This is a genomic window from Mesorhizobium sp. LCM 4577 (assembly GCF_001854795.2).
Lineage (GTDB): Bacteria > Pseudomonadota > Alphaproteobacteria > Rhizobiales > Rhizobiaceae > Mesorhizobium > Mesorhizobium plurifarium.
Genome location: NZ_MDDU01000055.1, coordinates 1 through 111,632, shown reverse-complemented (window position 1 = coordinate 111,632; position 111,632 = coordinate 1). Strand labels below are relative to the sequence as shown.

The 111,632-nt window shown below is 64.0% G+C and carries 119 protein-coding genes and 1 tRNA gene (1 of these 120 running past the window's edge); 76 read left to right on the top strand and 44 right to left on the bottom strand.

The features are described from left to right. Positions 1-632, top strand: partial view of a DeoR/GlpR family DNA-binding transcription regulator gene (locus tag LCM4577_RS32410; RefSeq protein ID WP_071074771.1) — the 3' portion only. The gene continues 127 nt to the left of window position 1, outside the view; only the last 632 of its 759 coding nucleotides appear in the window; its start codon lies off the left edge, out of view; its stop codon occupies positions 630-632. Positions 633-743: 111 nt separating this feature from the next. Further along, entirely contained in the window at positions 744-2,540 is a 1,797-nt protein-coding gene (aspS, locus tag LCM4577_RS32405) for an aspartate--tRNA ligase (protein ID WP_071074770.1), read from the top strand. 96 nt (positions 2,541-2,636) lie between these two features. On the opposite strand, the gene LCM4577_RS32400 is transcribed toward aspS, so the two are convergent. Further along, positions 2,637-3,827, bottom strand: coding sequence for a hypothetical protein (locus LCM4577_RS32400; protein ID WP_071033244.1), 1,191 nt, complete (start codon positions 3,825-3,827; stop codon positions 2,637-2,639). Positions 3,828-4,241: 414 nt separating this feature from the next. Here LCM4577_RS32400 and parC point away from each other — a divergent pair, with 414 nt between their 5' ends. Together parC and LCM4577_RS32390 are read left to right on the top strand one after the other, a co-directional pair. Continuing rightward, complete coding sequence (gene parC / locus LCM4577_RS32395; RefSeq protein ID WP_071074769.1) at positions 4,242-6,497, top strand: DNA topoisomerase IV subunit A; 2,256 nt, start codon at positions 4,242-4,244, stop codon at positions 6,495-6,497. Positions 6,498-6,783: 286 nt separating this feature from the next. Next, positions 6,784-7,983, top strand: a complete 1,200-nt coding sequence (locus tag LCM4577_RS32390; RefSeq protein WP_071074768.1) for an AI-2E family transporter — start codon at positions 6,784-6,786, stop codon at positions 7,981-7,983. Here LCM4577_RS32390 and LCM4577_RS32385 read toward each other — a convergent pair. From LCM4577_RS32385 to LCM4577_RS32370, 4 genes are all read right to left on the bottom strand, one after another. Further along, the gene (locus tag LCM4577_RS32385) at positions 7,971-8,867 is read right to left on the bottom strand and encodes a DMT family transporter (RefSeq protein ID WP_071074767.1); all 897 of its coding nucleotides are present in this window, start codon (positions 8,865-8,867) and stop codon (positions 7,971-7,973) included. The genes LCM4577_RS32390 and LCM4577_RS32385 overlap by 13 nt on opposite strands. 113 nt (positions 8,868-8,980) lie before the next feature. Next, entirely contained in the window at positions 8,981-9,745 is a 765-nt protein-coding gene (locus LCM4577_RS32380) for an arginyltransferase (protein WP_040983323.1), read from the bottom strand. 148 nt (positions 9,746-9,893) lie between these two features. Continuing rightward, complete coding sequence (locus LCM4577_RS32375; RefSeq protein WP_071074766.1) at positions 9,894-10,364, bottom strand: RDD family protein; 471 nt, start codon at positions 10,362-10,364, stop codon at positions 9,894-9,896. A 107-nt stretch (positions 10,365-10,471) separates the two neighbouring features. Further along, complete coding sequence (locus tag LCM4577_RS32370; RefSeq protein WP_244508491.1) at positions 10,472-11,164, bottom strand: isoprenylcysteine carboxylmethyltransferase family protein; 693 nt, start codon at positions 11,162-11,164, stop codon at positions 10,472-10,474. Positions 11,165-11,325: 161 nt separating this feature from the next. On the opposite strand from LCM4577_RS32370, the gene sthA reads away from it, so the two are divergent. Next, on the top strand, positions 11,326-12,714 hold the full coding sequence (gene sthA, locus LCM4577_RS32365) for a Si-specific NAD(P)(+) transhydrogenase (protein WP_071074764.1): 1,389 nt from the start codon (positions 11,326-11,328) through the stop codon (positions 12,712-12,714). 113 nt (positions 12,715-12,827) lie between these two features. On the opposite strand, the gene LCM4577_RS32360 is transcribed toward sthA, so the two are convergent. Next, positions 12,828-13,457: an alpha/beta hydrolase gene (locus LCM4577_RS32360; protein ID WP_371410090.1), complete on the bottom strand. Its 630-nt coding sequence runs from the start codon at positions 13,455-13,457 to the stop codon at positions 12,828-12,830. A gap of 233 nt (positions 13,458-13,690) precedes the next feature. Here LCM4577_RS32360 and LCM4577_RS32355 point away from each other — a divergent pair, with 233 nt between their 5' ends. Next, positions 13,691-14,887 carry an OpgC family protein gene (locus LCM4577_RS32355; protein WP_071074762.1) on the top strand — a complete coding sequence of 399 codons (1,197 nt, stop codon included), beginning with the start codon at positions 13,691-13,693 and terminating at the stop codon, positions 14,885-14,887. Between the two features lie 159 nt (positions 14,888-15,046). Here the strand turns inward: LCM4577_RS32355 and LCM4577_RS32350 are convergent, their stop codons facing one another. Beyond that, a complete protein-coding gene (locus LCM4577_RS32350; protein WP_071074761.1) occupies positions 15,047-16,126 on the bottom strand; it encodes a LacI family DNA-binding transcriptional regulator in 1,080 nt (359 codons plus the stop codon). Between the two features lie 171 nt (positions 16,127-16,297). On the opposite strand from LCM4577_RS32350, the gene LCM4577_RS32345 reads away from it, so the two are divergent. Next, positions 16,298-16,441 (top strand): hypothetical protein, encoded by a 144-nt coding sequence (locus LCM4577_RS32345; protein WP_198541117.1) that lies wholly within the window; start codon positions 16,298-16,300, stop codon positions 16,439-16,441. Positions 16,442-16,497: 56 nt separating this feature from the next. Further along, positions 16,498-16,629 (top strand): hypothetical protein, encoded by a 132-nt coding sequence (locus LCM4577_RS32340; protein WP_274535015.1) that lies wholly within the window; start codon positions 16,498-16,500, stop codon positions 16,627-16,629. A gap of 19 nt (positions 16,630-16,648) precedes the next feature. Here the strand turns inward: LCM4577_RS32340 and LCM4577_RS32335 are convergent, their stop codons facing one another. After that, entirely contained in the window at positions 16,649-17,023 is a 375-nt protein-coding gene (locus tag LCM4577_RS32335) for a DUF423 domain-containing protein (protein WP_071074760.1), read from the bottom strand. A gap of 38 nt (positions 17,024-17,061) precedes the next feature. Then, the gene (locus LCM4577_RS32330; RefSeq protein ID WP_071074759.1) at positions 17,062-18,309 is read right to left on the bottom strand and encodes an MFS transporter; all 1,248 of its coding nucleotides are present in this window, start codon (positions 18,307-18,309) and stop codon (positions 17,062-17,064) included. A gap of 115 nt (positions 18,310-18,424) precedes the next feature. On the opposite strand from LCM4577_RS32330, the gene LCM4577_RS32325 reads away from it, so the two are divergent. Beyond that, the gene (locus tag LCM4577_RS32325) at positions 18,425-19,090 is read left to right on the top strand and encodes a GntR family transcriptional regulator (RefSeq protein WP_071074758.1); all 666 of its coding nucleotides are present in this window, start codon (positions 18,425-18,427) and stop codon (positions 19,088-19,090) included. A gap of 115 nt (positions 19,091-19,205) precedes the next feature. Beyond that, positions 19,206-20,177 (top strand): glycosyl transferase family 90, encoded by a 972-nt coding sequence (locus LCM4577_RS32320; RefSeq protein WP_071074757.1) that lies wholly within the window; start codon positions 19,206-19,208, stop codon positions 20,175-20,177. Between the two features lie 115 nt (positions 20,178-20,292). Here the strand turns inward: LCM4577_RS32320 and LCM4577_RS32315 are convergent, their stop codons facing one another. Next, positions 20,293-21,336 carry an aldo/keto reductase gene (locus LCM4577_RS32315; protein ID WP_071074756.1) on the bottom strand — a complete coding sequence of 348 codons (1,044 nt, stop codon included), beginning with the start codon at positions 21,334-21,336 and terminating at the stop codon, positions 20,293-20,295. Between the two features lie 257 nt (positions 21,337-21,593). Here LCM4577_RS32315 and ppk2 point away from each other — a divergent pair, with 257 nt between their 5' ends. Continuing rightward, positions 21,594-22,514 carry a polyphosphate kinase 2 gene (gene ppk2, locus LCM4577_RS32310; RefSeq protein ID WP_071074755.1) on the top strand — a complete coding sequence of 307 codons (921 nt, stop codon included), beginning with the start codon at positions 21,594-21,596 and terminating at the stop codon, positions 22,512-22,514. Positions 22,515-22,696: 182 nt separating this feature from the next. On the opposite strand, the gene LCM4577_RS32305 is transcribed toward ppk2, so the two are convergent. From LCM4577_RS32305 to LCM4577_RS32295, 3 genes are all read right to left on the bottom strand, one after another. Then, positions 22,697-23,341, bottom strand: a complete 645-nt coding sequence (locus tag LCM4577_RS32305; RefSeq protein WP_041006930.1) for a dihydrofolate reductase family protein — start codon at positions 23,339-23,341, stop codon at positions 22,697-22,699. A 148-nt stretch (positions 23,342-23,489) separates the two neighbouring features. Next, on the bottom strand, positions 23,490-24,521 hold the full coding sequence (gene hemB / locus LCM4577_RS32300; protein WP_071074754.1) for a porphobilinogen synthase: 1,032 nt from the start codon (positions 24,519-24,521) through the stop codon (positions 23,490-23,492). A 256-nt stretch (positions 24,522-24,777) separates the two neighbouring features. After that, a complete protein-coding gene (locus LCM4577_RS32295) occupies positions 24,778-25,590 on the bottom strand; it encodes a DUF2066 domain-containing protein (RefSeq protein ID WP_071074846.1) in 813 nt (270 codons plus the stop codon). A 176-nt stretch (positions 25,591-25,766) separates the two neighbouring features. Between LCM4577_RS32295 and LCM4577_RS32290 the strand changes: the two genes are divergently transcribed. From LCM4577_RS32290 to ldtR, 3 genes are all read left to right on the top strand, one after another. Then, a complete protein-coding gene (locus LCM4577_RS32290) occupies positions 25,767-26,810 on the top strand; it encodes an enoyl-CoA hydratase/isomerase family protein (RefSeq protein ID WP_071074753.1) in 1,044 nt (347 codons plus the stop codon). Then, positions 26,807-27,229 carry a DUF6163 family protein gene (locus LCM4577_RS32285; protein ID WP_040983297.1) on the top strand — a complete coding sequence of 141 codons (423 nt, stop codon included), beginning with the start codon at positions 26,807-26,809 and terminating at the stop codon, positions 27,227-27,229. The genes LCM4577_RS32290 and LCM4577_RS32285 overlap by 4 nt, the downstream gene beginning before the upstream one ends. A gap of 239 nt (positions 27,230-27,468) precedes the next feature. Then, positions 27,469-27,984: a transcriptional regulator LdtR gene (gene ldtR / locus LCM4577_RS32280; RefSeq protein ID WP_040983294.1), complete on the top strand. Its 516-nt coding sequence runs from the start codon at positions 27,469-27,471 to the stop codon at positions 27,982-27,984. A 178-nt stretch (positions 27,985-28,162) separates the two neighbouring features. Here the strand turns inward: ldtR and LCM4577_RS32275 are convergent, their stop codons facing one another. Continuing rightward, positions 28,163-28,372: a hypothetical protein gene (locus tag LCM4577_RS32275; RefSeq protein WP_131803552.1), complete on the bottom strand. Its 210-nt coding sequence runs from the start codon at positions 28,370-28,372 to the stop codon at positions 28,163-28,165. A 93-nt stretch (positions 28,373-28,465) separates the two neighbouring features. Between LCM4577_RS32275 and LCM4577_RS32270 the strand changes: the two genes are divergently transcribed. The 20 genes from LCM4577_RS32270 (at position 28,466) to LCM4577_RS32175 (ending at position 47,882) form a co-directional block, all read left to right on the top strand. Beyond that, a complete protein-coding gene (locus LCM4577_RS32270; protein WP_071074752.1) occupies positions 28,466-29,719 on the top strand; it encodes a murein L,D-transpeptidase in 1,254 nt (417 codons plus the stop codon). Positions 29,720-30,027: 308 nt separating this feature from the next. After that, entirely contained in the window at positions 30,028-31,029 is a 1,002-nt protein-coding gene (locus LCM4577_RS32265; RefSeq protein WP_071074751.1) for a LacI family DNA-binding transcriptional regulator, read from the top strand. A 53-nt stretch (positions 31,030-31,082) separates the two neighbouring features. Continuing rightward, complete coding sequence (locus LCM4577_RS32260; protein ID WP_157900523.1) at positions 31,083-32,072, top strand: BMP family ABC transporter substrate-binding protein; 990 nt, start codon at positions 31,083-31,085, stop codon at positions 32,070-32,072. A 185-nt stretch (positions 32,073-32,257) separates the two neighbouring features. After that, the gene (locus tag LCM4577_RS32255; RefSeq protein WP_071074845.1) at positions 32,258-33,793 is read left to right on the top strand and encodes an ABC transporter ATP-binding protein; all 1,536 of its coding nucleotides are present in this window, start codon (positions 32,258-32,260) and stop codon (positions 33,791-33,793) included. Next, positions 33,793-34,821: an ABC transporter permease gene (locus tag LCM4577_RS32250; protein ID WP_071074750.1), complete on the top strand. Its 1,029-nt coding sequence runs from the start codon at positions 33,793-33,795 to the stop codon at positions 34,819-34,821. The genes LCM4577_RS32255 and LCM4577_RS32250 overlap by 1 nt, the downstream gene beginning before the upstream one ends. A 10-nt stretch (positions 34,822-34,831) precedes the next feature. Continuing rightward, the gene (locus LCM4577_RS32245) at positions 34,832-35,749 is read left to right on the top strand and encodes an ABC transporter permease (RefSeq protein ID WP_052467882.1); all 918 of its coding nucleotides are present in this window, start codon (positions 34,832-34,834) and stop codon (positions 35,747-35,749) included. Beyond that, the gene (locus tag LCM4577_RS32240; RefSeq protein WP_071074749.1) at positions 35,746-36,705 is read left to right on the top strand and encodes a nucleoside hydrolase; all 960 of its coding nucleotides are present in this window, start codon (positions 35,746-35,748) and stop codon (positions 36,703-36,705) included. Before LCM4577_RS32245 ends, LCM4577_RS32240 begins: the two co-directional genes overlap by 4 nt. After that, positions 36,702-37,457, top strand: coding sequence for a glutamine amidotransferase (locus tag LCM4577_RS32235; protein ID WP_041008450.1), 756 nt, complete (start codon positions 36,702-36,704; stop codon positions 37,455-37,457). The genes LCM4577_RS32240 and LCM4577_RS32235 overlap by 4 nt, the downstream gene beginning before the upstream one ends. 1 nt (position 37,458) lies before the next feature. Then, positions 37,459-38,220, top strand: coding sequence for an alpha/beta fold hydrolase (locus tag LCM4577_RS32230; protein ID WP_040983282.1), 762 nt, complete (start codon positions 37,459-37,461; stop codon positions 38,218-38,220). Continuing rightward, positions 38,205-39,143: an acetamidase/formamidase family protein gene (locus tag LCM4577_RS32225; protein ID WP_071033267.1), complete on the top strand. Its 939-nt coding sequence runs from the start codon at positions 38,205-38,207 to the stop codon at positions 39,141-39,143. Before LCM4577_RS32230 ends, LCM4577_RS32225 begins: the two co-directional genes overlap by 16 nt. Before the next feature lie 104 nt (positions 39,144-39,247). Beyond that, positions 39,248-40,888: a Na+/H+ antiporter gene (locus LCM4577_RS32220; protein WP_071074748.1), complete on the top strand. Its 1,641-nt coding sequence runs from the start codon at positions 39,248-39,250 to the stop codon at positions 40,886-40,888. A 125-nt stretch (positions 40,889-41,013) separates the two neighbouring features. Then, positions 41,014-42,327, top strand: coding sequence for a serine hydroxymethyltransferase (glyA, locus tag LCM4577_RS32215; RefSeq protein WP_071074747.1), 1,314 nt, complete (start codon positions 41,014-41,016; stop codon positions 42,325-42,327). Between the two features lie 81 nt (positions 42,328-42,408). Further along, the gene (locus LCM4577_RS32210; protein ID WP_071033309.1) at positions 42,409-42,984 is read left to right on the top strand and encodes a hypothetical protein; all 576 of its coding nucleotides are present in this window, start codon (positions 42,409-42,411) and stop codon (positions 42,982-42,984) included. Between the two features lie 214 nt (positions 42,985-43,198). Continuing rightward, entirely contained in the window at positions 43,199-43,678 is a 480-nt protein-coding gene (gene nrdR / locus LCM4577_RS32205; RefSeq protein ID WP_040983276.1) for a transcriptional regulator NrdR, read from the top strand. 2 nt (positions 43,679-43,680) lie between these two features. Beyond that, positions 43,681-44,811 carry a bifunctional diaminohydroxyphosphoribosylaminopyrimidine deaminase/5-amino-6-(5-phosphoribosylamino)uracil reductase RibD gene (gene ribD / locus LCM4577_RS32200; RefSeq protein WP_041006418.1) on the top strand — a complete coding sequence of 377 codons (1,131 nt, stop codon included), beginning with the start codon at positions 43,681-43,683 and terminating at the stop codon, positions 44,809-44,811. After that, positions 44,811-45,428, top strand: a complete 618-nt coding sequence (locus LCM4577_RS32195; protein ID WP_040983272.1) for a riboflavin synthase — start codon at positions 44,811-44,813, stop codon at positions 45,426-45,428. Before ribD ends, LCM4577_RS32195 begins: the two co-directional genes overlap by 1 nt. Next, on the top strand, positions 45,428-45,607 hold the full coding sequence (locus tag LCM4577_RS32190) for a DUF1778 domain-containing protein (protein WP_040983270.1): 180 nt from the start codon (positions 45,428-45,430) through the stop codon (positions 45,605-45,607). The genes LCM4577_RS32195 and LCM4577_RS32190 overlap by 1 nt, the downstream gene beginning before the upstream one ends. 72 nt (positions 45,608-45,679) lie before the next feature. Continuing rightward, positions 45,680-46,174 (top strand): 6,7-dimethyl-8-ribityllumazine synthase, encoded by a 495-nt coding sequence (ribH, locus tag LCM4577_RS32185; protein WP_040983268.1) that lies wholly within the window; start codon positions 45,680-45,682, stop codon positions 46,172-46,174. Beyond that, complete coding sequence (nusB, locus tag LCM4577_RS32180; RefSeq protein WP_040983266.1) at positions 46,171-46,665, top strand: transcription antitermination factor NusB; 495 nt, start codon at positions 46,171-46,173, stop codon at positions 46,663-46,665. Before ribH ends, nusB begins: the two co-directional genes overlap by 4 nt. Next, positions 46,662-47,882 carry an MFS transporter gene (locus tag LCM4577_RS32175; protein WP_071033273.1) on the top strand — a complete coding sequence of 407 codons (1,221 nt, stop codon included), beginning with the start codon at positions 46,662-46,664 and terminating at the stop codon, positions 47,880-47,882. Before nusB ends, LCM4577_RS32175 begins: the two co-directional genes overlap by 4 nt. Positions 47,883-47,951: 69 nt before the next feature. On the opposite strand, the gene LCM4577_RS32170 is transcribed toward LCM4577_RS32175, so the two are convergent. After that, positions 47,952-48,524: an NADPH-dependent FMN reductase gene (locus LCM4577_RS32170; RefSeq protein WP_040983262.1), complete on the bottom strand. Its 573-nt coding sequence runs from the start codon at positions 48,522-48,524 to the stop codon at positions 47,952-47,954. Positions 48,525-48,760: 236 nt separating this feature from the next. Here LCM4577_RS32170 and LCM4577_RS32165 point away from each other — a divergent pair, with 236 nt between their 5' ends. The 5 genes from LCM4577_RS32165 to LCM4577_RS32145 all read left to right on the top strand — a co-directional run bounded on the left by LCM4577_RS32165 (position 48,761) and on the right by LCM4577_RS32145 (position 55,036). Then, positions 48,761-49,672: an ABC transporter substrate-binding protein gene (locus LCM4577_RS32165; protein ID WP_071074746.1), complete on the top strand. Its 912-nt coding sequence runs from the start codon at positions 48,761-48,763 to the stop codon at positions 49,670-49,672. Positions 49,673-49,794: 122 nt separating this feature from the next. Further along, positions 49,795-50,958 carry an ABC transporter permease gene (locus LCM4577_RS32160; RefSeq protein ID WP_071033274.1) on the top strand — a complete coding sequence of 388 codons (1,164 nt, stop codon included), beginning with the start codon at positions 49,795-49,797 and terminating at the stop codon, positions 50,956-50,958. Next, positions 50,955-51,893, top strand: a complete 939-nt coding sequence (locus LCM4577_RS32155) for an ABC transporter ATP-binding protein (protein ID WP_071074745.1) — start codon at positions 50,955-50,957, stop codon at positions 51,891-51,893. Before LCM4577_RS32160 ends, LCM4577_RS32155 begins: the two co-directional genes overlap by 4 nt. Continuing rightward, entirely contained in the window at positions 51,890-52,639 is a 750-nt protein-coding gene (locus tag LCM4577_RS32150) for an ABC transporter permease (RefSeq protein WP_040983254.1), read from the top strand. Before LCM4577_RS32155 ends, LCM4577_RS32150 begins: the two co-directional genes overlap by 4 nt. A 255-nt stretch (positions 52,640-52,894) precedes the next feature. Continuing rightward, positions 52,895-55,036: a sodium-translocating pyrophosphatase gene (locus tag LCM4577_RS32145; RefSeq protein ID WP_071074744.1), complete on the top strand. Its 2,142-nt coding sequence runs from the start codon at positions 52,895-52,897 to the stop codon at positions 55,034-55,036. 94 nt (positions 55,037-55,130) lie between these two features. Here the strand turns inward: LCM4577_RS32145 and LCM4577_RS32140 are convergent, their stop codons facing one another. The 3 genes from LCM4577_RS32140 to LCM4577_RS32130 all read right to left on the bottom strand — a co-directional run bounded on the left by LCM4577_RS32140 (position 55,131) and on the right by LCM4577_RS32130 (position 57,337). Further along, complete coding sequence (locus LCM4577_RS32140; protein ID WP_071033277.1) at positions 55,131-56,120, bottom strand: glycosyltransferase family 2 protein; 990 nt, start codon at positions 56,118-56,120, stop codon at positions 55,131-55,133. A 1-nt stretch (position 56,121) separates the two neighbouring features. Then, complete coding sequence (locus LCM4577_RS32135) at positions 56,122-56,667, bottom strand: dTDP-4-dehydrorhamnose 3,5-epimerase family protein (RefSeq protein ID WP_083354923.1); 546 nt, start codon at positions 56,665-56,667, stop codon at positions 56,122-56,124. A 145-nt stretch (positions 56,668-56,812) separates the two neighbouring features. Further along, positions 56,813-57,337, bottom strand: a complete 525-nt coding sequence (locus LCM4577_RS32130) for an outer membrane protein assembly factor BamE (RefSeq protein WP_040983250.1) — start codon at positions 57,335-57,337, stop codon at positions 56,813-56,815. Positions 57,338-57,454: 117 nt separating this feature from the next. On the opposite strand from LCM4577_RS32130, the gene LCM4577_RS32125 reads away from it, so the two are divergent. From LCM4577_RS32125 to LCM4577_RS32095, 7 genes are all read left to right on the top strand, one after another. Beyond that, entirely contained in the window at positions 57,455-57,997 is a 543-nt protein-coding gene (locus LCM4577_RS32125; RefSeq protein WP_071074743.1) for a ubiquinol-cytochrome C chaperone family protein, read from the top strand. 11 nt (positions 57,998-58,008) lie between these two features. Beyond that, positions 58,009-58,557: a DUF177 domain-containing protein gene (locus LCM4577_RS32120; protein ID WP_071033311.1), complete on the top strand. Its 549-nt coding sequence runs from the start codon at positions 58,009-58,011 to the stop codon at positions 58,555-58,557. 130 nt (positions 58,558-58,687) lie between these two features. Further along, positions 58,688-59,758, top strand: a complete 1,071-nt coding sequence (plsX, locus tag LCM4577_RS32115) for a phosphate acyltransferase PlsX (RefSeq protein ID WP_041008472.1) — start codon at positions 58,688-58,690, stop codon at positions 59,756-59,758. Between the two features lie 9 nt (positions 59,759-59,767). Then, positions 59,768-60,739 carry a beta-ketoacyl-ACP synthase III gene (locus tag LCM4577_RS32110; protein ID WP_071074742.1) on the top strand — a complete coding sequence of 324 codons (972 nt, stop codon included), beginning with the start codon at positions 59,768-59,770 and terminating at the stop codon, positions 60,737-60,739. A gap of 104 nt (positions 60,740-60,843) precedes the next feature. Further along, positions 60,844-61,167, top strand: a complete 324-nt coding sequence (locus LCM4577_RS32105; protein WP_040983242.1) for an integration host factor subunit alpha — start codon at positions 60,844-60,846, stop codon at positions 61,165-61,167. Positions 61,168-61,299: 132 nt separating this feature from the next. Further along, complete coding sequence (locus LCM4577_RS32100; protein WP_040983239.1) at positions 61,300-61,839, top strand: MerR family transcriptional regulator; 540 nt, start codon at positions 61,300-61,302, stop codon at positions 61,837-61,839. A gap of 94 nt (positions 61,840-61,933) precedes the next feature. Then, positions 61,934-62,236 (top strand): YqjD family protein, encoded by a 303-nt coding sequence (locus LCM4577_RS32095; protein ID WP_071074741.1) that lies wholly within the window; start codon positions 61,934-61,936, stop codon positions 62,234-62,236. A gap of 66 nt (positions 62,237-62,302) precedes the next feature. Here LCM4577_RS32095 and LCM4577_RS32090 read toward each other — a convergent pair whose 3' ends face one another. From LCM4577_RS32090 to LCM4577_RS32080, 3 genes are all read right to left on the bottom strand, one after another. After that, positions 62,303-62,563, bottom strand: coding sequence for a hypothetical protein (locus LCM4577_RS32090; protein ID WP_071074740.1), 261 nt, complete (start codon positions 62,561-62,563; stop codon positions 62,303-62,305). A 638-nt stretch (positions 62,564-63,201) separates the two neighbouring features. Beyond that, entirely contained in the window at positions 63,202-63,405 is a 204-nt protein-coding gene (locus tag LCM4577_RS32085) for a hypothetical protein (protein WP_071074739.1), read from the bottom strand. Positions 63,406-63,625: 220 nt separating this feature from the next. Then, positions 63,626-64,234: a hypothetical protein gene (locus LCM4577_RS32080; protein WP_041008483.1), complete on the bottom strand. Its 609-nt coding sequence runs from the start codon at positions 64,232-64,234 to the stop codon at positions 63,626-63,628. Positions 64,235-64,527: 293 nt separating this feature from the next. Here LCM4577_RS32080 and LCM4577_RS32075 point away from each other — a divergent pair, with 293 nt between their 5' ends. The 7 genes from LCM4577_RS32075 (at position 64,528) to LCM4577_RS32045 (ending at position 71,752) form a co-directional block, all read left to right on the top strand. Continuing rightward, positions 64,528-64,794: a helix-turn-helix domain-containing protein gene (locus LCM4577_RS32075; RefSeq protein WP_041006389.1), complete on the top strand. Its 267-nt coding sequence runs from the start codon at positions 64,528-64,530 to the stop codon at positions 64,792-64,794. A 211-nt stretch (positions 64,795-65,005) separates the two neighbouring features. Further along, positions 65,006-65,464 (top strand): YbaK/EbsC family protein, encoded by a 459-nt coding sequence (locus LCM4577_RS32070; protein ID WP_041006387.1) that lies wholly within the window; start codon positions 65,006-65,008, stop codon positions 65,462-65,464. 259 nt (positions 65,465-65,723) lie between these two features. Further along, a complete protein-coding gene (locus LCM4577_RS32065) occupies positions 65,724-67,052 on the top strand; it encodes an NAD(P)H-dependent oxidoreductase (RefSeq protein ID WP_071074738.1) in 1,329 nt (442 codons plus the stop codon). Between the two features lie 2 nt (positions 67,053-67,054). Beyond that, positions 67,055-68,083 (top strand): thiamine pyrophosphate-dependent dehydrogenase E1 component subunit alpha, encoded by a 1,029-nt coding sequence (locus LCM4577_RS32060; RefSeq protein WP_052467886.1) that lies wholly within the window; start codon positions 67,055-67,057, stop codon positions 68,081-68,083. After that, positions 68,083-69,081 (top strand): alpha-ketoacid dehydrogenase subunit beta, encoded by a 999-nt coding sequence (locus LCM4577_RS32055; protein WP_071074737.1) that lies wholly within the window; start codon positions 68,083-68,085, stop codon positions 69,079-69,081. Before LCM4577_RS32060 ends, LCM4577_RS32055 begins: the two co-directional genes overlap by 1 nt. Before the next feature lie 3 nt (positions 69,082-69,084). After that, a complete protein-coding gene (locus tag LCM4577_RS32050) occupies positions 69,085-70,452 on the top strand; it encodes a pyruvate dehydrogenase complex dihydrolipoamide acetyltransferase (RefSeq protein WP_071074736.1) in 1,368 nt (455 codons plus the stop codon). Positions 70,453-70,579: 127 nt separating this feature from the next. After that, entirely contained in the window at positions 70,580-71,752 is a 1,173-nt protein-coding gene (locus tag LCM4577_RS32045) for a DUF930 domain-containing protein (protein WP_071074735.1), read from the top strand. Position 71,753: 1 nt separating this feature from the next. Here the strand turns inward: LCM4577_RS32045 and LCM4577_RS32040 are convergent, their stop codons facing one another. Both LCM4577_RS32040 and LCM4577_RS32035 read right to left on the bottom strand, forming a co-directional pair. After that, on the bottom strand, positions 71,754-72,428 hold the full coding sequence (locus tag LCM4577_RS32040) for an HAD family phosphatase (RefSeq protein ID WP_071074734.1): 675 nt from the start codon (positions 72,426-72,428) through the stop codon (positions 71,754-71,756). A 74-nt stretch (positions 72,429-72,502) separates the two neighbouring features. Beyond that, entirely contained in the window at positions 72,503-73,144 is a 642-nt protein-coding gene (locus LCM4577_RS32035; RefSeq protein ID WP_041008499.1) for a hypothetical protein, read from the bottom strand. Positions 73,145-73,332: 188 nt separating this feature from the next. Here LCM4577_RS32035 and LCM4577_RS32030 point away from each other — a divergent pair, with 188 nt between their 5' ends. From LCM4577_RS32030 to ptsP, 5 genes are read left to right on the top strand one after another with little or no spacing between them, the layout of a single operon-like run. After that, the gene (locus LCM4577_RS32030) at positions 73,333-73,770 is read left to right on the top strand and encodes a transcriptional regulator GutM (protein ID WP_071074733.1); all 438 of its coding nucleotides are present in this window, start codon (positions 73,333-73,335) and stop codon (positions 73,768-73,770) included. Between the two features lie 52 nt (positions 73,771-73,822). After that, positions 73,823-74,590, top strand: coding sequence for a PTS glucitol/sorbitol transporter subunit IIC (locus tag LCM4577_RS32025; RefSeq protein ID WP_071074732.1), 768 nt, complete (start codon positions 73,823-73,825; stop codon positions 74,588-74,590). Positions 74,591-74,605: 15 nt separating this feature from the next. Further along, on the top strand, positions 74,606-75,610 hold the full coding sequence (locus tag LCM4577_RS32020) for a PTS glucitol/sorbitol transporter subunit IIB (RefSeq protein WP_071074731.1): 1,005 nt from the start codon (positions 74,606-74,608) through the stop codon (positions 75,608-75,610). 28 nt (positions 75,611-75,638) lie between these two features. Further along, the gene (locus LCM4577_RS32015; protein WP_040983208.1) at positions 75,639-76,019 is read left to right on the top strand and encodes a PTS glucitol/sorbitol transporter subunit IIA; all 381 of its coding nucleotides are present in this window, start codon (positions 75,639-75,641) and stop codon (positions 76,017-76,019) included. A gap of 47 nt (positions 76,020-76,066) precedes the next feature. After that, positions 76,067-78,052 (top strand): phosphoenolpyruvate--protein phosphotransferase, encoded by a 1,986-nt coding sequence (gene ptsP / locus LCM4577_RS32010; RefSeq protein ID WP_071074730.1) that lies wholly within the window; start codon positions 76,067-76,069, stop codon positions 78,050-78,052. A gap of 17 nt (positions 78,053-78,069) precedes the next feature. Here ptsP and LCM4577_RS32005 read toward each other — a convergent pair whose 3' ends face one another. Continuing rightward, complete coding sequence (locus LCM4577_RS32005; protein ID WP_041008509.1) at positions 78,070-78,852, bottom strand: hypothetical protein; 783 nt, start codon at positions 78,850-78,852, stop codon at positions 78,070-78,072. A 152-nt stretch (positions 78,853-79,004) separates the two neighbouring features. On the opposite strand from LCM4577_RS32005, the gene LCM4577_RS32000 reads away from it, so the two are divergent. Then, entirely contained in the window at positions 79,005-80,018 is a 1,014-nt protein-coding gene (locus tag LCM4577_RS32000) for a sugar-binding transcriptional regulator (RefSeq protein ID WP_071074729.1), read from the top strand. Between the two features lie 34 nt (positions 80,019-80,052). Then, positions 80,053-80,415 (top strand): hypothetical protein, encoded by a 363-nt coding sequence (locus LCM4577_RS31995; protein WP_131803550.1) that lies wholly within the window; start codon positions 80,053-80,055, stop codon positions 80,413-80,415. Positions 80,416-80,485: 70 nt separating this feature from the next. On the opposite strand, the gene LCM4577_RS31990 is transcribed toward LCM4577_RS31995, so the two are convergent. The 5 genes from LCM4577_RS31990 to LCM4577_RS31970 all read right to left on the bottom strand — a co-directional run bounded on the left by LCM4577_RS31990 (position 80,486) and on the right by LCM4577_RS31970 (position 85,218). Continuing rightward, positions 80,486-80,562 (bottom strand) — tRNA-Pro (locus LCM4577_RS31990). Between the two features lie 54 nt (positions 80,563-80,616). Beyond that, positions 80,617-81,885: an O-antigen ligase gene (locus LCM4577_RS31985; protein ID WP_071074728.1), complete on the bottom strand. Its 1,269-nt coding sequence runs from the start codon at positions 81,883-81,885 to the stop codon at positions 80,617-80,619. Further along, on the bottom strand, positions 81,882-83,417 hold the full coding sequence (locus LCM4577_RS31980) for an undecaprenyl-phosphate glucose phosphotransferase (RefSeq protein WP_071074727.1): 1,536 nt from the start codon (positions 83,415-83,417) through the stop codon (positions 81,882-81,884). Before LCM4577_RS31980 ends, LCM4577_RS31985 begins: the two co-directional genes overlap by 4 nt. Positions 83,418-83,514: 97 nt before the next feature. After that, positions 83,515-84,645, bottom strand: a complete 1,131-nt coding sequence (locus tag LCM4577_RS31975; RefSeq protein ID WP_071036276.1) for a glycosyltransferase — start codon at positions 84,643-84,645, stop codon at positions 83,515-83,517. Positions 84,646-84,654: 9 nt separating this feature from the next. Beyond that, positions 84,655-85,218, bottom strand: a complete 564-nt coding sequence (locus LCM4577_RS31970) for a polysaccharide biosynthesis/export family protein (protein WP_040983193.1) — start codon at positions 85,216-85,218, stop codon at positions 84,655-84,657. On the opposite strand from LCM4577_RS31970, the gene LCM4577_RS31965 reads away from it, so the two are divergent. The 3 genes from LCM4577_RS31965 (at position 85,217) to LCM4577_RS31955 (ending at position 88,372) form a co-directional block, all read left to right on the top strand. Continuing rightward, complete coding sequence (locus LCM4577_RS31965) at positions 85,217-85,387, top strand: hypothetical protein (protein WP_157900522.1); 171 nt, start codon at positions 85,217-85,219, stop codon at positions 85,385-85,387. The two genes, LCM4577_RS31970 and LCM4577_RS31965, sit on opposite strands and share 2 nt — an antisense overlap. 93 nt (positions 85,388-85,480) lie before the next feature. After that, positions 85,481-87,718, top strand: a complete 2,238-nt coding sequence (locus LCM4577_RS31960; RefSeq protein ID WP_071074726.1) for an exopolysaccharide transport family protein — start codon at positions 85,481-85,483, stop codon at positions 87,716-87,718. Positions 87,719-87,937: 219 nt separating this feature from the next. Continuing rightward, on the top strand, positions 87,938-88,372 hold the full coding sequence (locus LCM4577_RS31955; protein WP_041008622.1) for a peptidylprolyl isomerase: 435 nt from the start codon (positions 87,938-87,940) through the stop codon (positions 88,370-88,372). A gap of 89 nt (positions 88,373-88,461) precedes the next feature. Here the strand turns inward: LCM4577_RS31955 and LCM4577_RS31950 are convergent, their stop codons facing one another. Further along, on the bottom strand, positions 88,462-89,691 hold the full coding sequence (locus LCM4577_RS31950) for a GNAT family N-acetyltransferase (RefSeq protein ID WP_071074725.1): 1,230 nt from the start codon (positions 89,689-89,691) through the stop codon (positions 88,462-88,464). A 91-nt stretch (positions 89,692-89,782) separates the two neighbouring features. Between LCM4577_RS31950 and LCM4577_RS31945 the strand changes: the two genes are divergently transcribed. Then, positions 89,783-90,841, top strand: a complete 1,059-nt coding sequence (locus LCM4577_RS31945; RefSeq protein WP_041008523.1) for a polysaccharide deacetylase family protein — start codon at positions 89,783-89,785, stop codon at positions 90,839-90,841. A 30-nt stretch (positions 90,842-90,871) separates the two neighbouring features. On the opposite strand, the gene LCM4577_RS31940 is transcribed toward LCM4577_RS31945, so the two are convergent. Next, a complete protein-coding gene (locus LCM4577_RS31940; RefSeq protein ID WP_041008525.1) occupies positions 90,872-91,084 on the bottom strand; it encodes a DUF2842 domain-containing protein in 213 nt (70 codons plus the stop codon). Between the two features lie 151 nt (positions 91,085-91,235). On the opposite strand from LCM4577_RS31940, the gene LCM4577_RS31935 reads away from it, so the two are divergent. After that, a complete protein-coding gene (locus tag LCM4577_RS31935; RefSeq protein WP_071074724.1) occupies positions 91,236-92,327 on the top strand; it encodes a COX15/CtaA family protein in 1,092 nt (363 codons plus the stop codon). Between the two features lie 10 nt (positions 92,328-92,337). Here the strand turns inward: LCM4577_RS31935 and LCM4577_RS31930 are convergent, their stop codons facing one another. The 3 genes from LCM4577_RS31930 to speB are packed head-to-tail and all read right to left on the bottom strand — an operon-like array spanning position 92,338 to position 95,141. Next, positions 92,338-93,171, bottom strand: a complete 834-nt coding sequence (locus tag LCM4577_RS31930; RefSeq protein WP_071074844.1) for an aminoglycoside phosphotransferase family protein — start codon at positions 93,169-93,171, stop codon at positions 92,338-92,340. A 6-nt stretch (positions 93,172-93,177) separates the two neighbouring features. Next, on the bottom strand, positions 93,178-94,110 hold the full coding sequence (gene argC / locus LCM4577_RS31925) for an N-acetyl-gamma-glutamyl-phosphate reductase (protein ID WP_071074723.1): 933 nt from the start codon (positions 94,108-94,110) through the stop codon (positions 93,178-93,180). Between the two features lie 29 nt (positions 94,111-94,139). Continuing rightward, positions 94,140-95,141, bottom strand: coding sequence for an agmatinase (speB, locus tag LCM4577_RS31920; protein WP_071074722.1), 1,002 nt, complete (start codon positions 95,139-95,141; stop codon positions 94,140-94,142). A gap of 125 nt (positions 95,142-95,266) precedes the next feature. On the opposite strand from speB, the gene LCM4577_RS31915 reads away from it, so the two are divergent. Continuing rightward, positions 95,267-96,481 carry an acyltransferase gene (locus tag LCM4577_RS31915; protein ID WP_071074721.1) on the top strand — a complete coding sequence of 405 codons (1,215 nt, stop codon included), beginning with the start codon at positions 95,267-95,269 and terminating at the stop codon, positions 96,479-96,481. Positions 96,482-96,577: 96 nt separating this feature from the next. Next, entirely contained in the window at positions 96,578-97,636 is a 1,059-nt protein-coding gene (locus LCM4577_RS31910; protein ID WP_071074720.1) for a glycerophosphodiester phosphodiesterase family protein, read from the top strand. A gap of 199 nt (positions 97,637-97,835) precedes the next feature. Here the strand turns inward: LCM4577_RS31910 and LCM4577_RS31905 are convergent, their stop codons facing one another. Beyond that, positions 97,836-98,708, bottom strand: a complete 873-nt coding sequence (locus tag LCM4577_RS31905) for an aldo/keto reductase family oxidoreductase (RefSeq protein WP_071074719.1) — start codon at positions 98,706-98,708, stop codon at positions 97,836-97,838. Positions 98,709-98,803: 95 nt separating this feature from the next. Between LCM4577_RS31905 and LCM4577_RS31900 the strand changes: the two genes are divergently transcribed. Next, positions 98,804-99,712, top strand: coding sequence for a LysR family transcriptional regulator (locus LCM4577_RS31900; protein WP_071036165.1), 909 nt, complete (start codon positions 98,804-98,806; stop codon positions 99,710-99,712). A 122-nt stretch (positions 99,713-99,834) separates the two neighbouring features. Here the strand turns inward: LCM4577_RS31900 and rpsI are convergent, their stop codons facing one another. The 5 genes from rpsI to LCM4577_RS31875 all read right to left on the bottom strand — a co-directional run bounded on the left by rpsI (position 99,835) and on the right by LCM4577_RS31875 (position 102,146). Then, positions 99,835-100,305 carry a 30S ribosomal protein S9 gene (rpsI, locus tag LCM4577_RS31895; protein ID WP_071036164.1) on the bottom strand — a complete coding sequence of 157 codons (471 nt, stop codon included), beginning with the start codon at positions 100,303-100,305 and terminating at the stop codon, positions 99,835-99,837. After that, positions 100,305-100,769, bottom strand: coding sequence for a 50S ribosomal protein L13 (gene rplM / locus LCM4577_RS31890; RefSeq protein ID WP_040983169.1), 465 nt, complete (start codon positions 100,767-100,769; stop codon positions 100,305-100,307). The genes rpsI and rplM overlap by 1 nt, the downstream gene beginning before the upstream one ends. Before the next feature lie 270 nt (positions 100,770-101,039). Further along, the gene (locus LCM4577_RS31885; RefSeq protein WP_071074718.1) at positions 101,040-101,438 is read right to left on the bottom strand and encodes a type II toxin-antitoxin system HicB family antitoxin; all 399 of its coding nucleotides are present in this window, start codon (positions 101,436-101,438) and stop codon (positions 101,040-101,042) included. 31 nt (positions 101,439-101,469) lie between these two features. After that, the gene (locus LCM4577_RS31880; protein ID WP_071074843.1) at positions 101,470-101,655 is read right to left on the bottom strand and encodes a type II toxin-antitoxin system HicA family toxin; all 186 of its coding nucleotides are present in this window, start codon (positions 101,653-101,655) and stop codon (positions 101,470-101,472) included. Between the two features lie 44 nt (positions 101,656-101,699). Beyond that, positions 101,700-102,146 (bottom strand): PaaI family thioesterase, encoded by a 447-nt coding sequence (locus LCM4577_RS31875; RefSeq protein ID WP_071074717.1) that lies wholly within the window; start codon positions 102,144-102,146, stop codon positions 101,700-101,702. 151 nt (positions 102,147-102,297) lie between these two features. Between LCM4577_RS31875 and LCM4577_RS31870 the strand changes: the two genes are divergently transcribed. The 6 genes from LCM4577_RS31870 to LCM4577_RS31845 all read left to right on the top strand — a co-directional run bounded on the left by LCM4577_RS31870 (position 102,298) and on the right by LCM4577_RS31845 (position 107,013). After that, positions 102,298-103,119, top strand: a complete 822-nt coding sequence (locus tag LCM4577_RS31870; protein WP_071074716.1) for an enoyl-CoA hydratase — start codon at positions 102,298-102,300, stop codon at positions 103,117-103,119. A gap of 41 nt (positions 103,120-103,160) precedes the next feature. Continuing rightward, positions 103,161-103,943 (top strand): AAA family ATPase, encoded by a 783-nt coding sequence (locus LCM4577_RS31865; protein WP_071074715.1) that lies wholly within the window; start codon positions 103,161-103,163, stop codon positions 103,941-103,943. 178 nt (positions 103,944-104,121) lie between these two features. Next, positions 104,122-104,709 (top strand): GNAT family N-acetyltransferase, encoded by a 588-nt coding sequence (locus LCM4577_RS31860; RefSeq protein ID WP_244508487.1) that lies wholly within the window; start codon positions 104,122-104,124, stop codon positions 104,707-104,709. After that, positions 104,706-105,227: a CoA-binding protein gene (locus LCM4577_RS31855; RefSeq protein WP_041008551.1), complete on the top strand. Its 522-nt coding sequence runs from the start codon at positions 104,706-104,708 to the stop codon at positions 105,225-105,227. The genes LCM4577_RS31860 and LCM4577_RS31855 overlap by 4 nt, the downstream gene beginning before the upstream one ends. A 159-nt stretch (positions 105,228-105,386) precedes the next feature. Continuing rightward, complete coding sequence (locus LCM4577_RS31850; RefSeq protein ID WP_040983156.1) at positions 105,387-106,667, top strand: O-acetylhomoserine aminocarboxypropyltransferase; 1,281 nt, start codon at positions 105,387-105,389, stop codon at positions 106,665-106,667. Between the two features lies 1 nt (position 106,668). After that, on the top strand, positions 106,669-107,013 hold the full coding sequence (locus LCM4577_RS31845; protein ID WP_071074713.1) for a cupin domain-containing protein: 345 nt from the start codon (positions 106,669-106,671) through the stop codon (positions 107,011-107,013). A gap of 269 nt (positions 107,014-107,282) precedes the next feature. Here LCM4577_RS31845 and LCM4577_RS31840 read toward each other — a convergent pair whose 3' ends face one another. Together LCM4577_RS31840 and LCM4577_RS31835 are read right to left on the bottom strand one after the other, a co-directional pair. Next, on the bottom strand, positions 107,283-108,521 hold the full coding sequence (locus LCM4577_RS31840) for a cytochrome P450 (RefSeq protein WP_071074712.1): 1,239 nt from the start codon (positions 108,519-108,521) through the stop codon (positions 107,283-107,285). Between the two features lie 133 nt (positions 108,522-108,654). Next, the gene (locus LCM4577_RS31835) at positions 108,655-109,383 is read right to left on the bottom strand and encodes a hypothetical protein (protein ID WP_071074711.1); all 729 of its coding nucleotides are present in this window, start codon (positions 109,381-109,383) and stop codon (positions 108,655-108,657) included. Between the two features lie 110 nt (positions 109,384-109,493). Here LCM4577_RS31835 and LCM4577_RS31830 point away from each other — a divergent pair, with 110 nt between their 5' ends. Continuing rightward, positions 109,494-109,838 carry a DUF6949 family protein gene (locus LCM4577_RS31830; protein ID WP_071074710.1) on the top strand — a complete coding sequence of 115 codons (345 nt, stop codon included), beginning with the start codon at positions 109,494-109,496 and terminating at the stop codon, positions 109,836-109,838. 19 nt (positions 109,839-109,857) lie between these two features. Then, a complete protein-coding gene (locus tag LCM4577_RS31825) occupies positions 109,858-110,385 on the top strand; it encodes a gamma carbonic anhydrase family protein (RefSeq protein WP_040983146.1) in 528 nt (175 codons plus the stop codon). A 20-nt stretch (positions 110,386-110,405) separates the two neighbouring features. On the opposite strand, the gene LCM4577_RS31820 is transcribed toward LCM4577_RS31825, so the two are convergent. Together LCM4577_RS31820 and LCM4577_RS31815 are read right to left on the bottom strand one after the other, a co-directional pair. Then, positions 110,406-110,957 carry an ankyrin repeat domain-containing protein gene (locus LCM4577_RS31820; protein WP_071036176.1) on the bottom strand — a complete coding sequence of 184 codons (552 nt, stop codon included), beginning with the start codon at positions 110,955-110,957 and terminating at the stop codon, positions 110,406-110,408. Between the two features lie 69 nt (positions 110,958-111,026). Continuing rightward, on the bottom strand, positions 111,027-111,632 hold a 606-nt coding region (locus LCM4577_RS31815), incomplete at its 5' end, for an IS4 family transposase (protein WP_116390236.1).

Below are 111,632 nucleotides of genomic sequence, written 5' to 3'. Positions count from 1 at the left end.
TGGCGAAAGCCGGGCAATTGCGCCGCGTCTATGGCGGCGCGATCGCTTCGGCGCCCTTTGCCGCGGCGAGCGTCGGCCAGCGCAGCGGTCATGCGGTCGAGGAGAAGGCACGCCTTGCGAAGGCGGCGGTTGGGCTTCTTGTGGCGGGGCAGTCGCTGTTCATCGACGGCGGCACGACCAACGAGGCGATCGCCAGGGCGATCCCGCGCGACATGGATTTGACCATTGCCACCAATTCGCTGGGCGTCGCCTCGGCGCTGGCCGATCGTCGTTTGGTCGAACTGATTGTGCTCGGGGGCCGCTATGTGCCCGATCTCGGCACCTGCGTGGGCGCCGACACGCTTGCCGCCGTGGCGCAGCTCGACGCGGATCTGTTCTTTCTGGGCTCCTGCGGGCTGGATGTCGCGCGCKGCGTTACCGCCTTCGATTCGGCCGAAGCCGAGGTCAAGCGCGCCATGGTCAAAAACAGCGCCGGCATAGTCATTGCCGTCACCAACGACAAGCTCGCGACAGCGGCGCCCTATCGCGTGGCGGGGACGGACGCGATCCGCCATCTCGTGGTGGAAAAGACCGCGCCTGCCGCCACGCTCGCCGATTTCCAAAGCCGGGGCGCGCAAATCCACTTTGCCTGACGACCGAAGCGCGCCTGTGTGACCGCTTGCCTTGACAAAGCCGGCCTCTCATGCGCTTTTCGCGCCAATTTTCGAGCCGGGCAGATGCCCGCAATTTTCCGGACTTTACCCATGACCACGCATCGTTACCGCAGCCACACCTGTGCCCAGTTGAGAAAGACCGACGTCGGCAATTCCGTCCGCCTGTCGGGCTGGGTGCATCGCGTGCGCGACCATGGCGGGCTGCTTTTCATCGACCTGCGCGACCATTACGGCCTGACCCAGATCGTCGCCGATCCGGATTCGCCGGCCTTCAAGGTCGCCGAGACCGTGCGCGGCGAATGGGTGATCCGCGTCGACGGCGAGGTCAAGGCGCGCCTGCCCGAGACCGTCAACACCAACTTGCCGACCGGCGAGATCGAGATTTTCGCGCGTGAGATCGAAGTGCTGTCGGCCGCCAAGGAGCTGCCGCTGCCGGTGTTCGGCGAGCCGGAGTACCCCGAAGACATCCGCCTGAAATACCGCTTCCTCGACCTGCGCCGCGAGACGCTGCACAAGAACATCGTTGCGCGCACCAAGATCATCGCCGAGATGCGCAAGCGCATGGGGGAGGTCGGCTTCACCGAGTTCTCGACGCCGATCCTGACCGCTTCGTCGCCGGAAGGCGCGCGCGACTTCCTGGTGCCGTCGCGCATCCATCCTGGCACCTTCTACGCGCTGCCGCAGGCCCCCCAGCAGTACAAGCAGCTGATCATGGTGTCCGGCTTCGACCGCTATTTCCAGATCGCGCCCTGCTTCCGCGACGAGGACCCGCGCGCCGACCGCCTGCCGGGCGAGTTCTACCAGCTCGACCTCGAGATGAGCTTCGTCGAGCAGGACGACGTGCTCTCCACCATGGAGCCGGTGCTTCGCGGCGTCTTCGAAACATTCGCCGCCGGCAAGCCGGTAACGCAGGAATTTCGCCGCATTCCCTATGACGAGGCGATGCGCACCTATGGCACCGACAAGCCGGACCTGCGCAACCCGATCGAGATGCAGGCGGTCTCGGATCATTTCCGCGATTCCGGCTTCAAGGTGTTCGCGAACATCCTCGCCAACGACGCGAAGGCGGAGGTCTGGGCGATTCCCGCCAAGACCGGCGGCAGCCGCGCCTTCTGCGACCGCATGAATTCCTGGGCGCAAGGCGAAGGGCAGCCCGGGCTGGGCTACATCTTCTGGCGCAAGGAGGGCGAGAAACTCGAAGGCGCCGGTCCGATCGCCAAGAACATCGGCGAGGAGCGCACCGAGGCGATCCGCCAGCAGCTCGGCCTTGCCGACGGCGATGCCGCTTTCTTCGTCGCTGGCGACCCGAAGAAGTTCGTCAGCTTCGCGGGCGCCGCGCGCACCCGCGCCGGCGAGGAGCTGAACCTCGTCGACCGCGAGCGGTTCGAGCTCTGCTGGATCGTCGACTTCCCGTTCTTCGAATGGAACGAGGACGAGAAGAAGATCGACTTCGCCCACAACCCGTTCTCCATGCCCCAGGGCGGCATCGATGCGCTGAATGGCCAGGAGCCGCTCGGCATCAAGGCGTTCCAGTACGACATGGTCTGCAACGGCTTCGAGATCGCGTCAGGCGGCATCCGCAACCATCTGCCGGAAACCATGGTCAAGGCCTTTGAGATGGTCGGCCTGGACCGCGCGACGGTGGAAGAGCGCTTCGGCGGCCTCTATCGCGCCTTCCAGTATGGCGCGCCGCCGCATGGCGGCATGGCGGCCGGCGTCGACCGTATCGTCATGCTGCTCGTAGGGGCGAAGAACCTGCGCGAGATCACCATGTTCCCGATGAACCAGCAGGCCTACGACCTGCTGATGAACGCGCCGTCGGAAGCCACCCCGCAGCAGCTGCGCGAGCTGTCGCTGCGCGTCGCGGTGACGAAGAAGGAAGGCTAGGAATCAGAGCCAAGCCTTTCTTTCTTCTCGATGAATCGACCCGACAAAAAGCCCGGCATCGCTGCCGGGCTTTTCGTTTGGAGCTGACGTATTCGGTTAGTCCTGGTTTGCCTTGACCTTGACGCCCAGCGTCTTCGGCAGGTCCAGCGGGTTGGACATGGCGCCGGCCATGATCAGCGCGAACGGCACCGACGACGGCGGCTCGGCCGAGATTTCCAGGCTCTTCGGATTGTCGAGGAAGGTGTTGACTGCTGTGGAAACCTCCGCCGTCAGCTCGGGATTGTTGAGCTGCGCCATGCCGAACGGCACGATCGCCTTGGCCTGGTTGGCGACGTCCTTGCCCGACATGCCCTGCTGCTTGCCGACATAGTCGAGCACCTTGCCGGTCAGCGAATCGTCTTCGAAGCGCACCGAGGCGCCGTTGAAGGAAAGCTGCTGCATCAGGCCGAGCATGGCCATGCCCTGCGCCGATTTGTCGGCGCCTTCAGGCTGCGAGGCGAGCTGCTTCTGCATGGCCTGCATCGACTTGATGAAGTCGACCGTGTAGCCGCCGAGATTGAAGGTCATGCCGAGCGTGCCGGCATTCTCGACCGAGATGTCATATTTCGTCAGCTCCATCTTGCCGTCGCTCGGCTGCCAGGTTCCGGCCATCGCAATGTTGCCGGAGATGTTCTGGTAGCCCAGCGCCTCGATGGCTTCCTTCGACTTGGGGTCGTCGACCAGCGACAGGTCGGCGGTGAATTTTTCGGTGTTGGCGGTGAAGTCCATCGCCTTGCCCTCGGCCGGCGGTGTGATCTGGACGGCAAGCCCGTCCATCGCGAACGCCGTCTTGTCGCCGACCTTGACCGTCATGTTGGAGAGCTCCGCCGACTTGTACATCATCAGCGAGCCCAGCGGATCGGTGCCGCCCTCGGCCGGGACCTTCATGCCGTGGATGACCACCGGGCTGAGATTGAGCGTCACGCCGTCCTTGCTGTGTTCGAAAGGCGAGGTCGAGACGGTGGCGATCTCATAGCCGCCATTGGCTTCGCTGACCCCTTCCAGCTTGACGTCGCCGATGGGCAGCACGTCCTTCTCGGCCGCCGGCTTGATGGAAACGCCCTGCAGCGTGGCGTTCGAATCGTCGCCGGACACGCCGGTCCAGGAAATGTCGACGCCCTGGGCGGCAAGGGCTGCCTTGATCCGTTCGGCCACCGCCGGATCGGCGGCGAAGGCCGCATTGAGCGGCAGCGTCAGCAGAAAGGTCGAAAAGGCCAGTTTCTTGAGCGTCGAGCGTTGGATTGTCATGGCGAGTTCCCTGTCCTGATTTGGCTATGAAGAAATTTGTTTGAAACCTGCTTCATCACCATTCCGTGACGAACGGGACGGGAAAAAGGCATTTCCCGGCACATTTGTCGAAAATGGCGATGAAAGGCAAACGCCGGGCGGCAGCCATTGTCCGATGCGGTGAATTTGTCATGAAGGCCGCGGCCCCTTCGCCAGAGCGTTGCATGCCAGATAGCGGCCGCATGTAACGGATTGATGTTGGCCGGCGTGATGAAGCCGCCACAGCCTGTTGCAGATCGGCGGCAAATTGCAGCTGCCGCGGCGCCGCTTCCGTGAAATCCTTCACATCGCCAGTTGCGCTTATGGGCAGCGGCGAAATGCGCCGATGTTCACGCGGCGCTTGCCGCGAATCACCCGCTCGGCTAGTCCAAATCCATGGGAAAGAGGCATTTGCCGCCCGATGACAATGGCGGCGGCGACAAAATCGAACCGGTCGATCTGAAGGAAGCGCTCGAGCGGCGCTACCTCGCTTATGCGCTGTCGACCATCATGCACCGGGCACTGCCGGATGTGCGCGACGGGCTGAAGCCGGTCCATCGCCGCATCATGCATGCCATGCGGCTCTTGCGGCTCAACCCCGATCAGGGTTTTGCCAAATGCGCCCGCATCGTCGGCGACGTGATGGGCAAGTTCCATCCGCATGGCGACCAGTCGATCTACGACGCCCTGGTGCGCCTCGCGCAGGACTTCTCGATGCGCTACCCGCTGGTCGACGGGCAGGGCAATTTCGGCAACATCGATGGCGATAACGCCGCCGCCATGCGCTACACCGAGGCGCGCATGACCGAGGTGGCGAGCGAGCTGCTTGCCGGCATTACCGAGGACGCGGTCGATTTCCGGCCGACCTACAACGAAGAGGACGAGGAGCCGTCCGTCCTGCCGGGCGCCTTCCCGAACCTGCTTGCCAACGGCTCCTCCGGCATTGCCGTCGGCATGGCGACCTCGATCCCGCCGCACAACGCCGCCGAGCTTTGCGACGCGGCGCTGCATCTGATCGAGCATCCGGAAGCGCCGGTGGCGAAGCTGATGGATTTCGTCCAGGGACCGGATTTCCCGACCGGCGGCATCATCGTCGACAGCCGCGCCTCGATCCTCGAGGCCTATGAGACGGGCCGCGGCGGTTTCCGCGTGCGCTCCAAATGGGGCCAGGAGGACCAGGGCAGGGGCACCTGGAGCATCGTCGTCACCGAGATCCCTTACGGCGTGCAGAAGGCCAGGCTGATCGAGAAGATCGCCGAGCTGCTGATGGCGCGCAAGCTGCCGCTGCTGGAAGACATCCGCGACGAGAGCGCCGAGGACATCCGCATCGTGCTGGTGCCGAAGAGCCGTACCGTCGATCCCGGCATCCTGATGGAATCGCTGTTCAAGCTCACCGAGCTCGAAAGCCGTTTCCCGCTCAACATGAATGTGCTGTCGCGCGGCAAGGTGCCGAACGTCCTGTCGCTGAAGGGCGTGCTGAAGGAGTGGCTCGACCACCGCCGCGAGGTTCTGGTCCGCCGCTCGAAATACCGGCTCGGCGAGATCGAGAAACGGCTGGAAATCCTTGCCGGCTACCTGATCGCCTATCTGAACATCGACGAGGTCATCAGGATCATCCGCGAGGAGGATGAGCCCAAGCAGGTGATGATGGCCCGCTGGTCGCTCACCGACAACCAGGCCGAAGCCATCCTCAACATGCGCCTGCGCGCTCTGCGCAAGCTCGAGGAGATCGAGATCCGCAAGGAGTTCGACGGCCTCACCGCCGAGAAGAAGCAGATCGAGGCCTTGCTGGCGTCGGACGCCAAGCAATGGGCGACGATCAAGTGGGAAGTCGCTCAGCTTCGCGACAAGTTCGGCCCGGAGACCGAGCTCGGCAGACGCCGTACCCAGTTCGCCGACGCGCCCGAGCACGACCTGACCGACATCGCGCATGCGATGATCGAGCGCGAGCCGGTGACGGTGGTGGTATCGGAAAAGGGCTGGCTGCGCGCCATGAAGGGCCACCTGACCGACCATTCGCAACTCGCCTTCAAGGAAGGCGACAGCCTGAAGCTTGCCTTCCATGCCCAGACCACGGACAAGATCCTGGTCTTCACCACCGGCGGCAAATTCTACACCATCGGCGCCGACCGGCTGCCGGGCGGGCGCGGCCATGGCGAGCCGATCCGCATCATCGTCGACATGGAGAACGATCAGGACATCGTCACCGCCTTTGTCCATGATCCGAAGCGAAAGCTGCTGCTCGTCTCCTACGACGCCAACGGTTTCGTGGTTTCGGAGGAAGAGGTCGTCGCCAATACCCGCAAGGGCAAGCAGGTGATGAACGTCAAGGCGCCGGACGAGGCCAAGCGTTGCATTCCGGTTTCGGGCGACCATCTCGCCATCGTCGGCGAGAACCGCAAAATGCTGGTCTTCCCGCTCGCCGAAATCCCGGAGATGGCGCGCGGCAAGGGCGTGCGGCTGCAGAAATACAAGGACGGCGGCGTGCTGGACCTGAAGACCTTCACTTTGGAGACGGGGTTGACCTGGCAGGATTCGGCCGACCGCACCTTCACCAAGTCGCGCGAGGAACTGGTCGAGTGGATCGGCTCGCGGGCCGCCGCCGGCCGCATGGTGCCGAAGGGTTTCCCGAGGACGGGTAAGTTCGGGTAGCGCCGCCTTCCCTTCTCCCTTGTGGGAGAAGGTGGACGAGCGAAGCTCGGCCGGATGAGGGGTGTTGGAAGGATCGCGACCTCTAGGACATAAGCGCTTAAATTCCTTGGACGTTTTTGGCGTCTCACTCCGCTGGAGCACCCCTCATCCGTCTCGGCGCTGCGCGCCGATCCACCTTCTCCCACAAGGGGAGAAGGAAAGGCTTATTTGGACTATCGTCACGATTGCTGCACTATGATGGTGCATAGATATCCAGTGAACCATCGGGCAGAGGAGAAACGCCGGGTTGAAGCGAGCCGAGATCCAGAAGCCGGGACAGCGCCTGTTCGGCCTGTCGACGCCGCTCAGGGCTGCCGTCATTCCGCCGCTGTCGGCGGCGCGCTGGCTCCTGGTCCTGATCGTCGCCGCCGGCGTCTACTTCTTCCACGGTTTCCTGTTTCCGGTGCTGGCCGCCCTCGTCATCGCCTTCGCCAGCTGGCCGCTCTATCGAAGGCTGCTCGCCGCCGTCGGCGGCAACCGCACCATCGGCGCAACTTTGGCGATCCTGTTTATCCTCACCTTCCTTGTGGTGCCGATCGCGCTTGCCGGTACCTATGCCATCAACGAGCTGCGCGAATGGGTCGTCTGGGCGATCGAGACCAATCGCCACGGTGCGGTGACGCCGCAATGGATCGCCACCATGCCGGTGATCGGCGAGTGGCTGAACGAGCAGTGGACGGCCTATCTCGGCCATCCCGGCGGCATCGGCGAATTGATTCAGCTGATCAGCGGTTCCAACATCGGCACCATCTATCGCGGCGCCCTGGCCGCCGGCGGCAGCGCCTTCGGTCTGTTGCTGACGCTTCTGTTCATGATGATCGCGCTGTTCTTCGCCTATCGCGACGGCGAGTCTTTCGCGGCCCAGATCGATCGTCTCGGCGAGCGCATCCTGCCGACGCGCTGGGAGCGGATTTCGCGTGTCGTGCCGGCAACCATCTCCTCGACCGTGACGGGCATGACCATCATCGCCATCGGCGAGGGCCTTGTGCTGGGCACCGCCTACTGGCTCGCCGGCGTGCCCTCGCCGGTCACGCTCGGCGCTCTCACCGGCATCATGGCGCTGATCCCGGGCGGCGCGCCGCTCTCTTTCACCCTGGTGTCGATCTACCTCGCCGCCAGCGGCAAGCTGGTCGCCGGCGCGGCGCTCTTCATCTGGGGCGCGGTCGAGCTCTTCATCGTCGACAAGACCTTGCGGCCAAAGCTTGTCGGCGGCCCGATCAAGCTACCGTTCCTGCCGACCTTTTTCGGCCTGATCGGCGGCGTCAAGACGATGGGTTTCCTCGGCCTGTTCATTGGCCCTGTATTGATGGCGCTGCTCGTCGCCATCTGGCGTGAATGGCTGCGCGAGGTTGAATTGATGGACGAGATCCCGCCAGTGGCCGACGAGGCCGGTGGACCGCCCCGGATCGAGGCGGCCGCCGAGCCGAGGAAGATTCAGGCCGGGTGATGCACCGCGAGGTCCGCGCGGCGCTTGCGGCCTTCATGCAATTGCCAGAGCGAATGCGCGATCAGCGTTACGATCATGATGCCGCCGCCGATCAGGCTGTTGCGTGACGGCGCCTCGGCGAAGATCATCCACACCCAGACCGGCGCCAGGATCGTTTCCAGGAGATAGAACATCGCGACTTCCGCGCCCGAGATGTATTTCGGTCCGTTGGCGAGGCAGAAGAATGCGATCGGCATGACGACGCCGCCGTTCAGGATGATCCACCAGGGGGCGTCGACTTGAAAGCCGGTCCTGGAGACCATGAACGCCGCCACCCCGAAAGGCAGGATCACGCCGATCAGCGCGGTGAAGCCCATGTCCTTGTCGCTGGCACGCGAGATGGTGATGGCGCAGGCAATCAGGAAGGCGGAGCACAAAGCCATCAGGTCGCCGAACAGATATCCGGTGCCCACGGAATCGCCGACGATGATGGCGACGCCGACGATCATCAGCGCCATCGCGGCGAGGGTCAGCGGCCGCGGCCGCTCCTTCAGGAACAGCCAGGACAACAGCGCCGCGAAGACGGTGTTGAAGGCCAGGATGAAGACCAGGTCGGCTGTCGATGTATGATAGACGGCTGTCATGAAGGCGACCGCGCCGAGCCCGTAGATCACGGCCACGACCAGCCCCGGCCAGCCAGGTATGAGCTGCGGGGCATTCTTGCTGTACGAGCGCCAGACGGCCCACATGATCAGCGCCGCCGCCAAGGTGCAGCTGGTGCGCAGCAAAAGGATGGTCCAGGCCTCGCCATTGGCAAGCCGGATCAGCGGAATATCGATGCTCAGCACCAGCCCGCCGATGGCGGTGACGAGGAGGCCTTTCTGGTGATCGGTGTGGGAAGACATGTGATCGTTCTCGAAACAAATCGGGAGCAAGGGCCGGCGCGATTGCGCATATCTCGCGCGAGGGCGCGCAAGACCGGCTTCTCCCTTGAAAGGGCGGGTTCGGGAAAACTGTTTTAGCGACTGACCGCTTCGTGGTCGTAGCGCTCCCAGCCTTTCGGGCCGAGATGCTCCTGCGGCATGAAGCGCATCTTATAATTCATCTTGCGCGAGCCGTTGACCCAGTAGCCGAGATAGACGTGGGGCAGGCCCATCGCCTTGGCGCGGGCGATGTGGTCGAGGATCATGAAAGTGCCGAGAGAGCGGTCCTCTAAGTCGGGATTGAAATAGGAATAGACCATCGAGAGCCCATCGGCCATCTTGTCGGTGAGCGCGACAGCGATCAGTTCGCCATGGCCCTTGCCGGTGATGAAAGTGTCAGGGCCGCGACGCCGGTATTCGATGATCTTGGTGTCGACATGCGTGTCTTCCACCATCATCGCATAGTCGAGCACGGTCATGTCCGACATGCCGCCGCGGCGATGGCGGGCATCCAGATAGGCGCGGAAGAGTGAGTATTGCTCGGTCGAGGGCTGCGCGTCATGCATGGCCCCGACGAGGTCGGTATTGCGCTGGACAACGCGGCGCATGCTGCGGCTGGGGTCGAATTCCTGTGCCAGGATGCGCACCGAGACGCAGGCGCGGCACGATTCGCAGGCCGGGCGGTAAGCGATGTTCTGCGAGCGCCGGAAGCCGCCTTGCGTGAGCAGGTCGTTCATCTCCGGCGCCTTGTCGCCGACAAGGTGCGTGAACACCTTGCGCTCGAACTGTCCCTCCAGATAGGGACACGGCGACGGCGCGGTCAGGAAGAACTGCGGCGACTGGGTCGGATGCTGCGTCATCTAATCTTGGAAACGCTCCTGCGAATCGCCCTACCTTTGGCCCGGCCGGCGAAAATTTCAACAGGATTGTGCTGACGCGACGGCGTGGACCTGTTCATATTTTAGCGCGGGCGGCGCGGGGGTTTGATCTGCGCGGCCCTGGACACCGTCAGATGTCGGTGCGGGTGACCACGGTGCCGAGCAAAAGATCATGCAGCGTGCGCTTGCGGTCGGAGAACAGCGTGACCAGGAGCACCAGCGGCGTCAGGATGACGTTGCCGGCCCAGAACAGAACCGAATGAACCACGGCCGTCATGCCGTCGATGCGGCTGCCGTCGAGCTTCTCCAGGCGGATGCCCATGATCTTCATGCCGGTCGTCGCCTGGTCGTGACTGCCCAGGGTGTTCCAGATGTAGAGGATGGCGACCATCGGCACCAGCACCGAAAACAGCGCCCAGCCAAGGCCGAAGGTCAACAGCCCGAGAATGGCGACCAGGATGGCGAAGGGAATGGTCAGCAGCGCGACGAAGAAATAGTCGAGCAGGAAGGCAAAGATACGCCTCGTCCGCACCCCGCGATAGGCACGGGTATCCTCGAACCTGGTCGTGATGATCTCGCCGTCAAAAACGCGTGCGTTCATGTCTGTTCCTCGATTGCCGCATCCACAACGAGATGCCTGCCGTCCTCTCAAATGGTGAGAGCGRCCCGGAATTCAAGGAACCTGCCCGTCGGCCGGTGGGCGCGATATCAAAAGATACCGGGGCAGAGCCTGTAGCGGACCCGCCCGAGATAGTCGCGATATTCCGGAGTCAGCGCCAGGATGCGTTCCTCGCGCAGGATGCGATGGATCTGGAACAGGGTGATGGTCGCGTAGACGGTGAAATTGTAGAGCGAGAAGCTCGACAGCAGGAAAAGGATGTGCCCCGCGAGATAGCCGGCATAGATGGGATGGCGAACGAACCGGTAGGCGCCGCTGGTGACGACGCCGCGATTGGCCGGCAGGATTGCGAAGGAACGGCCGAGCGACATCTTTCCCCAGATGACCAGCCACAGCGCCAGGAACTGCAGCGCCGCCGCAATATAAAGCGGGATGATGGCGGTGCCGTCCTGGAGCGAGACGAGGCCCGAGCCGAAACCGGCGGTCAGCGAGATGAATACCGTGAAAGGACTCCAGTCGCGCACCAATGGCCGCCGCGCCAAAAGCAGCCAGATGAAGGTCAGCGCATCGGAGATCATGAGCAGCAGGATATTGAGACGGCCCGGATCGATGACCACATGGCGCGCGCCGCGATAGACGAAGACCGCGGCTACGGCCAGCGCGATAAAACGAAACAGGCCCTCGCGCAGATCGATGATGGTTTCGCTGCTCCGCAGTCCGGACCAAAAACCCGTTTCCGCGCCAGGCAGCGCATCACTTTTGAGAATGCTCAACTCTGCCACCCCGTAATTCCCCTTTATAAGGACCATTGCATATAAGCCTTGCTGTCCAGTTAAGTTTTCGCATGCATTGGCGGGTCGGTCTGCCGAGGGAATGGTGTTGCCTGTTGAACATGACATTCTTCCCGGTCTAGCGTGCTGCGGCGCACAAAGGGGACGGGGACATGGACTACGACATGCTGGTCATCGGCAGCGGCCCTTCGGGACGCCGCGCCGCGGTGCAATCGGCCAAGCTCGGCAAGTCGGTGCTTGTGGTCGACAGGGGCCGGCGCCTGGGCGGCGTCTCGGTGCATACCGGCACCATCCCGTCGAAGACGCTGCGCGAGACGGTGCTCAACCTCTCGGGCTGGCGCGAACGCGGCTTCTACGGGCGCGGCTACCGGGTCAAGCAGGACATTTCGATCGGCGACCTGGTTGAACGGCTGCACAAGACCCTCGACCATGAGGTTGAGGTGCTGCAGCACCAGTTCATGCGCAACACGGTGAAGAGCGCGCGCGCCGCGGTAAAATTCCTCACGCCGAACAAGGCGAGCCTGACCGCCGACAATGGCGACTACAGCGAGGTCGGCTTCGCCAATGCGCTGATCGCCGTCGGCACCAGGCCGCACCGTCCGGCCGACGTACCCTTCGACAAGAAGCGCGTTTTCGACAGCGACGAAATGCTGGAGCTCCATCATCTGCCACGCACGCTGACGGTGATCGGCGCCGGCGTCATCGGCGTCGAATACGCCACCATCTTTTCCGCGCTCGACGTGCCGGTGACACTGGTCGAGCCGCGCAACACCATTCTCGACTTCATCGATCGCGAGATTGTCGACGACTTCATCCACCAGATGCGCGACCGCGGCATGACCATCCGGCTGGGCAGCACGGTGAAGGAGATCGCCTCGAAGCCCGACCATGCCGAGGTGACGCTGGCGGATGGCCGCACCATCCGCTCCGAGATGGTGCTCTACGCCGCCGGCCGCACCGGCAACGTCGCCAGCCTCGGTCTAGACCTGGTCGGCATCGAGGCGGATGCCCGGGGCCGCATCAAGGTCGACCCGAATACCTTCCAGACCAGCGTGCCCAACATCTACGCGTCCGGCGACGTCATCGGCTTCCCGAGCCTCGCCTCGACGTCGATGGAGCAGGGCCGGGTGGCGGCCTGCCACGCCTTCGGCGTCAACCTGCCGCCGCCGCCGGAAAGCTTTCCCTACGGCATCTACRCCGTGCCGGAGATCTCGACGGTCGGTCTGTCGGAAGAGCAGGTGCGCGAGAGCGGCGCCGCCTATGAGGTCGGCCTGGCACGTTTTCGCGAGACCTCGCGCGGCCACATCATGGGCGTCTCAAGCGGTTTCCTGAAGCTGTTGTTCTCGGTCGAGACGCGCCGCCTGCTCGGCGCCCACATCGTCGGCGAGGGTGCCACCGAGCTCATCCATATCGGCCAGGCGGTGATCAATCTCGGCGGCACGGTCGACTTCTTCGTCAACAACACCTTCAACTACCCGACGCTGGCGGAAGCCTACAAGATTGCGGGCTTGGACGCCTGGAACCGGATGGGGCATGGGTGAGGGTTCTGGCTGGGAGGCCGCTCGAATAGCTCGCCAAGGCGTGCCTGGACCATTTCCCGTGCCCGTATTGCGGCAGTCGATCGGGCGGCGGCAAGCCCGCCTGGGCGGCCCGATCAGGCAATCTGTGCAGGCGCTGCCAGCCACTGCCGCACGATCGCGGCGTCCGCGTCGCCGAATTCATGGCCGGAGGCAATGATGCGTGCGTCGACCTCGGCGTGGCGTTCGCTGAACAACGTCACCAGCGCGGGCGCGAACGGACCGTAGGTCTGGTCGGCGGCACCGGCGACGATCAGCACGCGTGTTCCGCCGAGGTCGGTCATCGGGGACGTGTCGAGCACCGGCATTGCCCGCAAGAGCGCCGCCTGCCTGACCACGCCGGGATGGAGCAGCATCAGGCTGGAGACGACGTTGGCGCCGTTCGAATAGCCAAGGAAAGTCGCACGCTTCAGGTCGAGCCCATGGATCCTCGCAGCTTCCGTCGCGAATTGGGCATAGGCAGCCGTCTCGGCATGGATGCTGGCCTGCTCGAAATTGATCGGCGTGATTCGCTCGAACCAGCGAAATCCATCCTCTTGTGGGATGCGGCCGCGCGCCGCGACAATCACCGAACGGGGCGCAATCTGCCTCGCCAGCGGCAGCATCGTCGTCTCGTCGACACCTGACCCGTGCAGCACGAACAGGCACTCGCCGCCTGCGTTTGCCGGCCTCAGCAGACGGTAGGGGAAGGCGAGATCCCGGCGCATAATACTGTTTTCGTCGCTATATTCGGACACGCTCACATCCATTTGATTCCATGAGAGATTCGTTGATTTGCCGGCTTCAAAACGGAATATTTTCGCGCTCCGCGAAAGTTGATTGAACCAGGCGCATTTCAGTCCGTTTCTGCGGCGATACACTCCCCTGGGAGGAATCGAAGCGGTGCGCCCCGGGGGTCGCATTGCTGGCTATGAACAACCAGCTTTGAGGCCTTTTGTCGATGACCACCCCTGTTTCCAACGAACGCGACAGGCGTACCGGAGAGCGTGACACGCGTATCGACGTGCTGCGCGCGCTTGCTCTGCTCACCATTTTCGTCGACCACGTGCCGGGCACGGTCTTCGAGAACTGGACCTACAAGAATTTCGGCTTTTCCGATGCGGCCGAAGCCTTCGTGCTGATTTCCGGCATCTCGGTGGCGCTGGCTTACGGCACGAAGTTCAAGCCGGGCGGCCGGTTGCTCGCGACCCTGAAGATGTGGCGGCGCGCCGGCGTGCTCTACATCTCGCACATCGTCATCACGATGGTGGTGATCGCGCTGTTTTGCGCCGCCGCGCTGTTCGCGCACCGTCCGGAAATGCTGACGATGATCAACATCGAGCCCCTGATGAAGAACACGCCGCAGGTGCTGCTCGGCGTCGTCACACTCGGCCATCAGCTCGGCTACAACAACATCCTGCCGGTCTACGCGGCGCTGCTTCTGGCGGCGCCCGCCTTCGTGCTGTTCGTCAGCTATCGGCCGGTGCCGGCGCTGATCGTTTCCGGCCTGCTCTGGCTCGTCGCAGGCATCTGGCAGATCGCGCCGCCGAACTATCCAGAGCCCGGCCTCTGGTTCCTCAACCCGCTGTCCTGGCAATTCCTGTTCAACATCGGCCTTGCCGCCATGCTGCATGTGAAGCGCGGCGGGCGGATCCCGGCCAATCCATGGCTGCTTGGTGCTGCCGGCATCTATGTGATCGGCGCGGCGATCTGGGTGCATAGTCCGCTCTGGGGGCAGATCACCTGGTTCAACCTGCCGGTGGTGATCGGCGGTTTCGACAAGACCTTCCTGTCGCTGCCGCGGCTCCTGCACATCCTGTCGGTCAGCTATCTGATCGTGGCGCTGCCGGCGGTCTCCAACCTCTTCCGCGTCCGGCCCGACAATCCCCTGGCGATCCTGGGCAAGCGCTCGCTGCCGGTGTTCATCGCGGGCACGCTGCTTGCCATGGCGGCGCAGGTGCTGAAACTGATCAATCCGGGCGGCCTGGCGTACGACACGCTGCTGATCGCGGCGGGCATCGCCATGCAGCTCGCGCTTGCGCTCTACCTCGAATGGCTTGCCGGCCTCGGCCCGTCCCGCGCCAAGCCGGTGCGCGAGGAGCCTGCGCGCGCGCCGTTCGGCGTGCACCCGCTGCCGGCGAGGGCAGGCGGCTACTGATTGCTGTGCAACGAAAGATGCCTGGCGGGCTTTCGTCTAATGCATGTCTCCCGAAAGTGGGAACCGGTTTCGGGACAAAGACATGCATAAAATCAAGAACTAAAGCGCATGGAGCGAATCCGGAGGATCGCGACGCGCTTTTAGATCGCCTGAGCTTGCTCAGGCTTTCGGAGCTGGACCGGTCGAGCCTCTGACGACGAAATCGACCCCCATCGTCTCGCGCCGGACGGCGCCGTCATGGTCGAGGATCATGCGCGCGGCGCGGCGGCCGATCTCGGTGATCGGCTGGGCGATCGTGGTCAGCGGGGGCGTGGACAACGCGCCGTCCGGCACGCCGTCGAAGCCGACGATGGAGACATCGCCGGGGACGCCCAGCCCCCTTGCTCTCAGCCAGTCGATGGCGATCAGGGCCATGCGGTCCGACATGGCCAGGATGGCGGTCGGAGGTTCGCTCCTGGCGAAGATCGCCTCGAGGCCGGCCCTGGTGCTCTTTTCCTCGTTCTCGGTCTCATAGACCGGGATTTTCGCCGTATCGATGCCGAAGCGGGAAAGCTCCTCGAAATAGCCGGCAAGGCGATCGCGCGTGCCGGTGTAGACCGCGCTGCGCACCACTTCCGGCGTCGCGAAGCCCGTGCGATTGTCGGCAAAGCCGAGCGACAGGACGGCGAAGCGGCGATGGCCGAGTTCGGCGAGATGGCGCGCGGCGAGCCTCGCGCCGGCAACATTGTCGACGCCGATCGCCGATACGGTCTCGTCCTGGAAGCCGAGCTCCAGCGCGACGAAGGGCAGCTTGCGCTCGCGCGTCAGGTCGACAAGGCGCGAGCCGCCTTCGATGCAGAACAGCACAAAACCGTCGACGAGCGCGCTCTGGATGTTCCAGGCGAGCTTTTCCTGATTGGCGGCGGACACCAGCGCGATGCCCGCGCCGGTGGCGTCGCAGGCTTCGGAAATGCCGGCCATCATCACGCGGGCGAAGGGATCGTCGAAGAAGTAGGAGAGGGGCTCTGTGGTGGCGACGCCGATGGCGTTGACCTTGCCGGCGCGCAGCAGCCGGCCTTTCGGGTCCGGGCCGGCATAGCCCATCTGCTCCGCGACCGCCTTGACCCGCTCGCGCACTTCGGCGCGCACGATCTCGGGACGGCTGAAAACATTCGAGGCCGTGCCGTGCGAGACGCCGGCGGCCTTGGCGATATCGGCCAGCCTGATCGGTCTCGCCTGGCCTTCGAGGAGTGATGCCATGTCGTGCCTCCGAATCCGGTCACGCCACGAACATGACCGCTGAATTGCCGCCGGTCATCTAACATTTTTGTTGGATCGATTCAAATTCGCTTGACGTGGCGTGACTGAGGGGTAAGATTTGAATCGATCCAAAATGCTTCATGATGGAGCGAGTTTCGATAGGAGGGTGCCATGCATCCGGTGAGCTATTTGTTCGAGGACGTCTACCGCAACGACTGGGGCATCGTCTCGGCCGCTGTCAGCGAGAAGCGGCGCGGCAGGTTGAGTCCCTGGCGCCGCGAGCCGCGCTTCCTCGTGGAGCGCAAGCGCGGCTGATCCGCAGCCATTTTTCGCGTCATAGATTGGATCGATTCAATACAGGAGAGACAGTCATGCATCCGATTGGTCACCTTTTTCAGGACATCTATCGCAACTATTGGGGCATCACGCCCGCAACCGAGCAGCCCGAACGGCGCCGCGCCAGCGAGCCGCCTGCGCGCAAGCGCAAGCGGCTCGCCGGTTGAAAAACTCGTCGGAAATAATCTATGGCCGCGGGCGCCACAGCGCCGAGACGGCGATCGCCAACCAGCCGGCGATCAGCAGGGTGCCGCCGATCGGCGCCGACATCGGAAACAGCCGTGAGCCGAGAAAGTCGCGCGCGAGCAGATCGCTGCAGAACAGGAGCAGGCCCGCGAGCAGGACGAGGCTGGCGATCCTGAGGCAGCGGTTGCCGCCGGCCAGGCCGACGGCAAGAAGCACCGGCGCATGCATCAGCAGGAAATTGGCCGCCGTTCCGGTGAAGGCGCCGCCGCGATGCGCGGCCGCCGCCGACAGCGCCACGCCGGCCGCGCCGACGAGCCCGGCTGCCAGCACGAGGACGCGGCTCCTGCCGTCTGATGCTTGCCCGGTAAGGCTCATCTTGGATGCTCCATGCTGGGGTTGGGCGAGGGCGCTTGTCAGGATTCGCCGGTCTCGAGCAGCATATGCCTTGCCCGGCGCGACTGGACAATCCAGTTGTAGGCAGCACCCAGCGCCATCAGCACCGACGTGCCCAGAAACACCGAGCGCATGCCGAAATGCCCGCCGACGAAGCCGCCGGACAGCGGTCCCGCGACCTGGCCGACATATTGCGCCGAGATCGCCAGGCCAAGCACGTTGCCGCCGATCCCGTCGGGGATGTTGTGGCGGATGACGCTGGTGATGCAGGGCAACAGTCCGCCCAGCGCCAGGCCCATCAGGAAGCGCAGGCCGATCAACTGCCAGCCATTGGTGACGAAGGCTTGCGGAATGAGCAGCAATGCCGAGACGGCAAGGGCGCCGACCACGACGTTCCAGTGGCCGACACGGTCGGCGAGCTTGCCCAGCCCCGACGAGGACAGGATGGTGCCGAGCGCCGCGGCGGACATGACGACGCCAGCGACCATGGTCACTTTGCTCTGGTCCTCGACGAGCTGCTGCACATAGACGGTGATGATCGGCTCGATCGACATGGTGGCGAAGGCGAGCAGCATGCCGGTGGTCAGCATGGCGACGATCGGCCGTTTGTCGGGGATCTGCGACCAGCCGCTTTTCGGCTTCGCCGTCGAGGCGGGCTTGGGCACCGGCGGATTCTCCTTGATCAGGAAAGTGGTCGCCAGGAAGGCCAGGAAGATGACGCCGCCGGAAAGCAGGAAGGTCGCGCGAATGCCGATCAGCGGCGGCAGCAGGCCGCCGAGCAACGGCCCGACCAGGGAGCCTGCGGTGATGCCCGCCGCCAGCACGCCGAGCGCCCAGCCTGAGCGCTCCTTCGGCGTCTGCATCGCCACCAGGATCGTCGAGCCAGAGGAATAGCCGCCGGCAAAGCCGATCAGCAGCCGCAGCAGCACCAGTTGCCAGACGGTCTGGACCATGCCGGTCAGCGACATGCAGATCGCCATGCCGAACGAAGCGCGCACCAGCATCAGCTTGCGGCCGTAGCGGTCGCCCAGCCGTCCCCACAAGGGCGCGACAAGTGCTGCCGCGAAGAAGGTCGCGCCATAGGCGACGCCCGACCACTGCACGATCGCCGCGTGGCCTTCGGCGCCGAGCTGCTCGACGTAAAGCGGCAGGAACGGCAGCAGCAGCGTCATGGCGATAAGCGTGCTGAACGAGCCGGCGAAGCAGACGGCGAGGTTGCGCCGCCAATGGATGTTGAAGCCGCTTTGTCCGGATTCGTTCGGCGTCATGTCACGCGTGCCAATGCTGGGGTTGTTACGGATACCAGTTTGGGATACCAAGATGGTATCCGTCATGGACCTGACACCTGCCGCTGTCAATGCGGCTTCGGAGAACGGAACGACAATGTCGCAGATGCAGACTGTCGAAAGGCAGCTTCGCGAGATGATCCTCGGGCTGGAGATCGGCCCGGGCGAACGTTTGACCGAGCGTTGGATCGAGAGCCGGTTCGGCGCTTCGCGCACGCCGGTGCGGGCGGCGCTGCTGCGCCTGGAAACGGAAGGGCTGATCGGCCGCGATGGCCGCGGCTGGACGGTAGCGCCGATCAACCTCGCCGAGCTGGGGCAGATCGCCGTCTACCGCGAGGCAGTCGAAGTTGCGGCGGTTCGCCTGACGGCGGCGCTCGACGACCGCAGCGGCATCGACGTGATCGCGGCGATGCTCGATTCTTGCGACACCGAGACGCCGCGCGAGGAATGGCATCGCGTCGGCCTGGATTTTCACATCGAATTGGCAAGGCTTTCCGGCAACGAGTTTCTGCTCAGGGCCGTTCGCGACGCGATGACCAGGCTATCGCGGGCGCGCTGGCTGGAGGTGCGGGATGAAAAGGCGCTCGGCCGCGCCTGGGCCGAGCACCACGCCATCCTCGCCGCCGTCAGGAGCGGCGATGCCGAGCAAGCGGCGCGGCTGCTTTCTTCCCATATCGCCGGCAGTCGCGATCGGCTTGTCGCCTCGCTGCATGACGACCGGCGCGGCTTGCGCGCCAGAGGGTTCGCCGTTGTCGCAGCGTAAAGTCTCTTGGGGCCATTCGCATTAGCAGGCTTGCAACATGGCCGGGAGAATGCTGTAGGAGACGAGGGGGATGAAGGCAGACTACCATTGACCATCTTGCTGAATTCGCGGACGCATGGCCTCAATCTCACGAACCGCCGCAAAGCTGTTCTACTACGCGCGCAATTTCGCGCGTGACCGCGCACCGCAATCCCTGTTTCGCGACCGCCTGGCCAATCGGCTCGAGCAGGCCAGGCTTTCAGGCAAGACGGTTCGCGAGCGACTGAACTACTACAACAAGCTGGAACAGCCGTTCGTGCCCAGTCTGGACGCCATGGCCGTCGGCAAGCTGCCGACCGCTTCCAGCATGTATTATTACGACCTCAAGGAATTCGCCCGTTATTTCGATCCCGGCCTGCTGATCGATTTCGAATTCGGCGACGTCGTCGGCGTTCCGGAACTCCCGAGGATCGTCAAAGACCGGCCCATCGGCGACGACAATGCGAACGGCGTGCTGATGAAGCTGAACAAGTTCCGTCACTTCTACATGCCGCCCGACAAGCTGTCTTTCGCCGACAAGCGCCCGATGGTGGTCTGGCGCGGCCATCTCAACAATCCTCTCCGCACCCGGTTCGTGGAAAAGGCCGCCGAACTGCCAATTTGCGATGCGGGTTYCCACAGAGCCGACGCGCCGGATGGATACCGCAAGCCGTTCCTGAACATCGAGCAGCAGCGGCAGTATCGCTACATCGTCTCGCTCGAAGGCAATGATGTCGCGACAAACCTGAAATGGATCATGAGCTCCAATTCGCTCTGCCTGATGCCGGAACCGACCTACGAAACCTGGTTCGCGGAAGCCAAGGTGGAGCCCAACGTCCACTACGTGCCGCTGCGGCCGGATTTCTCCGACCTTGTCGACAAGGTGGCCTATTTCGAAAAACATCCCGCCGAGGCGGGGCGGATAACCGCCGCCGCGAACGCCTACTGCCGACAATTCGGCAATGAGCAGGACGAGCAGGCGATCTCGCTGCTCGTCCTCTACAAATATTTCGTGCTGAGCGGGCAGATAAAGTCCGATCCGGAAGTCTGGCGCTTTATCGCCGGTTGAACGTCTCGCCGTAGCTCTAGAGCGTTCACCGTTTCAGGGAAACGGCGAACCGCTCTGTCTCCTTGTTTTAACGCAATTCCGGACGGGAAAGCCGCTCACTTTTCCTGGAATTGCTCTAAGCGTGAGAGCGGTCGAGCACCTTGTCGGCCGGCCCGAAACGGTCCCTGGCGGTGAACTGCTGGTGCCAGTAGGGGTAAAGCACCGGCGGCCGGCTGACGCCATCGAGGCGCTGCCGCTCCTCTTCGGTGAGCGAAAGGCTTGCCGCGGCGAGGTTGTCCTTGAGCTGCGCCTCGTTGCGCGCGCCGATCACCAGCGAGCTTACGGCGGGGCGGCCGAGCAGCCAGGCAAGTGCCACCTGCGCGCCCGAGACGCCGCGCGCCTTACCGATGTCGGAGAGCACGTCGACGATGCGCCACAGACGATCCTCGTCGCGGATCGGCGGTTCCGTCCAGCCGCCAAGCTGACGCGCGGTCGGGCTGTCGCGACGGTATTTGCCCGACAGCAGGCCGCCGGCCAGCGGGCTCCAGACCAGTACGCCCAGGCCCTGGTCGACAGAGATCGGCAGCAATTCGTATTCGGCCTCGCGCGCTTCCAGCGTGTAGTGGATCTGCTGGGTGACGAAACGGGCCTGGTGGCGGCTGTCGCTGACGGCAAGAGCCTTCATCACTTGCCAGCCCGCCCAGTTGGAGCAGCCGATGTAACGGATCTTGCCCTGGTTGACCAAGGTGTCGAGCGCCGCGATCGTTTCCTCGACCGGGGTGAGCCCGTCCCACTGGTGGACGAAATAGACGTCGATGACGTCGGTTCTCAGCCGCTTCAGGCTCTTTTCGCATTCGCGGATCAGATGGTGGCGTGACAGGCCTTCGTCATTGGGACCGGTGCCGATGCGCATGCGCGCCTTCGAGGCGATCAGCACATCATTCTTGCGCTTGCCGCCGAGCGCTTCGCCGATGATCTCTTCCGACAATCCGTTGGAATAGACGTTTGCCGTGTCGATGAGATTGATGCCGGCATCGATGCAGGTGTCGATGATGCGTCTCGCCTCCGCGAGGTCGGAATTGCCGACGGCGGCGAACGGACCGGTGCCGCCGAAGGTCATGGTGCCAAGCGTCAATGTCGAGACTTTCAAGCCGGATCGGCCGAGCGTGCGGTATTCCATGTCGGTCCTCGCAACTTTGTTTTGAAGAGGCGCCGTGGCCGGCGCCGGAAAAGAGGCGAGGGGATTTGTAGGACAATTCCGGCGGCTTGTCGCCCCGCTATCGATACGGGCCGATCACATATCGTCGAGGTCCGCTGCGGGCGATTGCAATAAAACCGTCATTGCGCCTCTGTATCCCAGTCGGCTCAAGGAATGTCCGTCCGGAGCCGGYGCGGATTCCGAAGCGATGATGRCTGACAGGCAGACGGAGCTGCGCGATGAACGAATTGAAATCGAATTCCGGGGCGAAGGACTGGCTTGAAGCCGAACTCGAGGACACGCTCGACGAAGACTATGAGCTGGAGCTTTCCGAACCGGCGCTCTCGCTCGAGATCGCCAAGATCTACAAGAAGTCGCATCCGCCTTCCATCGAGCGAATGACCTATTTTCGCGAGCTGCTCAGGCTGCAATCCGAACTGATCAAGCTTCAGTCATGGGTCGCCTACCACAAGAAGAAGCTGGTGGTGGTCTTCGAGGGCCGCGACTCCGCCGGCAAGGGCGGCGTCATCAAGCGCATCACGCAGCGGCTCAACCCGCGCATCGCCCGCGTCGTGGCATTGCCGGCGCCGACCGAGCGCGAGAAATCGCAATGGTATTTCCAGCGCTACGTGCCGCATCTGCCGGCGGGCGGCGAGATCGTGCTGTTCGATCGCTCCTGGTACAACCGCTCGGGTGTGGAGCGCGTGATGGGCTTTGCCACGCCGGATCAGGTCGAAGAGTTTTTCCACGACGTGCCGGAATTCGAGCGCATGCTGGTCCGCTCCGGCATCACGCTGGTGAAATACTGGTTCTCGATCACCGACGAGGAGCAGCAGATGCGCTTCCTGATGCGCATCCACGACCCGATGAAGCAGTGGAAGCTGTCGCCCATGGACCTGCAGTCGCGCGTGCGCTGGGAGCAGTACACCAAGGCCAAGGAAGAGACTTTTGCCCGCACCAACATTCCCGAAGCCCCCTGGTTCATCGTCGAGGGCAACGACAAGAAGCGTGCGCGGCTGAACTGCATCGACCATCTGTTGCAGCAGATGCCGTATGAGGAGGTTCCGCATGAGGAGATCACGCTGCCGGAGCGTGTCTTCAATCCGGACTACGAGCGCCGGGTGCTGCCGCGCGAGCTTTACGTGCCGGAGAAGTACTAGCGCCCTTCCTTCTCCCCGTTTCACGGGGAGAAGGTGCCCGAAGGGCGGATGAGGGGCGGCGCCAGCGCCTACGGTTGGCCTCCAATTCGCCGCACGGGTCGTTAATCTCTGCCGGCAGTGCTGCCCCTCATTGCCCTGCCGGGCATTTCTCCCCGTATAGTGACGGGGAGAAAAAGCTGTAACTACGCCCGCCCGATCATCACATGCGTTGCATCGGCGGTCGCCACCTGCTCCGTGCAGCGGTATCCCAGCTTCAGCATATCGAGGCCGTTGAAGAGATGCTCGCCCGAGCCAAGCAGGACGGGTGAGATCGCCAGATGCATCTCGTCGATCAGCTTTTCCTCGAGATACTGCCGTACAGTCGAAACGCCGCCGCCGACGCGCACATCGTTGCCGCCGGCGGCCGCCTTTGCCTGTTCGAGCGCCGAGTGGATGCCGTCGGTGACGAAGTAGAAGGTCGTGCCGCCTTCCATCTCGATCGGCGCGCGCTTGTGATGCGTCAGAATAAAGGTCGGCACGTGATAGGGCGGGTTGGCGCCCCACCAGCCTTTCCAATCGTCGTCCGGCCATTCGCCGCGGCTCGGCGCGAACATGTTGCGGCCGAGGATCCAGGCGCCGACATTCTCGAAGCTGCGCACCGCAAACTCGTCATCGGTATCCGTCGTCCCGCCCTCCTTGCCGATCATCTGGTGGAACGAGCGGGTTTTGATCATCCATTTGTGCAGATTTTCGCCACCCAGGCCGAGCGGGTTGGCGAGGCTCTGGTCGGGACCGGCGCCGTAACCATCGAGCGAGAGCGTAAAACAATTGACACGGAGCTTGGACACGGTTTCCTCCTGAGCAGTTGTGATGTGCAAGCGGAATAGCTTAACTGATTGCATTTTGCAATCAGTATTCTGCAGGGTGAACAAAATCCACCGGGCAGAATGGCCGGCCGGTCATCCAGCAAAGGCATCAGATCAGTCGGGAGGGAGCCTATCCCCTCAGCATTTCCGCCACGGTCGGCGCGAAATAAGTCAGCACGCCGTCGCAGCCAGCGCGCTTAAGCGAAAGCAGCGATTCCAGCATCGCCTTTTCGCCGTCGATCCAGCCATTGGCGGCCGCTGCCTTGATCATCGAATATTCGCCCGACACCTGATAGGCGAAGGTCGGCATCTGCAGCTCGTCTTTCAGCCTGCGGATGATGTCGAGATAGGGCAGGCCGGGCTTGACCATCAGCATGTCGGCGCCTTCGGCGAGGTCCTGTTCGGCCTCGCGCACCGCCTCGTCGGAATTGGCGTGGTCGATGTAATAGGTCTTCTTGTCACCCTTGAGCAGGCCGGCGGTGCCGACCGCCTCGCGGTAGGGGCCGTAGAAGGCCGAAGCGAACTTCGTCGCATAGGACATGATCGCCACATCCTGGAAGCCGTTGGCGTCGAGCGCGTCGCGGATGGCGCCGATGCGGCCGTCCATCATGTCGGACGGCGCGATGATATCGGCGCCGGCGGCGGCCTGGATGACGGCCGCGGCAGCGACTTGGCTCACAGTCTCGTCATTGACGATGATGCCGTCGCGCAGGATGCCGTCATGGCCGTGGCTGGTGAACGGGTCGAGCGCGGCATCGGTGATGATGCCGATCTCCGGCACCGCGTCCTTGATGGCGCGCGTGGCGCGGTTGATGACGTTGTCCGGGTCGAGGATGTGCGAGCCGGTCTGGTCGCGTAGCGCAAGCTCGACATTGGGGAAGGTGGCGATGGCCGGAATGCCGAGCTTGGCGGCGCGCTCGGCCTCCTTCACCGCGAGATCGACGGACAGGCGGTAGACGTCCGGCATGGCGGCGATCGGCTCGCGTGTGTTCTTGCCGTCGACGACGAAGATCGGCCAGATCAGGTCGTTTACCGAAAGCTGGTTCTCCTGCACCAGCCGGCGCGACCAGTCGGCCTTTCGCATGCGCCTCAGCCGCCGGCTGCCGGTGATCTCGTCGACGCTGCGCGCGCCGGCAGGCTTTGCGGGGGTGAATTTGTTCATGGCCGAAACTCTCTTTTGCGCCGGCTTTTACCACGCGTCTCCGCCGCTGACCAATGCGACACGATTGTGCCAGCCGGAGCCTAATTCCTCGCCCCCGCTAAAAGCGGGGGAGAGGTGTCCGCGAAGCGGACGGAGAGGGGGCCTTCGTAGGGCGGAAGTCTTCCAATACGAGGGCCTTTGCCGACGGAACCGGCGTTCCCCCTCTCCGTCTCGGCTTCGCCGAGCCACCTCTCCCCACTTCGTGGGACGAGGAATCTCAGGGCTGTCCGTTCCCCGAAAGGATCTGCGCCGCGCCCCTGATGGCCACCCGGAACGCCTCGTCGAAGCTGACGCCGCGCACCTGCCAGCGATAGGTCTTGCCATGATCGGCCAGCCGCCAGTCGGCGATCCAGCCCAGGTCCTTGTCGCTCCACACGATGCTGCCGGCGAGTGCTCGGGCCGCTCCAGCTCTTTTCGCGAGCTTGTCGAGCCTTGCCGTATCGGCTCCGGGAAGCGCCTTGCCACTCAGGCCGCCAAGCTGCCCGGCCTTTGGAAAGGTGACGCGCATCAGCAATGGAAAGGTGGCATTGGAAAAGGATTCGCGCATCGTTTTGCCCTGATCCTCATCTGCCGTCAGAACGAAATGCCGCGAGCCTTGCTCGACGGTCATGAAGACGGCGATCGGCGGCCGCTCGCCGAGCCAGGGCCTGCTGCCGAGCTGCGCCAAGAGCTTGTCGACGACGGTCGGCTTGTAGATGCAGGTCAGGTCGTGCGGCCTGTCATGCGTGCCTTGCTCGTCATGGATCGGGATGCCTTCGAGCCGGTCGTGATAGCGGAAGGACTGGACGAAGTCGGCCGCCTTGTCGCGCAGCGCCAGCATCTCCGGTTTTTGCGTCAGGCGCTGGTCGCCCGAGACCTTCACCAGGACCTTGTCGAGGCAATCCTTGAAGCCGATCTGCCGGTTCACGTCTCCGGTGCCGGTGACGATCGTTTGCGCCTGGTAGAGATCGGCGATCGCCGCCGCGCGGGCGGGCAGTCCCAGACACAGGAGACCGGCCAATCCAACCACGAAGCGGGAAATTCCAGGCATGTCGATCTGCTCGAACCGGTCGGACGCGGGCACAGTGCTTTGCCGGTTACCTAACACCTGGCGCGGCCGCCCGCCAGCGCAAGAACCGCCAGCTCGGACCCGCTACCATTGACGCGTCCCCATGCCGCCTTTAGCACTTCTCTCCCCCGGCGGGCGGAGAGAGGGATTTTCTGGTGATGGATTTTGGCGGAGGCGACGAGATCCGCTTCGAGCGGCTGGGTAGAGCGGGCGTGGTCACGTTGACCCGGCCGAAGGCGCTCAACGCCGTCACGCACAACATGGTCAAGGCGCTCGGCAAGGCGCTGGACGCCTGGGAGCAGGATCCGGGCGTAGGCGTCGTCGTCGTCAAGGCCGAGGGCAGGGCGTTTTCCGCCGGCGGCGATATCCTGCACATCTATGAGGCCGGACGCGCCGGCAAGCCGCCCGTCGACTTCTTCGCCGACGAATACCGGCTCAACGCCCGCATCGCCCGCTTCAAGAAACCCTATGTCGCGCTGATCGACGGCATCGTCATGGGCGGCGGCGTCGGCGTCTCCTTCCATGGCTCGCATCGTGTGCTGACCGAAAACGCGCAGTTCGCCATGCCGGAGGTCGGCATCGGCTTCTTCCCCGATGTCGGCGCCAGCCACTTGCTGCCGGATCTGGGCGGCGCTTTCGGCATGTATCTCGGGCTGACGGGAAATCGCATCCGCTATGGCGACGCGCTTTGGTCGGGGTTGGCCACCCACACCATCAAGGCCGAGGACCAGGCGGGCCTGCTCGACGAATTGGCGACGAGCGGCGACGCCAACGCCGAGCTGCGCGATTTCTTCGTGCCCGCCAGGCGCGAGACCGAGCGGCAGGACCTGGAAGCGATCGCGCGTCATTTTTCGCAGGGCTCGCTCGCCGGCATCATCGACAGTCTTGAACGGGCAGGGGCCGAGGATGCTTTTGCCGCGAAGACGCTGGCGACGCTGAAGACCCGCTCGCCGACCAGCCTCAACGTCGCCTGGCGCCAGATCAGCGCGGGATCGACGCTGTCGATGGACGAATGCATGAAGATGGAGTTCCGCATCCTCAACCGCATGCTGGCCGGCCATGATTTCTACGAAGGCATCCGCGCCGCCATCATCGAGAAGGGGTCGAAACCGGAATGGCGGCCGGCGGGCCTTGATGACATCAGCGCCGCCGACATCGACGCCTATTTCGCGCCGCTCGGGGATAAGGAGCTCGCCCTGTGAGCGAGGTCACCTCCAGGCGCGTGGTGCTGCAACCCTCGACCACCGAGGTCATCTTCGCCTGGTTCCAGCGCGCCATCGCCGGCTACTGCCTCCTGTTTGGCATTCTCTACTGGATCCGCCTGATCGGCATCTATCCGGGCCAGTTGTGGCGCTTCGATCTGATGCCGGTGCACTGGCAGGTGGCGGCGGCGACGCTTGCCGTCTTCTTTCCCTTCGCCGCGGCGGGCCTTTGGATGCTGGCGTCCTGGGGACCGGTGATCTGGTTCATCTGCGCGGTGACGGAGACGGTGATGTATGCCGGCTTCCCCGATCTCTTCGGCCACCGGATGCTGATCGTGATCTCGCACGCATGCGTGGCCTTGCTCTACATCGTCTTTCGCGTCACCATCTGGCTGCAGAAGCGCCAGCTCCGCCAATAGGCCGGAGGTTGGTTTTCCGGGTCGATTTCGCGGCCCGTTTTCTCTCAAAATCCGTTGGCTAAATCTTTAGGTTAATTGTTCTTGCTCGGGTGACCGATCGTTAAGCGTCTTCCGAAACCTCTTACCGGTAAGCTCTTGTTAGCCCTGGCGTTTAAGTCGAATTTTATGAGTATTCGATAGTGTCGCGATCAAGGTGAAAAACAAAAAATCACCAAGGCGACAAACGAGAGGCAAAGACAATGATCAATTCGCGTCCGGCGGCGAAGACCGCAAACGTATCCGACGATCGCCGCGAGGCTATCCGTTCGCTGTACATGGAATCGCTGCAGCTGGTGGAGCGTCTGCACCGCCGTCTGCTTGACGTGATCAAGGACGAGTTCGACCGCAACGGCCGCTCCGACATCAACGCCATCCAGGCGCTGCTGCTCTTCAACATCGGCAATTCCGAGCTGACCGCCGGCGAGCTGCGCTCGCGCGGCTACTATCTCGGCTCGAACGTGTCCTACAATCTGAAGAAGCTGGTCGACCTCGGCTTCATCAACCACCAGCGCTCGCGCATCGACCGCCGTTCGGTCCGCGTCTCGCTGACGCCGAAGGGCAACGAGGTGGCCGACGTCGTCGCCGGCCTCTACGAGCGCCATGTCGGCTCGATCGAGGCGGTCGGCGGCATCAACACCGACGAGTTCAAGCAGATGAACCGCGCGCTGCAGCGCCTCGACCGCTTCTGGAACGACACGATCGCGTATCGGATGTAAGCGCTTCGGAATGGGGACGGGAGAGCCGCGCCGAAGAAGCGCGGCCCGTGGGGAAAGAATGTGGGGCCGGTGCGAACGCGCCGGCCTTTCTTTCTGCGAAGGCGGCATCTGCGGGAGTTTGGCCGTCGCTTCGCGTGCGTCGAAGCCTCCGCGCCTGGCGAGGAGGGCGTAGACTTCACTAGGGCACCGCGGTCATCCTGCCGATGCAAAAAAGCATCGCCGCCTTTTCTTTCACCTTGCCGCCATAAGCAAATCGCGGGCCAAGGCCACGTTGCCGCCATAATCGCGGTGGATGCGGATTGCGGGTGATGCTGCGGGCCTGTGCCCTGCGCTCCTTGGAACCTGCGTGGCGGCAGCGCATTTCTGGCAGCCGAGCGATGCGGGTCATGGTTGGCGAATTGTTAAGTTTGCGACCCCTAGAGTGCGGACAAGCCGCCCGGCAAGCGAATTGAGCGAGAGCGAACAGCTAAGAATGTCTGCCATGAGAACCAGCCGCCGTTTCTTCCTTACCGGAGCCTCCGCGCTCGCTGCTGCAGTGGTCGCCGGCCACGCCAGCGCCCAGGACGTGATCGGGGATATCCTGAAATCCTCGACGCGCGGCAATTGGGACGACCAGTTCGATGCCCGTGGCAACAACACCAACAAGGTCGCCTCGACGCTGCCGATCTTCAGCCAGCAGACCGTCGCCTTCACCGAGCAGGCGGTGGCGCAGTACCAGAACATCGTCTCCCAGGGCGGCTGGGAACAGGTTCCGGCGACCAAGAAATTGCAGCTCGGCGTCGACGATCCCGATGTCGTTCCGCTGCGCAAGCGCCTGATGATCTCGGGCGACCTGCCGCAGAGCGCCGGCATCTCGACCGCCTTCGATTCCTATGTCGACTCGGCGGTCAAGCGCTTTCAGCTCCGCCATGGCCTGCCGGCCGACGGCGCCATGGGCAAATACACTTATGCCGCGATGAACGTGTCGGCGCAGGTCCGGCTCGGCCAGCTGCAGACCAATCTGCAGCGCCTGAAGGAAAAGGCCGGCACGCTGGGCAACCGTTACGTGCTGGTCGACATTCCGGGCGCCCAGGTCGAGGCGGTCGAGAACGACCGCGTGGTGCTGCGACACACGGCGATCGTCGGCAAGATCGACCGCCAGACGCCGATCGTGAATTCGAAGATCAACGAAATCATCGTCAATCCGTACTGGAACGCGCCGGTCTCGATCGTGCGCAAGGACATCATTCCGCTGATGCGGAAGGACCCCAACTACCTCAAGGATAGCCACATTCGCCTGTTCGCGCCGGACGGCAGCGAGGTCGATCCGATGACGGTCGACTGGTCGACCGACGACGCGGCGAAATATCGTTTCCGCCAGGATCCGGGCAGCAACAACGCCATGGCCTCGGTCAAGATCAATTTCCCGAGCCCGGACGGCGTCTACATGCACGACACGCCGCAGCAGAGCCTGTTCGGCAAGCTGATGCGCTTCGATTCCTCCGGCTGCGTGCGCGTCCAGAACGTGCGCGACCTCGTCACCTGGATCCTGCGCGATACGCCCGGCTGGGACCGCCAGCATTTCGAGGCGGCGATCAAGACCGGCGAGAACACGCCGATCAATGTGGTCAACCCGGTGCCGGTTCACTTCTTGTACCTGTCGGCTTGGTCGACCGCCCCGGGCGTCGTGCAGTTCCGCGACGACATCTACGGCCTCGACGGCGCCCAAGAGCTGCAGATCAGCTCCGCGCAGTAAGCATTTGACATTATTTGAGAAAGGCCGCCGCTCGGCGGCCTTTTTTGTGTCTGCGAATAGGCTTGGATCGATCGCTGGTCGCGCCACCGCCCCGGCTCGAGGGCGCGAACGGTTTCCGGCGGATGAGCGGCCTGCTGCTGAAGCTTCGTCCTGTCGATGATCCCTGACACAAAAAGCAAACCCGCCGCCTGGGTCGGCGCCGATCGGCCCGCGTAAGCTCAAAAAAGTTAGTAAACCACTTTACGCAACCGCTTTACTAGCCACATTTTATGAGATAGCGTTTCGGTCTGTTGCTGGCCGGGACGGACATGAGCACCATCAATGAAGTCGCGATAATGGCGAGGGTGTCGACCACCACCGTGTCGCGCTACCTCAACAATCGCATCGATCTGCCGGCGGAGACGGCCGCCCGCATCGATGCGGCCATCGCTGCGCTCGACTATCGCCCCAACATCCTCGCCAAGCGCTTGAGCCTCGGCCGCTCCGAGGCGATCGGCATGATGACGCCTGAAATCGCCAACCCGTTTTTCGCCGAGCTGGCCGCCGCCGTCGAGGACGAGGCGGAAAAGCACGGCTATTCCGTCTTGATGAGCAGCACCGGCGGCAATCGCGAGCGCGAGCTCGCGAGTCTCAGGCGACTGAAGGACGGCCATGTCGACGGGTTGATCATGATGACCAATCGGCCGGACGACGGCTCGCTTGCCGCCACGCTTCACCACTACGGCCATATCGTTCTGATCGATGAGGATATCCCGGGCGTCAACGTTCCGAAGATCTTCGTCGAGAACCGGGAAGGCGCCCGCGCCGCGACGCGTCATCTGATCGAAGCCGGGCACCGGCGCATCGCCCATATCGGCGGCCCGGCGAAGCTGTTCAGCGCCATCGAACGACTGGCCGGGTACCGCGACGCCATGGCCGAGGCGGGGATAACAGTTGACGACGGCGATATCCGCCAGGGCGAGTATTCGCGCGAGTTCGGGCGCGCCGCCATGCTGGATATGCTGGCCGGCGCCGAGCCGCCGACGGCCGTTTTCGCCGGCAGCGATTTCATTGCCATCGGCATCATGGAGGCTGTGCGTTCCAAAGGCCTCGGCGTGCCGCAGGACATCTCGCTGGTCGGCTTCGACGACATGCCGTTCGCCGACCTCCTCGCGCCAGGCCTCACCACCATCCGCCAACCGACGGCCGAACTCGGCCGCATCGGATTCGGCACGCTCAAGGCGCTGATCGACAAGACGTCGCCGCCGGAACTCACCCGGCTCCCGGTCGCGCTGGTCAAGCGCAACTCGGTGGCGCCGCCACGCTCCTGAGAAAGACAGTTCTAGACCAAGAAAGGGGAATAAAACAAATGACAAGATCGATCATGAAATCAATGGCATACGCAGCCGCCTTCGGGCTCGGCCTGATGGCCGGGCCGACATTCGCCGCCGACTTCAGCGCCGTCTATGTGATGTCGGACAATCTCGGCGACATGGGCTTCAACGACAATGCCGCCACCGGCTTCGCCCGCGCCGAGAAGGAAGGCGTCAAGACGCGCCTGCTGCAGGCCTCGCCGACCGATCCGCAGCTCTGGCGCCAGAACCTCGAGGCGGTGTCCAATTCGGGGGACTGGAGCGTCGTCTTCACCGGCCCGAACATGCACGACAATCTGGCCGACGTCGCGCCGCAGCACCCCGACCAGAAATACGTCTTCTTCGATGACGAGTTGAAGCAGCCGAACGTTCTTTCGGTGAAATACGCGCAGAACGAGGGCTCCTACCTCGCCGGCGCGCTGGCCGCGATCGCGGCGACCGACAAGAAGGATTTTCCGCTCACCTCCGGCGATCCGAAGATCGCGGTGGTCGCCGGCATGGACCTGCCGGTCATCCAGGACTTCATCCTCGGCTTCAAGCAGGGCGCCAAGACCGTCGTGCCGGACATCGACGTGCAAGTGATCTTCATCGGCAACTTCAACGACGCGCAAAAGGCCTATGATCTCACCAAGACCGCCATCCAGAACGGCGCCAACGTGGTCTTCAACGTCGCCGGCCCGGCCGGCCTCGGCATCCTCAAGGGCGCGGCGGACTCCAAGAAATACGCCATCGGCGTCGATTCCGACCAGAGCGGCCTGCACCCGGACAATGTGATCGCCTCGATGATCAAGCAGATCGGCAACTCGATCTACGACTCGATCAAGCAGATCCAGGACGGCAAGGCCGAATTCGGCAAGCTCAAGATCTACGGCCTCGCCAACGAGGGCGTCGGCCTCGTCTACAACGACAAGCTGGTGCCCGCCGACATCAAGGCCAAGGTCGACGCCGCCAAGGCCAAGGTGGTCAGCGGCGAGATCAAGGTCGACACTGCTTTCAAGTAAGCCTCCCAGGACCTTGAAACGGGACGCTGCCAAGAGCAATTCCAAGAAAAGTGTGTGACGGTTTTCCGTCCGGAATTGCGTAAAAACAAAGAGATAGAGCGTTTCGCCGGTTCCGCGAAACGGCGAAACGCTCTAGGCAGCGTCCCGCCATGCCGACCAGCAAGCGTGCCCCAGAAAGCGTACTGATGAGCGATCCGGACATCATTTTGAGCCTTGCAGGCATTGCCAAGTCGTTTGGCGAGAAGGCCGCGCTCAGCCATGTTGACCTCGATGTCCGGCGCGGCGAGGTGCATGTCATCTGCGGCGAGAACGGCGCCGGCAAATCGACGCTGATGAACATCCTTGCCGGCATTCACCAGCCGAACGCCGGCTCCATCGTGCTCAACGGCAAGACGGTCACGATCGCCGACCCGATCGCCGCGAGCCGCCTCGGCATCGGCATGGTGCACCAGCACTTCACGCTCGTGCCGTCCATGACCGTGGCGGAGAACCTGTTTCTCGGCCGCCAGCCACGCAGGCTGGGTATCTTCTCCGACCGCCGCCAGATGGCCGATCGCGCCCGTGAGCTGATCGCGCGCTACAACTTCCATCTCGATCCGGAAGCGCCGGTGCGCACGCTTTCGGTCGGCCAACGCCAGCGCGTCGAGATCCTGAAAGCGCTGGCCTTCGACGCCGATCTCCTGATCCTCGACGAACCGACCGCCGTGCTGACGCCGCCCGAAGTCGATGAGCTGATCGGCGTGGTCGACGGCTTGCGCGCCAGGGGCCGCACCATTCTTTTCATCACCCACAAGCTGCGCGAGGTGAAAGCCGTCTCCGACCGCGTGACCGTCATTCGCCGCGGCCGCAGCATTTCCACGCGCAATACGGGCGATGTCACCGAAGCCGACATCGCCCGCGACATGGTCGGCCGCGAGGTATTCCTTGTCGGCCGCAAGGGCAGCGCCCAGCGCAGCTTCGGCGCCCCGGTTCTGACGCTGGACAATGTCAGCATGACCAATCATTCAGGCCGCCGTCTGCTCGACCGCATCTCCCTTGAGGTGCGCGCCGGCGAGGTGCTGGGCATCGCCGGCGTCGACGGCAACGGCCAGACGGAGCTTGCCGAGGCGATCGCGGGACTGATGCCGGTGCAGGCGGGCAAGATCCGTTTCGGCGACCGGGATCTGACCGACGCCGACCTGCGCGAACGTCAGCAGGCCGGTCTCGGCTTCGTGCCGGAAGATCGCCTCGACCGCGGCCTCAGCGTCACGATGAGCGTCGCCGAGAATGTCGCCGCCACCAATTACAAACGCGCCGGATTGCTCTCCGGCGGCCTGATCGACCGGCACAAGCTCGACAGCTTCGCCGGCGACAAGATCAGGGAGTTCGACGTGCGCGGCGCCCAGYCTTCGACGCAGGCAGGCTGGCTGTCCGGCGGCAATATGCAGAAGCTGGTGATCGCCCGCGAGCTGGAGCGCGATCCATCGCTGCTCCTGATCTGCCAGCCGACGCGCGGACTGGATATCGGCGCATCCGAATTCGTCCACGCGCGCATCCTGCAGGCCGCCGACCGGGGCCGCGCCGTGCTCCTGATCTCGTCCGAGCTGTCGGAGATCTTCGCGCTCTCCGACAGGATCGGCGTCATGTATTCGGGGCGCATGATGCGCGTCCTCGACCGCGCCGAGGCCGACGATGAGACCGTCGGATATCTGATGAACGGCGGATCGAAGGAGGCAGCGTGATGGCAACCCCGCTGTCCAATTTCCTGCGTGTCATTCGCGCGCCACTGGCCGCGATCCTGCTCACGCTGGCGCTCGGCTTCCTGCTGGTCGCCTCGATCACGGATGAGCCGGTCCGCGCCTATCGCGACCTTTTGCTCGCCAATTTCGATTCGCTCGGCAACTTCGCCCTGTTCCTCAATCGCGCCACGCCGCTCACCCTGATCGCGCTGGGTGTCGTCTTTTCCTTTCGCGCCGGCATCTTCAATGTCGGCGGGGAGGGCCAGCTCTATGCCGGCGCGGTCACCACCACCGTCGTCGCCATCGCCGGCGCTTCGCTGCCGGCCTTTGTGCTGATGCCGCTCGCCATTATCGCCGGCTTTCTTGCCGGCGCGGTGGTCGGCTGGATTCCAGGCGTGCTCAAGGTGCGTCTCGCCGTCGACGAGGTGGTGACGACATTGATGCTCAACATCATCATTCTGCTGATCACCTCATGGCTTGCCAACCAGGTGATCCGTGACACCACGGCCTATGGCGCGGTGAGCTGGATGGTGCCGAACTCGATCTGGCTGCCGCCCTTGCCCTTCGTCCCGCGCGCCACCAGCGGCTTCCTCGTCGCCGCCGTGCTCGCCGTGGTCTCCTGGATCGTTCTGTTTCGCACGCAATGGGGTGCCGAGGTTCGCGCGGCCGGCACCAATCTTCGCTTCGCCGAGGCCACCGGCGTGCCGGCGGCGCGGCGGGTGATATCGGCAATGGTCATTGCCGGCGGATTGGCCGGCCTGGCCGGAGCGCTCTACGTGCTCGGCGTCGGCCATCGCTTCGAGCAGAATTTCTCGCCGAGCTACGGACTGGTCGGCCTGACCTGCGCGCTGCTTGCCCGCGTCCATCCGATCGGCTCGCTGGCGACCGCGCTGTTCTACGCCGCGATGCTGAACGGCGCCGCCTATATGCAGATTTCCACCGACGTGCCGCGCTCGCTGGTCAATCTTTTGACGGGCCTGCTCGTGCTGCTGATGACGGCGCGGCTGCGTCGCGCCGCCCAGGCAGCGTGAGGAGGCGCGGATGAACCTCACATCGCTGCTCGCCGCGGTCCTCGAACAGTCGACCCCGATCCTGCTTGCCGCGCTGGCGGCGATGATTACCTTGCGCGCCAACATCCTCAACGTCGCGGTCGAGGGCATGATGCTGGCGGCGGCCTTCGCCGCCGTCGCGGTCGGCGACTGGAGCGGCAGCGCCTGGCCGGCCTTCCTGTCGGCGTTGGTGGTCGCGGTGGTGCTGTCGCAGCTCCTGGCGCTGCTGACCCTGCGCTTCTTCGCCGATTTCATCGTGGCGGGCCTAGGCATCAACCTGCTCGCCGCCGGCGGCACCTTGTTCATTCTCGAGCGCTACTACAACAGTCCGGGCGGCCTGAGGCCGATCGCCTTTCCCGACATCTGGCACATACCGGCCGGATCGCTGTCCTGGTTGCCGGTGCTCGGCCCGGCCTTCGAAGGCCAGAGCGTCATCGTGGTGATCGCGCTTGTCGCCGTGCCGCTCACCTATGTCTTCCTCTACAAGACGCCACTCGGCGCCAGCCTGCGGGCCGCGGGAGAGGACGAGCACGCAGCGCGCTCCGCCGGTATCCGCATCGCCGCCATGAAGGCCCTGTCCTTGGCGATCAGCGGCCTGCTGGCCGGGCTCGCCGGCGCGCAGCTTGCCATGGACAAGCTGCATTTCTTCCTGCCGGACATGACCAGCGGCCGCGGCTTCATCGGCCTTGCCGCAACGCTGTTCGGCGGCGGCCAGCCCTGGATGACGGCGGCGGCGTCTTTCCTGTTCGGCTTCTTCGGTGCTCTGGGCGACCGCCTGCAGGTGTTCGCCATCCCCTCGCAGTTCGTGCTGATGCTGCCTTATCTCGCCGCCATCATCGGCCTGACTTTCGCCCGCTGGCGCATCCTCGTGCGCAACCGGCCGGCCCGAATTCGGGATAATCCCCAATGACGAAGCCGATCATCCTCGATTGCGATCCGGGCAATGACGATGCTCTCGGCATCCTGGTCGCGGCCGGTCATGAGGCGCTCGACCTGAAGGCGGTGACGACGGGCGCCGGCCATCTCGCCGGCGACCGCACGGCACGAAACGGCGCCATTGCCGTGGCTTTCACAGGGCGCGACGACGTTCCGGTTGCTGCTGGCGCCATGGGGCCATTGGTGCGCGAAAGGTTGATCGCTGGCATTCTCGACCAGACCAGCGCGCTCGATCCGGAGCGGCCGGATCTTGACGCCGTCCCACTCGATCCACGTCACTCCAGCGACCTCATCGCCGAGCTCGTCGTTTCGGGCGTCGCAAGCACCGTCGTCACCACTGGTCCGCTGACCAATCTGGCCTTGGCGTTGCGGCGCAACCCCGGTCTGCCGCAGAAGATAGAGCGCGTCGTGTCGCTCGGCGGCGCATGGGGGCTCGGCAACAAGACCGCGGCGGCGGAATGGAACGTGCTGTGCGACCCGGAGGCGGCAGCCATCGTGTTCGGAGCCGGCATTCCCTTGACGCTCGTTCCGATCGACGTCGGACCGCAGGCGGTTATCACCGATCGATTGATTTCGGACACCGAGGCGATCGGCGGTAGGGTCGGGCGTTTCGCTGCCGAGCTCTTGCGCTCGCTGAACAAGACATTCCGCCCGGGCGTGTTCGGCCCTGCCGCCATGCCGCTCAACGATCCCGTGGCGTCCCTTGTCGCGGCCGAGCCTTCCCTGGCCAGGACGGTTCCGGCGCGCCTCGAGGTCGAGCTCGCCGGCAGGTTGACCTATGGCCGCACGGTCATCGACTTTGCCAGACGCTCCGGAGCGCCGAACGCCGAAATCGCCGTCGAGCTTGACGGGGAGGGCATCCACGCCGCCTTCATCGCCGCGCTGAAGCGGTTGGCCAGACGGCCCGACAGAACAGGAGAGGAAGTATGACAAAGAGCCATCGCGTCCTGATAGCGGGTGAATCCTGGACCGTTCATTCGATCCACCAGAAGGGCTTCGATTCCTTCACCACCACGGAATACGCCGAAGGCGTGCGCTGGCTGCGCGATGCCCTTGAGGGTGGAGGTTGGGACGTTGTCTACCAGCCCGCCCACGTCGCCGCGCGCGATTTCCCCTTCAGCGCCGGCGAGTTGGCGAAATTCGACTGCATCATGCTGAGCGACATCGGCGCCAACACTTTGTTGCTCCACCCCGACACGTTCGTGCGCTCGAAGACGCTGCCCAATCGCCTCGAAGCGATACGCGACTATGTCCTAGGCGGCGGCGGACTGGTGATGGTCGGCGGCTATATGACCTTCCAGGGCATAGACGCCAAGGCGCGCTATCGCGATACGGAGGTCGCCGAGGTGCTGGGCGTGGAGATGGAGGCAGGCGATGACCGCGCCGAGCGGCCGCAAGGCGTGAAGCCGCGTGTCGCCGCAGCAAATCATCCGATCGTCGGCGGACTGGAAGCGGAATGGCCGGCGCTGCTCGGTTACAACCGCTTTGCCGCCAGGCAGAAGGCGACGGTGGTCGCGACCGTCGGCAACGATCCGCTGATCGTCGCGGCTGAATTCGGCAAGGGGCGGTCGGTCGCCTTCGCGTCCGACTGCGGGCCGCACTGGGCACCGCCGGCCTTTGTCGATTGGCCAGGCTACACGACGCTCTGGCGGCAGATCGTCGGCTGGGCGGCGGGAGTCTGATATGGTCACGCTCAATATCATGCGCTGGGGCGACCGCGGCGCGCCGAAGACGATGGTGGCGCTGCACGGCATCACCGCCAATGCGGGCGCCATGACCGAGCCGGCCAGGCTGCTTGCCGCGCGCGGCTGGCAGGTGATTGCTCCCGACATGCGCGGCCATGGCGAAAGCGCGCGCGGCAATGGCGATTTCTCCTTCGACAGTCTGCTCGCCGATTTTGCCGAGAACCTGCCCGACGCGCCGGATGTGCTGCTTGGCCATTCCTTCGGCGGCACGCTGGCGCAGCTTGGCGTGCTGCGCGGCCTGTTCCGGCCGAAAGCGATGCTTCTGGAAGACCCGGTCTCGCATTTCGCCGACAAGGCGACGCCGAAGGGCATGTTGGACTGGGACGAGGCAAACCTGCCTCACGACATTGAGGGGTTGCTGAAACTCAATCCCGGCTGGTCGCGGCGGGACGCCGCCTGGAAGGTCGTGTCGCTCGAGCAGATATCCTTCGACGACGCGCGTTCGGCCTTCGCCGGCAACGCGCCCTGGGACCTGCGGGACGAGGCGGCGCGCCTGGCCAAGATGCTGCCGACGGTCTGGGTCCTGCCGGACGTGAGCCGGTTCGTCCCGCCCGACGACACCCAGCGCCTGCGGGCGGAGGTCGGCGAGCGGTCCGTCGTCGTGATGCCCAATGTCGGCCACAGCATCCATCGCGACGCCACGCAGGCATTTGTCGACATTGTCGAGAAACTGGGAGCCGGCACTTGGTTCGACCGCTGAACGACGGGCACGATTTCGTCTTCCAATTGGGAGGGCATGCGCCGCGGCTTTCCGTCGGGCCCGGCGAGCAATTCACGGTCTTCACCGAGGATTGCTTCTCCGGCCGGCTGACCAGCGTCGACGGCAGGCCGCGCGAGGTCGCGCCTTATCCAAAGGTGAACCCACTGGTCGGTCCGATCGCTGTCGAAGGCATCAAGGCCGGYGATATCATGGCAATCCGCCTTCACCGCCTGGAGCCGGCACGCGACTGGGGCGTGGCGACGATATCGCCGAATTTCGGTTTCCTGTCGGGAACTCGCGCCTCGCCCAATTTGCAGGCGGAGCAGGAAGAGCGGGTGTGGATCTGGCGCCTTTCGTCCGCTCGAACCGAACTGACCACGCAGACCTCCTCCGGCCGCACGCTGCGTGCCGGCTATCGGCCGTTCCACGGGACGCTGGGCGTCGCGCCCGCGCATGGCGAGGTCCGCCTCGGCGTGGTCCCTGGCGACTTCGGCGGCAATTTCGACATCCCGGATCTGACCGAGGGCGCAACGCTTTACCTGCGGGCCAATATCGATGGCGGGCACATCTATATCGGTGACGGCCATTACGCGCAGGGCGACGGCGAGATCGCCGGCACCGCGGTCGAGGGCGCCTTCTTCACGACCCTTTCCGTGGAGAAGGCCACCGCGGACGGGAGCTTCGACTGGCCGCGCCTGGAGACCGAAAACCATATCGGTGTCATCGGCTGCGCGCGGCCGCTGGACGACGCCGCCCGCATCGCGGCCGCCGGGCTGGTGCGCTGGGTAGCGCATCGTACAGGCCTCGATACGATGGACGCGCATCAACTGGTCAGCCAGACCTGCAACCTGCGCATCGGCAATGTCGTGAATCCCGCTTTCACGGTGCTTTGTTCCGTGCCGAAGGCGGTCCTGTCACTTTAGCGATACGGCGGCCCGTCCGCGATTGGTGCGGCCGCTCGATGCCCGGGCGGCTGGACGCGAGGCCGGCAATTGCCCATGGTCGGTGGAACAGCCGGAATCGCACCATGGACGTCGCCGTCTTCATCCTCGTCGTGCTCGCCTTCGTGACCGTTTCGGGCGCGTTGGTGCGCCTGGTGCGCGTGCCGCTGCCGGTGCTGCAGATCGCTATTGGCGTCGCGCTTGCCTGGCCTGCGCGAGGCGTTCACATCGAAGTGGATCCGGAACTGTTCCTGCTGGTGTTCATTCCGCCGCTTCTGTTCGGCGACGCCTTTTCGGCGCCGAAGCGTGAGCTGATGGCGCTGCGCGGTCCGATCCTCGACCTCGCCATCGGGCTCGTCTTCTTCACCATCGTCGGCTTCGGCTACGCCTTGCACTGGCTGGTGCCGAGCATCCCGCTGGTGGTCGCCTTCGCTTTGGCCGCAGTGCTGTCGCCGACCGACGCGGTCGCCGTGTCCTCGATCGTCGACCGCAATCTCGTCCCGGCGCGGCTGATGCACATATTGGAAGGCGAGTCGCTGCTCAACGACGCCTCCGGTCTGGTGATGTTCCGCTTCACGGTGGCGGCGGTGCTCACGGGCAGCTTTTCGTTTGCCGGGGCATCCCTGAGCTTCCTCCTGGCCGTGGCGGTCGGCATCCTCGCCGGTGTCGCGGCGCTGTTCATCGCGGCGAAGTCGTTGCAGATTCTCAGCCGTATCACCAGCACACCGGCAGAAGCGCAGGTGCTGGTTATGGTCCTGCTGCCCTTCGTCGCCTATCTGATCGCCGAGCATTTCGGCGCTTCAGGCATCCTGGCGGCGGTCACCGCCGGGCTTCTGACCGGATATTCCGGCATCGTCCGCCACATGGCGGTTTCGGCACGCATCCAGACGATCTCGCTCTGGTCGATGCTGATCTTCATGTTCAACGGCTCGCTGTTCATCCTGCTCGGCCTGCAACTGCCAGACATTATCCGCAAGGTACCGCCGGAACTGACCACCCGGCACTGGCTGTTCGAGCCGGCCCTGACCGTGCTGTTGCTCACGCTCTGCCTTATCGGCCTGCGCTTCGTCTGGATCTGGATCGGCGACATCGGGGCGGTGCTTGCCGCGCGGCTCGGCAAGCGCAAGGCCGAACCCTTTGGCTTTCGCGTCAGGCTTGCCGGCTCGATCGCCGGCGTTCGCGGCGCCGTGACGCTGGCCGGCATCCTGTCGCTGCCGCTCACCTTGCAGGACGGCACGCCCTTTCCGGCGCGCGACCTCGTGATCTTTCTTGCGGCCGGCGTCATCATCTGCTCACTGGCGATTGCCAGCCTTGCTTTGCCGACGGTCGCGCGCGGTCTCGTCGAGCCGGGCGAGCAACCGGGCGCGGCTGAAGAGCGCAGGGCTCGCGTCGGCGCCGCCAACGCGGCAATCGCCAGGATCGAAGGCCTCGCAGGCGACAGTAACGAAGGCGAGGCGGCTGAGATGAAGCTCGCCATCGCCGAGAGCGTCGCCTCTATCTACCGGCGCCGCATCTCGCTCTCCGACGGCGCCGACGAAGCGCGCGCCGAGGCCCGCGAATCCGGCCGCATCGAGATCGAACTCAGGCTTGCCGGCATCGAGGCCGAGCGCGCCGAGCTGCAGGCGATGCTTCGCCGCGGCGACATCAACGACCACACCGCGCGCAAGCTGTTCACCGAGATCACCTTCTCCGAAGCGATCCTGAAGGGCCGCGCGCCACGGGATTAGAACCGGGTGCGCTGTCTTGGCGCAAACCGGCCAGCAAATTTCGCGCCGCAAACGTGGCGGCCCGAAAACAACTGTGTTAATGCGCGGCGACCTCGCAGACCTCCGGCCCCAAGGGAAAGCAAGCCATGTCAAATGCAGCGGCAGCCTCCAGCAAATTCGAATCCTTCTTCGAGACCACGCTTGCCGACGCCGATCCGGAAATCTTCGGCGCCATCCGCAACGAACTCGGTCGCCAGCGCCATGAGATCGAGCTGATCGCGTCCGAAAACATCGTGTCGCGCGCGGTGCTCGAGGCGCAGGGCTCGATCATGACCAACAAATATGCCGAAGGCTATCCGGGCAAGCGCTACTATGGYGGCTGCCAGTTCGTCGACGTGGCCGAGGAACTGGCCATCGAGCGCGCGAAAAAGCTGTTTGGCTGCAACTTCGCCAACGTCCAGCCAAACTCGGGCAGCCAGATGAACCAGGCGGTGTTCCTGGCGCTGCTGCAGCCCGGCGACACCTTCATGGGTCTCGACCTGAATTCGRGCGGCCATCTCACCCACGGCTCGCCGGTCAACATGAGCGGCAAGTGGTTCAAGGTCGTCTCCTATGGCGTGCGCAAGGACGATCACCTGCTCGACATGGACGCGATCGAAAAGACCGCGCATGAGACCAAGCCGAAGCTGATCCTGGCCGGCGGCACCGCCTATTCGCGCATCTGGGACTGGAAGCGTTTTCGCGAGATCGCCGATTCGATCGGTGCTTATCTGATGGTCGACATGGCCCATATTGCTGGCCTGGTCGCCGGCGGCATGCACCCGTCGCCACTGCCCTATGCCCATGTCGTGACCACGACGACGCACAAGTCGCTGCGCGGCCCGCGCGGCGGCATGATCCTGTGCAACGACGAGGAAATCGCCAAGAAGATGAACTCGGCGGTGTTCCCGGGCCTGCAGGGCGGCCCGCTGATGCATGTCATCGCCGCCAAGGCGGTCGCGCTTGGCGAGGCGCTGAAGCCGAGCTTCAAGGCCTATGCCGAAAGCATCGTCGCCAATGCCAAGGCGCTGGCGTCCAGCCTGCAGGAGACCGGCCTCGATATCGTCTCCGGCGGCACCGACAACCATCTGATGCTGGTCGATCTGCGTCCGAAGAACGCCACCGGCAAGCGTGCGGAAGCAGCGCTGGGCCGCGCCAACATCACCTGCAACAAGAACGGCATTCCGTTCGATCCGGAAAAGCCGTTCGTCACCTCGGGCGTGCGCCTCGGCACGCCGGCCGGCACCACACGCGGCTTCGGCCAGGCCGAATTCCGCGAGATCGGCAAGCTGATCGCCGAGGTGCTGGACGGTCTGAAAGTGGCGAATTCCGACGAGGGCAATGCGGCGGTCGAGGCCGCGGTGAAGGCCAAGGTCACGGCGCTGACCGATCGCTTCCCGCTTTACCCCTATCTCGGTTGACCAGGCGCCGCGCGTCATCTTTTATCCCTGCGCTGCGCGCCGCTCCTTGATCGGGCGGCGCGGCTTACCGGAGACTTGATGATGCGCACTTCCCGCTTTGCCGCCTTGGTCCTGTTTGGCTCGCTGACCGCTTCCGCCGCGGTCGCTGAGGAGCAGACGAACGCCGACTTGTCGGCCACCAATACGTTCGGCAAGTGGACCACCATCATCGATACGCTCGATACCGGGCAGGACGCGCACAAGACCTGCGCCGCCTCGACGGCTTTCGTCGACGGCACCGGCAATGCCGGGTCCCTGACGCTGTCGATCTCGACCGGCGACGCGCTGCCGCCGGACGCGTATCCGGCCATCATGTTCATTATCGACAACAAGACCCTGCCGACCGGCGACAAGATCGCCGCGACCTTCGGTGATCCGGGCGTGAAGGTTGCGGCGACCGTAAGCTCCAACGCCGCCGCCGGCGGTCGTCCCAGCTGGATGGTCGACAACCAGGCCAAGACCAGCCTTGCCCTGCTGCGCGCCATGCGCAAGGTTACCTCGCTCGATGTGACTTTCGGCAAACAGAAGGTCACCAGCATCCCGATGGACGGCTTCACCAAGGCCTATCGCAATCTCGGCACGTCCTGCGGGTTTTCGACCAAGGACGTCGCGCCTTGACGCTTGCCCGCCGGCGGGGCAGGGCGCTGGCAATCTTGCTCCCGCCTCGCTATCTCTGAGACACAAAAGGCTCTAAGCCTTTCGCCCACCAGAGTGAGATGACGCTTCCTTGAATCGCCCTCTCACTCTAAAATTTTGTTTTTGAAGCATGATCTTCTCCGAAAAGCCTGCAACTTTTCGGGATCATGCCTGAATCGCGAACCCAAGGCTTTCCATGCGCTGCCCCTATTGCCAGTCCGAAGATACGCAGGTGAAGGATTCGCGTCCCGCCGAGGATGGCGCGGCGATCCGCAGGCGGCGGGTGTGCCCCGATTGCGGCGGTCGTTTCACCACCTTCGAGCGCGTGCAGCTGCGCGACCTCGTCGTCATCAAGAAGTCCGGCCGCAAAGTGCCCTTCGACCGCGACAAGCTGCTGCGCTCCGTCGAGATCGCCGTGCGCAAGCGCAATGTCGACCCTGAGCGTATCGACCGCGCCGTTACCGGCATCGTGCGCCAGCTCGAAAGCTCGGGCGAAACCGAGATCGCCTCGGGTGAGGTCGGCCGGCTGGTCATGGAGGCATTGAAGTCGCTGGATGACGTCGCCTATGTCCGCTTCGCCTCGGTCTATCGCAATTTCCGCGAGGCCAGGGATTTCCATGAACTGCTGGGCGAATTGAAGGGCGACGAGGAAAAGACCGAAGAGGACGCCGGCTGATCATGGCGGGACCGCGACTGGACGAGGCCGCGCAGGCGGCCGTTGACCGCCGTTTCATGGCCGCGGCCATCAGGCTGTCGCGCCGCAATGCCGGCCGCACCTCGACCAACCCTTCCGTCGGCACCATCATCGTGCGCGACGACGGCGCCGGGCCGATGATCGTCGGCACCGGCGTGACGGCAGTCGGCGGCCGCCCGCACGCCGAGACCGAGGCGCTGACCGAGGCTGGCGAACTGGCCCGTGGCGCCACTGCCTATGTCACGCTGGAGCCTTGCGCCCATCACGGCCGCACGCCGCCTTGCGCCAATGCGCTGGTCAATGCCGGCATAGCGCGGGTGGTGGGTGCGGCGAGCGATCCCGATCCACGCGTCTCCGGCCAGGGCTACGCCATCCTGCGCGCTGCCGGCGTCGAGGTGGTGGAGAAGGTGCTGGCGGCCGAGGCTGCCGAGCAGATGGCCGGCTATCTGACTCGCTCTCTGAAAAAACGCCCCGAAGTAACTCTGAAGCTTGCGCTTTCCAGCGACGGCAAGATCGGCCGCAAGGGCGCCGGCCAGGTCGCCATCACCGGCGAGATCGCGCGACGCGACGTCTATCTGATGCGCGCCGAGTCTGACGCCATCCTGGTCGGCATCGGCACGGCGCTCGAGGACGATCCGGCGCTGACCGTGCGCCTGCCGGGACTGGAGAACCGCTCGCCGGCGCGTATCATCCTCGATCGGCAGATCCGGTTGCCGGAGACGTCCAAGCTGGTTTCCGGAGTCGACCGCGTGCCGCTCTATGTCGCCGCTTGCCTGGAAGCCGACCCGCATCGGCGGGCGGCGCTCGAACGTGCCGGCGTGCGCTTCATCGGCACCGAAACCCATGACGGCGTCGTCGCTTTGCCGGAATTGCTGGAAGACCTTGCCGCGCTAGGCATGGCAAGCGTTTTGGTCGAAGGCGGCGCCCAGGTGGCCAAGGCCTTCCTCGATGAAAATCTTGTCGACCGCATTGTCCTCTTCCAAGGCCCGGACGCCATCGGTGAGGACGGTATTGCATCGCCCATCGACGCCGACCATATCCCGGCTGGATTTCGCAAATTGCGTGACATGCGCTTCGGCGAGGACGCTTACGCCGAGTGGGTAAGGGGTCTGTAATGTTTACTGGCATCGTCACCGACGTTGGCACGGTAGCCGCTGTGAAGCCGCTCGCTGAAGGCATCGGCCTGCGCATCGACACCGCCTATGATCCTGACACCATCGCGATTGGCGCTTCGATTTCCTGTGGTGGCGTCTGCCTCACCGTGACCGCGCTTCCCGAGCAAGGCTCGAACGCGCGCTGGTTCGAGGTCGAGGCCTGGGAGGAAGCGCTGAGGCTGACCACGGCTTCGAGCTGGAAATCCGGTACCCGTATCAACCTCGAACGGGCGCTGAAGATCGGCGACGAGCTCGGCGGCCACATCGTCTCCGGCCATGTCGACGGCACCGCCGAGATCGTCGAGCGCAAGGAGGAGGGGGATGCCGTGCGCTTCACCCTCGAAGCGCCGCGCCACCTGGCGAAGTTCATCGCGCCCAAGGGGTCGGTCGCGCTCGACGGCACCTCACTCACCGTCAACAAGGTCGAAGGCACCCGCTTCGACGTGCTGCTCATCCATCACTCGCTGACCGTTACCACCTGGGGCGAGCGCCGGGCGGGCGACCGCGTCAACATCGAGATCGACACCATGGCCCGCTACGCGGCGCGCCTGGCGGAGGCGGCGAAAGAGGGGCTGTGATGACCAAGGACGAAATTGGCTCCGCTCGGCGAGAAAAGCTCCACGTCGAGGACGCGCCCGGCCTCAATCTGTCGGTCGACGATCGCAAGGTATTCGTTGAAGCGCTGACCAATCCGCGGCCGGTGAACGACCGTCTGAGGGACACGGTGCGTCGCTATCGCCAGGCTACTGGCGTCTGACTGCAGCAATCTTCCGCTTGCGATCAACCCGGCTTCGGCCTAAGTCACCGGCAACCCCCCCCGGAGACTTTTATGGCTGGCACATCCCAACACGGCAAAGCGTTCATTCGCCCGAAGGCGAAGGCGCATCTGCTCATTGTCGAAGCGCGCTTTCACGACGATCTCGCCGACGCCCTGCTCGAAGGCGCGACCGGCGCGCTCGATGAGGCCGGCGCCACCTATGACGTGGTGACGGTTCCCGGTTCGCTTGAAATACCGGCCGTCATCACCTTCGCGCTCGATGGCGCGGCCGAAGGCGGCACGCATTATGACGGCTTCGTCGCGTTGGGCACCATCGTCCGCGGCGACACCTATCATTTTGACATCGTCGCCAATGAATCGAGCCGTGCGCTAATGGACTTGTCGGTGCAGGAGGCGATCGCGGTCGGCAACGGCATCCTGACCACGGAGAACGACGCGCAGGCATGGACGCGTGCGCGAAAGACAGAAGGCGACAAGGGTGGCTTCGCCGCGCGCGCGGCGCTGACCATGATCGCGCTCAAAGAGAAATTCGGAGCCCAATCGTGACCGAGCCCGCCTCGACCGGATCGGTGCGCCACGCCAACAAGCGCGGCGCCGCCCGTCTTGCCGCCGTCCAGGCGCTCTATCAGATGGATGTGGCCGGTAGCGGCGTCTTCGAGATCACGGCCGAATACGAGACCTTCCGCCTCGGCAAGGAAGTCGATGGCGCGCTCTATCGCGAGGCCGACGCGCAATGGTTCCGCGCCATCCTGACCGGCGTCGTCGAGAACCAGAAGACCATCGATCCCGTCATCCGCCAGGCCCTGACCGAGGACTGGCCGCTGTCGCGGCTGGATTCGACGCTGCGCGCCATCCTGCGTGCCGGCGTCTATGAACTGATGAAGCGCGAGGACGTGCCGGTCGCCGTCATCGTCTCCGAATATGTCGACATCGCCAAGGCGTTCTACGAGGAAGACGAGCCGAAGCTGGTGAACGCCGTGCTGGATCGTGTCTCGCGCCGGGTACGCGGCGAGGGACGTGGCAAGGACGCCTCGTGACAACCGCGACTGCGGCGATCGTCGAGGCCGGAAGGGAAGGGCGCCGCACCGCCGTCTTGCTTGCCGCCGCGCAGGCGATCGTCGGCTCGGCCGCGCCGATCGCCATTTCGCTCGGCGCGCTTGCCGGTCAATACTTGCTCGGTCCCGACAAGTCGTTGGCGACGGCGCCGATCACCGGATTCAATCTCGGCGTGGCGCTAGGCGCTTTGCCGGCTGCCGCCATCATCCGCAGCCTCGGCCATCGCGGCGGCTTCACGACCGGCACCGTGGTCACCGCATTCGGCGGCCTGATCGCCACCCTCGCGCTCTTCCACGGGAGCTTCTGGCTGTTCGCCTTCGGCCTCTGCGTCATCGGCGTCGGCGGCGCCTTCGTCCAGCAGTTCCGTTTCGCCGCCGCCGACAACGCGCCGCCCGAATTCAAGGCACGCGCCATCTCGTTCGTGCTGGCGGGCGGCATCATCACCGCCATCCTCGGGCCGCAGATCGTCATCTACACCCGCGAATTGCTGGCCCCCGTCATGTTCGCGGGATCGTTCGCCTCGATCCTGCCCCTGGCGGCGGTCGGCGCGCTCGTCCTGTCGTTCCTGCGCGTTTCCCCACATGCAAACGCCGTGACCGAAACGGACACAAGCGATGCCCGACCGTTGGCTGAAATCGTCACCCAACCGCGTTTTGTCGCAGCACTTTTCTGCACCGTCGGCAGCTATGCGCTGATGAGCTTCGTCATGACCGGCGCGCCGCTCGCGATGGTAGGCTGCGGCTTGTCGGAAGACGATGCCACGCTGGGTATCTCCTGGCACGTCATGGCCATGTTCGGGCCGAGCTTCTTCACCGGCACGCTGATCCACCGCTTCGGCGCCGAGCGCATCGTCGCCACTGGCCTTATCCTGTTGATCGGCTGCGCCGTCGTCGCGCTTTCCGGGCTGGCGCTGTGGCAGTTCTGGACCGCCTTGATCCTGCTCGGGCTCGGCTGGAATTTCGGTTTCATCGGCGCAACCGCAATGGTCGCCGCCAGCTACCGGCCCTCCGAGAAGAGCAAGGTCCAGGGCTTCCACGACTTCGTCCTGTTCGGCTCCGTCGCATTCTCCTCGCTGATGTCGGGCGCGATCTACAATGCCTGGGGCTGGACCATGCTGAACTGGATTGTCTTTCCGGTCGTCGCGCTCTGCTTTGTGGCGCTCGGCACGTTGAAGCTTGTGGGCGCTCCCAAACCTTGAAGGGGCGCCCGACCCGCTCTTCCGGCCACTTGAACAACCTGCCTGACCTGCCTGAAAACGAGGCCAGCGTCATGCATCCGGCGGGAGCACCTGCAGGACCCGCGCGATGAACATGTGGAACTCCTGCATGTAGTTGCGCAGGAATGTCTCTGTTGACGCCACGGTCACCTCGCCATCGTCGGTGATCAGCCCCGGAGTGAACTGAATGTAGGCTTCGGGCGAATTCATCTGGGGAGCGTTGCAGAAGCTAAGCACGCTGCGCAGGCTCTGCTGGGCGACGGCGGTAGCGATCGCGCCCGGCGACGTTCCGATGACGGCGGTCGGCTTGCGGGCAAAGGAGTTCTTGCCGTAGGGGCGACTGGCCCAGTCGATCGCATTCTTCAGGCCGCCGGGGATCGATCGGTTGTACTCCGGCGTGACGAAAAGCACCGCCTGGACCGACGCGATGGCTTTCTTGAACTCCAGGGCGACGGGTGGGAAGGCTGCGTCATAGTCGTAGCTGTAGAGCGGCAGGTCCTTGAAAGAGATTTCCGTCATTTCAAGTTCGGGCGGCGCCAGTCTGACGAGGGCCTTCGCAAGCTTGCGGTTGATGGAGCCCTTGGCGAGGCTGCCGATAAGGTAGCCGACTTTGTGCTTGGCCATGACACACTCCTGTTTTGGCCGCCGACCCGCCTTTCTAGTATTCCCCAGAACAGGGCAGGCCGCCACCCGGCCTTAGGTCGGCATTGCGCTATGTCGGGTTGAACAGCGCTTTTGTCGGATCGAACAAAATTATTGCGCCTGTCCCCCGAGTTATGAAACCGTGTACCCCGACTGCCCGTTATAGCCGTGCTCATATGCAGCCACCGATCAATCGGTTCACAGCAAGGGATTTCACAATGTTTTCAATCGGAAAGCTCGCCGTAGCAGCCATCGCGCTCGGCCTTGCCACTGCCTCGGCCAGCGCCCAGGTGGTTGTCTCCTCGAAGATCGATACCGAAGGCGGTGTGTTGGGCAACATCATTCAGCTCGTGCTCAACGCCAACAACATCAAGACCACCGACCGCATCCAGCTCGGCGCGACACCCGTGGTGCGCAAGGCGATCACCGCTGGCGAGATCGACATCTACCCCGAATATACCGGCAACGCGGCCTTCTTCTTCCAGAAGGCCGACGATCCGGTCTGGAAGGATGCCGCCAAGGCTTACGAGACCGCCAAGAAGCTCGACTACGACGCCAACAAGATCGTCTGGCTGTCGCCGTCGCCGGCCAACAACACCTGGGCGATCGCGCTGCRCAAGGAGGTGGCCGACGAGAACAAGCTCGTCACGCTGACGGACTTCGGCAAATATGTCGCCGGCGGCGGCAAAGTGGTGCTGGCGGCTTCCGCCGAGTTCGTCAATTCGGCGGCGGCCCTTCCGGCCTTCCAGACAACCTACGGCTTCACACTGAAGCCCGACCAGCTGATCACGCTCTCCGGTGGCGACACCGCGGCGACCATCGCGGYCGCGGCCAACCAGACCAACGGCGCCAACGCCGCCATGGTTTACGGCACCGATGGCGGCATCCAGCCCTCCGGCCTTGTCGTTCTCCAGGACGACAAGAACGTGCAGCCGGTCTACCAGCCGGCACCGATCATCCGCGAGAAGGTGCTGAAGGAACATCCCGAGATCGAGACGCTGCTGAAGCCGGTGTTCGCCAAGCTCGACCTTACTACGCTGCAGGAGCTCAATGGGCGCGTGCAATTGGGTGGTGAGCCTGCGAAGGGGGTGGCCGAGGACTTTTTGAAGAAGAACGGGTTCCTGAAGTAGATCGCGGCATAATAAACGCGAGTCGGAGAGGTGCGGTTGGCGGAACTGCTGATCTCCCCCGCAAGGGGAGATTGGCTGTCCCGTAGGCTTTCGCCAATCGCCAAAGCCGCAGGGGGTAAGCAATGACCCTTCGTTTCGACAAGCTCGGCATCGTCATCGCCGCGATCGTCGCCTACGCGGCGCTCTTCGCCCCGTTCGCCACGTTCCGCGCCAACCGTATCGTGCCGGGGCAAGCGCGTTCGATCCTCGAAGCGTTGCCGCCGACGCTTGGTATGCTGCTGCTGGCGATCGTGATCGTGGGCGGCATCATTGCTCTGCTGAAGACACCGCTCATCATCAGGCTGGCCGCCAGCATCGTCGCGCTGGTCGCTCTTGCGATCCTGATCGGCGTCGCCGGTGCTTTCCTGACGCCCGACGGCAACACGTTCGCCCGCATCGCCCCGGCCTCCGGTTTCTGGCTGCTGATCTTTGCCTTCACGCTGCTGCTGGCCGATGTGCTGACTCGGCTGAACCTGTCGCCCTGGTCTCGCGTGGGGGTCTTGATGATTGCCGCTCTGGCCATCGCCGCGCTGCTTGTGTCGGGCCTTTGGGACAGTCTCTCCATCCTCAAGGAATATGCCAGCCGCGCCGACAGCTTCTGGGCCGAAGCCTCCAAGCACGTCACGCTGGCGCTCGGCTCGCTGGTCGGCGCGGTGATCGTCGGCATACCCCTCGGCGTCCTTTGCCATCGCGTCGAGACGCTGCGGGCAGGAGTGCTCAATGTGCTCAACATCATCCAGACTATTCCTTCGATCGCGCTCTTCGGCCTGCTGATCGCTCCGCTCGGCTGGGTCGCCCTGCATGTGCCAGGCGCCGCCGCTATCGGCATCAGGGGCATCGGAACCGCGCCCGCCTTTGTGGCGCTCTTCCTCTATTCGCTGCTGCCGGTGGTGGCCAACACCGTGGTCGGGCTGGCTGGTGTACCCCGCGCGGCCAACGACGCCGCGCGTGGYATGGGCATGACCGACCGCCAGCGCCTGCTCGACGTCGAGTTTCCGCTCGCCTTTCCGGTGATCCTGACCGGCATCCGCATCGTGCTGGTGCAGAATATCGGGCTCGCCACCATCGCGGCGCTGATCGGCGGCGGCGGCTTCGGCGTGTTCGTCTTCCAGGGTGTCGGCCAGACGGCGATGGATCTGGTGCTGCTCGGCGCGCTGCCCACCGTGGCGCTGGCCTTTGCCGCGGCGATCATCCTTGATGCGGTGATCGAGATGACAGCCACCAAGCGCAGGGTTGAGACGGCATGATCGAGATAGAGGGCATCACCAAGCGCTACGACGCAACGACGGTGGTCGATAATGTTTCGATGGTCATCGAGCCCCGGACCATCGCCACCATCGTCGGCACGTCGGGATCCGGCAAGACGACGCTGCTCAGGATGATCAACCGGCTGGTCGAGCCGACCTCGGGCGTCGTCAGGCTCGACGGCGCCGACAACCGCTCCGTGCCTGGCTATCAGCTGCGCCGCAGCATCGGCTACGCCATTCAAGGCCATGGCCTGTTTCCACACCGCACGGTGGCGCAGAACATCGCCACCGTGCCGCTGCTGCTCGGCTGGGACAGGGATCGCATCAAGGCGCGTGTCGACGAGCTGATGACACTCTACCAGCTCGACCCGCAGGCCTACGGCCCGCGTTACCCGCACGAGCTTTCCGGCGGCCAGCAGCAGCGTGTAGGCGTCGCCCGCGCTCTGGCCGCCGAGCCAAACGTGCTTTTGATGGACGAGCCCTTCGGCGCGCTCGACCCGATCATCCGCACCAAGGCGCAGGAGGATCTGCTGGCGATCCAGAAGCGTTTCGGCACCACCATCATTCTCGTCACCCACGACATGGAAGAGGCCGTGCATCTGGGCGACAAGATCGCCGTCATGGATGCCGGCAAGCTGGTGCAATACGCAAAACCGGCGGAGATCCTGGCGAGGCCGGCAAGCGATTTCGTCGAGACGCTGGTCGGCGCCAGCGAAAAGCCGTTCCGGCTGCTGTCGCTCGGGCCTGTGCGCGATGCCGTGGAGCCGGGCGGCGCCGAAGGCRAGGCGATCCCAGGTGACGCCACGCAGCGTGACGCGCTGGCCGAATTATTATGGTCCGGGCGCCCCGCGCTGCCGGTGAAGGACGCCGACGGCAAGCCGCTAGGCCGTGTCACCGTCGAAGGCTTGGTGAAACGCGCGGCGAGGCCGCAATGAAAGCCTGGCTGCCCGCGCTGCTGAGGCTGGCCGTCCTGGCGTTGCTGGTGGTCTTCATCACCAGCCCCGGTTGGTTCGAGCCGCTGCTGAAGCCGCTGACCGAGAATGGCGCGCCGGCGATCTACAACCAGGGCAGCCTGCTGACGCTGACCCTGCAGCATCTGCGCACCGTGCTGGTCGCGACCGTGGCGGCGACGATCGTCGCGGTGGCTTTAGCCATCCTGGTTACCAGGCCGGCCGGCGCCGAGTTCCTGCCCTTGTCGCGCAGCCTGGTCAATATCGGTCAGACGTTCCCGCCGGTTGCCGTGCTGGCGCTTGCCGTGCCCGCCGTCGGCTTCGGCGAGAAGCCGACGCTGATCGCGCTTTTCCTTTACGGCCTGCTGCCGATCTTCGAGAACGCGCTGACGGCGCTCACCACGCTGCCCGGCAACGTCATGGAGGCGGCGCGCGGCGCCGGCATGACCGGCTGGCAAAGGCTGATGAAGGTCGAGCTGCCGTTGAGCGCCCCGGTGATCCTCGGCGGCATCCGGCTTTCCGTGGTCATCAGCCTGGCCACCGCCACCATCGGCTCGACGGTTGCCGCCAAGACGCTGGGCGAGGTGATCATCGCGGGCCTTATCTCGAATAATCTTGCCTTCGTTCTGCAGGGCGGCCTGATCGTCGCCGCGCTCGCGGTGCTGATCTATGACGGCCTCTCGGCGATCGAGCGCTACGCCGCGCGGCGCATGGGGCAGGGCGCCGAATAGCGCTAGGTCGGCGGATTGCGCGAAGGTGCCCTCGCGTCATTTCAATCGATCTAATTCCAGGCCCGTGCTGGCACAACGTTTACTGCCTTCTTCTTTTGGGCGAAAGCCGGGCAAAAACCGAACAATATCTTGACGTTCCAAGCCTTGTTTCGCATACACCCCAGCCAAGGGGTGGATTCCGTGCGCGGCATGCATCTCCGTTCCAACGGCCCAGGGAGGGGTTCTTTTGGGCCAACAATCGAGGAAAATCCGGCAATGACCATCATTACCGCCGTCATCGCCTGCGGCTTGCTTTCAGTCCTTTACGCCATCTGGGCGACACGTTCGGTCCTTGCGTCCGATCAGGGCAATCAGCGCATGCAGGAAATCTCCGCGGCCATCCGCGAAGGCGCTCAGGCCTATCTGGCGCGCCAGTACACCACCATCGCCGTCGTCGGCATCGTCGTGCTCCTGCTCGCCTGGTGGCTGCTCTCCATCACCTCCGCGATCGGTTTCCTGATCGGCGCCGTGCTTTCGGGCGCCGCCGGCTTCATCGGCATGCATGTCTCGGTGCGCGCCAATGTTCGCACCGCGCAGGCCGCATCGAACAGCCTTGCCGCCGGCCTCGACATCGCCTTCAAGTCCGGGGCCATCACCGGCCTGCTGGTCGCGGGCCTGGCGCTGCTCGGCGTCTCGATCTACTACGCCATCCTCACCGGCCCGATGGGCCTGCAGCCGAATGATCGCGTCGTCATCGACTCGCTGGTCTCGCTCGGCTTTGGCGCGTCGCTGATCTCGATCTTCGCCCGTCTCGGCGGCGGCATCTTCACCAAGGGTGCGGATGTCGGCGGCGACCTCGTCGGCAAGGTAGAGGCCGGTATTCCCGAGGACGATCCACGCAACCCGGCCACCATCGCCGACAACGTCGGCGACAATGTCGGCGATTGCGCCGGCATGGCCGCCGACCTGTTCGAGACCTATGCGGTGACGGTCGTCGCCACCATGGTTCTGGCCGCCATCTTCTTCGGTGGCACCGCGGCTCTCGGCGCGGCCATGCTCTATCCGCTCGCCATCTGCGGCGCCTGCATCCTGACCTCGATCGTCGGCACCTTCTTCGTCAAGCTGGGCTCCAACGGCTCGATCATGGGCGCTCTCTACAAGGGCCTGATCGTCACCGGCCTGCTATCGATCGTCGGTCTTGCCGCCRCCACCTCCGCCACGGTCGGCTGGGGCGAGGTCGGCACCGTTGCCGGCGTCGCCATCACCGGCAAGAACCTGTTCATCTGCGGCCTGATCGGTCTGCTGGTGACCGGTTTGATCGTGGTGATCACCGAATACTACACCGGCACCAACAAGCGCCCGGTGAACTCGATCGCCCAGGCGTCGGTCACCGGCCACGGCACCAACGTGATCCAGGGCCTTGCGGTCTCGCTGGAATCGACGGCGCTGCCCGCCATCGTCATCGTCGGCGGCATCATCGCCACCTACCAGCTCGGCGGCCTGTTCGGCACCGCGATCGCCGTCACCACCATGCTCGGCCTTGCCGGCATGATCGTTGCGCTCGATGCCTTCGGCCCGGTCACCGACAATGCCGGCGGCATTGCCGAAATGGCCGGCCTGCCCAAGGAAGTGCGCCACTCCACCGACGCGCTCGACGCGGTCGGCAATACCACCAAGGCGGTGACCAAGGGCTATGCCATCGGCTCAGCCGGCCTTGGCGCGCTGGTGCTGTTCGCGGCCTACTCGAACGACCTCAGGTTCTTCGCCGCCAATGGCGACAAGTACCCCTACTTCCAGGGCATGGGCGAGATCTCCTTCGACCTGTCCAATCCATATGTCGTCGCCGGCCTCATCTTCGGCGGCCTGATCCCTTATCTTTTCGGCGGCATCGCGATGACCGCCGTCGGCCGCGCCGCGGGCTCCATCGTCGAGGAAGTGCGCAAGCAGTTCCGCGAGGACAAGGGCATCATGGCCGGTACCTCGAAGCCGAATTATGCACGCGCGGTCGACATCCTGACCAGGGCGGCGATCCGGGAAATGATCATCCCCTCGCTTCTGCCGGTGTTGGCGCCGCTCGTCGTCTATTTCGGCGTGTTCCTGATCTCGGGCTCGAAGGCTTCGGCCTTCGCGGCGCTCGGCGCCTCGCTGCTCGGCGTCATCGTCAATGGCCTCTTCGTTGCCATCTCGATGACCTCCGGCGGCGGCGCCTGGGACAACGCCAAAAAGTCGTTCGAGGACGGCTTCACCGACAAGGCCGGCGTCAAGCACCTGAAGGGTTCCGAGGCGCACAAGGCCTCGGTCACCGGCGACACCGTCGGCGATCCCTACAAGGACACCGCCGGCCCGGCCGTCAACCCGGCGATCAAGATCACCAACATCGTCGCGCTGCTTCTGCTCGCCGTGCTCGCGCACGGCTGATCGCGGCGGAGATTGCAGGACAAAGCCCGCGGGAGCGATCCCGCGGGCTTTGCTTTTCGGCATGACGTCATGCATTCCGCGTCCCGGCGGCCACTCAGTCGGCTTCCCGCCTTTCGCTGCCATGGCGATAGCGGGCCAGCAATTCGTCGGCGTCTGGTTCTCGCTCGGGCATTGGCGGCAAGCCGCGTGTCTGGCGCAGCATGGCAACGAGCGTTCCGCGGCGATAATGGCGACGGAAGGAACGCGCTCGCGGATGCATGCCGAGGGCAGCCAGCAGCCTGCGTCTGAGGTAACGGGAGCGGCTTGGCAGGGCAGGTTCCTCGGCGTTGCCGAGAATCCTGACGCGCAGTGCGTCCGGCGCGCTCATTGCTTCCAGCAATTCTTCCTGCTCCCAGGCTGCGTCGTGGACATAGCTGCCTTCGCGCGCGCCCGAATGCAGCATAAGCACCGTCAGATGCGGCATCGTCGCGATCCGCGCGCCCTTGCGCCAGGCGCGAAATAGCCAGTCCTGGGAACTCTCGCAGACGCACTGGCTTGCCGGACGCCACGGCCCGAGCCTTGGCAGCGAGCTCCGCCGGATCATTTGCGTCGAACCGTATCCCACCGTGATGACGGGATCATAGAAGCCGCCGCGCCCCTTTCCGAGAAGGGTGTGCTTGGAGCCTTTGCTCTCGGCCGATACGACGGCCGCGCCCCGTGCGAGGACCACATCGGCGCTGGTGGCGTCGATCCAGCCGCACATGGACGCCAGATGGTCGGGAAACCAGAGATCGTCATGGTTCAAGATGGCAATGAAGCGTCCGCTGGCGCGGGCAAAGCCGATATTGTTAGGCCCCGACTGCTCGCCGAAATTCACCGGAAGATCGACATAGGAGATGCGGGCGTCTTCGAATGCGGCGACTACTGCGGCGGTGTCCGCCCGACACGCGTCGCCGATGACGATCGCCTCCCAGTTCGGCATCGTCTGGGCCAGGAGGCTCTTCAGCGCCTGGCGCAGCGCCGCCGGGCGATTATGCGTCGCGATGACGACCGAAACCAACGGTTCGAGCCGTCCGATTGACGCGCGGGGGCCGGCCGGTTCCACGCTATACCAGCTTGTAGGGGATCTGTTGCGTATCGGGTGGCAGCCGCCAATGATCGGGCGCGTCATAGGCGTAGGCCTTGTCGACGAGGTTGAGCAGCAACGCCGACTCCGGTCCGAGCGCGACCACGCCGTGCCAGACACCGGGCGGAATGGTGACGATTGCCGGGCGCAAGGCGCCGATGATCTTGTGCCAGACCGTGCCGAAACTGGGCGAGGCCTTGCGCCCATCGAAAAGCGATATTCGCACGCTGCCGGCGCAGCAGAACAAACGGTCTAGGGTCACGGCATGCGCGTGCCAGCCCGTCACGGCGCCCGGATACATCGTGCGTTGGAACACTTGCCCGACCGGCGACTGGTCGAGCGCCCATTCCTCGCGAAAGATCTCTGTCAGGTAGCCGTTGGACGTCGCGACGGATCTGATTTCCTTGATCCCGACGCCCTCGATTGCCGGAGGGTCGATCGCAAGCCAGTCGGACGTTACGGTTGGCTGGTCGGGTGTGCCCGTGGCCATCCAACCTTCCGGTTCTGCGCGCTCGTCGCCGATCATTTCAAGTTCCCCCGAACCCGGTCGGCTTGATAGGATTTTACTATCGAGCTGGCAAGCTAAGCCGGGCCATGGCCAAACAAAAACCCGTGAGAGCGACCTCACGGGTTCTGTTTTGAGCTGCAGCAGATCGACCGGAAGGGTAAACTCAGGGCGTGCCGCCGCTGCCGCCGCCGGGAATGCCGGGCGCCAGCTTGCTCGCGCCGCTGATGATCTGGCTGAGGAAGTTCTGGTCCTTGCCGCCGGTCGGCGTCGTCCTCGAGATGAAGTCGAAGATCTTGCCGTCCTTGAGGCCGTAATTGGCGATCTGAGTGACGCGGCCGTCGGCGCCGAAATAGACCGCCAGCACATGCTGGTCGACGATGCGGGGGTTGTCGAAGGCGACGTAGCGCTTGCGCGTTTGCGAGATGTAGTAGAAGGCCTCGTTGTCGAAGGTCGCCGTCGTCGATGGCGTGCCCAGCGCCAGAAGCACCTGTTCGCGACTCGACCCGACCGGCACCGAATCGATCGCCTGCTGGTCGATGACGTAGCCTTTCGTCAGCGTCTCGCTTGGATGGAGGTCGCCGAACATCTTGGAGGAATTGCAGGCGGAAAGCGCTGATACCACGACCAGCAGCGAGGCCACGCCCACCGGGGCGGGCGCAAAGAACGACTTGAATTTCAGCGCACCCAACAACAATTCTCCATCACATCCCCGCAACTTGCGCTGGGCCGCAAAACCGGTAAACCAGCTTCGACGCCGATGCAACAAGGCCAAATCAAACAACAGGTCCCCGGGAGACCGCCCTCAATGTTCCAGCGCCTTTTTGGCCGCGAACGCAATGCCAACCGCGCTATCACCGACGCGCTCTACGCACAAATCGTGGCAGCGGCGCGGCAAACGGTGTTTTATTCCGACTGGAATGTGCCGGATACGCCGCTCGGCCGCTTCGAGATGCTGTCGCTGCACATGTATCTCGTCCAGCACCGGCTGCATGGCGAGCAAGGTGTGGCCGCCGAGGTCGCGCAAGTGCTGATCGACGAGTTCTTTCTCGATGTCGAGCATTCGCTGCGCGAGCTCGGCATCAGCGATGTCGGCGTGCCCAAACGCATGAAGAAGCTGGCAAAGATGTTTTACGGCCGCACGGCCGCTTATGACGACGCGCTCAGGCAGGACGATCGGGTGGCGCTTGCGGCGGCGCTCACCCGCAACGTCAGGCCGGACGCCGGTTCCTGGCCAAAGGCGCCGCTGTTGGCGGATTATGTCTGCGAGGCTTGCCAAAAGCTTGCCGCGCAGCCGACCGAATCGATCGTCGCCGGCACCGCCGCGTTCCCGGCCGCGGGGGCCGCGTGAAGGAGGCCGTGATGAAAGACGCCGAATTGCGCAGCCCCGTATCCTTTGTCGCTAATGTCGCGCGGCTGCCGCAAAAGGGCCTGCCTGTCGTTATCGAGGCCGATGAGCGCCAGCGTGAGGCGCTCGCCGCCGAATATGACCTGCTTTCGGTCGAAAGCTATCGCGCCGAACTGCTCGTGGCCTCCTGGAAGCGCAATGGCGTCAAGGTCACCGGCCGCGTCGAGGCCGACATCACGCAAGCCTGCATCGTCACCCTGGATCCGATCGCTGCGCATATCGACGAGTCTGTCGAGGCGCTGTTTCTGCCCGAGCAGTCGAAGCTTGGGCGCGAAGGTTTCGAGGGCGGAGGCGAAATCATCCTCGACGCCGACGGGCCGGACAGTCCGGAGACATTTTCCGGCGACACCATCGACGTCGGCGCGCTGGCGGAGCAGTTTTTCGGCCTGGGGATCGACCCCTATCCGCGCAAGCCGGGAGCCTCGCTCGACGTCGCCGGCGACGACCAGCCCGAGGAAAGCGAATTCCAGAAAAAGCTGCGTTCGCTGCTTGGAAAATCCTGAGAGTGGTCCGGATTTTGGAAAAGTTGGTTGTGCGCAGGCGCAAAACCGCTATTTTCGCCGAACCTTCGCGAGCCCCCTTACCTTGGCAGGCGTCCGCCGCAAGCCAGGCAAACCGTGAGAAAAACACTACGTGATCAGGATTTCCATCGATGCCATGGGCGGCGATCACGGACCGAGCGTGGTCATTCCGGCGCTGATGACCGTCGCCATCCGCCGTCCTGACATCCGCTTCGTCGTCTACGGCCGCGAGGACGTGGTGCGTCCCGAACTCGCCAAGTTCCCGAAACTCGGCGAGGTGAGCGAGTTCGTTCATTGCGAGGTCGCCGTGCGCATGGACGACAAGCCGAGCCAGGCTCTGCGCCACGGCCGCTGGAAGTCGTCGATGTGGAAGGCCGTCGAGGCGGTCAAGAGCGGCGGCGCGCAGGCCTGCATCTCGGCCGGCAATACCGGCGCGCTGATGGCGATGTCGAAATTCTGCCTGCGCACGATGGCCACGATCGAGCGCCCGGCGATCGCGGCGCTCTGGCCGACGACGCGCGGTGAAAGCGTGGTGCTCGATGTCGGCGCCACCATCGGCGCCGATGCGCATCAGCTTATCGATTTCGCCATTCTGGGCACCGGCATGGCGCGTTCGGTGTTCGGTGTCGAGCGGCCGAGCGTCGGCCTGCTCAATGTCGGCGTCGAGGAGATCAAGGGCCAGGAAGAGGTCAAGGAAGCCGGCCGCATGCTGCGCGAGGCCAATCTGGCCTCGATGAATTATCGCGGCTTCGTCGAGGGCGACGATATCGGCAAGGGCACGGTCGACGTGGTGGTCACCGAGGGCTTTGCCGGCAACATCGCGCTCAAGACGGCGGAAGGCACGGCAAGGCAGATCGCCGGCTATCTGCGCGCAGCCATGAGCCGCACGCTCATGGCCAAGATCGGCTACGTCTTCGCCAAGGGCGCCTTCGACAGGCTGCGCGAGAAGATGGATGTCGGTCGCTCCAATGGCGGCGTCTTCCTGGGCTTGAACGGCATCGTGGTGAAGAGCCATGGCGGCGCCGATTCGGATGGCTTTGCGGCCGCCATCGAGCTCGGCTACGACATGGTGCGCAACAATCTGCTTGACCGGATCGAGGCCGACCTCGATCTGTTCCATGCGCGCAACCCGACTGCGCAGGCAAACAGGAAATCCGGTGTCGCCGCCGACGCCGAGGAATAGGAACGAGCCTTGATCAGATCAGTCGTGCGCGGCAACGGTGCCGCGCTGCCCCGCCGCATCATGAAGAATGCCGACTTCGAAGGCATGGTCGAGACCTCCGACGAGTGGATCGTCCAGCGCACCGGCATTCGCCAGCGCCACGTCGCGGCCGACGACGAGACGACAGCCTCGCTCGGAGAGGCGGCGGCGCGCGCCGCGCTCGACAGCGCCGGCATGACGCCCGCCGATATCGACCTCATCATCCTGGCGACCTCGACGCCGAACAACACGTTCCCGGCGACGGCTGTTGAAATCCAGAACCGCCTCGGCATGCATCACGGCTTCGCCTTCGACATGCAGGCCGTCTGCTCGGGCTTCGTTTATGCGGTCGCCACCGCCGACCTTTATATCCGTGGCGGCCTGGCCAAACGCGTCCTGGTGATCGGCTCGGAAACATTCTCGCGCATCCTCGACTGGAGCGATCGTTCGACCTGCGTGCTGTTCGGCGACGGCGCCGGCGCGCTGGTTCTCGAGGCGGAAGAGGGCGCGGGCGCGATCACAGATCGCGGCGTCTTGGCGGCTAGCCTGCGCTCGGACGGCACGCACAAGGACAAGCTCTTCGTCGACGGCGGCCCTTCGACGACGGGAACCGTCGGTCATCTCAGGATGGAAGGCCGTGAAGTGTTCAAGCATGCGGTCGGCATGATCACCGACGTCATCGAGGCGACCTTCGGCGAGGCCAGCATAACGGCGCAGGACCTCGACTGGTTCGTGCCGCATCAGGCCAATAAACGGATTATTGACGCTTCCGCCAAGAAGCTCGGGATTGCCGAAGAGAAAGTGGTGGTCACCGTCGATTTACACGGTAACACCTCGGCTGCATCGGTGCCGCTCGCTCTCTCGGTGGCCGTCGCCGACGGCCGCATCAAGAAGGGCGACCTTGTGCTTCTCGAGGCGATGGGTGGAGGTTTCACCTGGGGCGCGGTATTGCTCCGCTGGTAAGTGCCGAACTCGCCGGTTCGGTTCTTGACCTTGCCGGATCAATTACTTAGGCTCTGCCTTTACCTGTATCGATTTACGTTTTTGCGAGCAGATGGGACGGTCGCATGGGGGGAAAGACACTTACGCGTGCCGACCTTGCTGAAGCCGTTTATCGGAAGGTTGGCTTGTCGCGAACTGAATCGGCGGAGCTCGTCGAGGCCGTCCTGGATGAAATCTGCGAAGCCATCGTTCGCGGCGAGACGGTGAAGCTGTCTTCCTTCGCCACCTTCCATGTCCGCTCCAAGAACGAGCGCATCGGCCGCAACCCCAAGACGGGTGAGGAAGTGCCGATCCTGCCGCGCCGGGTGATGACGTTCAAATCCTCGAACGTGCTCAAGAACCGGATCCTGCGTTCGCACCAGAACAGCAAGGGCAAGGGCGGCAAGTAATTTGCTGGCGAATGCGGTTGAAAACCGCCGGCCGTTTTGACGCTGGGCTTGAATATCGTTTCATAAATCGCTGAAATAAGGCGCGATTCGGCATCATGCGCCGGATTGTGGTCCAGTGTGGAGGATTGGCCCATGGACAAGAGTCCCGATGCTTTCCGCACCATCAGCGAAGTGGCGGAAGACCTCGATCTGCCGCAGCACGTGCTGCGTTTCTGGGAGACGCGCTTCACCCAGATCAAGCCGATGAAGCGTGGCGGCGGCCGGCGCTACTACCGGCCGCAGGATGTCGAGTTGATCAAGGGCATCAGGCATATGCTCTACGATCAGGGCTATACGATCAAAGGCGTGCAGAAGCTGTTGCGCGAGAACGGCAATCATTTTCTGGTCGCCATCGGCAATGGCGACATGGCCGCAGTGGAGGCGATCGCCCAGCGCCGCCAGGCCGAGCAGGTRCCGCTGACGGCGGCCGCCCAGCCGCGCGGCGACGAGGACGCGCTGGTCGGCCAGCCGAAGGTCAAGCCCAGCCGCCGTTTCTTCGGCCTCGGCAAGAGCGACGACGAAGGTCCGGTTCAACCCGACTCTTCGAAATTGTCGCGTGACAATCGTGCCTTGCTGCAGGAGGCGTTGTTCGACTTGCTGGAATGCAAGCGCCTGCTCGACCAGGTTCGTTGAACGGGTCATCTTCGACTTGATGCCACGCGGTCGGCCCGCCGGAACTGGCTCGTCGTCCGCGCGTTAGGCCTTCTCGAAGAGAAGGACAATAAGCATGGCATCGTTTTCCACCCTCTCCGACCTTGATATCGACAGCCAAGTCGCGGCGCTTTCGCGGCAATTGCACGATCTCAAGAAAGTTTTGGCCAGGCGCGGTGACGCCTATTACGAGGATGGCCGCGAGGCGGCGTCCGACTACTATTCGCACCTTGCCGATCGCCTCCACGAGGCGTTGCCGGCAATAAGGCGCAGGGGCAGGGCGATCGAGCGTACGGCGCGCGATCATCCGGCGACCACCGCCGCCGTCGGCCTTGTCGTGGTCGGATTGCTTGCCGGTCTTCTCATCAGCCGCCGCTGATCTTTGGAATCGCTATGGAAATGGCGGCCGCAAAATGCGGCCGCCATTTCCATGCCGCGGGTGGGATCAGCGAGCGAGCTTGATCTTGCTCTTCTGGTCGACCTGAACCGTGGCCGGGCGGCATTTGCCATAGACGGTGCCCGAAGAATCGGTGGCGTCGACATATGTGCCCTTGCAGTTGGCCTTCAGTTGGGAGCACGGGYCCTGGCCTTTGCAGATCGGGCCGTCACTGCCGGGCAGAATGCCCGCGAAGGCCGGCGCCGAGACCGAGCCGAAAGCCGAGACGATGAGAGCCGCGGCCAGGGTGATACGCTTGAGGTTGGTCATTTGTACATTCCTTCCATTGGTTGTCGGGCTCGCCTTCTCCTGGCGTCCCGTTGGGTTGAGGAGCGCCTTCGCGGCGCCCATGACCGCTTAGTGCTGCCCGCAATGGAAAGGTTCATATGCCGCGCGATTTTTTCGTTTGGCCGGCAATATCAACGGATTGAAAGAGCCTGGGTGCGGCTCTCGCGGCGCATCCGGCGCGCAGCGCCTCGGCATGGAAGCGGCCCACTCCGCCGCCAGCTTGTCGGTCAGCGTCACGAACGGCGGATTGTGGTTGACGATCTTCCGCCACAACGTCAGCCCGTTATGGCTCGTCGGGACGGGATTTGGCAGATAGCCGAGCTTGATGGCGAAGCGTCAGGACGACAGGGGCAACCGCCGGCCCCAGGCGGTGTCTGGCTGGCAGATCAGCGCAGGCCCCATCACATACATTCCGGCATGCGGTTCGATCACCGGATGTTAAAGCGCGCCGCGATCTTTCAGATTCGCCCTCCGCGCTTCAGGTTGTTGATTCTACGCATGTCTTTGTCCCAAAACCGGTTCCCACTTCCGGGAGACATGCTTTAAGCAGAAGAAACCCGATGGGAAGGCTGGGCCGCTCGACAAGCGAAGCCTGTCTCCCCATCGGCAGAAAGGAAGGGTCAGGCCTTCTTCGGAGCCATCTTCTTGTGGTGGTGATGATGGTGGTGATGGTGATGATGAACGCGGTGATGATGCCTGCGGTGATGGCGATGATGGTGATGCTTCTTCATCGGAGCCGCGTCGGCGCTGGTGGCGCCGAGGATCGGCACGGTGAACGCCAGGGCCAGAGCCAGCCCGAGCGCGGAGAGGAGGGACTTCTTCATGACTTCGTTTCCTTTTACGCGGGCGTTCAGAGATCCACCGGAGCAAATCGGTGACCCAAGCCTCGCGATAGGGACTATCCTCCTGGTTTTTTTCGACAATTTTTCCCAAATGTAGATTTTTGTTTCTGGATTGTTTCTGAGAAGTTCTCCAGCGCCGCGTGCGCCCTGAGGTGCGAAGACCGCGCGATTTCTGGAAATCCGAGGGCGTGGACGCTTGGCCTCACATAGGCGGCGCGACGCCGTGATTCCCCACCACGACCCGGTTGGCGACGAGCTTGCCGTCGCCGTTGCGCTCGGCATTGACGAACACCGCGACGCCAGGCTTGAGATCCGCCGGCGTGGCGGCGGCGAACGTCACGATCGGTGTGGCCTGCGGGATCGCGATCCGTTTCTTCTGGCCGTTGTCGTAGGTGAGCGTCACCGTGCGGCCCTCTATCTCGGTGACGTCGGCAACGGTGCCGTTGGTCATGCGGCTGTTGGGCTGCAGATCCCAGTCGCGATCGCCTTCACCCGTACCCTTCAGAGCGGCAGGGAAGATCACGACCTCAAGCGCGCCGCTGCCCCCATCGGCCTTGGATATCGAGGCGATGCCGAGAAAATCACCCTGCTTGATATCGGCTGCCGATGCCTTGGCGACACCTGAAATCTTCCAGCCGTCGGCAAGCGTGATCGCATCGGTCTTGCCGTTGCGGTCCTTCACTGTCAGCGTCGATCCGGCAAGGCTGACGACAGTGCCTCGAACACGTGTGGCATCCGCCGCCCATGATTGCGTCGCGCCGATGACGCTTGAGATTGTGCCAAGCACAATTGTGAACGATTTCAAATTCATGGCATCTAGTCCTTCCGGGAAACTTCCGGCGCCGTCTGTCGGCCACCGGTGACGGCAAGCTAACGAATCGGGACGTCGAAAATGCCGGCGAATCTGGTCTCGGACCTTCAAAAGAACTTGATTGAGCGCTGCGCGACCTTACATTGTGGGAGCCTGAGGCACGGCCAAAACGCCGCTTCACGATGGCGTGACGCCGCATCGGTGCTCTTGGCAAATCATGTGTTAACGAGCATTCTCCCGCCGTCTCAGGCAACACCATTTCATCAGACCCTGTTTCATCCCAAGGAGTTGCCATGCCCAACACCGCACGAAACGCTGTTTCCAACAACATCATTGCCGCGTCCGGCCTCAACCCGTTGAAAGCCGCTCGCGAGACGAGGGGATATACGATCGAGGAACTCTCTTTGACCTGCGGCCTGGCCGTCGGCGAGATCATCGACATCGAGGATGGCAAGGACGCGGACCCCGCCAAGCTCCGGCGCATCGCTTCGGCCCTGCAGATGCCGGAAGAGGAATTGATCAGCGTGCCGGCCGAAGAGAATCGGCCCACCCAGCAATAGAGACGCGAAAAGCGCCCATCGAGGAGCCCGCCGGGATTTTGCCCGGTGGGCTTTTTTTGGTGCCTGCACAGCGGAGGCGCTGGCTCTTGCCAAGATCGGCCGCATCATGCGATTCGCCACTGCTGCTGCTCGAGCAATTCCAGGAAAAGCGTGAGCGGTTTTCCGTCCGGAATTGCGTGTAAAGACAAAGATATCCTGACGAGGAATTCACATGAGCTTGGAATCGGTTCGCGCCTTCTTTGCCGCGCACGCCCCGGACGTGGAAGTCATCGTCACCGAGGCAAGCTCGGCCACTGTCGCGCTGGCGGCGGAGGCGCATGGCGTCACGCCGGCGCAGATCGCCAAGACGATCTGCCTGCGCGTTGGCGACGAGACCATGCTGGTGGTGACCAGCGGCATCGCCCGGCTCGACAATCGCAAGTTCAAGGACAGGATGGGCGGCAAGCCGCGCATGCTGGGCGGCGAGGAGGTGCTGGCGGTCACCAGCCATCCGCCGGGCGGCGTCTGCCCGTTCGGCCTGCCGGCGCCGCTGCCGATCTATTGCGACCTGTCGCTCAAGCCTTTCGACGAAGTCGTACCCGCCGCCGGCGCCACCAATGCCGCGGTGCACATCACGCCGCAGCGCATGGCCGATCTGGTCGGCGCCGTATGGGTCGACGTTTGCCAGTAACAATTCTCGCCTAGATATCTGTTTGCGGCCCGCGAAAGGGCTGCCGCGCGGCTTTGACCGGCGCCCCGGCGCGCGAGCGCTCGCCTCTATTTAGCTCCGCACAGCGCGCCAGCCGTCGGCGTGTTTCGTCGTTGCGCCCCGACCAATTCGAAAAGCGTCGACTGATGGTCAAATTCTGGACATTAGTCTTGACAGAAATACATATGTTCAATACCGGTCAAGCAACCGAACAGCATGCGATATGGGAGGAATACACGGTATGGCGTCCAATGTGTCGTTGACGGGCCTTGCCCGCGATCTCGATGAACGAGCCAAGTCCGGCAAGCCTATTCGCATCGGCCTGATCGGCTCCGGCGAAATGGGCACCGACATCGTCACCCGCGTCGCCCATATGTCCGGCATCGAGATCGGCGCCATCTCCGAATTGAACCTTCCCGCGGCCAGCAAGGCCGTCGATATCGCTTTCCAGGAAACCGGACACGCGCGGGAAGTGTCGAGCGCCTCGGCAATGACCTCGGCCATGGAGGCCGGCAAGATCGCCGTCACCAACGACTCCAGCCTGATCATCGGCAACGACCTGATCGACGTGGTCATCGACGCGACCGGCGTTCCAGCCGTCGGCGCAGAGATCGGCCTGCGGGCCATGGAGCACGGTAAACACCTGGTGATGATGAATGTCGAAGCCGACGTCACCATCGGGGCCTATCTCAAGAGCGAAGCCGACCGCCTCGGCGTCACCTATTCGCTAGGCGCCGGCGACGAGCCGTCTTCCTGCATGGAGCTGATCGAGTTCGTCTCCGCCATGGGCCACCCGATCGTTGCCGCCGGCAAGGGCAAGAACAACCCGCTCAACATCGACGCCACGCCTCCGGACTATGAGGAGGAGGCGAAGCGCCGGCATATGAATGTGCGCATGCTGGTCGAATTCGTCGACGGTTCGAAGACCATGGTCGAGATGGCGGCGATCGCCAACGCGACCGGACTGGTTCCCGACAAGCCCGGCATGCACGGCCCGTCCGCGACGCTGGGCGAATTGTCCAAGGTGCTGGTGCCGCAGAAGGATGGTGGCGTGCTGTCGAAGGTCGGCGTCGTCGACTATTCGATCGGCAAGGGCGTGGCGCCGGGCGTCTTCGTCGTCGCCGACATGTCGCATCCGCGCATTTCGGAGCGCATGGAAGACCTGAAGATGGGCAAGGGCCCGTATTTCACCTTCCATCGCCCCTATCATCTGACCTCGCTGGAAGTGCCGCTGACCTGCGCTCGCGTCGTGCTCTACGGCAAGGCCGACATGGTGCCGCTGGCGAAGCCCGTGGCCGAGGTCTGCGCGGTCGCCAAGAAGGATCTGAAGCCGGGCGACAAGCTCGATGCCATCGGCGAATATTGCTATCGCGCCTGGATCATGACGGCGCCGGAAGCCCATGCGACGCGGGCCATCCCCTGCGGCCTGCTGCAGGGCGGATCCGTCACGGCGCTCATCAAGAAGGGCGAGCTCATCACCTATGCCAACGCGGCGCCGGCGCCGGGCTCGAAGATCGCCGAGCTGCGCGCCCGACAGGACAAGCTCGTTTACGGCGCTGTGGAGGCGTGATCATGGCCGGAGCCAGCAAAGCCGTCGTGGATAGCCGGGCCAACCTGCCTTTCGTCTATCGCCAGTACAGTCCGGAGCAGCTCAGGCAGGTGCTTCACAAGATGTACCTCATCCGCCGCTTCGAAGAGGGCGCGGAAGAGTGCTACATGCGCGGCCTCATCCATGGCACCATGCATTTGTCGATCGGCCAGGAAGCCAGCGCCATGGGCATCTGCATGCCGCTCGCCGAGGATGACCAGATCACCTCGACGCATCGCGGCCATGGCCATTGCATCGCCAAGGGCGCCGAGGTCAGCCGCATGTTCGCGGAGTTCTTCGGCAAGACCACGGGCTACTGCAAGGGCCGCGGCGGCTCCATGCACATCGCCGATGTCGCCAAGGGCAATCTCGGCGCCAACGGCATCGTCGCCGGCGGCATTCCGATCGCGGTGGGTGCTGCGCTTTCGTCCAAGAGGATGAAGACCGGCAAGGTCGTGGTCTCCTTCTTCGGCGATGGCGCCAACAATGAAGGCGCTTTCCACGAGGCGCTGAACATGGCGGCGATCTGGAAGCTGCCGGTGATCTTCGTGTGCGAGAACAACGGCTACGGCATGTCGACCTCGACGGCGCGTTCGACCGCGGTGAAGAACATCGCCGAGCGGGCGGCCGCCTATTCGATGCCCGGCGTCATCGTCAACGGCAACATCTTCTCCGAGGTCGCCGAGGCATCCTTCAAGGCGGTCGAGCGGGCGCGCGCGGGCGAGGGGCCGACGCTGATCGAATCCAAGACCTACCGTCATCGCGGCCATTCCAAGAGCGACCGCAACCGCTACCGCACCAAGGAAGAGATCGAGGATTGGATGGCGAACCGCGATCCGATCACGCTGTTTGAGACCGAGCTGCGCGATTTCGGCTTCATCGACGACCAGGGCATCCAGGCCATCCGCGACGCAGTCGCCAAGGAGATCGCCGACGGCATCGAGTTCGCCAAGGCGAGCCCGGCGCCGGAGATCGCCACCCTTTCGAACTATGTTTACACGGAGCAAGCGTGATGGACGCCGCGGTGCGTGAACTGAGCTACGCCCAGGCGATCCAGGAAGCCATGGCGATCGCCATGGACATGGACGAGCGCGTCTTCCTGATGGGCGAGGATATCGGCGTCTATGGCGGCGCCTTCCAGGTGACCGGCGATCTTGTCGAACGCTACGGCACCGACCGGGTCATCGACACGCCGATCTCCGAACTGGGCGGCGCCGGCGTCGCGGTGGGCGCGGCCGTCACCGGCATGCGGCCGATCTTCGAATTCCAGTTCTCGGATTTCGCCACACTCGGCATGGAGCAGATCGTCAACCAGGCGGCCAAGATGCGCTTCATGCTCGGCGGCGAGGTCTCCGTGCCGGTGGTGATGCGTTTCCCGGCCGGCTCCGGCACCGGTGCCGCCGCGCAGCACAGCCAGAGCCTGGAGGCCTGGCTCGGCCATGTGCCTGGCCTGAAGGTTATCCAGCCGGCGACGCCGCACGATGCCAAGGGCATGCTGCTGGCCGCGATCGCCGATCCGGACCCGGTCATGATCTTCGAGCACAAGCTGCTCTACAAGATGAAGGGCCATGTGCCCGAGGGCCACTACACCGTTCCGATCGGCAAGGCCGAGATCCGCCGCGAGGGCCGCGACCTCACCATCGTCGCCACGTCGATCATGGTGCAGAAGGCGCTCGATGCTGCGGCAGCACTCGAAGGCGAGGGTCTCGACATCGAAGTGGTCGACCTGCGCACGATCCGCCCGATCGACCGGCAGACCGTCATCGACAGCGTGAAGAAAACCTCGCGTTTGCTCTGCGTCTACGAAGCGGTGAAGACGCTCGGCATCGGCGCGGAAGTGAGCGCGCTCGTCGCCGAAAGCGAGGCGTTCGATTATCTCGACGCGCCGATCGTGCGCCTCGGCGGCGCCGAGACGCCGATCCCCTACAATCCGGATCTGGAAAAGGCGACGGTGCCGCAGGTTCCCGACATCATCACCGCTGCCCGCGACCTCGTGAAAGGGGTCCGCTGAGCGATGCCGACAGAAGTCATTCTTCCCAAGGTCGACATGGACATGGCGACCGGACAGATCTCGCGCTGGTTTGCCGAGGAGGGCGCTCACGTCAAGAAGGGCGACGTGCTCTTCGAGATCGAGACCGACAAGGCGGCGATGGAGATCGACGCGCCGGCCAGCGGCACGCTGCGCAACGTCACCGGCAAGGAGCGCGTCGATATTCCCGTCGGTGAGCCCGTCGCCTGGATCTATGCCGACGACGAGGTTTATGAGGCCAAGCAGGGTGAGGCGCCAATCTCCCCCCTCGTGGGGGAGATGTCGGCGAAGCCGACAGAGGGGGGCGCTGTCCCGCTACCCACTCATTCTGTCGCGCCCCCCTCTGGCCTGCCGGCCATCTCCCCCACAGGGGGGGAGATCAGCCAATCGCAGGGGCCTGCCCGAGCCACGCCGCTGGCTCGACGCTTGGCCCGTGAGGCAAATCTAGACCTTTCGGCTATAGCAGGCAGCGGTCCGCGCGGCCGCGTCGTGCGCGCCGACGTCGAAGCCGCAGTCGCCGCGAAAGGCGCGGCCACTCCTGTTCAGCCGGCCGCCGAGATTCCGGTCGAAGTCCCGTCCGCTCCGGCGCCCGCGCCGAAACCGATGTCGGACGATCAGGTGCTGAAGCTGTTTGCCGAAGGCTCCTACGAGCTCGTGCCGCACGACAACATGCGCAAGACCATCGCGCGCCGCCTGGTCGAGGCCAAGTCCACCATCCCGCATTTCTATCTGACGCTGGATTGCGAGCTCGATGCGCTCTTGGCGCTGCGTACGCAGCTCAATGCCGCGGCCCCTATGAGGAAGACCGACAAGGGCGAGGTTCCCGCCTACAAGCTGTCCGTCAACGATATGGTCATCAAGGCGATGGCCATGGCGCTGATGGCGGTGCCGGATGCCAATGCGTCGTGGACCGAAAACGCCATGGTCAAGCACAAGCATGCCGATGTCGGCGTTGCCGTCTCGATCCCCGGCGGCCTGATCACGCCGATCATCCGGCATGCGGATGAAAAGACGCTGTCGGTCATCTCCAACGAGATGAAGGATCTGGCGAGCCGCGCCAGGAGCCGCAAGCTGAAGCCCGAAGAATATCAGGGCGGCACGACGGCGGTGTCCAATCTGGGCATGTTCGGCATCAAGGACTTTGCGGCCGTCATCAACCCGCCGCATGCGACGATCCTGGCGGTCGGCGCCGGCGAAGAGCGGGCTGTGGTGAAGAAGGGCGAGATCAAGGTGGCAACGGTGATGTCGGTGACGCTCTCGACCGACCATCGCGCCGTCGACGGCGCGCTGGGCGCCGAGTTGCTCGGCGCCTTCAAGCGCATGATCGAAAACCCGATGGGCATGCTGGTGTAAGCCACTCCCTACAGGGCCTTGATCTTGTACCGCAGGCCCTCCGATCACCGACTTGTCAGGACGGCAGCTCACGCGAATCCCGGCAAGTGCTTGAAGCCGCCGCTATTTCGTTCCACATCGGAGCGCAATGAACGGCAAGATGCGGGAATGGTTTCGGAATTGGCGGTGGGCCTTGGCCGCATCGCTGTTCCTGCATGTCCTGATCGCGGCGTTCCTGTTCTTCGGCTTGCCGAGACCCGACCAACAGCCGGATCAGCAGGAACAGCCGGTCAACGTCGCGATCGTGCCGCCGCCCGATCAGCCCAAGCCGAAGCCTGCTCCAAAGCCGCCGGAGCCCAAGCCTGAAAAGAAGGCCGAAAAGCCAACTGAGCAGGCCGAGCAAAAGCCACCACCGCCGCAGCCGCCGAAACCGCAGGACATCCCGGTTCTGAAGCGCGTTTTCCAATATGGCGAGAAGGATACCGGCCCGGAGAAATCTCTCAACGGAGGCAGCGCTCCGGCCAACGCGCCGTCGCCGGCCCAAAATGAACCAGCAAAACCGCCTGTCGCACCGAAGCCAGTGCCCAACCCGCCAGCTCCTGCAACGCCCGAGCAGCAGGCCGACTCCAGCAAGGCCCCAGAGAAGCCGGCAACTGCCGCGCCGGATGAAAAACCCGCGCAAAGCGACGAGAAGCAGCCGACCGAGGACACTGACAAGCAGCAGCCCGACAAACAACAGGCAGCGCCACAAACCACCGAAGAACAGCCGGCCGCGCCACTGAAGCCATTGACGGCCGACGCCGGCGAAAAGCCCGCGCCTCCATCCTCAACCGAAAAGGCAAAGCCTAAACCCTCCAAGGCGATCAAGTTCAAATCCGCAAGGGCTTTGAGAGCGCCAAGCGGGAACCCGGGAAGGTCGAATTCCGCCGACAGCGCGGCTGCGGGATCGCCGATCTATTCCGGCCTGCCTGGCGTCAGGAAGCTTTACTCGCCGGGTGCGACCGGCAATATGCAGGCTACGAGCTCGATGGAGAACGTGCCGCGCGATCAGCGCGTTGCCAATCTTTGCGCCAACGTCCTGAATCAGGAATTGCAAAGCGCCGACTATTCGCCGAAATGGCTGCCGACCATTCCCCTGAAGCAAGGCAATGTTCTCAACCCTCCGCAGGCTGCCTTCAGCACGACAACCCAATGGTACGATCTGAGCTTCCGCTGCGAGGTCGATGCCGATGCGACGAGGGTCCTCTCTTTCAATTTTCGCGTGGGGGGATTGGTCCCGCCCGGTGACTGGACTCGCCGTCGCTTCCCCAGTCTCCGCTAACTCAGGCCGGCACGCCAAGCCCCGCCAATTGCCGACCCACTTCGTGCCAGTTGGCGCAGACAAAGTCGGCGCCGGCCGCTTTCAAGCGCGCGCCATGCTCGGGATAGGTGTGACCGCCGCCGGTGTAGCCGATCGCGATCATGCCGGCCGCGACCGCGCCCTGGACGCCGAACGGCGAATCCTCGACCACGATGCAGTCAGCCGGTTTCGCGCCCATCTTCTCGGCGGCATAAAGGAAGATGTCGGGCGCCGGCTTGCCGTTCTTCACCATCGAGGAGGAGAAGATCGCCTCGCCGAAGAAGCGCGACAGTCCGGTCACCTGAAGGCTGTGGTTGATGCGTTCGACCGACGACGATGAGGCGACGCAGCGGTCTCCGGCAAGCGCGCCAAGGAATGGCGCGATCCCTGGCGTCGGCTTCAACTCCTCGGAGAAGAGCTGCTTGGTCTCGGCCCAGATGTCGCCGTCGGCCGCCGGGGGGAACTGGTGGCCGGTCAGTTCCTTGATTTTGACGATGATGTCGGACTGCTTCATGCCGATGCATTGGGCGATGATGCCGCCATGGACGCCGGGCATGCCGTGTTTCTCATAGACGCGCTCATAGGCCTTGGCGGCCAGCGGCTCGCTGTCGACGAGAACGCCGTCGCAATCGAAAATCATCAGTCTAGGTTGCGCCACGCGCGTCTCCCGGCTCCTGTGCCAATGCGCACATCGCTATCGATAAAAAGTCAGATGTTCAAGGCGGCCAACCGTCAAAGCTGGCGCAACGCCTCGCTGACCGGCGAGGATCCAAGCGCGCGCTGCATGGCCTGGCGCGACTGGGCGCGGTCGGGCGTGATCCAGTTGGGCTCGGCGCCGAGGAACCGGTCGAGGAAAGCGACCGCATAGGCGGGCATTTCCGTCGCGTTCTCGCGGTAGGACCACCAGGTGCGCAGGTCGTCGGCGCATTTGTCGATGCTGGGCGCCGTGCCGAACTCCTGCTCGTGCACGGCCAGGATCGCCGACACGCAATAGTTGGTATAGAGAAATCCCTCCGGCCAGAAGCGCACGATTTCCGCCGTGCCGGCATTGGCTTCGGTCTCGATCATTTCGGTGAGACCTGAGACCTCCCGCGCCGGCGCCTGCCGGATCAGCTCGCGCAGCACCAGCCCGGCGGCGAAGACAATGAAGTCCGCGCGATCGACCGCAGCGAATCGCTTCTGCGCTTCCATGACTTCGATCCAGTCGAGAAAGGCGCGTGTCAGCTTGGCCTCGTCGATCTCGAAACGAACGCCGAAGGTTTCCGACACCACCTTCGCGCTGCTGCGGAAAGTGGCGCGAAACCAGCGCAGTTGCCGCAGCCGGTGACGAAGGTCCGGCATAAGCGCGAGTTCGTGCCTGAAAGGCAGATCCATGTCTCATATCCCGTTTGACGACAGGCTAGCACAGGGCCGCCAATGCCGAAATCGGCCAGCCGGCTGTGGAGCGTTATGGCGGCTAATATAATACATGTTGACATTCGAGGAAACAAATGTTCTCACTTTCGGGTCGTCTCGGCTCCGTTCAATATGTGCCGGAGAAAGYGACTCGGGAGGAAACCGAAATGGCGATCTGGCAGTGGGCGCTGCTTCTGCTGTTTGTTGTCTGGGCACTGCAATCGCTCGGTGTCTGGCTGCAGATGCGGCATTATTCGGACGTCTTCAAAGGTGTCACAGCCCAGTACAAGGACGGTTTCGTCGGCGCCGGCAATTTCCGCGGACGGCTCGCCAAGGGCACGATTGCGCTGATCGTCGTGACGCCGGATCTCGTCGTGCGCCGCATGATGGTCATGAGCGGCCGTTCGGTGCTGACCAAGTTCAAGCGACATGAAGAATTCGAGGGCATCCCCCTCGATCGACTCCGGTCCAACCCTGCGATCATGGGGGAGGGGGAACCCGGTGTGGCCGAGGCCGTGAAACGGGCGATCGAGCAAATCGACCGCGCGCGGTCGGAGCCGGGGAAGAAGCCGGGCCTGTCCGGCTTGAGCGTAGCAAGGGCTTAAACGACACCGGCGGCCGGCTGGGAATGACCGGCAGGGGTCATAAGGAGGAGAAATGTCTGTAATTACATTATTGGCGCAGCATGCCGACCTGGCGGTGCATAACCTGCATGTCGCAGGCACCATGGTCTCGGATGCTGCCTGGCACGGCAAGCTCGGCGTCGAGCATGCCACCGATCATCTCGTGATCCTGGCGCAGGCCACGACCGACAACGCGCCGGTCACCGCCGATCAGCTCAAGGAACAGCTGAAGAACGTGCAGCAGGAAGAGCAGCTCGGCTGGCTGACCGCGATCGGCAAATACTTCATCGGCATCTTCCAGAAGGGCGGCGAAGTGTTCGCCGGCTTCGTCACCGGCATCATTCCGACCCTGGTCGTGCTGATGACCGCCTTCTACGCCGTCACCGAGCTGGTCGGCGAGGAGCGCGTCCACGGCCTGGCACGCGGCGCCGGTCGGATCGCGCTGACCCGCTATACGGTGCTGCCGGTCCTGTCGGTGTTCTTCCTCACCAACCCGATGGCCTACACCTTCGGCTCCTTCCTGGAAGAAAAGCACAAGCCCGCCTTCTACGACGCCGCGGTGTCTTACGTGCATCCGCCGCTCGGCCTCTTCCCGCACATCAATCCCGGCGAGTATTTCGTCTGGGGCGGCATGCTGGTCGCGCTGCTCGACCTCGAGAAGCGGGGCGTCATCGCCAACGGCTATCACGTCAAGGTGGCGATCTGGTACGCCATCGTCGGCCTCGTCGTCATCCTGCTGAAGGGCATCCTGACCGAGCGCATCACGKCCATCATGGCACGCCGCCAGGGCGTCGAGCTCTAAGGGCGGGAGGACACCATGGCCAAGACATACAAGGCAGTAAAGATCTCGAAGGGCTCCACCGGTTGGGGCGGCCCTCTGGTCATCGAGCCGACCGAGCAGCGCAACAAGGTCGTGTCGGTGACCGGCGGCGGCATCCATCCGGTGGCTCAGCTCATCGCCGACATGACCGGGGCTCAGGCCGTCGACGGCTTCAAGTCGCCGCCGATCGAAAGCGAGATGGCGGTCGTCGTAGTCGACTGCGGCGGCACGGCGCGCTGCGGCGTCTATCCGCGCAAGCGTATCCCGACCGTCAACCTGACGCCGGTCGGCCAGGCGGGTCCGCTCGCCCAGTTCATCACGGAAGACATCTACGTTTCGGGCGTGAAGCCGGCCAACGTCACAATGGCGGACGGATCCGAAGCGGTCACCACTGCGGGGGGAGCAGCATCGATGAGTTCAAGCAACGACACCACTGCCAGGGCGGCCGAGCCGATGCCCAGCGAAGGCGGGCTTATCGGCCTGATCAGCTCCATCGGCCGCGTCATGGGGCGTGTCGTCGGCATCTTCTTCAATTCCGGCCGCCGCACCATCGATCAGGTCGTCCGCAACGTGCTGCCCTTCATGGCCTTCGTGACCATGCTGATCGGCCTGATCCTCTATACCGGCATCGGCGACGTGCTGGCGCAGCCGATGGGTCCGCTGGCCAACAACATCGTCGGCCTGCTGGTCATCTCGGCCATCTGCGGCCTGCCGTTCCTGTCGCCCATCCTGGGACCGGGCGCGGTCATCGCGCAGGTGATCGGCGTCGCCATCATCGGCCCGCAGATCGCCAACGGCACCATCTCGCCCGCAATGGCGCTGCCGGCGCTGTTTGCCTACAACACCCAGGTGGGTTGCGATTTCGTCCCCGTCGGTCTGGCGCTCGGTGAGGCCAAGCCGAAGACGATTGAAATCGGTGTGCCGGCGGTGCTCATCAGCCGCCAGATCATGGGCCCGGTCTCCGTGCTGATCGCATGGGTCGTCTCCCTGATCGTGTTCTAAATCACTGGTAAAAAACGAGGTTCGCCATATGTCGGTTCTTCTCAAGACACGGGTCACAGCTATCGGACCCGAAGTGGCGGACCTCGCCGAGGGCGGCGTGGTCATCCTTTTCGCGGACGGCTCGCCTCCCGAACTGGCCGAGGTTTCCGTGCTTCACCTGACCGAGCAGGGACCCAGCGACGCCGCGCCGCAAAAGGGTGCTTCGATCACGCTCGGCCCGGTTTCGGCGACGATAACGGCGGTCGGCTCCACGGCCTGGAGCAAGGTGCGCGAGATGGGCCATGTCGTGATCTCCTTCAACGGAGCGTCCGAGGCCGAAAGGCCCGGCGAAGTCTGCGCATCCGAGGTAGACACAGGCGCGCTCGTGGCGGCCCTGACCCCAGGCGCTGTCATCACCATCGCCGCCTGATAATATCCGCGCTGTCTGTCGATAGCGCCCAAACCTAGAGTATTGCCATGGAACGCTCGACCATCGTCAGAGTGCACGAAGGTTTGCACGCCCGTCCCGCCACGCGGTTCGTGAAACTTGCCAAGGGTTTCGAATCCGACGTCGAGCTGGTCAAGGACGGCAAGGCGGTCAGCGCCAAGAGCTCGGTCAAGCTGATGCTCTTGGCGGTCAAGGAGAATCAGGAAGTCACAGTGCGCGCCAACGGCGCCGACGCGATCGAGGCAATTGAGGCGCTGATCGGCTATCTCGAGAACCCGCGCGCCGGCCTCGATGACGAGGGCGAGGCCGGTGAGGCTGGTTCGGAAACCGCGGCCGCGACGCCCGCTCCCGAGGCCGCGCCGCCTGCCGCCGCGGCGGTGGATGGCCCCCCCAAACTTCAAGGCGTCGCCGCCAGCGAGGGTGTGGCGATCGGGCCGGCCTTCGCCCATTTCCCGCCGGAGATCGAGGGACCGGGCAGGCGCCTGCAGGGCGACGAGATCGAAGATGAGATCGAGCGCTTCCGCGGCGCCGTCGCCAGCGTCCAGGCGCGCATGGATCGCACGCTTGCCGAGAACAATCTCTCCGCCGGCGACCGTGGCATCGTCGCGGCACTGCGCGACATCGCCGCCGACGACAGTCTGACCGGCGAAGTCGAAAGGCTGATCAAAGGCGGTGACGACGCGGTCTCGGCGGTCATCGCGGCCGCGGCCACCATCGCCGCCGATTTCAGCGCCGTCGACGACCACTATCTCAACGCCCGCGCCGACGACGTCCATGCCGTCGGCCGGCAGATCTGCCTGGTGCTGCTCGGCCAGGACGAGGTCAGCCTGGAAACCATACCGCAAGGCGCGATCCTGATCGCCGACGACATCGGCGCCTGGGACCTTGCGCGCGCCCCCCTGAAGCGCATCGGTGGCGTGGTCTGCGGCCATGGCGGCGCCACCTCGCACATCGCCATCATCGCCCGCTCGCACGGCATCCCGGCCGTGCTGGGTCTCGGCGACAAGGTCAACGAACTGCGCGCCGCCAGTCAGGTAGCAATCGACGGCAATGCCGGCCATGTGATCGCCGATCCGGATGAGACGGTGCGCGCCGACTTCACCCGGCGTGTCGAAGCCGCCGCGAAGGAGCGCGCCGGGCTGAAAGTGTTCAAGGGCGTGACGCCTACCCGCGCCGACGGCACGGTGATCGAGGTCGCCGCCAATATCGGCTCGCTGGAGGAGATCGAGGCGGCGCAGGAAGCCGGCGCCATGGGCGTCGGCCTGTTCCGCACCGAACTGCTCTTCATGCGCCACATGCACCTGCCGTCGGAGGACATGCAGGCCGAGACCTACAGCGCGCTGGCCAAGGCTTTCGCACCGCATTCGGTCATCGTGCGCACGCTCGACATCGGCGGCGACAAGCCGATCGCCGGCATCGAATTCCCCGACGAGGAAAATCCTTTCCTCGGCTGGCGCGGCATCCGCATGTGCCTGGATCGTCCCGACATCTTCAAGCGCCAGCTGCGGGCGCTGCTCAGGGCCGCCGTGCACGGCAACATCAAGGTGATGCTGCCGATGGTTTCGGAGATCGCCGAGGTCACGCGCACCCGCGCGCTGGTCGACGAATGCGCGGCTGAATTGAAGGCGGAGGGTGTGCCGTATGCGAGCTTCGAACTCGGCGTGATGATCGAGACGCCCGCCGCCGTTCTGATCGCGCCGGCTTTGGCAAAGGAGGTGGCGTTCTTCTCGATCGGCACCAACGACCTGACCCAGTACATCATGGCCGCCGACCGCCTCAACCCAACGGTCGCCAAGCTCAACGACGTCACCAATCCGGCGGTGATGTCGGCGATCGAGCTGACCGCCAAGGCGGGTGTCGCCGCCGGCATCATGGTGGGCATGTGCGGCGAGGCCGCCGGCCGGCCGGACCTGATCCCGACCTTCGTGAAGATGGGCCTGACCGAGCTCAGCATGAGCCCGGCCTCGATCCAGCGCGCCAAGAAGACCATCGCGGCCATGGCGGCCGAGCGATAGCGGATCCCACGCGGCGGTTACGTCAGATGCGCGAGCAGCGTGGCGAGAACCGGTGTCAACTCCTGGACCGCATTCGCATGGGCACAGGCCTGCCTGATGCGATCTTCCCGCACTTCGGCCGCCAGCACGGCGATCTCGAGAATATCGGGCTCGGGCGTGCCGTGCGCCTTGGTCGCCAGTCCGCAGGCAAGCACCACGGGCGCAAGGCACCTGATGTCGAGCGACCGGTCGCCGGCGATCGCCGGGCCTGTCCCGATCTCGCCAGGCTGGACCGGACGATGGTTGAGGCATTCGACGAGGAGAGCCGCGCAGGCCGCCGCGACCTGATCGGTGGATGCCGCGTCCGCCGTCGCGCCGGCCAGAAGATCCGCGTGGCGCTTGCGCATCGCGACATGCACGGCGGAAAAACTCGCCTCATGAACACGGGGATTGTCGATGCCGTAGCCCGCGAGAACCGCCCGGGTCAGGTAATACATATCACGCCTGAACTGACGTTCGCCGCCGATCTGCCGGTCCTCATCGCCTTGCGGGAAATAGGCCCGCAGGCTTTTCACGGTCGTGCCGTCGACCTTGAGCGGCCGGGAATGCGGAACGAAGGATTCGGCGATCGTCAGCGCCTCGTCGACAGCGCTCGCGGCATGGCCGAGCAGGCTGCGGCCCGGAAAGGGCGGCAAATTGCCGGTGATGTCGTGCGAGGTATCGCCGGCGCTGTCGTGACGGCCTTGGCGGATCGCGTCGCGCAGTTCCCGAAGCCGATCCTTCAGGTTGGCGCGGACATCCTCGGAGATTTGTCGCAGCATCGCCAATTGCCTCGAAATGCTGAAGCCGCTCACGGCTTGGGGCGCCAGTCGCCCTCTCTAGATTGTTCGTCTCGATTGGTAGATCAATAGACGATATTTAACCAGCATGCAGAATCGGCGGGACGGTGTCGTCGCCGGAGTTGGAGGGGAACTTGGGCAGGCGACGGCAGGGCGAACCAGAAAACGGCAGGGCGGCGGGCGAGGCATCCGAGCAGGTCGTCAGCGAAAGCCGGACCGACCGCCTCAGGATCCGCGCCGCCTGGATGTATTTCGTCGAACAGATGACGCAAAACGAGATCGCCGACGTGCTCGGCGTCGGCCGCGTCACCATCGTGCGCATGCTGGCGGAGGCGAGGGCGCGCAACGAGGTGAAGATCACCATCGAGAGCGAGCTTTTGGAGATCGTGCGGCTGGAGCGCGCGCTCGAACGGACCTTCGGCCTGCAGCAGGCGCTGGTGGCGCCGCTCACCGACCCCAAGGCCGATCCGATCCCGGCGATCGCCGCCAAGACCGGCATGTTCCTGTCCGACGCGATGAAATCCGGCATGCGGGTCGGCGTCGGCTGGGGCGTGACACTGTTCAACACCTTGCCCTTCATCAGCGCCAAGTCGCTCACCGATTTCAGCGTGATCTCGCTGCTTGGCGGCGTCGGCGTCGCGCGGCGGGTCAATCCGGCCGAGTTCGCCTGGCGCTTCGCCCAGATCTTCCAGGGAGACGGCTATCTGATGCCGACGCCGGCCGTCGTCGACAGCGTCGAGACCAAGATCGCGCTGGTGGAACGCTGCGGCCTGCAGGAGATTTTTGCAATGGCCGACGCGCTCGATGCGGTCCTGCTGAGCGTCGGCGGTATCGCTTCGGCCACCACCTTCTCGCGCGGTGGCTTCCTCAAGGAAGCGGACCGCGAGGCCCTGCTGGCGCGCGGCGCCGTCGGCGACCTTCTGTTCCATTTCTACGACCGCAACGGCGATCTGGTCGACCATCCCGTCAACAGCCACGTGATGTCGGTGGATGTCGACCGCCTGCGCAAGGCGCCGATCCGCATCCTCACCTCCGGCGGCGAGGAGAAGACCGACGCGCTGCTCGGCGCCATGCACCTGATCGCGCCGACCATCCTAATCACCGACGAGGAAAGCGCGCGCCGCATGCTGGCCGCGCATGGGGCTTGAATTTGACGATCGGCTGAGCGCGGAGACGGAAGCAGTGACCGCAGTGATCTGGATCTGTTGCTGCGGACTTGCGCTGATGGCGGCGGGTTACCTTGGCGTCCTCGGCAATTCGATTGGCATGCCCTTGGACGGTCCGTCCGGCCGACGTTTCCTGAAGAAGGCAGTGAAGAAACGAGGGGTTGACCTGACCCGAATTCCGGATCGGGTTTGGTGGGAGATCGTTGAGGTGAGCATTGCGACGGCGAGGTACAATGGCAATTTTCGCGCCGAATTTGCCTGCCAATTGATCCGTGAGGCCGATGCCATCGCAAGAACCGTGTCAGGCGTGACAAGTGAACCCCAGGATCGCCAGGTCAGGGACATTCTCGTGCGCAACGGCGTCATCGCGCCCTACTGACGGATCGTCCGCTGGGATAACACTGTCGAGCACGCGCAGGCGGCGTTCATGGGGATTTCAAGGGTTAGAATGGTCGGAGTGGCCGGATTCGAACCGACGACCCCTTGACCCCCAGTCAAGTGCGCTACCGGGCTGCGCTACACTCCGGACCGGGTGGCGATGTATCGTGATAAGGCGGTGCGGGTCAACCGAATTCGGTGGCTATCGCGCAGGTGAAATCGCAAGGGCGGATGCCGGCCTCGCCAGCCGCAATTCCCGCTGGTGCCGGTACTCCAGCGCGATCGCGCCCCAGACTAGGCCGAGCAGCAGGTAGAGATGACGCCAGTGGTCGATGTCGATGAAGGTGCCGAGGCCGATATTGCCGAGATAGGCGACATAGGCGCACAGAAGATAAGGCTGCCATGGCCGGTCGCGCAAAAGGATGCGGAAGCCGGCGCCGATCGTCCATAAGGTCAGCGTCAGGAACGACACGAAACCCAGCCAGCCGTAATCCATCAGCGCCTTCAGCCAGATATCGTGGGTATCCTCGCCATAGATCGTGCCGAACACCAGCGGGCCGATACCGAGCGGATGCTCCATCGCAAGCTGGAAGCCGATCGTGTAGCGGGCGAATCGGCCGAGCCGAGCCGAATCGTAGCTCTGCTCGAGCTGCGCGCGCTGCGTGAACATGTCCGACACGCCGGGCAGTTGCAGGATGATCAGGAAAGCGATGACCAGTAGCGCCACGGCCGCGATCGTCATCACCACCACCCGCAGCCGGAACCTGCCGCTGGCGCTCTGCAGGAACAGGCACGCGGTAAGCAGCACCGCCGACACCGCGAACATGCCCCAGGCGCCGCGCGAGAAGGAGAAGAAGATGCCGGCGGTGATGATGAGCAGCGGCACCGCAAGCAGCGGCATGCGCGACACCGGGCCGGTGAGCAGCAGGTAGAGCAGGTAGGTGCCGGGCAGCACGAGGAATGGCCCGAACACGTTCGGGTCCTGGAAGGCGCCGGCCGCGCGGTCGTATTTGGTGAACATTTCCGCGCCGGGAAAGGCATGGAAGTAGCCGGCGATGCCGAGCAGCGACGTCGCCACCGCAGACACGACATAGGCGATGAAGATCAGCCGGTAGAGGCTGGGCTGGACCGAGGTCACGGAGGCGAAGAACACCGCGCTGAAGGCGAGGAACAGCGAGACGGCGAGGTAGAGCGGCGTGTTGGCGAGATCCGCCATCTGCGTCATGGCGATCATGCCGCCGATGTTCATCGCCACCAGAAGCACCAGCAAGGGCACGATCGCGCGCGAGATCCGCAGCCCGAACAGCGCCMACACCGCGATCAGGCCGGCCATGTAGATCTCGTAAGGCGCGGGCTCGCTGATGACGAAGCCGGAGAGCAGGATGCCGACGCCGATCGCCGCCGATGCGATCAGCGAAATCAGCTTGGCGTTGATCGCCTGCGGCGGCAGCTCATGGGCGATGGCGCTCAATAGGCATTTTCCGTGTTGAGCAGGCGGACCGGCGTCAGGAACAGGATGCGCAGGTCGAACAGCATCGACCAGTTCTCGATGTAATAGAGGTCGTATTCGGTGCGCATGCGGATCTTTTCATTGGTGTCCATCTCGCCGCGCCATCCGTTGATCTGCGCCCAGCCGGTGACGCCCGGCTTGACCTTGTGGCGCGCGAAATAGCCGTCGACCACCTCGTTGTAGAGCAGATTGTGCGACTGCGCGGCGATCGCATGCGGGCGCGGCCCGACCAGCGACAGAGAGCCGAAGAGCGAGTTGAAGAACTGCGGCAGCTCGTCGATCGAGGTCTTGCGGATGAAACGGCCGACGCGGGTGACGCGCGGATCGTTCTTGGTCACCGTCTGCTTGGCGGTCGGGTCGGACCGGTCGGCATACATCGAGCGGAACTTGTAGACCTCGATGATCTCGTTGTTGAAGCCGTGCCGCTTCTGCTTGAACAGCACCGGCCCCTTGCTGTCGAGCTTGATGGCGATCGCCGTGGCAAGCATCACCGGCGAGAAGACGATGATGCCGACAAGCGAGAAGACGATGTCGAAGGCGCGCTTGGCGACCGAGTCCCAGTCGTTGATCGGCTTGTCGAAGATGTCGAGCATCGGCACGGAGCCGATATAGGAGTAGGCGCGCGGCCGGAACTGCAGCGCGTTCGAATGCGCCGAGAGCCGGATGTCGACCGGCAGCACCCAGAGCTTCTTCAGAAGCTGCAAGACGCGCGATTCGGCGGTGAGCGGCAGCGACACGATCAGCATGTCGATGCGCGCGATGCGGGCGAATTCGATGAGCTCCGAGATCGTGCCGAGCTTCGGATAGCCGGCGACGATCGGCGGCGAGCGCTTGTCGTTGCGGTCGTCGAAGATGCCGCAGATGCGGATGTCGTTGTAAGGCTGCTTCTCGACCGAGCGGATCAACTGCTCGGCCGCCTTGCCGCCGCCGACGATGAGGGCGCGGCGCTCCATACGGCCGTCGCGCGCCCAGCGGCGAATGAGCCTGGACATCACCAGTCTCAGGCCGAAGATCAGCACGAAACCGACCACGAACCAGGTGCCGAACAGCAGCCGCGAATAGTCTTCCGACGCCTTGATGGCGAAGGCGGTGAGCGCCATCAGCGCGAAACTGCCGGCCCAGACAAGCAGCACCCGGCCGAAATTGGCAAGCGGGCGCATCAGCGCCGCGATCTGGTAGCTGTCGGTGACGTCGAGCAGCACCACGGCCAGGAACGACGTCGCCGCGATTGCCAGCGGATATTGCCAGGCCAGATAGCTGAAGAAGCCGACATAGTAGAAATAGACGCCGAGCCCCGACAGGAAGAGCACCGCGAACTCGACCATGCGCAGCACGCCGCTGACCATGATCGGCGACATCGTATCGCGCCGGTATTGCGAGGCGACCTGGCGCGCCACATCGTTGATGCCGCCCGGCTTGCCGCCATCGGCGGGAGCATCGTAATTGCGCACCGCATCCATGGAAAAGCGGCGCGCGGGGTCGATCTCATTCATGGGAACTGTCCGCGAGCTTCGCGAAACTGCATAGCAAAAGAGAGCTAAGAAAGACTTGAAACAACCGGTGGTTTTGAAGCTGTCGGGCCGGCCGCAGCTATTTGTTCAGCGCGGCGAAATAGGCCTTCTCGATCTCGGCCGCCATCACATCGGCTCCGAACCGGGCCTTGAGCTCGTCCGTCTGCGGCATCGCCTTGCGGTACGTGTCGCGGTCGCCGAACACTGTTTCCATTTTGCCTGCGAGCTGCGCGGGATCCGGCCGGATCAGGGCAGGGGAGCCGTCGCCGAAGATTTCCGGAATGCCGCCGACCGCGGTCGCGATCATCGGCATGCCGGCGGCCAAAGCCTCGAGCACGATATAGGGCATCGCCTCCGCCCGGGACGGCACAACGATCAACCCGGCCAGAGCGAAAGCTTGTCTCGCCGGCATGGGCGGCAGGAATCGGACGTGACTCTTCAGGCCGAGTCGCTCCACTTGCGCGTGGTAGCGCGGCAGGTCGTCGCCGTCGCCCACCATCACGGCGCTCAACGGACGGCCCAACGCGCTGCCGGCCAAGGCCAGGGCGTCGATGAAGATATCCGGGCCTTTCAGGTCGCGCATCATGCCGATGTATAGAAAATCGGCGGCATTCGCCGCCGTCGTCACCGGTTCGAATTCGGCTGCGCGCAGGCCGTTGTAGACAAGCGTGTTGGGTATGGGCGGCTCGCCGACCTTGCGGCGATAGGTGTTGCGCTCATAGTCGGAAACGAACAGCAGGCAGTCGGTGAAGCGCGCCATGAAGCGCTCCAGGCCGAAGAACAGCTTTCCCGTCGCCGTCGTTTCGTCATAGTGGAGGGAGCCGCCATGCGGCGAATAAAGGCGGGCCACGCGAGACCTTGAAACCCGCAACAGTGAGCCGAACAGCCGGGCATAGGCGCCACCCTTGGCGCCATGCCCATGCAGCACGTCCGGCCGCAATTCCTTGATGATTCGATAGGTGCGCCAGGCCGAGGCGAGGTCGCCCGGCCCGACATGACGCTGCATCGGCGTGCGATGGATGCCGAGCGCGAGGCTGTCCTTCATCGCCTCGAACAGCCGCTCCTCGTAGTCGCCGCCGGTCGTCGAGTCGCAGACGATGCCCACCGCATGGCCGGCGGCGACCTGCGCCTCGGTCAGGTCGCGCACGTGCCGGAAGATTCCTCCGACAGGTGAGCGGAAGCAGTGGACGATCCTGAGATTCACCGCCACGACGGATTTTCAGAACAGGCGTTCGCGGACGTAGACGGTGTCGCCGGGCAGGAGCGGATCGGATGTCAGCACCCGTCCGGTCATCACCTTGCCGTTGATGTCGCGGGTGATGTCGACGCTCTCCTGATTGGCGCGCGGCGTGAAACCGCCGGCAATGGCGACCGCCTTTTGCACCGTGAGTCCCGGCACATAGGAATACTGGCCGGCAGCGCCCACTTCGCCCATGACGAAGATCGGCCGGTAGCGGTCGATTTCGACCGAAACATCGGGGTCGCGCAGATAGCCTTGGCGCAATTTGTCGGCGATCTCCTTTTCCAGCTGCTGCGCAGTATGGCCGCGCGCCGGCACCGCGCCGACCAGCGGGAAGGAAAGATAGCCGGACTGGTCCACGCTGTAAGTGTTGGTCAATCCGTCCTGCTCGAACACCGTGACACGGACACGGTCGCCGGCGCCGAGCCGGTAGGGCTGGTCGAGCACCTCGTGAAAGGCGGCGGGCGTCGGGCGGTAGCTCGAGCAACCGGTGAGCAGCGACAGGGCAAGCAAAGCGCGAAAGAGGGAAGCAGTGCTTTTCATGACCGGCCAGGAACCTTCATCGCTCTTGCCGCAAGCCGCGGCACAACCCCAGGAAAGTGCGACCGTTATCATCCTGTTAGGGTTAATGGGCGGTAAAGGAGCATGGTCCGGGACCGCGTCGATCGGCAAAAAACCAATTGTTCTATTGCTTTCGAGCAATCTTCTTTGAGTGTTCTCTAATAAGCATGCGTTCTGATCTTAACGGGTGAGTTACCATAGTTGTTTACGGTCCATCCTCGACTCAAAGTTCGGAGCAGGATGCATGTCCGTTCAGTCCGCGGCCGCTGATGTCGATGTCGACCTGAGACAGCTTTTCGCCAGCCTGGCGCGAAACTGGCTGCGTATTGTTCTCGTGACCCTCGCGGTCACCGGTCTCGCCTTCGCTTTGGCCTGGCTCGCGACGCCTTATTATAAGGCGACGGCCAAGTTGGAGATCGGCTCGCGCGAATCGGAATACACCCGGCCGCCGGGCACCAATGACGACGAGAAGCCGATTCTCGACGAACAGGGCGTCGCCACCCAGGTCCAGATCATTTCCTCGCCCGACATCCTCAAGCAGGTGGCGGCCAAGCTTAATCTGGACAAGCTGCCGGAGTTCGACGAAACGCTGAAGATGTCGGCGCTCGGACGCATGCTCGTTCTTGTCGGCTTGAAAAGCGATCCCTTCGATATTCCGCCGGAAGAGCGCGTGCTGAACGCCATGCACGACAAGCTCAATGTCTATGCCGTTGAAAAGACGCGTGCGATCGCCATCGAGTTCGCCTCGAAGGATCCCAAGCTTGCCGCTGACATCGCGAACGGCATCGCCAACGCCTATATCGCCTCGAAGGGCGACGCCAAGCTAGAATCGAACGCCGCCGCCACCGACTTCCTGGCGCCGGAAATCGCCGACCTGCAGAATCGCGTGAAGGACGCCGAGGCGAAGGTCGCGGCCTTCCGTGCCCAGTCCGACCTTCTGATGGGCGGCAACAATGCGGTACTGCCGACTCAGCAGCTCGCGGAACTATCAAGCGAGTTGTCGCGCGTGCGCGCCAGCCGCGCCGCCGCCGAGGCGAGCGCCGAGAGCGTGCGCCGGGCGCTGCAGAATGGCGGTTCACTGGACAGCGTGCCGGAGGTCCTGTCCTCGGAGCTGATCCAGCGCCTGCGCGAGCGCCAGGTGGAGCTCAGGGCCAACATTGCCGACCTTTCCACGACCTTGCTCGACAACCATCCGCGTATTCGTGCGCTGAAGTCGCAGCTTGCCGACCTCGACGGTCAGATTCGCAATGAGGCGCAAAAGATCATCCGGGGCCTGTCGGCTCAGGCTCAGACGGCCAAGGCGCGCGAGGATCAGCTGGTTGCCGACGTCAACACGCTGAAGGCCGCCTCGGCGCGCGCCGGCGAGCAGCAGGTGCAGCTGGACGCCCTGCAGCGCGACGCGAGCGTTCAACGCCAACAGCTTGAATCCTATATGGCAAGTTACAATGCGGTGGCCTCGCGCAAGGATCGCAGATACTCGCCTGTCGCGGCGAGCCTGATTGCAAGCGCCCAGGTGCCGTCCCAGCCTTACTTCCCGAAGATCGGGCCGATCACCGGTGCCGCTGCAGCCGCTTCCCTGTTGCTGATGGCGATCGGCACGCTGCTTGGCGAGTTGTTCTCGGGCCGCGCCATGCGCCCGGCCGCCGGCGCCCGCTTCACCGATATCGAGCAGGTGGCGATGCCTGCGGCCAGGGTGGAACCGATGGTCGCCGAGGCACATGACGAGGGTCAGGCTTTCGCGCCTTACGAGGAAGCCGCTGCTGGACACTCGATCGCCGAAGCGGAGCTCCCGAGACCGACCGAAAGCGAGCTGGCCGAGGATCGCGCAAGCGCAGTGAAGGCCTCCGAGCCGAGCGAATCTGTGCCCGAGCCAAGGCAATCCAGGCTCGGCGAGATCGATATCGAGAAGGCTGCTGAGAAGCTGATCGCCTCAGGCGCCGCGCGGGCGATCTTCGTGTCGCCGGAAGGCGACGAGGCGGCAGCGTCCGCCGTGCTCGTGGCGCGCGAAGTATCCGACGCCGGTCTGCGCGTGCTGCTGCTCGATCTCACTGCATCGGGTGCGGCGTCGCGGCCGATGCTGGACTCGAGCCTGTTCCCGGGCATCACCAATCTGCTCGCTTCCGAGGCGCAGTTCAGCGACGTCATCCATCCCGATCTCTATTCGGATGCACATGTCATTCCGGTCGGCACCGCCGATCCGGTCCGCGCTATGCGCGCCGCCGACCGGCTGCCCATCATCATGCAGTCGCTGACCACGGCCTACGACCTCGTCGTGGTCGAATGCGGCCCGGCCGATGCGCAGGGCATCAGCCGCCTGGTCGGCGACGGCACCGAAGTTTTCCTGTCGATGCTGGAAGCCGACGATCAGGTGACGCAGGCCGCGGTGAAGCTGATCGAGAACGGCTATCCGGACGTCACGCTGGTCACACCGGTCGGCCATGAACCGGGGGATCCATTGCCCGGACGCCGGTCGGCCGCGTAAGGCTGGAGGCCGGGGCCGCGGCGAATCGGACTTGGCTCAGCCCGGGCCGTTCTTAGCTGCAAGAGCGAACCGGGCATTTCTCTACGACTCCTGTACTTTACATCGGCGGCGAGGCACCTAGTTTTGGTGCTTCGCGCTGCGCATTTCGTGCGTGGAATGGTCGAGAGCGGGACCGTGAACCCTAGGCCGGTCCCTCAAAACTCCCAAAGGATGGCTGTTATGACACAGGCCAAGAACGGCGACACCGTACGCATCAACTACACTGGGCGTCTGGTCGACGGGACCCAATTCGATTCTTCCGGCAGTGAACCGTTGCAGTTTACACTGGGTGAAGGACAGGTAATTCCTGGCCTCGAAACCCATGTCGAGGGCATGGAGGTCGGCGCGAAAAGCACCGTCACCGTCCCCGCCGACGCCGCCTACGGCCCGCATCGCCCCGAGGCGGTCGTAACCATCGACCGCACAAGCGTGCCGGACAACATCAACGTCGATATCGGCACCCGATTGCAGGCCCGCACCCGCGAGGGACGACCCATGCAAGTAACGGTCGTCGGCGTGGACGATTCCAGCGTCAAGCTCGACGGCAATCATCCGTTGGCCGGAAAGGACCTTGTGTTCGACGTTGAATTGGTCGAGATCGTTCAGGCGGCGTAGGAAATAGAGCGGTTCCGCCGAGTCCCCTCAGGGTCTCGGCCCGCTTGCGGGCATCGCCCGCTGCGGTGATTGTGCGCCTCTGACCAGGCCTAGCTGTCGTCTTCAACCGCGACAGGTGCTGCCTGCCCGGCAGCCTTGCGACGCAGCATCTTGGTCAGCTTCCAGACGGTCGGATTGTTCTTGATGAAAGCCTTCGCCCGCGCGCCTTGCCGCAGCCCTGTCGCCAGCGCCCGGCCCTTTAGCGTCAGCGGCGCAAGCACTTCGAAATGCTGGACCTCGATATCGCACCAGAGCCGCTTGTAGGGCTCGTCGCCGACCGAGAAGTCGTAGACCTCGAAGCCAAGCTCGCAGGCTTCCTGGATGTTGTCGAAGAACAGGAAATCGCCCGGGCTGGTGAAGGCGAGGTCGTCCTCGGCGATGGCACCGAACTCGCAGATCAGCCGCTTGCCCGAGCGGCTGGAGCCGGTGATCGCGCGCAGCTTGCCCGCCACGTCCAGGCCGTGCAGCAGGAAGGGTGGCTTTTCCTCGGCCAGCGCATCGGTAAACAGCGCCCGGAAGAAGTCGCGTACCTGCCTGTCGCCGAAGACATTGGCGATGCCCATCTTGGCGAAGCGCACTTCCTTCATATCGAGGAAAGCGTCGAGCAGCCTGTCGACCTCCTCGCGGGTGCGGGCCTCGACGCGGCGGAAGGTGCCCACAGCCTCGAACTTGCGCGTCTGCGAACGATGCTTCTTGCGCTTACGCTTGCYGCTCGCGCGCGACAGCAGCGCATCAAACCCGCCGTCGAGATCGACGGCGAGAGCGAGGTTTGGACTTGGGAAGCCGGGCAGCATGGCGAGCGGGTTGGCGACGCCATCGAGGTTGGGCAGCAGCCTTTCCAGCGAGATCAGGTCGATATCGGGCCGTGCTTTGGCGATCGCCTTGAACATCGCGCGGATCGCCGTGCCGTCGATGGCGGGCAGGAACTGCGGGTCAGTGGCGGCGAAATTGCCGTTGGCATGCCGACCGCCGGCGAAACGGGCAACCTTGAAAGGGCCGTGTCGCACCACTTCCAGTGCCAGCGACAGCGCCGGGCGAGCATCGCAGGCCATCGTCGCGACAACCATGTCGGCGCCGGTCGCGGTCGCCCAGTTGCTTACCCAGGATGCGCTTTGCGCCGGCGCAAACAGCGCCGAGGCGCAGAATTGAGCGTAACCGGCAAGGCCGGCGCCGTCGCTTGCGGCCGCAGTCCACCGACCCTGATCGGCTCGCATGGAGCGCGCGGAAATCTCGTTGGCCGCGACCCGGTTGCCGTCAAATGACGCGGCGGCGTCAACCATCCCTCAATCCTTAAGACGTATTGGTTCCGACTTGGGGGTTCGCATAGGCGAATGTCGTGCTTGGATGAGCCTAGGCGCAAAAGGTGAAGGAATGATCGACGGGGGCGAGGCAATCCGGAAACTGGCGTTGAACCTTGCCCGCTACTCCGGTCTCGCGCCCTTGGCGCGGCCGTTTGTCGGCGGCATCGGCGCCATCCTGATGTTGCATCGCGTGACCGCGATGCCGGAGAAGCCGAACAGCGTCAATCGCCATCTGAACATCGCTCCCGCCTTCCTCGACAGGCTTATCGCTGACATGAAGGGGCAGGGCTATACCTTTGTTTCCCTTGATGAAGCGATCGAACGCATCAGGAATGGCGGCAAGGACGGTCAGTTCGCCACGATCACCGCTGACGATGCCTATCGCGACAACATGACGGAAGCGCTGCCGGTGCTGGAAAAGCACCTGGCGCCGATCACCATCTACGTCGCGCCCGGCTTGATCGACGGCGCCGCCGACCTCTGGTGGGATGTGATCGAGGACATCGTCGATACCAGTTCGCGCCTGACGCTGACGATGGCGGGCAAGCCGACGCTGATCGATTGCTCGACGCCGGGCAGGAAGATCCAGGCCGTCGCGCGGCTGAACGCCTGGCTGACCGTGGAAGTCCCCGAGCAAGAGCAGGGCGCCGCTCTGCGCGAACTGGCCCGTTTGAATGGGTTCAAATTCGGCTCGGGCCGCCCATGCACCTTGATGAACTGGGATGAGCTTCGCACCATGGCCGCCCATCCGCTGGTGACCATCGGCGCGCACACCGTCAACCATCGCAACTTGAAGCGGCTGTCCGAAGCCGATGCGCGCCATGAGATCGGCGACGTCCGTCGCATCCTCAAGGAAAAGCTCGGCGAGGAGCCGCGTCATTTCGCCTACCCTTACGGCTACGCCAGCGCGGTCGGTTGCCGCGAGGTGGGCTTCGCCCGCGATGCGGGTTATGCCTCGGCGGTGACCACGCGGCACGGCGTGCTGCGCGCCGAGCATGCCTGCTTCCTGCATGCGCTGCCGCGCATCTCCGTCAACGGCCGCTACCAGAGTGTGGCGCATATCCGCACGATGCTGTCCGGCATCACGACGCCGCTCGCCAATGCCGGCAAGATGGTTGTCACCATCTAAACTAGCCGGCGGCGCCGGCGCCGGCGAGGCTCAACCCTTCGGCCGCTCGATGATCAGCCATTTGATGATGGCCATGGCCGGCAGGACCCAGAGAAAGCCGCTGAGCAGGAAGAACAGGAGATGCGCGGTGGGCCCGTATTCGGCGAGCCTGGTGACCGCGACAGCTGAGGCGATCAGCGCATAGATGACGACCAGCGCCACCAGCAATATGGTTCCGATCAGCTTTTTCAGGCGAATGGGCATGTCGCGATCTCGTTGATCGGCCCCGATTAGGCCGAATGATGGGCGCGCGCAACCGTCGCGGTCCGGCGCGACGGCGTGCCGCGCTGTCCAGTCTTGCCAGTTGGGCGGCCTTGGTCCACCAATCGCGCGTTTCAACCGCCGGACGACCGAAATGGCTGCCATCACCGCCACAGCCCCCTATGCCGCACGCGACCGCGACCTCCACAACCGCGCTTTGGTGCGCGGCTGGCTCTACGTCGTGCTGCTGGTGCTGGTTGCGCTGGTGCTGGTCGGCGGCTCCACGCGTCTCACCGGCTCGGGGCTGTCGATCACGGAATGGCAGCCGATTCACGGCGTCATCCCGCCGCTCAACGACGCCGAATGGCAGGAGGAGTTCCAGCGCTACCAACAGATTCCGCAATATGCCGAGATCAACAAAGGCATGAGCGTCGAGGACTTCAAGTCGATCTTCTGGTGGGAGTGGGCGCACCGCATCCTGGCGCGCAGTGTTGGCGTGGTCTTTGCCCTGCCGCTGCTGTTCTTCTGGGCGACGCGCCGCATCGAACGAGGCCTCGGGCTGAAGCTCGTCGGCATCCTGCTGCTCGGCGGACTGCAAGGCGCCATCGGCTGGTGGATGGTGGCCTCGGGCCTGGTCGACCGCGTCTCGGTCAGCCAATACAGGCTGGCCACGCATCTGACGCTTGCCGCGCTGATCTTCACCGCCACCATGGTGGTCGCGCGAGGTCTCGCGCCGCATTCGGAACCGGCTGCCGACCGGTCGACACAGCGGCTCGCCGGCTTCATCGTGCTCCTGACGCTGATCCAGATCTATCTCGGCGGGCTGGTCGCCGGGCTGCATGCCGGCCTTTCCTACAACACATGGCCGCTGATGGATGGAAGCGTGATCCCGTCCGATCTGCTTCTCTTGAAGCCCGCCTGGCTGAACTTCTTCGAGAACCCGAAGACTGTGCAGTTCGTGCATCGCATCGGCGCCTATACGGTTTTTGTCGTGGCGCTCTGGCATATGATCGCGACGTGGCGGCGCCAGCCCGGCACCACCCATGCCCGCCGCGCCACGCTTCTGTTCGCGCTGGTGGTCGTCCAGGCCTCGATCGGCATCGGCACGCTCTTGATGCAGGTGCCGCTGCACATGGCGCTGACGCATCAGGCGATCGCGCTGGTGCTACTCGGCTTTGCCGCCGCGCACTGGCGCGGCACCAAGGGCGCTTATCCGCTGCCGACCGAGATAAGCGTCAGAAGCTGACGACCGGCGATCAGAATTGTAGCCGAACCTTTCGAATGGCCTCAACGACGGCCAATTCGCGGTTCTCGTCGACCGCGTTCTTGTCCTCGCGATGCCATGCGGCCGACAGGCAGCCATAGGCGATCGCATGGTCGAGGATGGCGCGCGGCGACTGCCCGAGCGTCTCTCCGAATATGTCGGCCATATGCTCGATCCGGCGTGGATCGAGGCAGAGATCGTCGCGGTCGAGCGGATTGTAGAACATGTTCGCCGCATCGAAGCCGGGGTCGCCGAGCACCCCCTTGGGGTCGATCGCCAGCCAGCCGCGCGGGCCGAAGAGGATGTTGTCGTGATGCAGGTCGCCGTGCAGCGGCTTGATCTCGTGCTGATCGGCTAGCAGCCGCTCGGCGAGGTCCGCGGCGTGGACATAGAGGCTGGTTCGTCCGGCGGTCCGRTCGGCCTTGGCCACCCGGAACAAGCTCGCATATCGTTCCCGCAGCGGCTGCAGGTTKGGTGGAGGCGTGTGCTCGGACGACGACAGCAGCTTCGCCATCACGCCGGCTGCAATCGCGGTCGCGGCATCGTCGCCGTGCTCCGCAAGATGCTCGCACAGCAGCCTGTCGCCGGCATACTCGATCAGCATGCGATGACCGTCGCGGCTGAGCAGCCGCACCGCGCCTTCGCCCCGCCGCCAGGCGAGATAATGCTCGCCGCGCAACTCGTCCGCGACGTCGTCGAAGGGTTTCAGGTCCTTGACGATCGCCGGCGAACCATCCTCTCGCGTTACCTTCCAGATCCGGCTGGAAAAGGTCTCTGCAATGAGTTCGGGAGCGCTGACCTTCCAGCGCTCAGGGAATGCCTGCATGACCACTCAGTGCTTGATGCCGAGCATCAGGTCGAGATTCTGCACTGCGGCGCCAGACGCGCCCTTGCCGAGATTGTCGTAGACGGCCATCAGCAGCGCCTGCGCCCGCTCGTCATTGGCGAACACATAGACCTTCATCCGGTTGGTGCCGTTATAGACTTCCGGATCGATCTCCGGGATGCGCTCCATATGCGTGTATGGCGCGACCTCGACCACGCCGCCGTCGATCGATGCGTAATGGTCGGCGATCGCTGCGTGAAGCTCGGCGCCGGTCGGCACGCGGTCGAGACCGCCGAGCTGCAGCGGCACCACGGTGATCATGCCCTGCGCGAAATTTCCCACCGCCGGCTGCATGATCGGATCGTGCGACAGCTTCGCATAGGTGCGCAGCTCCGGCACATGCTTGTGCTGCAGCGTCAGCCCGTAGGGCAGGAACTCGGGCGCGTCCTCGCCCTTGCCGACATAATCCTCGATCATCGGCCGGCCGCCGCCGGAATAGCCGGAGATGCCGTTGACGGTGACCGGGAAATCGGCCGGCAACAGGCCGGCCGCAACTAGCGGCCGCAGCGTCGCGATCGGTCCTTGCGGCCAGCAGCCCGGATTGGCGATGCGTTTCGCGCTGCCGATCTTCTTCGCCTGGTCCTTGTCCATTTCGGCGAAGCCATATTCCCAGCCATCGGCGACGCGATGCGCGGTCGAGGCGTCGATCACCTTGGTCGTATCGTTYGTGATCAGCGACACGCTTTCCTTGGCCGCCGCATCCGGCAGGCAAAGGATCGCGACATCGGCCGCGTTGAGGAATTCGGCGCGAGCGGCAGTCTCCTTGCGGCGCTCGGTCGGAATCGAGATGATCTCCAGGTCGCCACGGTCGGCCAGCAGCGCCCTGATCTGCAGGCCCGTCGTGCCGTGTTCGCCGTCAATGAAGATTTTCGGTTTCATCGCTTACCAAATTCCCTGCGATTCCAATGTCATATGCCGTGAGCATGATTTATCGCGGCATGATTGCCGTTGTTCAACTCTTCCGCCCGTGCCTTTCGTTCCGCCAGCAGGCCAAGATAATGCATGGCGATGATCGATCCGGCGATCGCCGTTATATCGGCATGATCGTAGGCCGGCGCAACCTCGACGATGTCGGCGCCGACGATGTCGATCTGGCCGAGCTGGCGCAGCGTCGACAGCATCTTTGCGGAGGACGGCCCTCCGGCGACCGGCGTGCCCGTGCCGGGCGCGAAGGCAGGGTCGAGGCAATCGATGTCGAAGGTGAGGTAGGTCTTCTTCCCGCCGGTGCGCTCCACGATCGCATAAGCGATGTCGGAGGCGCGCATTTCCTCGACCTCGTGGCCGTAGAGGATCTTGATGCCGAACGTGTCGGGCGCGTGGGTGCGGATGCCGATCTGGATCGAGCGGTCGGGATCGATGATCCCTTCCTTCACCGCACGCGCGACGAAGGAGCCGTGGTCGATGCGCTTGCCATCATCCGGCCAGGTGTCCTGATGCGCGTCGAACTGCACCAGCGCCAAAGGTCCGTGGATCGCGGCATGCGCCTTGAGCAGCGGCCAGGTGACGAAATGGTCGCCGCCGAGCGTCAAAAGGAAAGCGCCTGATTTCAGGATCTTGGCTGCCTCGCGTTCGATGGTGCCGGGCGTCTTCTGGTGATTGCCGCTGTCGAGCAGGCAATCGCCGTAGTCCACCACCGAGAGGTGCTCGAAGAGATCGCGCGAGAACGGATATTGCGGGTCGTTATCGAGGATCGCCGACGCGCGACGGATCGCCTGCGGCCCGAAGCGTGCGCCCGGCCGGTTGGTGACGGCGGCGTCGAAGGGAATACCCCACACGACGGCGTCCGCGCCCTTCACGTCCTTCGTGTATTTGCGCCGCATGAACGACAGCGCGCCGGCATAGGTCGGCTCGAGCGACGCGCCCGTCTTGGAGCGGGCGGTGAAGGCGTGGTCGATCTCTTGATTCGCCATTACGGGTCCTCGGTTTTCATCGGGGCAGCCACCACTACAGAACCGGCACGCAACATGCCAGTCACAGCTTGCGGAAAGGAAGCGGCGCTCGGCGAGTGCCACGGCAACACAGGATCTGTATCATTATGGCTGAGACGGCTCTGCTCAACCTTGCGCCCGCACCCGCGGCGACCCGTGTCGGCACGATGGCCGGCGAGCGCTTCCTGGTGCTGGATTCCTGGCGCGGCATCTGCGCGCTGCTGGTGGCGCTGTTCCACTTCCCGACCACGTCGGTGATTTCGCAAAGCGCCTTTGTCGGCGGCTCCTATTTGTTTGTCGATTTCTTCTTCGTGCTCTCCGGCTTTGTCATCGCCAGCGCCTATGGCAGCCGCCTGAACGAGCAGGATGACCTTGCGCGCTTCGCGTTGGTGCGCTTCGGCCGCATCTACCCGCTGCATGTCCTGATGCTTGCCGCTTTCGCCGGCTTCGAGGCGCTGCGGCTCGTCCTGCCGGCGCTGCACGGAGCGGGTCCGGCACCCTTCACCGCCGGTTTCGACCTGAAAAGCCTCGTCGCCAACCTGTTCCTCTTGCAGGGCATGGGCGTCGAGGATCATCTAAGTTGGAACGCGCCGAGCTGGAGCATTTCGGCCGAGTTCTTCACCTATCTGCTGTTTGCCGCAGTTGTCTTCACCGCCGGCCAGCGCGCTTGGATATGGTTGGTCGCTGCCACGGTGACGGCGCCGCTTTTCCTGCTCGCGGTCTCGACCCGTCATATGGACGTGTCCTTCGATTTCGGTTTCATCCGCTGCCTTTACGGCTTCTCGCTCGGCGCTTTGCTTGCCTGGTTTCAGCATGATTCCATTGCAGAGGCGCGACAGGCATTGAGCGACGGGGCAGGGCGCCTCGCCTGGACGCTGGCGGAGCTTGCGATGATCGCGGGGATCGCGCTGTTCGTCTCCATCGCCGGCACCAACGACATCGGCATCGCGGCGCCGGTCGTCTTCGCCCTTGCGCTTTACCTGTTTGCGCATGAGGGCGGCTTGGTCAGCGCCCTGCTTCGCAGCCGGCCGATGCTGCTGCTCGGCTCGCTCTCCTATTCGATCTACATCGTCCACATTTTCGTCCAGGCCCGCATGATCAATGTCGGCGGCCTGATCGAACGCAAGCTCGGACTCGGCATCGTCGGCGACCTGATGCTGCGCGGCGATCACGCGATTGGCTTCGGCGCCGGCTCTCCCTGGATCGGCTTCGCGGCTCTGGTCGCCATGCTGGTCGCCGTCATCGTCGCGTCGTGGTTCACCTGGCGCTTCGTCGAAATGCCGGCGTTGGCCTGGTTCCGCCGCCTAGCGAAGAGGATTTGACGGACCTTGATGCGAAACAACTAGCCGGCTTCGTTCACTGCCCTGTCATGGGCATCGCCTAACCGGGGTTCCGACCCGGAACGGAGCGATTCCCCGATGCGAACACTCTGGCTGAGCCTTCTTCTGTCCGCCGCTTTTGCCGCCGTCTCTAGCCAAAGCTTAGCCGGCGAGACACGCGCCGCCCAAATCCTCGACCGCTTCGAGCACGCCAACCAATGGCGCGATCATGTGATGATCGCCGCGCATCGGGCCGGCAGCATGCAGGCGGGCAAAACGCTCTACGCCGAGAATTCGCTGGCCGCCGTCGAAGGATCGATCGCGATCGGCGCCGAGATCGTCGAGGTCGACGTCCGGCGCGCGAAAGATGGCGTATTCGTCATCATGCACGACAGCTGGCTCGACCGAACGACCACCTGCAAGGGCGAGGTTGTGAAATACACGCTGGCCGAGCTGAAGAAGTGCCGGCTGGTAATCGAGGGCACTGGTGCCGTCACCAACGAGACGGTGTCGACGCTGCACGAGATGCTGCTGAAGACAAGGGACAGGATCCTGATCAATCTCGACAACAAGCTGGAGGTCACGGACCTGCCGGGCATGATCGCAGAGGCGCGCGCCCTTGGCATGGCCGATCAGGTGATCGTCAAGGAGAACCTCTGGAACCGGCAGCGCATCGATGCAGCGGGCGCTGCGCTTGCCAAGGCCGGCAGTGGCTTTCAGTTCATGCCGATCCTCGCCGACGACGCCGTGCATGACGCCGTTTTCGCCGGCGAGGTCGATAAGGCGTTCGCGCCGCGCGCCATCGAATTGATCAACTGGCGCAACGGCGCCGAGACGCTGACGTCGACCGGCGGCCCCCTGTTCAGCAATCACATGCGGGCGGAAGCGGCCCGCGGCGACTGGCACCTCTGGGCCGACACCTACGCCATCATCCACAAGCCCGGCGGCTTCCTCGCCGGCGGCCGCGGCGACGAGCTTGCCGTCGCCGCCAGCCTGCCGCGCGAAGCCTGGGGTTTCTGGGTCGACCGCGGCGCGACGATCATCCAGACGGATGAGCCGAAGGCCGCGATCGAATGGCTGGCGGCGAATGGTTATAGGGTGCCGTACACGACGGACATCAAGCAGGCTGAGCCGGCGCATACGGCGAGTATTAACTAGCTGACGTCGGCGCTTCACCCCGCCCGGCGCTTCGCGCCGACCTCCCCATCGAGGGGAGGTAGAGCGTCGTGCCAACCTGCGTCGTTGCATGCCTGCGGCATCCTGAATGCTAAATCGGCGGTCGAGCATTAAGCGCGGCGCCCTACCTCCCCTCGATGGGGAGGTCGCGCCGCAGGCGCGGGCGGGGTGCTGCGCCGACCTACGCGGCCTTCGCCACGCCCTCCAGCTCCCGCAGCACATCCGACGACAGCTCCAGCTCGGCCGCAGCGAGATTCTCCCGCAGATGCGCGACCGACGAGGTGCCCGGAATAAGCAGGATGTTCGGTGACCGCTGCAGCAGCCACGCCAGCGCCACCTGCATCGGCGTCGCGCCAAGCCGTTCCGCGACCTCCGAGAGAGTCGAGGATTGCAACGGGCTGAAGCCGCCGAGCGGGAAGAACGGCACATAGGCGATGCTGTCGCGCGCCAGTTCATCGATCAGCGCGTCGTCGTCCCGGTGCGCCAGATTGTACTGGTTCTGCACGCAGACGATCTCGCAGATCTTGCGGCCTTCCGCGATCTGCGCGCGGGTGACGTTGCTCAAGCCGATATGGCGCACCAGGCCCTTGCGCTGAAGCTCGGCGAGCTTGGTGACCTGCGCCTCGATGGAGCCCTCCGCCGGGCCATGCACCCCGAACATGATGCGCAGATTGACGACATCCATCACCTCGAGGCCAAGGTTGCGAAGATTGTCGTGCACGGCCTGTTCGAGCTCATCGGCTGCGAAGGCCGGCAGCCAGGAGGCGTCTTCGCCACGACGGGCGCCGATCTTGGTGACGATGGTAAGGTCGTCAGGGTAGGGCGATAGCGCCTCGCGGATCAGCTTGTTGGTGACGTACGGACCATAATAGTCGCTGGTGTCGATATGGTTCACGCCTTGCGCTATCGCCTCGCGCAGCACGGCAATCGCCGCGTCATGGTCTTTCGGCGGCCCGAACACGCCTTTGCCGGCTAGCTGCATGGCGCCGTAGCCGAGACGGCGGATCGAGCGGTCGCCGAGTTTGTAGGTGCCGGATTTGTTTACGCTGGACATCGTGGTTCTCCTTCGCTGTCGACGACGGAGATAGGTCATGGCCGCTGTCCCGATAACCAGGTATAAGCAGCACGACTTGTGCGAAATTAAGAACAATGGCGACAGATCTCAACGATCTCAAGGCGTTCATGGCCGTGGCGCGCGCCGGCGGCTTTCGCGAGGGCGCCCGCGCCACGGCGGGCAGCGCGTCGGCGCTCAGTGAAGCCATCCGCAGACTGGAAACCCAGCTCGGTGTCAGGCTCTTCAACCGCACCACGCGCAGCGTCGCTTTGACCGAGGCTGGCGCCGGCCTGCTGGCGCGGCTCGGCCCTGCGCTGGGCGAGGTAGAGGCGGCGCTCGATGTGGTGAACGGCTTTCGCGACCGGCCAGCCGGAACCTTGCGGCTCAACGTGCCGATAAGCGCGTCGCGGTTGGTGCTGCCAAGAATCGTTCCGGGATTTCTGGCGGCCTATCCTGCCATTCGCCTGGAGGTGATTGCCGAGGAGAACTTTATCGATCTGCTGGTGGCCGGCTGCGATGCCGGCATCCGTTATGACGAGCGGCTGGAGCAGGACATGATCGCCGTGCCGATCGGGCCGCGCACGCAGCGCTTCACCACCTCCGCTGCGCCGGCCTACCTGGAACGGCATGGCCGACCGCAGCACCCGCGCGACCTGCTTGGCCATGCCTGCATACGCGGCCGCTTCCCGAGCGGGGTCATGACGCCCTGGGAGTTCGAGCGGGATGGCGAGGTGGTGCGGGTCGATACCACGGGACCATTGGTCGTCAGCATCGGTGGAGGCGTCGATCTTGCCGTCGATGCGGCGATCGCCGGCGTGGGCATTCTCTGGCTGTTCGAAGACTGGGTGCGCCCGCATTTCGAGAGCGGCGTGCTGGAACCTGTGCTGGAGCCGTGGTGGCAAAGCTTCTCGGGGCCGTTTCTCTACTATCCCGGGCGCCGCTTGGTGCCGGCGCCGCTGCGCGCCTTCATCGACTACATCAAATCGCCGGCTGGGCACTGGTAAGGGAAACAAAAAGGCCGCCCGGAGGCGGCCTTTCGAAAGCTTGGAACCCGCAATGCTTAGCGCTTCGAGAACTTGGCTCCAAGCGCCTATTAGCGCTTGGAGAACTTGGCCCCAAGCGCTTCTTAGCGCTTGGAGAACTGGAAAGAGCGGCGGGCCTTCGCCTTGCCGTACTTCTTGCGCTCGACCACGCGGCTGTCGCGGGCCAGGAAGCCGCCCTTCTTGAGCACCGAGCGCAGGCCCGGCTCATAGTAGGTCAGCGCCTTGGAGATGCCGTGACGCACGGCACCCGCCTGACCCGAGAGGCCGCCGCCGATGACGGTGGCGACGATGTCGTACTGGCCGGCGCGGTTGGCCGCGACGATCGGCTGGTTGAGGATCATCTGCAGCACCGGACGCGCGAAATAGCTCGCGAATTCCTTGTCGTTGACAGTGATCTTGCCGGAACCCGGCTTCACCCAGACGCGCGCGATGGCGTTCTTGCGCTTGCCGGTGGCATAGGCGCGGCCCGACTTGTCGAGCTTCTGGACATGCACGGGCGCGGCCGGCTGCGCGGCGACGGTGCCGAGTTCTGCGAGCGAGGAAAGCTCAGCCATTACGAAGCCCTCTTGTTCTTGGAGTTCAGCTTGGCCACGTCGAGCGTGACGGGCTGCTGGGCGGTGTGCGGATGCTCGGCGCCGGCGTAGACGCGGAGGTTCTTCATCTGGCGGCGGCCAAGCGGGCCGCGCGGGATCATGCGCTCGACGGCCTTCTCGACGACGCGCTCGGGGAAGCGGCCCTCGAGCAGCTGGCGCGCGGTGCGCTCCTTGATGCCGCCGGGATGGCCGGTGTGCCAGTAATAGACCTTGTCGGTGTACTTCTTGCCGGTGAACACCACCTTGTCGGCATTGATGACGATGACGTTGTCGCCATCATCGACATGCGGGGTGAAGGTGGGCTTGTGCTTGCCGCGCAGATGGTTGGCGATGACGGTGGCCAGACGACCGACGACGAGACCCTCGGCGTCGATCAGCACCCACTTCTTCACCACATCCGCAGGCTTCTGCGAAAAGGTAGCCATGGTTTTGCTCTCAGGTTGACCTTTCCTATCCAGGAGGGACAAGAGAAGGCGTTTCTTGTTGCTTGGATTGACGGGAAGCCGGAGCCACCCGCCAATAACAAAACGGCGGCCATTGCGGGCCGCTGCTTCGGGTCGGCTTATAGGCGAGGGTGCCTGACGCGTCAAGGCAATCGAAAATGCGTTCCGATGAATAAATATAGCAAAAACAGTACGTTGGTGAAGTGGTATTATTTTACCGCAAGCTTGACCAGCGCTGGATCCGCTTCGGGATTAGTGCTTGGCTTCGATTTCCTTGCGGGCTGCGCTTGAGAGAAACGCCGATCTGGTAATACCGCGCTCGCGCGCGGCGGCATCGATCGCGCGCAGGACACCGCGTTCGAACGTTACGTTCGCCCTGACCACGGCACTATCATTGTCGATCAGCGGCACCGAGACCAGATATGCTCCTTCCGACAGCGCGGCACGGATTTCGGGAAGCGATACAATCGCCTCATGGCTGGATGGTTCAGGGACGGACATATCCTCGGCCCAAAGCTGCAGAGCCTCGACGGCATTCGGCACGATATCCTCCGGCACGTCGGCCGCCGAAAAACAGCCCGGAATGTCGGGAAAGCGAATACCAAACGCGCTGTCGGCATCCTTCTCGACCAGCGCGAAATAGCTCTTCATTGCACCCTCCTGATTGCGCACGAATTCTGGTCTAGCGAATCCAGCCAGCCTGCTTGGCGATCGCGCGAGCGGTGCCGACTGGCAGGTCCTTCTCCGGGTGAGGAACGATAAGCACGATAGCGCCTTTTCGGAATTTGTGATGCGAGCCTCGAACCGAGACCAATTCGAAGCCATCGTCCTTCAACCGCTTTATGATGCGGCGACTGTCACGCTTGATCAAATGTCACCTATGCGCACATATATACACATTGCGTTGCGACTTCAAGGCTTCTTCGGGATCGAGTAGGTCCCCGTGGCATGCGCCACAGTGTGCCCATCGGGACCTGCGACGATGTCGATGTCGAACACCATCAGGCTCTTGCCGAGCTTCAGGATGCGGCAATGGCCGTCGATCGGACCGGCCTCGGCCTTGCGCATGAAGTTGATGTCGAGGTTGACCGTCACCGAAAGCGCGTCCGGTCCGGCATGGCTGAGCACGCAGACATAACCACCGATGTCGGCCAGCGTGAACAGCGACGGGCCGGATACCGTTCCGCCGGGACGCAGATGCCTCTCATCAGCGTTGAGGCGCACCGTGCAGCCTCCGGGAAACACCTCAATCGCCTCGTAGGAGGTGAAGTTGTCGTTGAGCTGCGGATAGACGCTCGCCATCAGCGCATTGACTTCGGCCGCGTTGAGCATTGGCTTCAGATCGCTTTGGGCGGGCATGGGCAACGTCCTATATGAATGGCAGGCTCCGGGCGGTATGCCTGGACCAAACGGTGCGACGGAGAAAACACGTCTCGCGGCTGTTCTTCAACCGGCAGCGTGCTAGTTCTGTTGCTCCATGCGCCGCGCGCGCTGACCCGAAAGGTTGGACATGGCAGAAGTCGTCGCCATCAAGCCCGCCGTCGCCGACGGCCCCGTTCTTGTCAGCCAGGACAAGGGCATCCTGCGCCTCACACTCGCCAGTCCGCCGGCCAATGCGCTGTCGCTGGCGACGATGGCGGCGATGCAGGCCGAGTTCGATCGCGTGAAGACCGATAAATCCGTGCGCGTGATCATCCTGGCGGCGTCGGGAAAAGTGTTCTGCGCCGGTCACGACCTCAAGGAAATGACAGCGCACCGCGCCGAAGCGGACCGCGGCAAGGCATTCTTCGAAAAGACCTTCGCGGCCTGCGCGATGCTCATGCAGACCATCGTGCGCCACCCGAAGCCGGTGATCGCCGAAGTCGACGGCCTGGCGACTGCCGCCGGTCTCCAACTGGTCGCCAGCTGCGACCTCGCCATCGCTTCGCATGAGGCCAGCTTCTGCACCCCGGGCGTGAACATCGGTCTGTTCTGCTCGACGCCAATGGTGGCACTGTCGCGCAACGTCTCGCGCAAGCAGGCGATGGAGATGCTGCTCACCGGCGAGACGATCGACGCCGCGACCGCCAAGGAATTCGGTCTAGTCAATCGTATCGTGCCGCGCGAATATCTCAATCAGGTCGTCAGCAAATACGCGCAAACTATTGCTTCGAAATCATCTTTGGTGGTCAAGACCGGCAAGGAAGCCTTCTACGCCCAGGCCGAAATGGGGCTGGCCGACGCCTATGCCTATACCGGCCGCGTGATGGTCGAGAACATGCTGGCGCGCGACGCCGAGGAGGGCATCGGCGCCTTCATCGGCAAGCGCAAGCCGGAATGGACCGACGAATAATTTTTCCGGATGCCGCGCATTTCTATCGCTGAAGGTTCGACGTGGCTGCCCGCAAGCAACTGACACGGCTCAAGGCGCCCTATCTCAAGCGCATCCTGCTTGAGCCGTCGCGCGTTGCCGACTGGGACCAATATCCCTGGAGCCTGCCGATCTTCCGCGACCGCGAATTCGAGTTCGAATTCGCCTCGGCCATCACCATCATCGTCGGCGAGAACGGCACCGGTAAATCGACGCTGCTGGAAGCGATCGGAGCATTGGCAGGTTATGACGAGGCGGGCGGCGGCAAGGGTTATCGTCCGGTAGATCATTCCATCGCCATCGACAAAAGCGGGGCGGCGCTTGCAGACACGCTGCGCGGCCATTGGCTGCCGAAAGTCACCGCAGGCTGGTTCTTCCGCGCTGAATCGTTCTACTCGGTCGCGCGCTACCTCGATAAGGTTGCGCTCGAAGATCCGTTCAAGCCGCCGCCGCCCGATTTCCTGTCGTGGTCGCATGGCGAGGGCTTCATCCGCTTCTTCGAGGAGCGCTGCCGCCGCCAAGGCATCTACATTCTCGACGAGCCCGAAAGCGCGCTGTCGCCGACGCGTCAGATAGAACTGCTCAAACTACTTCAGCGCATGGAGCAATCCGGCATCGCACAGGTCATCATGGCGACGCATTCGCCGCTGCTGATGGCTTGCCCGAATGCGGGGCTCTTCCGCATCAGCCGCTTCGGCCTCGACCCGATCGATTTTCAGGACACCGATCATTTTCGCATGATGCGCGACTTCTGCAGCGACCCACAGATGTTTATGGAGGAGGCGCTGCGGGACGACGATGAGTAGCGGTGGGCGCGTGAACCGGGAAGATCTCAGTTGGGAAGTGGAAGAAGCCTGTCGCGAGGCGTGGCCTGCCGCGCTTGAGACCGTGGCTCTGGGATGGATGCTTCGCCGCACAGGTGGGCGGATAAGGCGGCCGAATTCCGCCAACCCCTTGCGTGGCCGGCGCGGCGCGCCTGAGCGAGTGATCGACGCCGCCGAGGCGTTCTACGCCGGTCATGGCCAGGCCCCGCTGTTTCGCGTTCCCGACATCGCGCCAGAACTGGAACTCGAACTCGACCGTCGGGATTACAGCCGGGAAGGCGGTACGATACACCTCCATGCCGAGATCGACGCGCTTGAAGGAAACAGCGATGGCGACATCACGGTCTCGGCAGCGCCAAGCGAGCGCTGGTTCGAGGCGCGCTTCCGTACCGGCGGCTACGACGATGCGGAGCGCCGCATCTTTCGCCATATGACGAGCTTGATCGTGGGCGACAGGGCATTCGTGTCGTGCGAGCGTGATGGCCAAATCGCGGCCTTTGCCTTCGGCGTCATCCGCAACGGGCTGCTTGTCGTCGAGGCGGTTGAAACCGACGCCGGATTCCGGCAGCAAGGGCTCGGCCGCAGGACGGTCGGCGGTCTGATCGGCTGGGCCAGGCGAGCGGGCGCGAAGGCCGGCTGCCTGCAGGTGGTTGCCGACAACGCGCCCGCACGCGCGCTCTACGCTTCGCTCGGCTTCAACCGCGAGCTCTATCGCTACCATTACCGCAGGAAGACCATCGCAGCATGAATCACGATAGCTACGACAACGCCTATATCGCCGGCATTTTGAACTCGGTGAGGACGATCGCCATGGTCGGTGCTTCGCCCAACGACGTGCGGCCGAGCTATTTCGTGCTGAAATACCTTTTGGCCAAAGGCTTTTCGGTGCTGCCGATCAATCCAGGTCATGCCGGCAAGCAGATCCTCGGACAGACGGTCTATGCAAGCCTCGCCGATCTGCCGCACCCGGTCGACATGGTCGACATTTTTCGCGGGTCCGCGGCGGTGCCCGGCATCATCGACCAGGTGCTGAAGCTCGATCCGCTGCCCAAGGTCGTCTGGATGCAGCTTGGCGTGCGCCATGACGAGGCCGCTGCCAGCGCCGAGGCGGCCGGCATCAAGGTGGTGATGAACCGCTGCCCGAAAATCGAATACGGCAAGCTGTCGGGCGAGATCGGCTGGACTGGCGTCAACTCCGGCGTGCTGTCGTCGAAGAAGCCTTTGATGAGGCAGGGCTTCCAGAGCTTCGGTGTACGGCAGAAATAGGCTGGCCGCGCTTCGCGCAAAATTATTCCGGGAAGAAATGTATTTTTCCGGGCGTTCGTCGCAGATCGCGCCCCGAAAGGTATTTTCTTCTTTGCATTCCAACTCGGGCTTCGCCAAGAATGCCCGGCGATTTCGAAAGATCAGGAGAGGTAGGTTTCGATGACCCGTACGCCCGGTTTCAACACTTTAGCCGTTCATGCCGGCGCAAAGCCGGATCCGGCAACCGGCGCCCGCGCCACGCCGATCTACCAGACCACCTCCTTTGTCTTCGATGATGCCGACCATGCCGCCTCGCTGTTCGGGCTGAAGGCATTCGGCAACATCTACACCCGCATCATGAATCCGACGCAGGCGGTGCTCGAGGAGCGCCTTGCCGCGCTGGAAGGCGGCACCGCCGCGCTTGCCGTCGCCTCCGGCCATGCCGCTCAGGTGCTGGTCTTCCACAATCTGATGCAGCCCGGCGACAATTTCATCGCCGCCAACAAGCTTTATGGCGGCTCGATCAACCAGTTCGGACATGCTTTCAAGAACTTCGGCTGGGAAGTGCGTTGGGCTGAGGCGAATGACCCGGCGACCTTCGAAAGCCTGATCGATGACAGGACCAAGGCCATCTTCATCGAAAGCCTCGCCAATCCGGGCGGCATCTTCGTCGACATCGAGAAGATCGGCGACATCGCCCGCAAGCACGGCCTGCCGCTGATCGTCGACAACACGCTGGCCTCGCCCTATCTGGTGCGGCCGATCGAGCACGGCGCCGACATCGTCGTCCATTCGCTGACCAAATTCATCGGCGGCCACGGCAATTCGATCGGCGGCGCCATCATCGATGGCGGTACCTTCGACTGGTCGAAGTCGGGCAAATACCCGATGCTGTCGGAGCCGCGGCCTGAATATGGCGGCCTCGTCCTGCACGAGACCTTCGGCAACTTCGCCTTCGCCATTGCCGCGCGCGTGCTCGGTCTGCGCGACATCGGCCCGGCCATCTCACCCTTCAATGCTTTCCTGATACTGACCGGGCTGGAGACCTTGCCGCTGCGCATGCAGCGTCATTGCGACAACGCGGCGAGCGTCGCGGGCTGGCTCTCCAACCATCCCAAGGTCGCCTGGGTGAATTATCCCGGCCTGCCGGGCGACAAGAACAATGCACTGCAGAAGAAATATTCGCCGCAGGGCGCGGGAGCGGTCTTCACCTTCGGCCTCAAGGGCGGCTATGAGGCCGGCGTCAAGTTCGTCGAGGGGCTGGAACTGTTCTCCCATCTCGCCAATGTCGGCGACACCAAATCGCTGGTCATCCATCCGGCCTCGACCACGCACCGACAGCTGTCCGACGAGCAGAAGGTCAAGGCCGGCGCCGGGCCGGATACGGTGCGGCTGTCGATCGGCATCGAGGACGTCAACGATATCGTCGCCGATCTCGAACAGGCGCTCGGCAAGGTCTGATATGCCGGCCTTCCTCGCGGTCAATATCGACAGCGTCGAACCGGAGGCCGGCGCGCCGGCCCCGGATCGCGTGCTGTCGGGCGATCCGAAATTCCGGACCTGGAATGTCGAGGAGCGCGACGGCGGCCTCTATGCCGGCATCTGGGAAGCGTCGCCGGGCAAATGGCGCATCTCTTACGACGAATGGGAGTTCTGCCACATCCTGTCCGGCGTGTCGGTGATCGCCGAGGACGGCGGCGAGGCGCGCACCGTGCGGGCCGGCGACAGTTTCGTGCTAAGGCCGGGCTTCAACGGCACCTGGGAGGTGCTGGAGACGACGCGCAAGGAATATGTAATCAAGCTTTGATTGCGCTCTTTGATTGCGCTTCTTGTAGCGGGCTCTTCTTGCGTTGGAGATTGGGCAGAACGCCCATCGCGTGGTCATTGTATGGCGGAGCAAGGAGCGAAGCGACGCGCGCAGACCATAGAATCCATTCCGTGACATTGAGGCCGCTGCCACGGTGCAGAATTCTGCTCCGCTGCATCCTTCGGCCAAGGTCACGGAATGGATCCTCGGGTCTTCGCTCCGCTTTGCGTCGCTACACCCAAGGATGACGAAGTCGCGTGGGCCTCGGCTCAAAACGCGACCGCAACCCGTTCCAACCCGTGGAAATGGTAAGTGTCGCGGAAACGCGGCGCCTCCGCTAGGCGTAGATCCGGCAGCTGGTCGAACAGCGTCTTCAGCGACACTTGCAGCTCCAGCCTGGCCAGTGGCGCGCCGATGCAGAAATGGATACCGGCGCCGAAGGAGACGTTTTTCTGGTCGGTGCGGGCCGGGTTGAAAGCATCAGGTTCGGCAAAGGCCAAGGGATCGTGGTTGGCCATGCCGAGCAGCAGCGCCACTATCTCCCCGGGTTTGATTAGGATTCCCGGCGAAATTTCGATCTCCTCATAGGCATAGCGCAGGAACATGTGCAGCGGCGCATCGTAGCGCAGGCATTCCTCGACCGCCGCGACGTTTTTCTCCGGCGTCTCGAAGAACCGCCGCGGGTCGCCGCCTTGCGCGAGGATCGAGCGCACCGCATTGCCGGTCTGGTGCACGGTTGCTTCATGGCCGGCATTGAGGAGCAGGATGGCCGAGGACACCAGCTCGTCTTCCGACAGCTTCTGGCCGTTGTCCTGCGCCTCGATCAAGAGCGACAGCAGATCTTCGCCCGGCTTCTTGCGGCGCTCGCCGATATAGCCGCGCAAGAAGTCGGAAAAGTCGCGCGCGGCGCGGTTGGCCGCGTCCTCGGTCTCGCGCGTGCGGCCATGCATGTACATGGCGACCATCTGATGCGACCAGTCGAGCAATTGCGGCCCCATCTCGACCGGCACGCCGAGCATCTCCGCGATGATGGTGATCGGCAAGGGCGAGGCATAAGCGGGCAGAAGGTCGACGCCTTCTGGCTCGAAGCGGTCGATCAATTCGTTGGCCAGCACCTCGATGCGCGGTCTGAGCCGCTCGACCTGGCGCGAGACAAAGGCGCGGTTGACCAGCGTTCTGAGCCGCGTATGCACCGGCGGCTCGAGCTCCAGCATGGAATTGGCCTCGATCGCGTCGAAGGCCGTAAGATGCGAGCGGTCGTCGCCGACGCCCCGGCTGTCGGGAATCCCCGCCGGATTCTGCCGCCCGAAACGGCGGTCGCGCAGCAACCGATTCACATCGTCGAAGCCGCCAAAGCACCAGAAGCCGTAGTCTTCCCAAAAGAAGGCGTTCGCGGCGCCATGCAGGAAGGCGTAGGCCTCATAGGGGTTCTGCACGAAGGCCGGCTCATGCGGGTCGAGCCGCAGGCGGCGACTGGTCGGGTCGAAGGCGAGATAGGCTGGTGTCATGGCTGACCATTAGCGCGCCTTGTCAGTCCGATGCCAGTCGGTATCTTGAGGCCGAAGCGTTGAGCCAGACTGACGATCGAAGCGCCGGCTGCGCGCCGAAATGATCTAGTTGGATAGCCACTAGCCGCCAGCGTCAGTGCCCAGTCTTCAGGATGCTCGCGACCTTCGCCGCAATCGCCGCGTCGAGCGCCGGCCAGTTCGCCAGCAGCTCGCGTGGAAAACGGTAGGTGAGGCTGAGATCGTCGCCGACCTGGATGTCGCGCTCGCAAGGCGCCAGCGATTCCTCCGCGCTCGGCCCGCTCAGGCAGCGGGCGACGAACGGATCCCTGCCGGGACGTTCGGCGACGGCCAGCACCTCGTTGATATAGCCTGATTTTTCCGTGAAGGCGTAAACCGTCGTGCCGCCTGGGCCGGGCGTGCCCGGCTTTTCGATCAGGGCGCTGTAGATCGGCGCGAAGCGGCCGCTCATGTCGCGCGACATCATCCGCGGTTCGAACGACAGGAAGATGATCTTCCTGGTCGTCGTGTGGTTGAAGTCGTCGCGCGCGGCCGTGCTGTAGCCGTCCATCTCGGGATAGCGCAGATAGAGATCGAGCCGCGAGGCGATGCCGTCGCGCCGGGCCTGGTCGAAGCGGATGAAGTTTGCCGGCACGCTGATGAGATTGTTGCCCATGACGATCTGGCGCACCGTCGTATCGTCCGTATAGCCGGCCATGGCGATCGACCGTCCAAGCCATTTGCCGCCGACGCTGATCGCAACCGAAAGCAGCGCCAGCGCCGCGAAAATATAGAAGACCCGCTTCATCAAGGTCGAATCGACGACCTCGAAGTCCGGACTCTCGGCGACATTTGCCTGTCTCATTCGCTCTTTCCCGATCCGCCCGCCTGTCCTTCGGCGGCACAACCGGCGCGGCATGGCTCTTGCAGCGCATTGGCACGACTGTGCGTTTTCATGGTAAACGGTTGGTAAACATGGATCCCGTTGTGCTTGTTCTTTACGCGTTTGCGGTTGGCGTCACGGCTTGCGGACTGGTCGGATCGGCCATGGAACTGTTGTCCGGCCGGCGCCTGGCCTTTGCCGAACCCTATGTTTCGCCGGTCCATATCCTGCGTTCGCTTGCGGCAACGGCCTGCGCCGGACCGTTCATGCTCACCAACGAGGCCTTGGCCGCCCGCCGCGAGGGCCGCATCGGCACGATGGCGCTGTTGTCCTGCGGTTGCACGGCCATCGCCTGGGCGCTGGCGCTCGGCGTCGTGCTCATCGCCATTGCATCCTGGGCGACCGAGAACTTAGGGTCCTTCGAATTTGCTGGTTGAGACGATTCGGAGACGAACAATGCCGGTCTATGCTATCGATGGGAAAGCGCCCGAGTTCGAGGACGCCGATACGAACTGGATTGCGCCGGACGCCACGCTGATCGGCAACATCCGGATCGGCCGCAATGTCGGCTTCTGGTTCGGTGTCGTGATCCGCGGCGACGGCGAGCCCATCACGATCGGCGCCGACACCAATGTGCAGGAACACACGATCATGCACACCGATCCGGGCTTTCCGCTGACCATCGGCAAAGGCTGCACGATCGGCCACAGGGCGCTGCTGCACGGCTGCACGGTCGGCGACAACAGCCTGATCGGCATGGGCGCCATCGTTCTGAACGGCGCCAGGATCGGCAACAATTCGCTTGTCGGCGCCGGCGCGCTGGTGACGGAAAACAAGGTGTTTCCGGACAATTCGCTGATCGTCGGCTCGCCGGCCAAGGTGATCAGGACACTGGACGAAGCGGCGATCGAGCGGCTGCGCGTCTCGGCCGCGCACTACGTGGCCAACGCAAAACGCTTCAAGGCCAAGCTCAAGGCTGTGTGACGGCGGCGGACAGCCATCCATCATAGACGGCGATTGTTCAGCGCTTCGCGCAGCAGAAAGACGCCGGCTTCGAAGCCGGCCTGCTCGGCGCCTTCCAGTGCCGTTTCATAGTCGTCGATGCGGGTTCTCAGCGACGGGTCCGCGCCCGCCAGCAGCAGCAGACGGATCGCCTCGGCGTCGCGCCGTGACACCGCATAGTGCAGCGGCGTCCAGTCGTTCACGCCGCGCATATCCGGATCGGCGCCATGCTCGAGCAGGATGTGGACGACATCCAGCCGGTCCGGTCGTTCCGTCGACAATGCGGCAATGATCGAAGGAAAGCCGGCCAGATCTTCATAGTTCGGGTTCGAGCCGGCATCGAGAAGCGCGGTGATGAACGGGGCCGGGCTCCAATAGATCGCATATTCCAGCGGATGGCCGAGGCCGAGCTCGAACGGCATCCGCTCGTCGAACCAGCGCGCCGCGCCGCCAAGGGCGACGCCCAGGGCCGCGAAATCTCCGGCCTTGAAGGCTTCGTCTATGGCCTTGAACAACAGGTGGCGGGCGCCGCGATCCTCAGGGATTTCCAGCATCGCCTTCATCCGCAATGAAAGATCTATATTGCTCCCATCCGCCACGCTCGCAGGGCTGTCCGGGGAAAGTTAGACATAGGCGAGGCTCATCTGATCGGGAGAGCAACGGGAGTGCCTTCGACTTGGATTGACGGGCGGCGGTTTGTCGATGGCGGCGATGTGGCGCCGCTCGAAGAGGCATCGTGTCACCAGGTCGGTAAAGCGCAGGATCGGCAKWGCRACGCGATATGCTCGCGCTGCGATGCGCAACAGCGCGTAGGCGATCATGGCGGCGAAGAGYTGCAGGCGGATGGCGTTGTCGTTGTTGCCGAGGAACTTGCGGATCTTGAGATGCTGCTTGATCCAGCGGAACAGAAGCTCGATCTGCCAGCGGCCYTTGTAGAGGGCTGCTATGTCGACGGCCGAGCGTTCGAGGTCGTTGGTCAGCAGCGTGATGGTGTCGCCTTCGTTTCGCTTCACGATGATGCGGCGTAAGCGGATCGGCAGCTTGGAATCGCCCTTGCTGGCAAAGCTCACCTCGGCATCCTCAAGCACGGTGAAGCCATCGCCGTGCATGGTTGCGATGGCACGCTCGCCCACCAGCTTGAGCCCCATGTTGGATTTGGGCCGGGTAATGAAGGAGGCTCGTGCCGCAGCGATCGCCGTCCACCAGCCGTAGTGGCAGTAGCCCTTGTC

Coding starts and splice junctions, on each gene's coding strand:
- aspS (WP_071074770.1), top strand. CDS start 744: ATGACCACGCATCGTTACCGCAGCCACACCTGTGCCCAGTTGAGAAAG.
- LCM4577_RS32400 (WP_071033244.1), bottom strand. CDS start 3,827: ATGACAATCCAACGCTCGACGCTCAAGAAACTGGCCTTTTCGACCTTT.
- parC (WP_071074769.1), top strand. CDS start 4,242: ATGGGAAAGAGGCATTTGCCGCCCGATGACAATGGCGGCGGCGACAAA.
- LCM4577_RS32385 (WP_071074767.1), bottom strand. CDS start 8,867: ATGTCTTCCCACACCGATCACCAGAAAGGCCTCCTCGTCACCGCCATC.
- LCM4577_RS32380 (WP_040983323.1), bottom strand. CDS start 9,745: ATGACGCAGCATCCGACCCAGTCGCCGCAGTTCTTCCTGACCGCGCCG.
- LCM4577_RS32375 (WP_071074766.1), bottom strand. CDS start 10,364: ATGAACGCACGCGTTTTTGACGGCGAGATCATCACGACCAGGTTCGAG.
- LCM4577_RS32360 (WP_371410090.1), bottom strand. CDS start 13,457: ATGCGCCGGGATCTCGCCTTCCCCTACCGTCTGCTGAGGCCGGCAAAC.
- LCM4577_RS32355 (WP_071074762.1), top strand. CDS start 13,691: ATGACCACCCCTGTTTCCAACGAACGCGACAGGCGTACCGGAGAGCGT.
- LCM4577_RS32350 (WP_071074761.1), bottom strand. CDS start 16,126: ATGGCATCACTCCTCGAAGGCCAGGCGAGACCGATCAGGCTGGCCGAT.
- LCM4577_RS32345 (WP_198541117.1), top strand. CDS start 16,298: ATGCATCCGGTGAGCTATTTGTTCGAGGACGTCTACCGCAACGACTGG.
- LCM4577_RS32340 (WP_274535015.1), top strand. CDS start 16,498: ATGCATCCGATTGGTCACCTTTTTCAGGACATCTATCGCAACTATTGG.
- LCM4577_RS32335 (WP_071074760.1), bottom strand. CDS start 17,023: ATGAGCCTTACCGGGCAAGCATCAGACGGCAGGAGCCGCGTCCTCGTG.
- LCM4577_RS32330 (WP_071074759.1), bottom strand. CDS start 18,309: ATGACGCCGAACGAATCCGGACAAAGCGGCTTCAACATCCATTGGCGG.
- LCM4577_RS32325 (WP_071074758.1), top strand. CDS start 18,425: ATGTCGCAGATGCAGACTGTCGAAAGGCAGCTTCGCGAGATGATCCTC.
- LCM4577_RS32315 (WP_071074756.1), bottom strand. CDS start 21,336: ATGGAATACCGCACGCTCGGCCGATCCGGCTTGAAAGTCTCGACATTG.
- ppk2 (WP_071074755.1), top strand. CDS start 21,594: ATGAACGAATTGAAATCGAATTCCGGGGCGAAGGACTGGCTTGAAGCC.
- hemB (WP_071074754.1), bottom strand. CDS start 24,521: ATGAACAAATTCACCCCCGCAAAGCCTGCCGGCGCGCGCAGCGTCGAC.
- LCM4577_RS32295 (WP_071074846.1), bottom strand. CDS start 25,590: ATGCCTGGAATTTCCCGCTTCGTGGTTGGATTGGCCGGTCTCCTGTGT.
- LCM4577_RS32290 (WP_071074753.1), top strand. CDS start 25,767: ATGGATTTTGGCGGAGGCGACGAGATCCGCTTCGAGCGGCTGGGTAGA.
- ldtR (WP_040983294.1), top strand. CDS start 27,469: ATGATCAATTCGCGTCCGGCGGCGAAGACCGCAAACGTATCCGACGAT.
- LCM4577_RS32275 (WP_131803552.1), bottom strand. CDS start 28,372: ATGACCCGCATCGCTCGGCTGCCAGAAATGCGCTGCCGCCACGCAGGT.
- LCM4577_RS32270 (WP_071074752.1), top strand. CDS start 28,466: ATGAGAACCAGCCGCCGTTTCTTCCTTACCGGAGCCTCCGCGCTCGCT.
- LCM4577_RS32265 (WP_071074751.1), top strand. CDS start 30,028: ATGAGCACCATCAATGAAGTCGCGATAATGGCGAGGGTGTCGACCACC.
- LCM4577_RS32260 (WP_157900523.1), top strand. CDS start 31,083: ATGAAATCAATGGCATACGCAGCCGCCTTCGGGCTCGGCCTGATGGCC.
- LCM4577_RS32250 (WP_071074750.1), top strand. CDS start 33,793: ATGGCAACCCCGCTGTCCAATTTCCTGCGTGTCATTCGCGCGCCACTG.
- LCM4577_RS32245 (WP_052467882.1), top strand. CDS start 34,832: ATGAACCTCACATCGCTGCTCGCCGCGGTCCTCGAACAGTCGACCCCG.
- LCM4577_RS32240 (WP_071074749.1), top strand. CDS start 35,746: ATGACGAAGCCGATCATCCTCGATTGCGATCCGGGCAATGACGATGCT.
- LCM4577_RS32235 (WP_041008450.1), top strand. CDS start 36,702: ATGACAAAGAGCCATCGCGTCCTGATAGCGGGTGAATCCTGGACCGTT.
- LCM4577_RS32230 (WP_040983282.1), top strand. CDS start 37,459: ATGGTCACGCTCAATATCATGCGCTGGGGCGACCGCGGCGCGCCGAAG.
- LCM4577_RS32220 (WP_071074748.1), top strand. CDS start 39,248: ATGGACGTCGCCGTCTTCATCCTCGTCGTGCTCGCCTTCGTGACCGTT.
- LCM4577_RS32210 (WP_071033309.1), top strand. CDS start 42,409: ATGCGCACTTCCCGCTTTGCCGCCTTGGTCCTGTTTGGCTCGCTGACC.
- nrdR (WP_040983276.1), top strand. CDS start 43,199: ATGCGCTGCCCCTATTGCCAGTCCGAAGATACGCAGGTGAAGGATTCG.
- ribD (WP_041006418.1), top strand. CDS start 43,681: ATGGCGGGACCGCGACTGGACGAGGCCGCGCAGGCGGCCGTTGACCGC.
- LCM4577_RS32195 (WP_040983272.1), top strand. CDS start 44,811: ATGTTTACTGGCATCGTCACCGACGTTGGCACGGTAGCCGCTGTGAAG.
- LCM4577_RS32190 (WP_040983270.1), top strand. CDS start 45,428: ATGACCAAGGACGAAATTGGCTCCGCTCGGCGAGAAAAGCTCCACGTC.
- ribH (WP_040983268.1), top strand. CDS start 45,680: ATGGCTGGCACATCCCAACACGGCAAAGCGTTCATTCGCCCGAAGGCG.
- LCM4577_RS32170 (WP_040983262.1), bottom strand. CDS start 48,524: ATGGCCAAGCACAAAGTCGGCTACCTTATCGGCAGCCTCGCCAAGGGC.
- LCM4577_RS32150 (WP_040983254.1), top strand. CDS start 51,890: ATGAAAGCCTGGCTGCCCGCGCTGCTGAGGCTGGCCGTCCTGGCGTTG.
- LCM4577_RS32135 (WP_083354923.1), bottom strand. CDS start 56,667: ATGATCGGCGACGAGCGCGCAGAACCGGAAGGTTGGATGGCCACGGGC.
- LCM4577_RS32125 (WP_071074743.1), top strand. CDS start 57,455: ATGTTCCAGCGCCTTTTTGGCCGCGAACGCAATGCCAACCGCGCTATC.
- LCM4577_RS32120 (WP_071033311.1), top strand. CDS start 58,009: ATGAAAGACGCCGAATTGCGCAGCCCCGTATCCTTTGTCGCTAATGTC.
- LCM4577_RS32105 (WP_040983242.1), top strand. CDS start 60,844: ATGGGGGGAAAGACACTTACGCGTGCCGACCTTGCTGAAGCCGTTTAT.
- LCM4577_RS32095 (WP_071074741.1), top strand. CDS start 61,934: ATGGCATCGTTTTCCACCCTCTCCGACCTTGATATCGACAGCCAAGTC.
- LCM4577_RS32085 (WP_071074739.1), bottom strand. CDS start 63,405: ATGAAGAAGTCCCTCCTCTCCGCGCTCGGGCTGGCTCTGGCCCTGGCG.
- LCM4577_RS32080 (WP_041008483.1), bottom strand. CDS start 64,234: ATGAATTTGAAATCGTTCACAATTGTGCTTGGCACAATCTCAAGCGTC.
- LCM4577_RS32075 (WP_041006389.1), top strand. CDS start 64,528: ATGCCCAACACCGCACGAAACGCTGTTTCCAACAACATCATTGCCGCG.
- LCM4577_RS32070 (WP_041006387.1), top strand. CDS start 65,006: ATGAGCTTGGAATCGGTTCGCGCCTTCTTTGCCGCGCACGCCCCGGAC.
- LCM4577_RS32065 (WP_071074738.1), top strand. CDS start 65,724: ATGGCGTCCAATGTGTCGTTGACGGGCCTTGCCCGCGATCTCGATGAA.
- LCM4577_RS32060 (WP_052467886.1), top strand. CDS start 67,055: ATGGCCGGAGCCAGCAAAGCCGTCGTGGATAGCCGGGCCAACCTGCCT.
- LCM4577_RS32055 (WP_071074737.1), top strand. CDS start 68,083: ATGGACGCCGCGGTGCGTGAACTGAGCTACGCCCAGGCGATCCAGGAA.
- LCM4577_RS32050 (WP_071074736.1), top strand. CDS start 69,085: ATGCCGACAGAAGTCATTCTTCCCAAGGTCGACATGGACATGGCGACC.
- LCM4577_RS32045 (WP_071074735.1), top strand. CDS start 70,580: ATGAACGGCAAGATGCGGGAATGGTTTCGGAATTGGCGGTGGGCCTTG.
- LCM4577_RS32035 (WP_041008499.1), bottom strand. CDS start 73,144: ATGGATCTGCCTTTCAGGCACGAACTCGCGCTTATGCCGGACCTTCGT.
- LCM4577_RS32030 (WP_071074733.1), top strand. CDS start 73,333: ATGGCGATCTGGCAGTGGGCGCTGCTTCTGCTGTTTGTTGTCTGGGCA.
- LCM4577_RS32020 (WP_071074731.1), top strand. CDS start 74,606: ATGGCCAAGACATACAAGGCAGTAAAGATCTCGAAGGGCTCCACCGGT.
- LCM4577_RS32015 (WP_040983208.1), top strand. CDS start 75,639: ATGTCGGTTCTTCTCAAGACACGGGTCACAGCTATCGGACCCGAAGTG.
- ptsP (WP_071074730.1), top strand. CDS start 76,067: ATGGAACGCTCGACCATCGTCAGAGTGCACGAAGGTTTGCACGCCCGT.
- LCM4577_RS32005 (WP_041008509.1), bottom strand. CDS start 78,852: ATGCTGCGACAAATCTCCGAGGATGTCCGCGCCAACCTGAAGGATCGG.
- LCM4577_RS31980 (WP_071074727.1), bottom strand. CDS start 83,417: ATGAATGAGATCGACCCCGCGCGCCGCTTTTCCATGGATGCGGTGCGC.
- LCM4577_RS31965 (WP_157900522.1), top strand. CDS start 85,217: ATGACCGGCCAGGAACCTTCATCGCTCTTGCCGCAAGCCGCGGCACAA.
- LCM4577_RS31970 (WP_040983193.1), bottom strand. CDS start 85,218: ATGAAAAGCACTGCTTCCCTCTTTCGCGCTTTGCTTGCCCTGTCGCTG.
- LCM4577_RS31960 (WP_071074726.1), top strand. CDS start 85,481: ATGTCCGTTCAGTCCGCGGCCGCTGATGTCGATGTCGACCTGAGACAG.
- LCM4577_RS31955 (WP_041008622.1), top strand. CDS start 87,938: ATGACACAGGCCAAGAACGGCGACACCGTACGCATCAACTACACTGGG.
- LCM4577_RS31945 (WP_041008523.1), top strand. CDS start 89,783: ATGATCGACGGGGGCGAGGCAATCCGGAAACTGGCGTTGAACCTTGCC.
- LCM4577_RS31940 (WP_041008525.1), bottom strand. CDS start 91,084: ATGCCCATTCGCCTGAAAAAGCTGATCGGAACCATATTGCTGGTGGCG.
- LCM4577_RS31935 (WP_071074724.1), top strand. CDS start 91,236: ATGGCTGCCATCACCGCCACAGCCCCCTATGCCGCACGCGACCGCGAC.
- speB (WP_071074722.1), bottom strand. CDS start 95,141: ATGGCGAATCAAGAGATCGACCACGCCTTCACCGCCCGCTCCAAGACG.
- LCM4577_RS31915 (WP_071074721.1), top strand. CDS start 95,267: ATGGCTGAGACGGCTCTGCTCAACCTTGCGCCCGCACCCGCGGCGACC.
- LCM4577_RS31910 (WP_071074720.1), top strand. CDS start 96,578: ATGCGAACACTCTGGCTGAGCCTTCTTCTGTCCGCCGCTTTTGCCGCC.
- LCM4577_RS31905 (WP_071074719.1), bottom strand. CDS start 98,708: ATGTCCAGCGTAAACAAATCCGGCACCTACAAACTCGGCGACCGCTCG.
- LCM4577_RS31900 (WP_071036165.1), top strand. CDS start 98,804: ATGGCGACAGATCTCAACGATCTCAAGGCGTTCATGGCCGTGGCGCGC.
- rpsI (WP_071036164.1), bottom strand. CDS start 100,305: ATGGCTGAGCTTTCCTCGCTCGCAGAACTCGGCACCGTCGCCGCGCAG.
- rplM (WP_040983169.1), bottom strand. CDS start 100,769: ATGGCTACCTTTTCGCAGAAGCCTGCGGATGTGGTGAAGAAGTGGGTG.
- LCM4577_RS31885 (WP_071074718.1), bottom strand. CDS start 101,438: ATGAAGAGCTATTTCGCGCTGGTCGAGAAGGATGCCGACAGCGCGTTT.
- LCM4577_RS31875 (WP_071074717.1), bottom strand. CDS start 102,146: ATGCCCGCCCAAAGCGATCTGAAGCCAATGCTCAACGCGGCCGAAGTC.
- LCM4577_RS31870 (WP_071074716.1), top strand. CDS start 102,298: ATGGCAGAAGTCGTCGCCATCAAGCCCGCCGTCGCCGACGGCCCCGTT.
- LCM4577_RS31855 (WP_041008551.1), top strand. CDS start 104,706: ATGAATCACGATAGCTACGACAACGCCTATATCGCCGGCATTTTGAAC.
- LCM4577_RS31850 (WP_040983156.1), top strand. CDS start 105,387: ATGACCCGTACGCCCGGTTTCAACACTTTAGCCGTTCATGCCGGCGCA.
- LCM4577_RS31845 (WP_071074713.1), top strand. CDS start 106,669: ATGCCGGCCTTCCTCGCGGTCAATATCGACAGCGTCGAACCGGAGGCC.
- LCM4577_RS31840 (WP_071074712.1), bottom strand. CDS start 108,521: ATGACACCAGCCTATCTCGCCTTCGACCCGACCAGTCGCCGCCTGCGG.
- LCM4577_RS31835 (WP_071074711.1), bottom strand. CDS start 109,383: ATGAGACAGGCAAATGTCGCCGAGAGTCCGGACTTCGAGGTCGTCGAT.
- LCM4577_RS31830 (WP_071074710.1), top strand. CDS start 109,494: ATGGATCCCGTTGTGCTTGTTCTTTACGCGTTTGCGGTTGGCGTCACG.
- LCM4577_RS31825 (WP_040983146.1), top strand. CDS start 109,858: ATGCCGGTCTATGCTATCGATGGGAAAGCGCCCGAGTTCGAGGACGCC.
- LCM4577_RS31820 (WP_071036176.1), bottom strand. CDS start 110,957: ATGCTGGAAATCCCTGAGGATCGCGGCGCCCGCCACCTGTTGTTCAAG.